This window comes from Corynebacterium sp. HMSC070H05, assembly GCF_001837615.1.
Taxonomy (GTDB): Bacteria; Actinomycetota; Actinomycetes; order Mycobacteriales; family Mycobacteriaceae; genus Corynebacterium; species Corynebacterium coyleae.
The window spans coordinates 147,188-256,999 of sequence record NZ_KV833339.1 but is presented as its reverse complement, the minus strand read 5'-3'; the positions used below and the strand labels follow the sequence as shown (position 1 = coordinate 256,999).

102 protein-coding genes are annotated in these 109,812 nt (G+C 63.1%); 46 read left to right on the top strand and 56 right to left on the bottom strand.

What is annotated here, in order from left to right:
• Window positions 1–491: 491 nt before the first annotated feature.
• Both HMPREF2617_RS08235 and HMPREF2617_RS08230 read right to left on the bottom strand, forming a co-directional pair.
• Window positions 492–743 carry a hypothetical protein gene (locus HMPREF2617_RS08235; protein ID WP_070422864.1) on the bottom strand — a complete coding sequence of 84 codons (252 nt, stop codon included), beginning with the start codon at window positions 741–743 and terminating at the stop codon, window positions 492–494.
• Window positions 743–1,363, bottom strand: coding sequence for a sigma-70 family RNA polymerase sigma factor (locus tag HMPREF2617_RS08230; protein ID WP_070449575.1), 621 nt, complete (start codon window positions 1,361–1,363; stop codon window positions 743–745). The genes HMPREF2617_RS08235 and HMPREF2617_RS08230 overlap by 1 nt, the downstream gene beginning before the upstream one ends.
• Before the next feature lie 34 nt (window positions 1,364–1,397).
• On the opposite strand from HMPREF2617_RS08230, the gene ybaK reads away from it, so the two are divergent.
• Window positions 1,398–1,862, top strand: coding sequence for a Cys-tRNA(Pro) deacylase (ybaK, locus tag HMPREF2617_RS08225; protein ID WP_070840481.1), 465 nt, complete (start codon window positions 1,398–1,400; stop codon window positions 1,860–1,862).
• A gap of 7 nt (window positions 1,863–1,869) precedes the next feature.
• Here the strand turns inward: ybaK and HMPREF2617_RS08220 are convergent, their stop codons facing one another.
• Window positions 1,870–2,526: an SOS response-associated peptidase gene (locus tag HMPREF2617_RS08220; RefSeq protein ID WP_070840494.1), complete on the bottom strand. Its 657-nt coding sequence runs from the start codon at window positions 2,524–2,526 to the stop codon at window positions 1,870–1,872.
• A gap of 13 nt (window positions 2,527–2,539) precedes the next feature.
• Between HMPREF2617_RS08220 and aroA the strand changes: the two genes are divergently transcribed.
• Window positions 2,540–3,820, top strand: a complete 1,281-nt coding sequence (gene aroA, locus HMPREF2617_RS08215) for a 3-phosphoshikimate 1-carboxyvinyltransferase (protein ID WP_101732554.1) — start codon at window positions 2,540–2,542, stop codon at window positions 3,818–3,820.
• The gene (rsgA, locus tag HMPREF2617_RS08210) at window positions 3,820–4,845 is read left to right on the top strand and encodes a ribosome small subunit-dependent GTPase A (protein WP_070840479.1); all 1,026 of its coding nucleotides are present in this window, start codon (window positions 3,820–3,822) and stop codon (window positions 4,843–4,845) included. Before aroA ends, rsgA begins: the two co-directional genes overlap by 1 nt.
• On the opposite strand, the gene HMPREF2617_RS08205 is transcribed toward rsgA, so the two are convergent.
• Both HMPREF2617_RS08205 and HMPREF2617_RS08200 read right to left on the bottom strand, forming a co-directional pair.
• A complete protein-coding gene (locus HMPREF2617_RS08205) occupies window positions 4,819–5,313 on the bottom strand; it encodes a DUF6912 family protein (protein WP_180950030.1) in 495 nt (164 codons plus the stop codon). The genes rsgA and HMPREF2617_RS08205 overlap by 27 nt on opposite strands.
• Entirely contained in the window at window positions 5,313–5,726 is a 414-nt protein-coding gene (locus tag HMPREF2617_RS08200; RefSeq protein ID WP_070422860.1) for an HAD-IA family hydrolase, read from the bottom strand. Before HMPREF2617_RS08200 ends, HMPREF2617_RS08205 begins: the two co-directional genes overlap by 1 nt.
• Window positions 5,727–5,879: 153 nt before the next feature.
• Here HMPREF2617_RS08200 and HMPREF2617_RS08195 point away from each other — a divergent pair, with 153 nt between their 5' ends.
• Window positions 5,880–6,395, top strand: a complete 516-nt coding sequence (locus HMPREF2617_RS08195) for a hypothetical protein (RefSeq protein ID WP_070614824.1) — start codon at window positions 5,880–5,882, stop codon at window positions 6,393–6,395.
• Between the two features lie 63 nt (window positions 6,396–6,458).
• Here the strand turns inward: HMPREF2617_RS08195 and secA are convergent, their stop codons facing one another.
• The 9 genes from secA to HMPREF2617_RS08150 all read right to left on the bottom strand — a co-directional run bounded on the left by secA (window position 6,459) and on the right by HMPREF2617_RS08150 (window position 16,276).
• Entirely contained in the window at window positions 6,459–9,026 is a 2,568-nt protein-coding gene (secA, locus tag HMPREF2617_RS08190; RefSeq protein ID WP_070422858.1) for a preprotein translocase subunit SecA, read from the bottom strand.
• A 157-nt stretch (window positions 9,027–9,183) separates the two neighbouring features.
• Window positions 9,184–9,903, bottom strand: coding sequence for a ribosome hibernation-promoting factor, HPF/YfiA family (gene hpf / locus HMPREF2617_RS08185; protein ID WP_070449563.1), 720 nt, complete (start codon window positions 9,901–9,903; stop codon window positions 9,184–9,186).
• Between the two features lie 137 nt (window positions 9,904–10,040).
• Window positions 10,041–10,436, bottom strand: coding sequence for a hypothetical protein (locus HMPREF2617_RS08180; RefSeq protein WP_070449560.1), 396 nt, complete (start codon window positions 10,434–10,436; stop codon window positions 10,041–10,043).
• 48 nt (window positions 10,437–10,484) lie between these two features.
• Window positions 10,485–11,102: a ComF family protein gene (locus tag HMPREF2617_RS08175; RefSeq protein WP_070614826.1), complete on the bottom strand. Its 618-nt coding sequence runs from the start codon at window positions 11,100–11,102 to the stop codon at window positions 10,485–10,487.
• Between the two features lie 11 nt (window positions 11,103–11,113).
• Window positions 11,114–12,838, bottom strand: coding sequence for an MtrAB system accessory lipoprotein LpqB (lpqB, locus tag HMPREF2617_RS08170; RefSeq protein ID WP_070840478.1), 1,725 nt, complete (start codon window positions 12,836–12,838; stop codon window positions 11,114–11,116).
• Window positions 12,835–14,502, bottom strand: a complete 1,668-nt coding sequence (gene mtrB, locus HMPREF2617_RS08165; RefSeq protein WP_371441301.1) for an MtrAB system histidine kinase MtrB — start codon at window positions 14,500–14,502, stop codon at window positions 12,835–12,837. Before mtrB ends, lpqB begins: the two co-directional genes overlap by 4 nt.
• Window positions 14,503–14,574: 72 nt before the next feature.
• Window positions 14,575–15,258 carry an MtrAB system response regulator MtrA gene (gene mtrA, locus HMPREF2617_RS08160; RefSeq protein WP_083323249.1) on the bottom strand — a complete coding sequence of 228 codons (684 nt, stop codon included), beginning with the start codon at window positions 15,256–15,258 and terminating at the stop codon, window positions 14,575–14,577.
• Window positions 15,259–15,304: 46 nt separating this feature from the next.
• Window positions 15,305–15,910, bottom strand: a complete 606-nt coding sequence (locus tag HMPREF2617_RS08155) for a dTMP kinase (protein WP_070422854.1) — start codon at window positions 15,908–15,910, stop codon at window positions 15,305–15,307.
• Between the two features lie 12 nt (window positions 15,911–15,922).
• Window positions 15,923–16,276 (bottom strand): DUF4259 domain-containing protein, encoded by a 354-nt coding sequence (locus HMPREF2617_RS08150; protein WP_070422853.1) that lies wholly within the window; start codon window positions 16,274–16,276, stop codon window positions 15,923–15,925.
• 186 nt (window positions 16,277–16,462) lie between these two features.
• Between HMPREF2617_RS08150 and HMPREF2617_RS08145 the strand changes: the two genes are divergently transcribed.
• Entirely contained in the window at window positions 16,463–17,440 is a 978-nt protein-coding gene (locus HMPREF2617_RS08145) for a hypothetical protein (RefSeq protein ID WP_070840477.1), read from the top strand.
• Window positions 17,441–17,457: 17 nt separating this feature from the next.
• Here the strand turns inward: HMPREF2617_RS08145 and manA are convergent, their stop codons facing one another.
• The 3 genes from manA to HMPREF2617_RS08130 form a co-directional block, all read right to left on the bottom strand.
• Window positions 17,458–18,651, bottom strand: coding sequence for a mannose-6-phosphate isomerase, class I (gene manA, locus HMPREF2617_RS08140; RefSeq protein ID WP_070840476.1), 1,194 nt, complete (start codon window positions 18,649–18,651; stop codon window positions 17,458–17,460).
• Window positions 18,652–18,734: 83 nt separating this feature from the next.
• On the bottom strand, window positions 18,735–20,105 hold the full coding sequence (locus tag HMPREF2617_RS08135) for a phosphomannomutase/phosphoglucomutase (protein WP_070840475.1): 1,371 nt from the start codon (window positions 20,103–20,105) through the stop codon (window positions 18,735–18,737).
• Between the two features lie 56 nt (window positions 20,106–20,161).
• Entirely contained in the window at window positions 20,162–20,635 is a 474-nt protein-coding gene (locus tag HMPREF2617_RS08130; protein WP_083279486.1) for a DUF3499 domain-containing protein, read from the bottom strand.
• 92 nt (window positions 20,636–20,727) lie between these two features.
• Between HMPREF2617_RS08130 and HMPREF2617_RS08125 the strand changes: the two genes are divergently transcribed.
• A complete protein-coding gene (locus HMPREF2617_RS08125; protein WP_070422848.1) occupies window positions 20,728–21,216 on the top strand; it encodes a metallopeptidase family protein in 489 nt (162 codons plus the stop codon).
• A 26-nt stretch (window positions 21,217–21,242) separates the two neighbouring features.
• Here HMPREF2617_RS08125 and HMPREF2617_RS08120 read toward each other — a convergent pair whose 3' ends face one another.
• The 3 genes from HMPREF2617_RS08120 to HMPREF2617_RS08110 all read right to left on the bottom strand — a co-directional run bounded on the left by HMPREF2617_RS08120 (window position 21,243) and on the right by HMPREF2617_RS08110 (window position 23,927).
• Window positions 21,243–21,491, bottom strand: coding sequence for a WhiB family transcriptional regulator (locus HMPREF2617_RS08120; RefSeq protein ID WP_180952331.1), 249 nt, complete (start codon window positions 21,489–21,491; stop codon window positions 21,243–21,245).
• A 335-nt stretch (window positions 21,492–21,826) separates the two neighbouring features.
• Window positions 21,827–22,888 (bottom strand): mannose-1-phosphate guanylyltransferase, encoded by a 1,062-nt coding sequence (locus HMPREF2617_RS08115; protein WP_070422892.1) that lies wholly within the window; start codon window positions 22,886–22,888, stop codon window positions 21,827–21,829.
• 82 nt (window positions 22,889–22,970) lie between these two features.
• Window positions 22,971–23,927, bottom strand: coding sequence for a glycosyltransferase family 2 protein (locus HMPREF2617_RS08110; RefSeq protein WP_070840493.1), 957 nt, complete (start codon window positions 23,925–23,927; stop codon window positions 22,971–22,973).
• A gap of 68 nt (window positions 23,928–23,995) precedes the next feature.
• On the opposite strand from HMPREF2617_RS08110, the gene HMPREF2617_RS08105 reads away from it, so the two are divergent.
• A complete protein-coding gene (locus tag HMPREF2617_RS08105; protein WP_070840474.1) occupies window positions 23,996–25,579 on the top strand; it encodes an LCP family protein in 1,584 nt (527 codons plus the stop codon).
• Between the two features lie 51 nt (window positions 25,580–25,630).
• Window positions 25,631–27,313, top strand: a complete 1,683-nt coding sequence (locus HMPREF2617_RS08100) for an AbgT family transporter (RefSeq protein ID WP_083323248.1) — start codon at window positions 25,631–25,633, stop codon at window positions 27,311–27,313.
• 30 nt (window positions 27,314–27,343) lie between these two features.
• On the opposite strand, the gene HMPREF2617_RS08095 is transcribed toward HMPREF2617_RS08100, so the two are convergent.
• A complete protein-coding gene (locus tag HMPREF2617_RS08095) occupies window positions 27,344–28,636 on the bottom strand; it encodes a M20 family metallopeptidase (protein WP_070840473.1) in 1,293 nt (430 codons plus the stop codon).
• A 226-nt stretch (window positions 28,637–28,862) separates the two neighbouring features.
• On the opposite strand from HMPREF2617_RS08095, the gene HMPREF2617_RS08090 reads away from it, so the two are divergent.
• The 3 genes from HMPREF2617_RS08090 to HMPREF2617_RS08080 all read left to right on the top strand — a co-directional run bounded on the left by HMPREF2617_RS08090 (window position 28,863) and on the right by HMPREF2617_RS08080 (window position 31,476).
• Window positions 28,863–30,404 carry an AbgT family transporter gene (locus HMPREF2617_RS08090; protein ID WP_083323247.1) on the top strand — a complete coding sequence of 514 codons (1,542 nt, stop codon included), beginning with the start codon at window positions 28,863–28,865 and terminating at the stop codon, window positions 30,402–30,404.
• Between the two features lie 18 nt (window positions 30,405–30,422).
• The gene (locus HMPREF2617_RS08085) at window positions 30,423–31,079 is read left to right on the top strand and encodes a TIGR03089 family protein (protein ID WP_070422845.1); all 657 of its coding nucleotides are present in this window, start codon (window positions 30,423–30,425) and stop codon (window positions 31,077–31,079) included.
• Between the two features lie 73 nt (window positions 31,080–31,152).
• On the top strand, window positions 31,153–31,476 hold the full coding sequence (locus HMPREF2617_RS08080; RefSeq protein WP_070422844.1) for a hypothetical protein: 324 nt from the start codon (window positions 31,153–31,155) through the stop codon (window positions 31,474–31,476).
• Window positions 31,477–31,525: 49 nt separating this feature from the next.
• On the opposite strand, the gene HMPREF2617_RS08075 is transcribed toward HMPREF2617_RS08080, so the two are convergent.
• Genes HMPREF2617_RS08075 through HMPREF2617_RS08065 form a run of 3 tightly spaced genes read right to left on the bottom strand, consistent with a single transcriptional unit; the run spans window position 31,526 to window position 33,657 of the window.
• A complete protein-coding gene (locus HMPREF2617_RS08075) occupies window positions 31,526–31,993 on the bottom strand; it encodes a YdcF family protein (protein ID WP_083323246.1) in 468 nt (155 codons plus the stop codon).
• Window positions 31,986–32,489, bottom strand: a complete 504-nt coding sequence (gene purE, locus HMPREF2617_RS08070) for a 5-(carboxyamino)imidazole ribonucleotide mutase (protein WP_070570497.1) — start codon at window positions 32,487–32,489, stop codon at window positions 31,986–31,988. The genes HMPREF2617_RS08075 and purE overlap by 8 nt, the downstream gene beginning before the upstream one ends.
• 4 nt (window positions 32,490–32,493) lie before the next feature.
• Complete coding sequence (locus HMPREF2617_RS08065) at window positions 32,494–33,657, bottom strand: 5-(carboxyamino)imidazole ribonucleotide synthase (protein WP_083323245.1); 1,164 nt, start codon at window positions 33,655–33,657, stop codon at window positions 32,494–32,496.
• 58 nt (window positions 33,658–33,715) lie between these two features.
• Here HMPREF2617_RS08065 and budA point away from each other — a divergent pair, with 58 nt between their 5' ends.
• Window positions 33,716–34,444 carry an acetolactate decarboxylase gene (gene budA, locus HMPREF2617_RS08060; RefSeq protein ID WP_070422841.1) on the top strand — a complete coding sequence of 243 codons (729 nt, stop codon included), beginning with the start codon at window positions 33,716–33,718 and terminating at the stop codon, window positions 34,442–34,444.
• Here budA and HMPREF2617_RS08055 read toward each other — a convergent pair.
• Both HMPREF2617_RS08055 and HMPREF2617_RS08050 read right to left on the bottom strand, forming a co-directional pair.
• Window positions 34,441–34,896, bottom strand: coding sequence for a hypothetical protein (locus tag HMPREF2617_RS08055; protein WP_070840471.1), 456 nt, complete (start codon window positions 34,894–34,896; stop codon window positions 34,441–34,443). The two genes, budA and HMPREF2617_RS08055, sit on opposite strands and share 4 nt — an antisense overlap.
• A 22-nt stretch (window positions 34,897–34,918) precedes the next feature.
• The gene (locus HMPREF2617_RS08050; protein ID WP_070840470.1) at window positions 34,919–35,650 is read right to left on the bottom strand and encodes a biotin--[acetyl-CoA-carboxylase] ligase; all 732 of its coding nucleotides are present in this window, start codon (window positions 35,648–35,650) and stop codon (window positions 34,919–34,921) included.
• Between the two features lie 373 nt (window positions 35,651–36,023).
• On the opposite strand from HMPREF2617_RS08050, the gene HMPREF2617_RS08045 reads away from it, so the two are divergent.
• From HMPREF2617_RS08045 to HMPREF2617_RS08025, 5 genes are all read left to right on the top strand, one after another.
• Complete coding sequence (locus HMPREF2617_RS08045; RefSeq protein ID WP_070840469.1) at window positions 36,024–36,557, top strand: CAP domain-containing protein; 534 nt, start codon at window positions 36,024–36,026, stop codon at window positions 36,555–36,557.
• A 109-nt stretch (window positions 36,558–36,666) separates the two neighbouring features.
• Window positions 36,667–38,190, top strand: a complete 1,524-nt coding sequence (locus HMPREF2617_RS08040; protein ID WP_070840468.1) for an acyl-CoA carboxylase subunit beta — start codon at window positions 36,667–36,669, stop codon at window positions 38,188–38,190.
• A 10-nt stretch (window positions 38,191–38,200) separates the two neighbouring features.
• Entirely contained in the window at window positions 38,201–38,386 is a 186-nt protein-coding gene (locus tag HMPREF2617_RS08035) for an acyl-CoA carboxylase subunit epsilon (protein ID WP_070422838.1), read from the top strand.
• Window positions 38,386–38,979: a Maf family protein gene (locus tag HMPREF2617_RS08030; RefSeq protein WP_070840467.1), complete on the top strand. Its 594-nt coding sequence runs from the start codon at window positions 38,386–38,388 to the stop codon at window positions 38,977–38,979. The genes HMPREF2617_RS08035 and HMPREF2617_RS08030 overlap by 1 nt, the downstream gene beginning before the upstream one ends.
• A 26-nt stretch (window positions 38,980–39,005) precedes the next feature.
• A complete protein-coding gene (locus HMPREF2617_RS08025; protein ID WP_070449528.1) occupies window positions 39,006–39,404 on the top strand; it encodes a DUF3151 domain-containing protein in 399 nt (132 codons plus the stop codon).
• Between the two features lie 239 nt (window positions 39,405–39,643).
• Here the strand turns inward: HMPREF2617_RS08025 and HMPREF2617_RS08020 are convergent, their stop codons facing one another.
• The gene (locus HMPREF2617_RS08020) at window positions 39,644–40,705 is read right to left on the bottom strand and encodes a Cj0069 family protein (RefSeq protein WP_070422883.1); all 1,062 of its coding nucleotides are present in this window, start codon (window positions 40,703–40,705) and stop codon (window positions 39,644–39,646) included.
• 302 nt (window positions 40,706–41,007) lie between these two features.
• On the opposite strand from HMPREF2617_RS08020, the gene HMPREF2617_RS08015 reads away from it, so the two are divergent.
• The gene (locus HMPREF2617_RS08015; protein WP_070422836.1) at window positions 41,008–41,892 is read left to right on the top strand and encodes a sulfurtransferase; all 885 of its coding nucleotides are present in this window, start codon (window positions 41,008–41,010) and stop codon (window positions 41,890–41,892) included.
• A 60-nt stretch (window positions 41,893–41,952) separates the two neighbouring features.
• Window positions 41,953–43,737 (top strand): acetyl-CoA carboxylase biotin carboxylase subunit, encoded by a 1,785-nt coding sequence (locus HMPREF2617_RS08010; protein WP_246821719.1) that lies wholly within the window; start codon window positions 41,953–41,955, stop codon window positions 43,735–43,737.
• Between the two features lie 137 nt (window positions 43,738–43,874).
• Here the strand turns inward: HMPREF2617_RS08010 and HMPREF2617_RS08005 are convergent, their stop codons facing one another.
• Complete coding sequence (locus HMPREF2617_RS08005; protein WP_070840466.1) at window positions 43,875–44,708, bottom strand: chymotrypsin family serine protease; 834 nt, start codon at window positions 44,706–44,708, stop codon at window positions 43,875–43,877.
• Window positions 44,709–44,731: 23 nt separating this feature from the next.
• On the opposite strand from HMPREF2617_RS08005, the gene HMPREF2617_RS08000 reads away from it, so the two are divergent.
• Entirely contained in the window at window positions 44,732–45,235 is a 504-nt protein-coding gene (locus tag HMPREF2617_RS08000; RefSeq protein ID WP_070482544.1) for a GNAT family N-acetyltransferase, read from the top strand.
• 75 nt (window positions 45,236–45,310) lie between these two features.
• Here the strand turns inward: HMPREF2617_RS08000 and HMPREF2617_RS11920 are convergent, their stop codons facing one another.
• Complete coding sequence (locus HMPREF2617_RS11920; protein WP_141743307.1) at window positions 45,311–45,550, bottom strand: hypothetical protein; 240 nt, start codon at window positions 45,548–45,550, stop codon at window positions 45,311–45,313.
• Window positions 45,551–45,716: 166 nt separating this feature from the next.
• Between HMPREF2617_RS11920 and HMPREF2617_RS07995 the strand changes: the two genes are divergently transcribed.
• Entirely contained in the window at window positions 45,717–46,193 is a 477-nt protein-coding gene (locus HMPREF2617_RS07995; protein WP_083291903.1) for a GNAT family N-acetyltransferase, read from the top strand.
• On the opposite strand, the gene HMPREF2617_RS07990 is transcribed toward HMPREF2617_RS07995, so the two are convergent.
• From HMPREF2617_RS07990 to prpD, 9 genes are all read right to left on the bottom strand, one after another.
• Window positions 46,190–46,996: an ABC transporter ATP-binding protein gene (locus tag HMPREF2617_RS07990; RefSeq protein WP_070482382.1), complete on the bottom strand. Its 807-nt coding sequence runs from the start codon at window positions 46,994–46,996 to the stop codon at window positions 46,190–46,192. The two genes, HMPREF2617_RS07995 and HMPREF2617_RS07990, sit on opposite strands and share 4 nt — an antisense overlap.
• Window positions 46,997–48,052 (bottom strand): FecCD family ABC transporter permease, encoded by a 1,056-nt coding sequence (locus HMPREF2617_RS07985; RefSeq protein ID WP_246815295.1) that lies wholly within the window; start codon window positions 48,050–48,052, stop codon window positions 46,997–46,999. It abuts the gene before it with no gap.
• Complete coding sequence (locus HMPREF2617_RS07980) at window positions 48,049–49,110, bottom strand: FecCD family ABC transporter permease (RefSeq protein WP_141743308.1); 1,062 nt, start codon at window positions 49,108–49,110, stop codon at window positions 48,049–48,051. The genes HMPREF2617_RS07985 and HMPREF2617_RS07980 overlap by 4 nt, the downstream gene beginning before the upstream one ends.
• 25 nt (window positions 49,111–49,135) lie before the next feature.
• Entirely contained in the window at window positions 49,136–50,161 is a 1,026-nt protein-coding gene (locus HMPREF2617_RS07975; RefSeq protein ID WP_083291904.1) for an ABC transporter substrate-binding protein, read from the bottom strand.
• 119 nt (window positions 50,162–50,280) lie between these two features.
• Window positions 50,281–51,153: a siderophore-interacting protein gene (locus HMPREF2617_RS07970; protein WP_083291905.1), complete on the bottom strand. Its 873-nt coding sequence runs from the start codon at window positions 51,151–51,153 to the stop codon at window positions 50,281–50,283.
• A gap of 118 nt (window positions 51,154–51,271) precedes the next feature.
• A complete protein-coding gene (locus HMPREF2617_RS07965; protein WP_070482383.1) occupies window positions 51,272–54,700 on the bottom strand; it encodes a pyruvate carboxylase in 3,429 nt (1,142 codons plus the stop codon).
• Between the two features lie 174 nt (window positions 54,701–54,874).
• Window positions 54,875–56,020 (bottom strand): bifunctional 2-methylcitrate synthase/citrate synthase, encoded by a 1,146-nt coding sequence (locus tag HMPREF2617_RS07960; RefSeq protein ID WP_070422833.1) that lies wholly within the window; start codon window positions 56,018–56,020, stop codon window positions 54,875–54,877.
• A gap of 42 nt (window positions 56,021–56,062) precedes the next feature.
• Window positions 56,063–56,986 (bottom strand): methylisocitrate lyase, encoded by a 924-nt coding sequence (prpB, locus tag HMPREF2617_RS07955; protein ID WP_070422832.1) that lies wholly within the window; start codon window positions 56,984–56,986, stop codon window positions 56,063–56,065.
• Entirely contained in the window at window positions 56,986–58,497 is a 1,512-nt protein-coding gene (prpD, locus tag HMPREF2617_RS07950; RefSeq protein ID WP_070570511.1) for a 2-methylcitrate dehydratase PrpD, read from the bottom strand. The genes prpB and prpD overlap by 1 nt, the downstream gene beginning before the upstream one ends.
• Before the next feature lie 166 nt (window positions 58,498–58,663).
• Between prpD and HMPREF2617_RS07945 the strand changes: the two genes are divergently transcribed.
• Window positions 58,664–59,941 (top strand): helix-turn-helix domain-containing protein, encoded by a 1,278-nt coding sequence (locus tag HMPREF2617_RS07945; RefSeq protein WP_070614309.1) that lies wholly within the window; start codon window positions 58,664–58,666, stop codon window positions 59,939–59,941.
• Here the strand turns inward: HMPREF2617_RS07945 and HMPREF2617_RS07940 are convergent.
• The 4 genes from HMPREF2617_RS07940 to upp all read right to left on the bottom strand — a co-directional run bounded on the left by HMPREF2617_RS07940 (window position 59,919) and on the right by upp (window position 63,910).
• Window positions 59,919–61,325, bottom strand: a complete 1,407-nt coding sequence (locus HMPREF2617_RS07940; RefSeq protein WP_070450406.1) for an NAD(P)H-quinone dehydrogenase — start codon at window positions 61,323–61,325, stop codon at window positions 59,919–59,921. The two genes, HMPREF2617_RS07945 and HMPREF2617_RS07940, sit on opposite strands and share 23 nt — an antisense overlap.
• A gap of 48 nt (window positions 61,326–61,373) precedes the next feature.
• Window positions 61,374–62,576 carry an amidohydrolase gene (locus HMPREF2617_RS07935; protein ID WP_246815296.1) on the bottom strand — a complete coding sequence of 401 codons (1,203 nt, stop codon included), beginning with the start codon at window positions 62,574–62,576 and terminating at the stop codon, window positions 61,374–61,376.
• A gap of 62 nt (window positions 62,577–62,638) precedes the next feature.
• Window positions 62,639–63,127 (bottom strand): helix-turn-helix domain-containing protein, encoded by a 489-nt coding sequence (locus HMPREF2617_RS07930; RefSeq protein WP_070482389.1) that lies wholly within the window; start codon window positions 63,125–63,127, stop codon window positions 62,639–62,641.
• Between the two features lie 147 nt (window positions 63,128–63,274).
• Window positions 63,275–63,910 carry a uracil phosphoribosyltransferase gene (upp, locus tag HMPREF2617_RS07925; protein WP_070614321.1) on the bottom strand — a complete coding sequence of 212 codons (636 nt, stop codon included), beginning with the start codon at window positions 63,908–63,910 and terminating at the stop codon, window positions 63,275–63,277.
• A gap of 74 nt (window positions 63,911–63,984) precedes the next feature.
• Between upp and HMPREF2617_RS07920 the strand changes: the two genes are divergently transcribed.
• The 5 genes from HMPREF2617_RS07920 to HMPREF2617_RS07900 are packed head-to-tail and all read left to right on the top strand — an operon-like array spanning window position 63,985 to window position 69,052.
• The gene (locus tag HMPREF2617_RS07920) at window positions 63,985–64,266 is read left to right on the top strand and encodes a hypothetical protein (protein WP_070771954.1); all 282 of its coding nucleotides are present in this window, start codon (window positions 63,985–63,987) and stop codon (window positions 64,264–64,266) included.
• Entirely contained in the window at window positions 64,263–65,357 is a 1,095-nt protein-coding gene (locus HMPREF2617_RS11735) for a C40 family peptidase (protein WP_246821151.1), read from the top strand. Before HMPREF2617_RS07920 ends, HMPREF2617_RS11735 begins: the two co-directional genes overlap by 4 nt.
• Before the next feature lie 34 nt (window positions 65,358–65,391).
• Complete coding sequence (locus HMPREF2617_RS07910; RefSeq protein ID WP_070840465.1) at window positions 65,392–66,630, top strand: hypothetical protein; 1,239 nt, start codon at window positions 65,392–65,394, stop codon at window positions 66,628–66,630.
• Between the two features lie 25 nt (window positions 66,631–66,655).
• Window positions 66,656–67,780, top strand: coding sequence for a trimeric intracellular cation channel family protein (locus HMPREF2617_RS07905; RefSeq protein ID WP_083279474.1), 1,125 nt, complete (start codon window positions 66,656–66,658; stop codon window positions 67,778–67,780).
• Window positions 67,781–69,052: a D-alanyl-D-alanine carboxypeptidase family protein gene (locus HMPREF2617_RS07900; protein ID WP_245167944.1), complete on the top strand. Its 1,272-nt coding sequence runs from the start codon at window positions 67,781–67,783 to the stop codon at window positions 69,050–69,052.
• Here the strand turns inward: HMPREF2617_RS07900 and HMPREF2617_RS07895 are convergent.
• The gene (locus HMPREF2617_RS07895) at window positions 69,012–70,106 is read right to left on the bottom strand and encodes a YhjD/YihY/BrkB family envelope integrity protein (protein WP_070450414.1); all 1,095 of its coding nucleotides are present in this window, start codon (window positions 70,104–70,106) and stop codon (window positions 69,012–69,014) included. The genes HMPREF2617_RS07900 and HMPREF2617_RS07895 overlap by 41 nt on opposite strands.
• Window positions 70,107–70,245: 139 nt before the next feature.
• Between HMPREF2617_RS07895 and HMPREF2617_RS07890 the strand changes: the two genes are divergently transcribed.
• Together HMPREF2617_RS07890 and HMPREF2617_RS07885 are read left to right on the top strand one after the other, a co-directional pair.
• Complete coding sequence (locus tag HMPREF2617_RS07890) at window positions 70,246–70,605, top strand: Cd(II)/Pb(II)-sensing metalloregulatory transcriptional regulator CmtR (protein ID WP_070422823.1); 360 nt, start codon at window positions 70,246–70,248, stop codon at window positions 70,603–70,605.
• Window positions 70,602–72,494 carry a heavy metal translocating P-type ATPase gene (locus HMPREF2617_RS07885; protein ID WP_070840464.1) on the top strand — a complete coding sequence of 631 codons (1,893 nt, stop codon included), beginning with the start codon at window positions 70,602–70,604 and terminating at the stop codon, window positions 72,492–72,494. The genes HMPREF2617_RS07890 and HMPREF2617_RS07885 overlap by 4 nt, the downstream gene beginning before the upstream one ends.
• 38 nt (window positions 72,495–72,532) lie before the next feature.
• On the opposite strand, the gene trpS is transcribed toward HMPREF2617_RS07885, so the two are convergent.
• A complete protein-coding gene (gene trpS, locus HMPREF2617_RS07880) occupies window positions 72,533–73,543 on the bottom strand; it encodes a tryptophan--tRNA ligase (protein WP_070570522.1) in 1,011 nt (336 codons plus the stop codon).
• 73 nt (window positions 73,544–73,616) lie between these two features.
• Between trpS and HMPREF2617_RS11915 the strand changes: the two genes are divergently transcribed.
• A complete protein-coding gene (locus HMPREF2617_RS11915) occupies window positions 73,617–73,781 on the top strand; it encodes an RNA helicase (protein WP_141750460.1) in 165 nt (54 codons plus the stop codon).
• 2 nt (window positions 73,782–73,783) lie between these two features.
• Window positions 73,784–74,470 (top strand): type 1 glutamine amidotransferase, encoded by a 687-nt coding sequence (locus HMPREF2617_RS07875; RefSeq protein WP_070840463.1) that lies wholly within the window; start codon window positions 73,784–73,786, stop codon window positions 74,468–74,470.
• A gap of 19 nt (window positions 74,471–74,489) precedes the next feature.
• Here the strand turns inward: HMPREF2617_RS07875 and HMPREF2617_RS07870 are convergent, their stop codons facing one another.
• Entirely contained in the window at window positions 74,490–74,867 is a 378-nt protein-coding gene (locus HMPREF2617_RS07870) for a holo-ACP synthase AcpS (protein WP_070422877.1), read from the bottom strand.
• Between the two features lie 121 nt (window positions 74,868–74,988).
• On the opposite strand from HMPREF2617_RS07870, the gene HMPREF2617_RS07865 reads away from it, so the two are divergent.
• From HMPREF2617_RS07865 to HMPREF2617_RS07835, 7 genes are all read left to right on the top strand, one after another.
• On the top strand, window positions 74,989–76,641 hold the full coding sequence (locus HMPREF2617_RS07865; protein WP_070840462.1) for an acyl-CoA carboxylase subunit beta: 1,653 nt from the start codon (window positions 74,989–74,991) through the stop codon (window positions 76,639–76,641).
• 45 nt (window positions 76,642–76,686) lie between these two features.
• Entirely contained in the window at window positions 76,687–85,725 is a 9,039-nt protein-coding gene (locus tag HMPREF2617_RS07860; RefSeq protein WP_070840461.1) for a type I polyketide synthase, read from the top strand.
• 11 nt (window positions 85,726–85,736) lie between these two features.
• Complete coding sequence (locus HMPREF2617_RS07855) at window positions 85,737–85,964, top strand: hypothetical protein (protein ID WP_070840460.1); 228 nt, start codon at window positions 85,737–85,739, stop codon at window positions 85,962–85,964.
• A gap of 14 nt (window positions 85,965–85,978) precedes the next feature.
• Window positions 85,979–87,778 carry an acetyl/propionyl/methylcrotonyl-CoA carboxylase subunit alpha gene (locus HMPREF2617_RS07850; protein WP_070840459.1) on the top strand — a complete coding sequence of 600 codons (1,800 nt, stop codon included), beginning with the start codon at window positions 85,979–85,981 and terminating at the stop codon, window positions 87,776–87,778.
• Between the two features lie 97 nt (window positions 87,779–87,875).
• Complete coding sequence (locus HMPREF2617_RS07845) at window positions 87,876–88,229, top strand: GntR family transcriptional regulator (protein WP_070614319.1); 354 nt, start codon at window positions 87,876–87,878, stop codon at window positions 88,227–88,229.
• Window positions 88,226–88,909, top strand: coding sequence for an ATP-binding cassette domain-containing protein (locus HMPREF2617_RS07840; RefSeq protein WP_070840458.1), 684 nt, complete (start codon window positions 88,226–88,228; stop codon window positions 88,907–88,909). The genes HMPREF2617_RS07845 and HMPREF2617_RS07840 overlap by 4 nt, the downstream gene beginning before the upstream one ends.
• Window positions 88,906–89,589: a hypothetical protein gene (locus HMPREF2617_RS07835; RefSeq protein ID WP_070840457.1), complete on the top strand. Its 684-nt coding sequence runs from the start codon at window positions 88,906–88,908 to the stop codon at window positions 89,587–89,589. The genes HMPREF2617_RS07840 and HMPREF2617_RS07835 overlap by 4 nt, the downstream gene beginning before the upstream one ends.
• Here the strand turns inward: HMPREF2617_RS07835 and HMPREF2617_RS12115 are convergent.
• Window positions 89,586–89,729, bottom strand: a complete 144-nt coding sequence (locus HMPREF2617_RS12115; RefSeq protein ID WP_167616363.1) for a hypothetical protein — start codon at window positions 89,727–89,729, stop codon at window positions 89,586–89,588. The genes HMPREF2617_RS07835 and HMPREF2617_RS12115 overlap by 4 nt on opposite strands.
• A 22-nt stretch (window positions 89,730–89,751) precedes the next feature.
• Between HMPREF2617_RS12115 and HMPREF2617_RS11730 the strand changes: the two genes are divergently transcribed.
• On the top strand, window positions 89,752–89,994 hold the full coding sequence (locus tag HMPREF2617_RS11730) for a CopG family ribbon-helix-helix protein (RefSeq protein WP_070570534.1): 243 nt from the start codon (window positions 89,752–89,754) through the stop codon (window positions 89,992–89,994).
• Window positions 89,981–90,325 carry a type II toxin-antitoxin system PemK/MazF family toxin gene (locus HMPREF2617_RS07830; protein WP_070570536.1) on the top strand — a complete coding sequence of 115 codons (345 nt, stop codon included), beginning with the start codon at window positions 89,981–89,983 and terminating at the stop codon, window positions 90,323–90,325. Before HMPREF2617_RS11730 ends, HMPREF2617_RS07830 begins: the two co-directional genes overlap by 14 nt.
• A gap of 6 nt (window positions 90,326–90,331) precedes the next feature.
• Here the strand turns inward: HMPREF2617_RS07830 and HMPREF2617_RS07825 are convergent, their stop codons facing one another.
• The 3 genes from HMPREF2617_RS07825 to HMPREF2617_RS07815 all read right to left on the bottom strand — a co-directional run bounded on the left by HMPREF2617_RS07825 (window position 90,332) and on the right by HMPREF2617_RS07815 (window position 92,611).
• Window positions 90,332–90,535 (bottom strand): biotin synthase auxiliary protein BsaP, encoded by a 204-nt coding sequence (locus tag HMPREF2617_RS07825; protein ID WP_070570538.1) that lies wholly within the window; start codon window positions 90,533–90,535, stop codon window positions 90,332–90,334.
• Between the two features lie 14 nt (window positions 90,536–90,549).
• Window positions 90,550–91,614 (bottom strand): biotin synthase BioB, encoded by a 1,065-nt coding sequence (gene bioB / locus HMPREF2617_RS07820; RefSeq protein ID WP_070828727.1) that lies wholly within the window; start codon window positions 91,612–91,614, stop codon window positions 90,550–90,552.
• 82 nt (window positions 91,615–91,696) lie between these two features.
• Window positions 91,697–92,611 (bottom strand): exodeoxyribonuclease III, encoded by a 915-nt coding sequence (locus HMPREF2617_RS07815; protein WP_070840456.1) that lies wholly within the window; start codon window positions 92,609–92,611, stop codon window positions 91,697–91,699.
• 112 nt (window positions 92,612–92,723) lie between these two features.
• On the opposite strand from HMPREF2617_RS07815, the gene HMPREF2617_RS07810 reads away from it, so the two are divergent.
• Window positions 92,724–94,907 (top strand): NADP-dependent isocitrate dehydrogenase, encoded by a 2,184-nt coding sequence (locus HMPREF2617_RS07810; RefSeq protein ID WP_070840455.1) that lies wholly within the window; start codon window positions 92,724–92,726, stop codon window positions 94,905–94,907.
• 277 nt (window positions 94,908–95,184) lie between these two features.
• On the opposite strand, the gene HMPREF2617_RS07805 is transcribed toward HMPREF2617_RS07810, so the two are convergent.
• Window positions 95,185–96,120, bottom strand: a complete 936-nt coding sequence (locus HMPREF2617_RS07805) for a hypothetical protein (RefSeq protein WP_083279472.1) — start codon at window positions 96,118–96,120, stop codon at window positions 95,185–95,187.
• Between the two features lie 52 nt (window positions 96,121–96,172).
• On the bottom strand, window positions 96,173–98,821 hold the full coding sequence (gene ppc, locus HMPREF2617_RS07800; RefSeq protein WP_070840454.1) for a phosphoenolpyruvate carboxylase: 2,649 nt from the start codon (window positions 98,819–98,821) through the stop codon (window positions 96,173–96,175).
• Between the two features lie 206 nt (window positions 98,822–99,027).
• On the opposite strand from ppc, the gene HMPREF2617_RS07795 reads away from it, so the two are divergent.
• The gene (locus HMPREF2617_RS07795) at window positions 99,028–100,350 is read left to right on the top strand and encodes an O-acetylhomoserine/O-acetylserine sulfhydrylase (protein WP_070840453.1); all 1,323 of its coding nucleotides are present in this window, start codon (window positions 99,028–99,030) and stop codon (window positions 100,348–100,350) included.
• Window positions 100,351–101,487 (top strand): homoserine O-acetyltransferase MetX, encoded by a 1,137-nt coding sequence (locus HMPREF2617_RS07790; protein WP_070840452.1) that lies wholly within the window; start codon window positions 100,351–100,353, stop codon window positions 101,485–101,487. It begins immediately after the preceding gene.
• Window positions 101,488–101,490: 3 nt separating this feature from the next.
• Here the strand turns inward: HMPREF2617_RS07790 and HMPREF2617_RS07785 are convergent, their stop codons facing one another.
• Both HMPREF2617_RS07785 and HMPREF2617_RS07780 read right to left on the bottom strand, forming a co-directional pair.
• Window positions 101,491–101,853 carry a DUF3017 domain-containing protein gene (locus tag HMPREF2617_RS07785; RefSeq protein WP_246821718.1) on the bottom strand — a complete coding sequence of 121 codons (363 nt, stop codon included), beginning with the start codon at window positions 101,851–101,853 and terminating at the stop codon, window positions 101,491–101,493.
• Window positions 101,854–101,857: 4 nt separating this feature from the next.
• Window positions 101,858–102,736: a bifunctional methylenetetrahydrofolate dehydrogenase/methenyltetrahydrofolate cyclohydrolase gene (locus HMPREF2617_RS07780; protein WP_141763029.1), complete on the bottom strand. Its 879-nt coding sequence runs from the start codon at window positions 102,734–102,736 to the stop codon at window positions 101,858–101,860.
• Between the two features lie 18 nt (window positions 102,737–102,754).
• Between HMPREF2617_RS07780 and HMPREF2617_RS07775 the strand changes: the two genes are divergently transcribed.
• Window positions 102,755–103,225: a tRNA (cytidine(34)-2'-O)-methyltransferase gene (locus HMPREF2617_RS07775; RefSeq protein ID WP_070614294.1), complete on the top strand. Its 471-nt coding sequence runs from the start codon at window positions 102,755–102,757 to the stop codon at window positions 103,223–103,225.
• Here HMPREF2617_RS07775 and HMPREF2617_RS07770 read toward each other — a convergent pair.
• From HMPREF2617_RS07770 to HMPREF2617_RS07760, 3 genes are read right to left on the bottom strand one after another with little or no spacing between them, the layout of a single operon-like run.
• Window positions 103,172–104,566, bottom strand: coding sequence for a PH domain-containing protein (locus tag HMPREF2617_RS07770; RefSeq protein ID WP_141763028.1), 1,395 nt, complete (start codon window positions 104,564–104,566; stop codon window positions 103,172–103,174). The genes HMPREF2617_RS07775 and HMPREF2617_RS07770 overlap by 54 nt on opposite strands.
• Window positions 104,563–105,183, bottom strand: a complete 621-nt coding sequence (locus tag HMPREF2617_RS07765; protein ID WP_371441300.1) for a PH domain-containing protein — start codon at window positions 105,181–105,183, stop codon at window positions 104,563–104,565. The genes HMPREF2617_RS07770 and HMPREF2617_RS07765 overlap by 4 nt, the downstream gene beginning before the upstream one ends.
• A 20-nt stretch (window positions 105,184–105,203) precedes the next feature.
• Window positions 105,204–108,344 (bottom strand): error-prone DNA polymerase, encoded by a 3,141-nt coding sequence (locus HMPREF2617_RS07760; protein WP_070840451.1) that lies wholly within the window; start codon window positions 108,342–108,344, stop codon window positions 105,204–105,206.
• 146 nt (window positions 108,345–108,490) lie between these two features.
• Between HMPREF2617_RS07760 and HMPREF2617_RS07755 the strand changes: the two genes are divergently transcribed.
• Together HMPREF2617_RS07755 and HMPREF2617_RS07750 are read left to right on the top strand one after the other, a co-directional pair.
• The gene (locus HMPREF2617_RS07755; protein WP_070840450.1) at window positions 108,491–109,384 is read left to right on the top strand and encodes a MetQ/NlpA family ABC transporter substrate-binding protein; all 894 of its coding nucleotides are present in this window, start codon (window positions 108,491–108,493) and stop codon (window positions 109,382–109,384) included.
• Between the two features lie 30 nt (window positions 109,385–109,414).
• A partial coding sequence (locus tag HMPREF2617_RS07750) for a MetQ/NlpA family ABC transporter substrate-binding protein (protein ID WP_246821717.1) occupies window positions 109,415–109,812 on the top strand: 398 nt, incomplete at its 3' end.

Here is a 109,812-nt window from a genome sequence, read left to right as displayed (position 1 = left end):
TCTTTATGCATGCATAGTATGCGGTTTAAGAGTGTTTTCAGCCAACACCCGCCCCATCGGATCGCGACCTGGGGAAATGCTGGAACAGCACTTCAAAACAGCCCTAAAACGGTCGGGAGGATTGTTCAACGACTGTGAAAACGGCTCGAAATGGGTGTGACGTGCGGATTGTTCAGCAATCTGCACCACCTGCTTACCCCCGCAAATTACCCCCGTTTTCCGAGCGCACACGCCATAACAGGCCTCAAGACACGAAAACAGGGCGTTTCAACCCCACGAACACACCAGTCCACCACCCCAACGCTCATCGTCTAGCACCCCGAAACACCAGCTAGACGATCAGCCCCATAACGACAAACAACCCCAACACCACCAGGGCAAACACAGAGGCCAAAACGAGACCGTCTAGCAGCATCACAAGCCCAGCTAGACGATGAGAAAGGCCGCAACAACCAGCCCCCGAACTCCCCCTAAAACCCCCTAAAAGCGCCCTAGTGCCACGTGACCTCGGTGTAGGAGATAGTGGTGATGATGCGCTCGCGCAGCGGCTCAGGAGCCTTCGTTGGCTGGCAGCAATCCCGGACGATGGCGCGAACGGCCCGCTCAGACTCGGCAATACTGCGACACTCCGGACATTGCGCGATCTCGGAGGTGATTTCCTCGCGGCGCTGTGGGGAAGTTTCTTCGTCGAAAAGTTCGCACAGCAGGCGGTATGTCGCTTCGCATCCGTGTCCCGTAGCCATTACTTCTCCTTCGCCGCAGTGTCGGTGTCCTGCATGTCCGCGTGGTCGAGGCCAATGCCTCGTTCCTTCGCCACGTCTTTCAACATGGCGCGCAGTTGTTTTCTTCCACGGTGCAGTCGGCTCATGACAGTGCCCATGGGGATGTCCAGCACTTCGGCGATTTCCTTGTACGCCAGCCCTTCAACGTCGGCGTAGTAGACCACCATGCGGTAGTCCTCGTTCAACGCGTTGAGCGCCTCGGAGATCCGCGAGTTTGGCATTGCCTTGAGCGCTTCAACCTCGGCGGATTCCAGTCCCGTCGAGTCGTGCGAGCTCGAGGAGTACAACTGGTAATCCGTCACTTCGTCCGCGGAGGTTTCCAGCGGCCGGCGCTGTTTCTTGCGGTACGAGTTGATGTAGGTGTTGGTCATGATCCGGTACAGCCACGCCTTGAGATTGGTACCGGGCGTGAAGCTGTCGAAGTTTTTGTACGCCTTGAGGTAGGTCTCTTGCACCAGGTCTTCGGCGTCTTGCGGGTTGCGGGTCATGCGCAGGGCTCCGCCGTAGAGTTGGTCGAGCAGCGGCATGGCTTCTTCTGCAAAGCGTGCCTTTGCTTCTTGATCAAGCTCGGTTTCGGGCATGCTCGCTATTGTAGGTCAGCGCTAAAATCGCCCCATGGCTGCTAAGACTCGCGCGCTGAGCGCTCTTTCTCAAACCCCTCATGAGGTGCTCGAATACATCCCAAGCCAGGACCATTTCGGGGCCCATTCTGCTGCTGAGTTGGGCCGTGACCCCCATACGGTGCTGAAGACGTTGGTGATCCATCACGAGCGCGACATGGCGATCTGTTGCGTGCCCGTCGCCGGCCACCTTTCGCTCAAGGCGGCGGCGAAAGCGCTGGGTTGGAAGCGTGCGGAGATGACCGATCCTGCTCAGGCGCAGCGTGCGACCGGCTATGTCGTGGGCGGGATCTCCCCGCTGGGCACCACCAAGCGCATGCCTACGCTTATCGACGACTCCGTCGCCGACCTCGAAACCATCACGGTATCCGCCGGCCAGCGGGGCCTTTCTATTGCGCTGTCGCCTACCGACCTGGCGGAGCTGACCAACGCGAAGTTCGCGCCTATCGGGACTGAATAGCCCTGGACTAGCCCGAGATCAACTCCGCGTAGTCGTTGCGCACGTTGCCTACTTCCTTTGCGGCCTCGTTCCACTGCAACGTGTCGGCCACGCGCGAGGGGTGCACAAGTTCTAACGCTTCCTCTGGGGTGCCGTCGACCCACTGGCGGATTTCGTCGTCACGCAGAAAGAGCGGTAGGCGGTGGTGGAGCCAGGCCATGTTGTCGGTGGCGTCGGTGGTGATCATCGTGGTGGATAGCCGGTCCAGCCCGGTCTCCCACAGTGCCGCCGCGTACAGCAAGCCCTCTGCGGGGCGCACGTAGTAGGGCTGCTTGCCGGATTCGGTTTGCTTCCACTCGTAGTAGCCGTCGAGCACCATCAGCCCGCGCCGCGCTTTGAACGCGCTGCGGAACGAGGGCTTCTCCGCCACCGTCTCTCCGCGTGCGTTGAACAGAGGCATGCCGGTGTCGTCTTTCTTCCAGGTTGGGAGGAGACCCCAGCGGGCGGCGTCGATACGCGCAGTCTGCTCTGCGACCCGGATGAGCGGCACCTGGTTTGTCGGCGCGATGTTGTAGCGCGGCGGTGGGGTGCCGTCGGGCGCTTCGACATGGTTGATGCCGGGCAGGGTGGCTACCTCGGAGAGGAGTTCGTCGCCAGTAGTGAAAAGAACGAATCGTCCGCACATGCGCTCCATTATTATGACGTTCATGACGAACATGTGGCCCGCACCGTTCCATCCGGCCCCGATCACCCACACGCAGCGGGTGCCGGGGTCAAAGTCCATGACTAACCGCGCCTACGTGCTGGCGGCACTTGCCGCTGGTCCGTCGACGATGACTGGGGCGCTGCGCTCGCGCGATACGGATCTTATGGAGGCCGCACTGGCGTCCATGGGCACCGGCTTCGAGCACGACCGCGACGTCATCCGTGTGACCCCGGGCGAGTTGCGCGGCGCGGAGGTTGATTGCGGTCTTGCTGGCACCGTGATGCGGTTTGTGCCGCCGGTTGCGGCGTTTGCTCAGGGGCCTGTGCTTTTCGACGGCGACCCCCACGCCCGCAACCGCCCCATCGCGGTTATCCTCGACGCCCTTCGCACCCTCGGCGTGTCCGTTGCGGGTGACGGGATGCCGTTTACCGTCCACGGCACCGGCAAGGCTGACGGCGGCCCGGTGGAGATCGACGCCTCCGGCTCCTCCCAGTTCGTTTCGGGCCTGCTTCTGTCTGCGCCCCGGTTCGAGCGTGGCGTGTCCATCCGCCACACGGGTGGCATGTTGCCGTCGATGCCGCACATTGAGATGACGGTGGCCATGCTCGCAGAGGCTGGCGTGAAGGTCACCGCTACCCGTGACACCTGGGACGTTGCCCCGCAGCCGATCCGCGGCACTAACTGGGTGATCGAGCCCGACCTGTCCAACGCAGCACCCTTCCTCGCCGCGGCAGCTGTCACTGGCGGCGAGGTGCGTATCCCGAACTGGCCGCTGCGCACCACCCAGCCGGGTGCAGTGATCCGTACCGTCTTGGAGCGCATGGGCTGCGAGGTCGAACTCATCGCCGACGGCTCCACCCAGACCCTGCGCGTGCGCGGCCCGAAGCCTGGCACCTTAAAGGGCATTCGACTCGACATGAGCGACATCGGCGAGTTGGCCCCCACCGTCGCCGTCATCGCGGCGTGTGCCTCCACCCCGAGCGAGCTAACTGGCATTGCGCACCTGCGTGGCCACGAGACGGATCGCCTGGCGGCGCTGACCAACGAGATCAACAACGTCGGCGGCAACTGCGAGGAACTCGGCGACGGCCTGCGTATCACTCCGACCGAGATGCATGGCGGGACGTGGCGTTCCTACGACGATCACCGCATGGCCACCGCCGGCGCCATCATCGGTCTGGTTGTGGAGGGCGTCCAGGTGGAAAACATTGCAACCACCGCGAAGACGCTTCCTGGGTTTGAGGACATGTGGTTGGAGATGGTTTCCAAGTAATGCGCCGCAAGTTTTCCGATTACGACGAATCCGACGTCCGCGTCCGCCCCGGCAAGGGCTCACGGCCACGCTCGAAGAACCGCCCGTCGCACGATAATGCCAAGTTCGGTTTGGTCGTGGCGAAGGATCGTGGGCGTTGGGGCGTCGTGCTTGACGACGACGCCACGCGCCTGCAATGCACCCGCGCCCGGGACTTAAAGCGCACCTCGATCGAGGTCGGCGACCGTGTCGGCGTCGTCGGTGACACCTCCGGCGCGAAGGACACGCTGGCGCGCATTGTGAAGCGCGAGGAGCGTTCCTCTGTCCTGCGCCGCACGGCGGATGATACGGACCCGTACGAGCGCATCATCGTCGCCAACGCTGAGCTGTTGCTCATCGTGGTTGCCGCCGCCGATCCCCCACCGCGTACCGGTTTTGTGGAGCGCGCCTTAGTCGCCGCGTTTGTCGGCGGCGTGACCCCGATGGTGTGCGTGACCAAGTCTGATCTGGCGGACCCTACCGATTTCGAGCGTGAACTCGCCGACCTTGGTGTGGAGGTGCTGCGCACCGGCGTCGACGACGACATCGCGGAACTGCTCACACACATCCGCGACCGCGTTTCTGCGCTGATCGGCCATTCCGGCGTGGGCAAATCCACCCTGGTCAACCGCATCGTCCCGGACGCGGACCGCGAAACTGGCGAGGTCTCCGGCGTGGGCAAGGGCCGCCACACCTCCACCCAGTCCGTGGCGCTGGAGGTACCCGGCGGCGGCTGGATTATCGACACCCCCGGTATCCGCTCCTTCGGCCTCGCACACGTCGCCCCGGAACAAATCGTGCAGGTCTTCCCCGATCTCGCCGAGGCCGCCGAAGGCTGCTCCCGCGGCTGCACCCACTTGGGTCCGCCTGCGGACCCGGAGTGTGCCTGGGACACGCTCGACGCTGAATCCCCCATCGGGCGCCGCGCGCTGGCTGTGCGCCACCTGCTGGAGGCTCTACACAGCAATAACGAGTGGGAGTTAAAGCAGCTCGAGGAGGAACGCTAACTCGTCTGGGTGGTAGAACGCCATGTAGTTGTCTTGGGCGTCGCCGACGGTCAGCTCCGCGTCTTCGTCGCCAAGATCCGCGGCATCGACCACCTCGATGGCCTTCGCGGTGGCTTCTTCGGATTCCTTGATGTCCACGTGGATCGCGGCGACGTCCTCAAGATTCACCGGGCCGGACAGTTTCACCACAGACTCGCCCATATCGGGCGCTTCAGTCGCGTCCACGTCCACGGAGATGACCACGCGGCGGTGCGGGAAGCGCTCCTCGTCCCCAATGGCGAGCAGGCGTAGCGACGCCAACGCCGCGTCATCGAACGCCACATCTTCGATCTCTTCGAGATCGCCCGAGGTGAAGAATTCCTGCAACGCCTTCGTCGCAGAAAAACCCCACCCGCTGCGCGCATGCAACAGACCGTTGTCCTGCAGCGCTTGCAGCATGCCAAAGGTTGCCGGGATGTAGACGCGCACTAGAACTCGCCCTCAATGTCGAACAGGGACTGGATCTCTACCGCAGTGCGGTCCAGCGCGGTGTGCAGGATGCCAATGAGGTTGTATTCCACTGCGGCGCGGATGTTCATGATGTCATCGTCGATCATCACGCACTCGTTCATATCCAGGCCGATCGCGTCGGCTGCCGCCTGGAACGCTGCACGCTCCGGTTTTTCCACACCGATCTCGCCGGAGAGCACAACCGCGTCGACAACGCCCTTGAACTCCCACTCGCGGATCGCGTCCGCAATCTCGCCCTCAGCTGCCTCGTTGGACAGGATGGCCACGGAGACGTCCTTCTTCTTGGCTTCCTCGATGAGGGTCTTCCAGCGGCTCTGGTCTTCAGCGCCCGTGTCCAGCACACCTGCGTAGTCGATGATCAAACCCTGCACTTCGGCCTTCTTTCGTTAGCTTTCGTTAGCTGCGTATTTCGCGTACGTGATGCGTATTTTAGTGCGCACACTCTTTATTTCATTGCGCCAATCGTGAACAATGATACCTACCCCGCGCCGCGCCCACCCCCTCCCGTGACGGAGGATTCCCACATGCCCACAACCAGGTACTACAGCGTTCCCGGCCACCAGCACATTCAACTCCTCGCACCTGAGCGCCGCACGCCCGCGCCGAAACCGGCGCCGCCGGTGCTCGAGCCGGACACCGCGCTCAGCGCCACACCACAGACCAATCAACGCGTCGACCCTCTCGTGCGCCAGGCCATCAGTGCTGCGTTCGGAGGCTACGACCCGACTGTGATGACAGCCTCGCGGTTCAGTACGTCGGTGCGCACACACATCCGTGCGTATCGACGAGCCCAGCTCCAACTCCGCGCCCACACCCGCAACACCGCAGTCCTGCCCACCCAGCACGTCCGGGTGATCACCTGCCACTCTGGTGAGGCCGGCGAGTTCTACGGCACCGTGGAGAAAGGCGGGCGACGCCTCGCCTTTGCCGCGAAGATGGCGGACGGCAAACTGCAGTCGTTCAAAATACTGGAGCCGCCTGCGCGCAACACGTCGCAGACGGCTCCTCACGCCCTCACCAGGGCGTTGCCCTCAGTGTGAGACCGCGCTGGCCCAAACAGTGGGCCCGAACAGTGGCCCCAAACAGTGGGCTCAGCGGTGGTTTTAGACGGTGGCGGTGCCGCCGTCAGTCTCGCCCTCAGCAGCCTGGGCTGGCTGGGTCTCAAACTGCTTACGCATGGCAAACAGCTGGCGCACGGTCTCTTCCTGGATCGCCTCGTTCATGGCGTTGAACATGTCGCCACCCTCCTTCTGGTACTCCACCAGCGGGTCGCGCTGCGCCATCGCACGCAGGCCAATACCTTCCTTGAGGTAGTCCATCTCGTAGAGGTGCTCGCGCCACTTCGTATCGATGATCGGCAGGATCACCATGCGCTCCAGGTTGCGCATCTGCTCTTCGCCGCCGATCGCGGAGATGTTCTCTTCGAGGTTGTCGTAGAGGGCGTTGGCGTCGTCGAGAAGCGCCTGGCGCAACTGTGCCGAGGTCAGCTCACCCGGGCGACCGTACTCGTCACCATCGATGAGTTCCTGCGGCGTCACGGACGGGCCGTACAGGGACTCGAGTGCGTGCCAGAGTTCCTCGAGGTTCCAGTCCTCCACGTAGCCTTCCGCGGTCTCCGCATCGACGTACGCAGTGATGGTGGACTCGATCATGCGACGCACCTGGTCCTTGATGTCCTTCGACGCCAGGATCTCCTGACGCTCGCCGTAGACCACCTTGCGCTGCTCGTTGAGCACCTCGTCGTACTTGAGCACGTTCTTACGCATCTCAAAGTTCTGGTTCTCAACCTGCGACTGTGCGCCCTTGATGGCGTTGGACACCATCTTCGCCTCGATCGGTACATCGTCCGGAACGTTGAGGCGGTTCATCATGTTCTCCATGGTCTGACCCACGAAGCGAACCATCAACTCATCGCGCATGGACAGGTAGAAACGGGTCTCGCCCGGGTCACCCTGACGGCCGGAACGGCCACGGAGCTGGTTGTCGATACGGCGCGACTCGTGACGCTCCGTACCAATGACGTACAGGCCGCCGGCCTCACGGACTTCATCACCAAGCTTCTTGGAACGTTCCTTCGCCTTCGGCAGTTGATCGTTCCACGCCTCCTGGTAGCGCTCCTCGTCCTCAAACGGGTCGAGGCCCTGCTCCTGCAACTTCGCATCCAAGAGAATTTCCGGGTTGCCACCCAGCACGATATCGGTACCGCGACCAGCCATGTTGGTGGAAACGGTCACCTTGCCCGGCAGACCAGCCTCAGCGATGATGCGGCCTTCTTCCTCGTGGTGCTTCGCGTTGAGCACGTTGTGGGCAACACCCTTGCGGGTCAGCAGCTGCGACAGGTACTCGGAACGCTCCACCGAGGTGGTACCGACCAGCACCGGCTGGCCCTTCTCCGCGTGCTCCGCAATGTCCTCCGCAACGGCCGCGAACTTTGCTTCCTGCGTCTTGTAGATCAGGTCGTCGCGGTCCACACGCTGGTTCGGACGGTTCGGCGGGATCTGCACAACGTCCATCTTGTAAATCTGGTGCAGCTCGGCCGCCTCAGTCTCAGCGGTACCGGTCATACCCGAGAGCTTGTCGTACAGGCGGAAGTAGTTCTGCAGGGTAACGGTGGCCAGCGTCTGGTTCTCGTTCTTGATCTCCACCTGCTCCTTGGCCTCAATGGCCTGGTGCATGCCCTCATTGTAGCGACGGCCAGCGAGCACACGGCCGGTGAAACCGTCCACGATCATGACCTCACCCTGACGGATGATGTAGTCCTTATCGCGCTCGAAGAGCTCCTTGGCCTTGATCGCGTTGTTGAGGTAGCTCACCAACTGGGAGTGCTCAGGCGCGTACAGGTTGTCAATGCCCAACTGGTCCTCGACGTACTCCACGCCCTCCTCGGAAATACCGACGGTGCGCTTGCGGTGATCCACCTCGTAGTGGATGCCCTCACGCATACGCGGCGCAAGCTGTGCGAACACCGAGTAGAACTGGCTGGACCCATCGACCGGGCCGGAGATGATCAGTGGGGTACGGGCTTCGTCGATAAGAATCGAGTCAACCTCATCCACAATCGCAAAGTTGTGGCCACGCTGCACAATTTCGTTGACCGAACGCGTCATGTTGTCGCGCAGGTAGTCAAAGCCCAACTCGTTGTTGGTGCCGTAGGTGATGTCAGCGTCGTACGCCTTCTTGCGCTCCGCCGGACGCATCTCCGACAGAATCACGCCCACCTCCAGGCCGAGGAAGTGGTGCACACGACCCATCATCTCGGCGTCACGCTTAGCCAGGTAGTCGTTCACGGTGACCACGTGCACGCCCTTGCCGGACAGCGCGTTGAGGTACGCCGGCAGCACCGACGTCAGCGTCTTGCCTTCACCGGTCTTCATCTCAGCGACGTTGCCGAAGTGCAGTGCGGCACCACCCATGATCTGCACCTTGTAGTGCTTCTGTCCCAGCACGCGCCACGACGCCTCACGGGCAGTCGCGAACGCGTCGAGCAAAATGTCGTCGAGGCTCGCGCCGTCGGCGATGCGCTGCTTGAACTCGGCGGTCTTCGCCTTAAGTTCCTCATCGGTCAGCGCCGCGTATTCATCGTCCAGGGCCATGACCTGGTCAGCGATCTTCGCCAGGCGCTTGACGGTACGCCCCTCACCGGCGCGGAGCAGCTTCGACAGTCCAAACACGTGAGAAAATCCTTTACTACTGGAGTAGGCAGGGCCAAGGTGTAACAACCCGCCATTGTACGCACGCCCACGTTGCAGAGAACAACCCGGCGTTGCTAATCGACGACAAAACCCGCCCGGCCCCTTTCACAGGACCGTGCGGGTAACAGCGCAAGCGCTACTTCTCGCCTGCTTCGGCTTCCGCCTCATCAGCCAGTTCGATCAAACCGTAATCAAACGCGTGACGGCGGTAGACCACAGCCGGACGGTTCGTCTCCTCGTTGATGAAGAGGTAGAAATCGTGTCCAACCAGCTCCATCTCGCTGAGCGCATCATCCACGCTACGTGGAGCGTTGGAGTGCACCTTGGTACGAACGACCTGACCCGGGGTCAGATCCTCAACCTGATCCTCGTACGGGTCAACATCGTACGGACCCTGCGCAGCAGCCTCGCGAGCCTGCGCTGCCTTCTGCTCAGCCTCAAGCTCAGCGGCCAGCTTGCCGGCGCCCTTCGGTGCACGGTGGCCAGACATCGGAGTGGTGCGACGAGCCTTGACCTTGCGCAGCGAACGCTCCAGCTTTGCCACTGCGGCATCCAAGGCGTTGTAGAAGGTGTCTTCCTTCGCCTCAGCGCGTGCGAGGTGGCCCGAGCCAGTTGCGGTGATCTGGATGCGTTCCGCTTCCTGTTCACGACGCGGATTCGGCTCATGCTTGAGCTCAACGTGGAAGGAATTCAGAGTCGGATCGAGCTTCGCAATCTTTGCCAACTTGCCGCTTACGCGTTCCTGGAAGTGCTCCGGAACCTCAACGTTGCGGCCGGTGATGGTCAACGCCACATCGGGTCCGAGACCCTCCCCCTGTGCGCCACCCTGTACGGCATTCTGGTCTGCAGAAGTCATGTGCTTCCTCCCTGTGGGTAGTAGGAACTGTGTCCATCACCACTATACAACTGGTTATGACCAATACACGGGGGTTCGCAAAATGTTCGCTATGAGCTTACTGAGAGCTACGCTGCCGGGTGTTGAGCAGCGGATGCTTAGCTGCGGGTGCTCTGCTTCACGTTTGCACCGAGACCTTCAGCGATGGTCTGGCAGGTGCCCTCATCAGTGTTATCGCAGCGGCCAACCCAGTTCTCGCCGACGATGACTTCCTTTGCGTACGGGAACTGCTCCTCCATGAGGTAGCGCGCATAATCCTCGGGCGTGCCGTCGAGCTTGAATTTGATCTGGCCCTTTTCCTTCTGCATGCACACGCCCTCTTCCTGCTTCAACTCCTGCCAGTTGGTGCAGTCGAAGTCCGTGCCGGCGAGGGCGTCACGGATTTCGGAGACCTCCTGAACACGGGCCTCATGAAGTGGGGTGATCTCTGCAGTCGAGCAACCGACCAACGCGAGAACCGGGGCACACACGAGTGGAAGAAGACGCAATTTCATTCCTGTGACCCTACTGGACACCTGCAAAAACACATATTTGGCCTGCGGTTACGCTGCGCACACGGTCACGCACGCACTCACGTCAACCCCGTGGGCGAGCAGCACGGACACACTGGCCTGGAGGGTTGCGCCGGTGGTTACGACGTCGTCGATAAGAACCACGGGACCTGCAGGGATGGCGGCAAGCCGTACTGCTCCGGACAGGTTTGCGCGGCGCGAGGACTCGTCAAGGTTCGACTGATCGGCAGCGCTGGCGTCGAGTAGCAACGCGGGTGTGACACTGCGCCGGGTGGCGCGGCAGATAGCTTCCACGGGGTCGCCGCCGCGGGCGCGTGCCGAGGACACCTTCGTCGGTGCGGGAACCAGCACCGCGCCGACTGCGATATCGCCGCGCGCCTCCAAGTAGTCCAGCCCGGCGTTGAGTACCGCACCGACGTGGCGACGCACGGCAAGGTGGTTACGTTCCTTCATTGCCAACACCACCCCACGGTGCGCACCCGCATAGGCACCTAGTGCGAACACCGGCACCATCGGTGTGGTGTTGGGAAACACGCGCTGCGGCGGGTGCGCCAACTCCATCCGGCAGGTGGCGCACAACAGCGGCCCCGGCACGCCGCATCCGGCGCACTTGCGCGGTAGCAGCAACTCCCCGATATCCCCCAGCATCCCTGACTCCCCTACCGCGCGATGATCGGTAGCGCGCGCATACCTTCCAGACCTGGCACCTCACGCCAGATGGGGTTGTCCGCACCTGAGGCCGGCACTTGCAATACAGCATTGACGTCAGTGACGTAGAGCATGCTTGGCGACGCCGCCACTGCCACCACCGGAGCCGAAATATTGCCCGCCGACAACGCGGTCATAGACGAGCCGTCCTGCTCCACACGCAGCACTGGCGACGGGGCGGAGGTACCGACGATGAGTGAACCATCCGCACGCCACTCGGCGGATACGACACTGCCTCCGAGCTCGTGGGCGTACTCGAGCACATTGACAATAGAGCGTTCGCCGGAAGCGCCACGCTGGACAATGCCCGTGTAGAGCTTTCCGTCGATCACCATGACCACGCGGTTGCCGCTGCGCGACAGGCGCAGCACAGAAATGTTGCCGTCCACGCCTTCTGGCAGGTCGACGTGCACCTCGCCGGTGGACAATTCGCCACTGGCTGCGGATTGGACTGTGCGCAGGATCCGCTTGCCGTCTGCAACCGACCACACCGCCGCCGCGTTCGCTTCGAAACTCGGGCGTGTGAATGTACGCGCCCGCATAACCTCTTCCTCGCGGGCACCGAATTTGCCCACGCGAAGCACATCGTCCTTGTCATCGTCTGGTTTGCCGAAGACAGCCGCCCATTGGCCACCCTTGGCCAGGTCGGCTGAAGTGATCTGGCCAGAGCTGCCGAGGCTGCCGTCGACGGCCTGGGTGGTGCGGCCGTCGACACGCAAAATGCGCCCATCGACGAGCGCGTAGAGCGTGCTTTCCCCAGCGGTTTCCACCAGTGGGCTCTCGTCCGCAAAGTCGTCGGTACCGAGTTCGTCAGCGCCTTCGATAAGGGGGCTGCCGTCGGCTTCCAAACGATACGGACCTGTGATGCCAGCGGTGGCAAGGGTCCACACCACTTGGGCAGCAAACTGCGTGCGGCGTGCGGCGTCGACTTCGCTGAAACCAGTAAAGGTAAACGCGCCGTCTTTGAACCCCGTATAGGCCACTTTCGACGGCAACGCATTGGGCAACGCTGGACGCAGACGCTCCGCAGGCCCCTCCATAAGCAACCCGATTAAGTCACCCGCCAGGGCCTCGCGACGCGAGTGAACCCAACGGCGGTCGGTGACCAACTCACGGTCGTCGACATCAAAGAAGTACAGGTTATACGGCTGATACTGGTTACGCAGCTCAGTTCGCTCCATGACCACACCCGCGGGTAGCGACGAAATACGCCACTGCCCATCGATCATGTCCAGCTCGATTTCTGCCTCGTATTTGCCGCGCTCCGGAGCAAACGATCCCCCAGTGCGCACCGCACCAACCACATTGCCGTGAACCGCAAAGCGACGCTTCCCTGCCGAGGCCCCCGGCAGCGTAGTCACGCCGAAGCTGTCCACGATCAGCTTCTGCCCGCTTGGATCCCACGCCTGGGCAGCGCTCTCCGTCAGGTAAGCACGCGCCATTTCGTAGTCGCCGTCCGGAATCGCCGATGCTGCGTAGAACCCACGCAGCAGCAAGTCTGGCTCCTCATCCTCCGCGGGACCAGCATCCGGCGTCGGAGACTCCGCCGGCGTAAACGGACGCAGCACGTGAGGTGCCGAGTTGGTTGGCAGCGTTGCGCACCCCGACAGCAGGGACATCGCAGTCAACGTGGCCACGGCCGACAGCGCCAACGATGCAGCTTTATTCGTCCTCATCGGTGTTCCTCCTGGACTTCAGGCTGCGGATCCGGTGCTACTGCACCAGCAGCTCCGCCGGCAGCTCCGCCAGCAGCGCCGGTACCGGCCCCGCTATCGGTGGAGAATTCCACTCCCCTGCTGGCGTCAGCTTCGGCATCTCCTGCTTCCTTGGCGGCAACAGGCGCCCTTTGGATCTCGGCAGCATTCTGTCCCGGCGCGACCAAGTCCAACGGGGCGACGTTGATTTTCGCCCCGACTTCTCTCGGCAACACCAGGCGGAATTGGGAACCCACGCCGTGCGTGCCAGCGGCGTCGAGGATGCCGCCGTGCAATAGCGCATCCTCGCGCGCAATAGCCAGGCCCAGGCCGGTGCCGCCCGAGTGGCGCTTGCGGGACTTGTCCGCGCGCCAGAAGCGGTTGAACACTAACTCGTCTTGGCCTTCCTTCAGCCCAACACCGCGGTCGGTGACGGTGATTGCCACGGCCTCGTCGTTGGAACGCATCACAACCTTCACCGGGTTGCCCTCCGAGTGGTCGATGGCGTTGGCCACCAGGTTGCGCACGATGCGCTCGATACGCCGTGGGTCACCCTCGATCGTCTGTGGTTCCTCCGGGATGTCAAAGTCGACTTCCACATCCAACTCGTCGGCAAGGTGCTGGGTTTGCTGCCATGCAGACTCCACCGGCCCGCGAGCATCCATGCTGGTGGTGGAGAGTTCGGCCACGCCGGCGTCGTGACGCGAAATCTCCAGCAAATCATTGAGCAGCGCCTCGAAGCGGTCAAGTTCCTTGATCATCAACTGGGAAGCGCGCTTGGTCGACGGTTCGAGCGAATCCTCGTTCGCGGCGATCATGTCTGCGGCCATACGCACCGTAGTCAGCGGCGTGCGCAACTCGTGGGAGACATCGGAGGTGAACTGGCGCTGAAGGTCACCGTATTCCTCCAGGTTGTTGATCTGCTTAGACAGCGTGTCCGCCATGTTGTTGAAGGACATGGCCAGCACTGCCATTTCGTCTTCGCCATCGACCGGCATGCGCTCGCGCAGGTGACCGGACGCGAAACGCTGGGCAGTTCTCGACGCCGAGCGCACCGGCGCCACAATCTGCTGCGACGCAAGCCACGCAATGCCCATCAAAAGCACCACGACGATCACCGCAGCGATAGCCAAAATGCCACGCATCAGTGCAACGGTGGTGGTTTCGCTCTCCATATTCATGACCAGGTAGAGCTGCAGATTCGGGATATCCGCATTCGTTGGCGTACCGACGATTAACGCGTCATACAACGTCGCATCCGGCCGTTCCACAGTGGCGAATTGGTAGGCCACATTTCCGTCGTTGACGAACTGCGCTAAGCGCTCTGGGATCTGGTACGACTCCGGAGACGAGGTCACCACCCCGCCACCGCTTTCCGCCACCAAGACCGGCTCGTAAAAGCTCGACGTGTCCGAGTTTTCCTGTGCGCGCTGGGTCAAACCTGCACGGGCTGAGTTCAAGCGCGCCTGCAGCGAGGCCGAACTGCCGCTGTTGTCTAGCTGGTATTCGACGGTGGCGCGTGCGCGCTCGATCTCCACACTCGCGGTTTCCAGCTTCGCCTCGGTGATGCGGCTAGTGACCACCGACGCCAGCACAAACCCAAGCACGGACATCACGATTGCGGACACGATGAGTACCGTGCCCACGAACCTCACCTGCAACGAGGTCGACCATGCGTGCGCTACGCGTTCGCGTGCGCGTTTGAGCGCATTCAGCGACTACACCCCCGGCTTGCCGGTCTTATAGCCCACACCACGCACAGTGAGGATGATCTCCGGGTTCTCCGGGTCGTGCTCAATCTTGGAGCGCAGACGCTGGACGTGCACGTTGACCAGGCGCGTATCCGAAGCGTTGCGGTAGCCCCACACGGACTCCAGCAGCTCCTCGCGGGTGTGCACCTGGTTCGGCTTCTGTGCCATCTCCAGCAAAAGGTCAAACTCGAGCGGGGTCAGCTGAATTTCCTGGCCGCCGCGAGTCACGGTGTGCTGCGGAACGTCAATGGTCAGATCGCCAACCTCGTAGATTTCCGCCGGCTCGTCGTCAGTACGACGCAGACGCGCGCGGATTCGGGCGACCAGTTCCTTCGGCTTGAAGGGTTTGGTGATGTAGTCGTCCGCACCAGACTCCAGTCCAAGCACCACATCCACCGTGTCGGTCTTCGCTGTCAGCATGACAATCGGCACGGCGGACTGCTTGCGGATCTCGCGGCAAATATCAATGCCGTTGACGCCTGGCAGCATCAGGTCGAGCAGGATCAGATCCGGATCAAAGCTGCGCCACGCGCCAACGGCCTCAGCGCCATCGGTGACGGAACTCGTCTCAAACCCCTCGGCCTCAAGCACGATGGTGAGCATCTCGTTGATCGCCGGGTCATCGTCCACGACCAGGATCTTGTGGGGCACATGTACTCCTTTGTCAGGGCTCTTATAGGGGTTGAAATGACGAGGCCTATGCCAGGTCGCGTATTGCCTGAATGATAACCGCAGGATCCGAGCCGCGTACCCACGGCCCACCCCACGACATTTCCGCCAGCCGTCCGTACATCGCATACGTTGCGGCCTGCAGGCCACCATCGCGTTCGTAGCGATCGCGCGCACGCGTTGCGTCCTGCGTCTCGCGCTTCGCTGCGCGTTCCCGCGCAAGCTCCGGGCTCGTATCGACGAGCACCTGCAAGTCCGGCCTCGGCAACCCCAAACGCCCAAACTCCAGGTCTTCCACCCAGCGCAAGGCGGCATCGTCACCGGTGCGCGCAGTGGTGTACGCGGCGTTAGAGGCCACGTAGCGGTCCAAGATGAGGACGCGGGACGGATCGTCGACGTACTCGTCGAGAAGCGCCTTCGCCCCATGACGGTCAAGTGCGAACAGTGTCGCCATCGCAAACGCGGAATCCGTCACATCCCCCATGCGCCCGTGCAGCGCGTCTTGTGCGAGCTGGGCGTGAATGGAGTCCTCGTAACGCGGAAACGCAAGCGTGTCGGCGTTGAGTTCCTTCTTGATCGCGGTGACAAGCGTGTTCTTGCCCGCGCCATCGATACCTTCAAACGCAATAATCATGGCCGCAAACCGTTAGGCCAGCGCCTCGAGGAACTGCTCAAGGTCCGCCTCGGTCTCCACTGCTTCCAATACCGCAGCAGCAGCCTCGACGAGCTTCTCGTCGATCTCGTCCGGGCGCAGACGGATGAACGGGTACGCCTCTGCCACATCACCGGCAGAAAAAGGTGCACCCGACCAAATTGCAGCGATCGTCGCCGCAGCCTGGCCGTTGAGGATCTCATCTTCGCTTGCGGAATCCCCATTTGCGGCGAGGAGCACGGCGTCACGCACTGCTTCCACAATCTCGTCGGTATCCAGGTCAGAGATCTCGTCGAGGAAATCTGCATTGGTGTCAATGGTGAAAATCTGCTCGTCCCAGGTCGTCACTGTGACGCTCCTTCCGTCTGTATCGAGTGCTGCAAACACGGTATCTATTACGTCTTTATATACGGCACTTGCACCTTATGGGGGTACACCTTCGCCGTACGACGTGCTATAAACATTCCTACACCACCATACTGTTACCAATTCGTGATGTAAGGGCTGCGCGCCGACCGTGGAAGGAGCGGGGACGTGAAACCGACCAACCGCCGTACCGCTGCTCTTTTTGCTGCAGGCTTCGGGCTTGCTGGCCTGACCGGTTGGACCGTATGGGCGTCATCGTCCACCGCACCTTCGGACCACGCAGGCTTTTCCGCCGAGGCCGCAGACACCACCAGCGCGCACTCGACAACCTCAAGCACGTCGAGTTCCCGCACAGCGACCAACTCGTCGACAACAGAAACCTCTGCAGATGGGCGCACTACTGGAAACGATGCACCGGTAGACCAGGACTACAGCGCACAACACGGCATGCAGGGTGGCACGCACCACGTCAACCCGAACTATGCGGCGCAGAACGATCCATACCTGCCACCGCACGCAGTGGTGGGCCAGGCGGATCCGGCGCAGCCGACCAAGGTGTACCGCCCGACCAACATCGTTGTGCCGCCACCGGCCCAGTCGGCCCAGTCGGCCCAGTCGGCCCAGCAGGCACCGCAATCACAGCGATCGGGGCCGCAGTCGGCCTCACAGTCAACCCGCCCGTCTGGGACAACGAGCGAAGAACGGCCGAACCGCCCCGAGACAACGCCTGAGTCCCCGTCGGAGTCCAGGCCGCAGCCAACGCCTGAGGCGTCGCACCCGTCCACACCGGACACGCCTGGCACGTCTGCACAAACGCCGACTGAGACCGACTCGGCAGGCACCTCCGGGGTCCCCACGGCACCATCCGAGCCCGAGCGCGGCCCCGACACATCTGCGGACAACGAGCCGAAGATCAAGGACGGCAAACCCGCACCCGGCTCCTCCCCCGCCGAGCCAACCTCGCGTGAGAACGATCGCGATGAGCACCCCGAAAACAACAAGGCGATTCCTGCAGACCAGCTGGAGGCTCAACTGCAGTCGCAGGCATCTGCGCCCACAACTGCCCGGGCGCGTGTGCCGGGCAAGGAGGACGTGGCCGGATACCCCCAGCCGGATGATGGCTTTAGCCCCCCGCGAGGCGCTTGACCAGATCGCGCGAAGCGTTACACGGTAGCCACAAACACCTGGGTGGGTTCCCCATCCGTTGCAGGCCGCAGGGTCACCGCACCATCGCTTGCGGGAATCCACACAGCCTCCCCAGCGGCGATTGACATTGTCCCGTCCGTGGCGGTGCCCGCGGTGCAGAGTGCGATTGCGGGGCCATCTTCGTCGATACGCAACTCGCCCTGATCAAGCTCGTGCATGCTCACGGTGAAACTCTCCACCGGCAGCACGAATCGCTTCCCACCAGCCACCTCCTCGGTGTCTGCGCGCGGCGATTCCAACGAAGAAAAGTCGAGTACACGCACGAGCTCTGGCACATCTACGTGCTTGGTGGTCAGGCCACCGCGCAGAACGTTGTCGGAGTTTTCCATGACCTCCACGCCGAGACCGCTGAGGTAGGCATGCAGTTGACCTGCGCCGAGGAACGCCGCCTCACCCGGCTTGAGGGTGACAATGTTGAGCAGCAGAGCCGCAAACGCACCAGCGTCGCCTGGGTAACGCTGCGCTAGTTCAAGGAATACCTCGGCTGCTTCCACAACCCACGCAGGGTGGGCTGCGGTGCCTCCATCGGCGATCGTGCGGGCACTATTTCCGACGGCGTCGAGCACCTCCGTCAGTGCGGGCCTGGGCAACGACACCAGGGTAGTAAACAGCACCCGCATGTCCCCTGCACCGCCGGCCGCTGGCAGTAGTGCTGCGTAACGGTCCCAGGCTGGGGAGGAAAACGCCTCGAACAACTCGGTCATCTGCTCCACAGGGCGGAACCCCGCCATCGCACGGAACGTAGTCAACGCGACGATAAGTTCCGGCTTCGGGTTCGAGTCCTTGTAGTTGCGCTGCGGGCTGTTGAGGCTGATGCCCTCAGCGTTTTCCCGTTCGAAGCCAGCAACGGCCTGCTCGCGCGACGGGTGCGCTTGGATACTCAGCGGGGAATCCGCCGCGAGCAACTTCACCAAAAACGGCAGTTGCTCGCCGTACTGGGCAATCACGCGGTCGCCCAATGCTGCCTGGGGGTCCTCGGCGATGATCTCGTCGAGGCCACGTCCATCAATGGTCGCTGGGGCGGCAGGGTGGGCACCAAACCACAGTTCGGCCTCGGGATTCTCGCTCGGCGAGGGCGTCCCCCTCAGCTGTGCGAGCAGCGTCCGCGACCCCCATGGGTAGGGTCGCAGTACCCCATCCAATCGCTCCATGTGGCCTCCTTTGGTTCTGCGTGAGCGCAAACGTCCAAAATAGCAGTCCCACGCTCCCCGTTCGAGTTACAAGAATTCGGTGCCTAGGAACGAATCAGGCCAAGAATCTCGTTGACCAGCGCGTCGACCTCTTCCTGGGTCGGCGCTTCCGCATTAAGACGCAGCAGCGGCTCCGTGTTGGATGCACGCACGTTGAACCACGCCTTGGAGTCCTTCAACTGCACAGTCACACCATCGAGGGTGTCTACCGATTCCGCACGATCCGCGAACGCATCCACCACACGCTTCGTCGCCGCTTCCTGGTCGGCAACTTCCGAGTTGATCTCACCAGATGCGACGTAGCGCTCGTACTGCGCCATCAGTTCACTCAGCGGCTTGTCCTGCTCTGCCAGCGCCGCCAAAACGTGGAGCGCAGCGACCAAGCCAGAGTCCGCGTTGAAGAACTCAGCAAAGTAGTAGTGGGCGGAGTGCTCACCGCCGAATAGCGCGTTGTGCTCGGCCATCTTGGCCTTGATGTAAGAGTGGCCCACACGGGTGCGTACGGCGGTGCCACCACATTCGTCGATCATCTCCGGCACTGCACGCGAGGTAATCAGGTTGTGGATGATCGTCGCACCGGGGTTCTCCGCAAGGGTGCGCGTGGCAATCAGCGCAGTGATGGCGGAGGGCGAGACGGCCTCGCCCCGCTCGTTGACAACAAAGCAACGATCCGCATCCCCGTCAAACGCCAACCCGATGTCCGCGCCCTGCTCAACAGTGAACTTCTGCAGGTCAACCAAATTCTTCGGGTCGAGCGGGTTCGCCTCATGGTTCGGGAAAGTTCCGTCTAACTCGAAGTACAGCGGGCGAATATCCATATCCCCCAACGCCGCCGGAACCGTCAGCCCAGCCATGCCGTTTGCGGCATCCACTGCCACGACCAACTTGCGCCGCGTAGGCACCGGCACCAGATCACGCACATACTTCGCGTATGCCTCGAGCGCATTTTGCTTCTCGACGACACCACGTTCCCCCTCAAACTCCGGCACGCCCTCAAGAATCATGCGGCCGATTTCCGACAAACCGGTATCTGTAGACACCGGGGTCGCGCCCGCGCGGCAGAGTTTGATGCCGTTGTACTGAGCCGGATTGTGCGAGGCGGTAAACATCGCACCAGCGCAACGCTGGGAGCCGGCAACGAAGTAGAGCTCGTCAGTCGACGTCAGCCCCAAGTCGGTGACATTAAGCCCCTGGGAGGCAGCTCCCTCGGCGAACGCCGCGGCCAGCGCCGGCGACGACGGACGCATGTCGTGGCCGACAGCGATACGGGTCTCACCCTCCTCGCGCAGAATGTGGGCAAACGCAGCGCCGGCGGTGCGGACAAAGTCCTCGTCGATGTGCTCGCCGACAACGCCTCGAACGTCGTAGGCCTTAATAACGCTGCTCAGAGTCTCACGTGTGTGCTGGATAGCCATGCAGGCCATCTTAGTGCGCCACGCGACACGACCCCTCCCCGGCTGCTGTGGTTTCGCTATTCCTGCTCAGCCGAAGGATCCGGCACGATGCGCAAATGCGAACGGCGCGCCGCCTTATGCGCAGCAATCTGCTCTTCCACCCGCTTCGTGCGATGCACCGGGTGATTCGAGGTATCCGGGTCGTTGAAGTCGTGCGAGGCCTCGTACTCGATTGGGTCCTGCGAAGAATCGACCAAACCAGTGGTCAGTCGACCCGCCTCACGCACGGCCTCAGCCAAGGCGGTGATGTCGGAGGCTTCCGGATCGTCATCCTCATCGCCTTCTAACTCGACGTGCTCTACACGGACCATTTCCCAACCAACGGGCGCGGTGATGTGGGCGGAATGGCGCTCACACAAGTCCCACGCATGCGGATCTGCTACCGGGGCGAGCGGACCGATCACTGCCGTCGAGTCCGCGTACGCGTAAATCAGCGTGGCCACAGCGGGCCTGCCGCAACCCGGGCGACAACAACGACGGAAGACATTCACGGCGGACAGTCTAAACCCCTTCTTGAGGTTTTTGTACTGCGGCGCGGCGCGTCCCCTCCACACCTGCCTGTTTCCACCTTAGGATTGCCGTCATGCAGACCCCTTCCAGGCCCGGCGTCGGTCCCTCGCACGTCCGCGCCGCACGCGACCGCCACGGGCGAGGTGCCCGTGGCCCGCTCCTGCCCGTTGGGGTGCCCCGCTATCGCTCGCGCAACGACGCATTCGACGCACTTGTCATGGAGGCCTACGCCCCGCTCCACAACGCGTACTTTGAGCAGCTGGCAAGCGTGGATCTGGCGGTGGACACGATCCCACGCATGCGCCTGCACGCAGATATGACGATCTTGCCGGACGAGATCATCGCCGACGGCCCGGTCCCTCTCGGGCGGGTGCTCCAGGCAGGCGTGGATCAGCACGGCAACCCCACCCGCGCGCGCTTTGTCGTGTTTCGCATGCCGATAGAACACCGCGCGGTGACCACCCAGGAGCGTGCAGAGTTGCTCACGTGGGTGCTCACCGCGCTGGTAGCAAACTATTTAAATTTGGATCCACGCACTGTGAATCCCGATTTTCCCTGGTAGATCCACACTGTAGATCTTGGGAGTTGTTAGCCGATCTGCTTCTTCAGACGGCGACGCTCACGATCGGACAGCCCACCCCAAATACCGAAGCGCTCATCGTGCTCGAGTGCGTACTCGAGGCACTCATCGCGCACTGCGCATGCCTTGCAGATTCGTTTGGCCTCACGAGTTGAGCCGCCTTTTTCAGGAAAGAAGGCCTCGGGGTCAGTCTGCGCACACAGCGCCTGGTCCTGCCACTCCTGCTCGACAGTGCCAAACAACTCGTCGAGGGTCATCCCTCCCGCAGCAGCGCCGCGGAGGATGGCGTCCGCTTGATTTTCCACGCCATTACCTTCCCTGTTGCTTAGTTGATCTTTTCGGTGGTCGTTCGAAGAGTGATGCACCCGCTGGTTGCGGATGCGGAAATAACACTTCTGTGATTACACACCGAGGCACTAAATAGTCGCAACCAAAATGTGAGCCGAGCGCGCCTTTTTTAGACATTCCCCACGTCAACTTTCACACCAGTCACAACTGTCACAGTATAGCTGCAATGGGGGTGGACTTCGGGGGTACTACATGTAGTGTCGGGACTATAAAGCGCGACTATTTGACCGTGTTGGCGTGTCGGTTACGCGTCTGGGGAGAAACGCACTCCCGAATCTGGGATCACAACACCCGGCCACACACGCATGCCACCCTGCAGCTCGCAGCGCGCACCAATCTGGGCGCCTTCACCGATCACACAATCAACCAAGCGCGCATTCGCTCCAATCGTGGCTCCGGCAGCAATGATGGAATTGCGCACCATTGCGCCAGGCTCGATGGTCACGCCATCGAAGATCACAGAGTCGTCGATACGCGAGCCCGCCCCAATCTCACAGCCACGGCCAACCGTTGTGCCGCCCATCAGAATCACGCCGTGCGCAACACCGGCAGACGGATCCACCACAGATTCGCCCGTACGCCCCTTCAACAGCGGCGAGTACGCAATGCCGCGCACCACATCCGAGGAGCCCTGGACGAAATCGTCCGGGCGGCCCATGTCGCGCCAGTACGACGAATCCACATGGCCGACGACCTTCGCACCCTGCTCAAGCAGGCCCGGGAAGGTTTCGCGCTCTACGGAAACCACACGTCCTGCCGGGATCTGCTCGATCACCGAACGCTTAAACACGTAGCAGCCAGCGTTGATCTGGTCGGTCGGCGGATCCTCGGTCTTTTCCAAAAAGGCCAGCACGTTGCCGTCCTCATCCGTCGGCACCGAGCCGAACGCGCGCGGATCCGGCACCCGCACCAGGTGCAGCGTGACATCCGCGTCCTTATCCACGTGCGTGTGCGCAATCGCCGACAGGTCCGCGCCAGAAAGCACATCACCGTTGAAGACCATCACGTTGTCGTAGCGGAGCTTCTCGTAGACGTTGCGGATGCCACCGCCGGTGCCAAGCGCTTCTTCCTCCACGACGTATTCGATCTCTAGACCGAACTCGGAGCCGTCGCCGAAGTACTCCTCAAACACCTCTGCCTTATAGGACGTCCCCAGCACCACGTGACGCATGCCAGCCTCACGGATGCGGGCAAGCAGATGTGCCAAGAACGGGAAACCTGCCGTCGGCAACATCGGCTTGGGTGTAGAGACAGTCAGCGGACGAAGGCGTGTGCCACGCCCGCCGACGAGAATCACCGCATCCATTTCTGTGATTTCTGCAATTTCAGCAGACTCGGTGATTTCGGTGGAGGCTGTCTGAGCCATTGCTAGATCCTTCATCTTGTTGTCAGTTCACTTCCCCACGGCCGGTGCCAGCCCTGTGTGCAGGTTTCGCCCTACCCAACTGCAGCGCACCCCTCACTCGGAGGCCGAGCCACAACGCCCAGCGGATGGGAGCTTGCCACGCATGCGGATGGCGGTCGCGCTGGAACCGATACGCCGAGGCGTGGTGCGCAGGGACCGTAACTCCCCTGTGTCGGTCCGCAACATGGCCCTGATCGTGCAAGATCACGGAACTCGGGCAGTACAAATTGTCCCAGCCTGCACGGGTAAGACGGTCCCCGAAGTCGATGTCTTCCAGGTACATGAAGTAGCGCTCGTCGAACCCGCCGATCTGGTCAAACGCATCCCACCGCACAAGGAGGCACGCGCCGGACAGCCAGCCTGCTGTGCGTTGCACCTCCATATTCGCCCCGGCTTGGTACGCGCGGGAAAACGGGTTGGACGGCCAGTAGTCGTACAGCAGCGCGTGCCCGATCCCCATGGCCAGGCTGGGCACCTCGCGCGCGCTGGGGTATGCGGAGCCGTCGGCCTCTTCAATCCTGGGCCCGGCAGCTCCAGCCTTCGGCGCGTCGTCGGCGCAGTGGATCAACTCGTCGATGCTCCCCGGGGTGAACTCCACGTCGGGGTTCACAATAAGGAAGTAGTCGCCGCGCACCGCACCTGCTTTTCGACGATCCCCCAACTGCCGAGCAGCCGCATTAATCGCGGCTCCATAACCGATGTTTCCACCAGTGGGGGAAAACTCCACGTGCTCGTGCTCGCGTGCGGCCTGCTGCGGCACGCCGTCCTTGGAGCCGTTGTCGGCGCAAAGCAGCACAACGGGGCGCGTCGTCGCCTTCTCCAAGGAGGCGATGAGCTGCGCCAAGTGCTCCCCAGGCGAATACGTCACGGTGATCACCGCGAGTGGCGCCTGATGAGCGTCAGGATGATGCTCTGTGTCTTTCACAATGTTGGACAGCATACCCACCATGACCTCCAATTCCGGCGCACGGCACAGGGCGAGCCGGGGAATGTCGTATAATTCCCGGCGTGACTGAGCCCAGGCGGCAAGCCCGCGATATCAAACCTGCCCCGTCCCGGGTGCGGGATGTTTCGCAATCTGGCCACCCCGCACTGCGAACCACCCTTGCCATTGTCTCCGCCGCCGCGATCGCCCTGTCGGGCGTCGGGTATTTCGCCGTTGGGCGGCTTGGCGGGCAGTTGAGCGCGTCGGACTTAAAGGTGTCGTCGCAAAGCAAAGGCAAAGACGGCAACGCCCTGGACGGCGCAATGGACATCCTGCTGGTGGGCTCCGATTCGCGCACGGACGCGCAGGGCAACCCCTTAAGTGAGCAGGAACTTTCCCGTCTGAACGCCGGTATCGCGGACGGTGAGATCAACACCGACACCATCATGGTTATCCGCATCCCGGAGGACGGCTCACGCGCGACCGCAGTGTCCATCCCACGCGATACCTATGTGCATACGGACGACTACGGCAACCTGAAAATCAATGGCGTCTACGGCGCACACGCTGCCGCAAAACGCGAAGAACTGATCGAATCCGGCATGAGCGAAGGCCCGGCGCTCGAACAGCAGGTTGCTCGCGCAGGACAAGAGGGACTGATCGACGCCGTCGCGGACCTCACCGGTGTCGAAGTCGACCACTTCGCCCAGGTCGGTCTCCTTGGCTTCGTGCTGCTCACCGACGCTGTCGGCGGCGTCAAAGTGTGCCTGAATAATCCCGTGGACGAGCCACTTTCCGGCGCGAAGTTCCCCGCCGGCGAGCAGACCCTCGACGGTGCGCAAGCCCTGTCGTTTGTGCGCCAACGCCACGACCTGCCGCGCGGCGACCTAGACCGCATCGTGCGCCAGCAGGCCTACATGGCTTCGCTCGTACAGTCGATGCTTTCCGCAGGCACCCTGACCAACCCGGCGAAACTGCGCGAACTGTCTAACGCTGCGGAACGCTCCGTGACACTGGATAAGGGTTGGGACATTGTGGGCTTGGCCCAGCAACTTTCCGGCCTGGCTGGTGGCAACGTCACCTTCACCACCATCCCTGTGACCTCCGCCAATGGTGTCGGTGACTATGGCGAGTCCATCGTCACCGTGGATCTACCGCAGGTGCAGAAGTTCATGGCAGAAGCGATTAAGCCTGAGGAGGACAACACGGACGGCACTGAGGGTTCTGACGGTTCGGACTCCGCCACCAGCGCCCCACGCGAGGCGTTCAACGGCTACGAAGCAGTCGTGCTCAACGCCGGCAGCGTCCCCGGACAGGCTGGGCGTGTTGCTGAGATACTCAACGGCGACGGCCTGACGGTGACAAGCGTGTCCAACGCCATGGAAGGCCTCTACACAGCTACCCAAGTGCTAGCCGCAGACGAGAACGACCCGGCCGCCCAGGAGCTGGCCCAGCTGCTCGGCGGAGTGCCCGTCGTGGCCAACGCCAGCGTGGAGCCGAACACGGTCATTGCCGTCATCGCGGACGACTACAACGGGCCCGGCGCGATGGATGCTGATGAGGCGGAACAGGTCGCCCCTGTGGGCACGCCAGGTGAAGATTTCGGTGCCAACGAGCCTGCCCCTGAGCTCTCAGCTGGCGACGACAGCCCGCGCTGCGTGAATTAATATCCCCCAATCGCCTGAAATTCGAATCGGCGACAGGTAAAACCTCTTTGCATGAACATTGCAAAGAATCATTCTGTCCACCACGCCGCCCAGGGCTCCACTTCGGTAGCACCTCAGGAGGCCACATCAGGCACGGTTCCCGACCCGGGACCGGACGATGGGACCGAACGAGATCAGACACCAAGAGGAGCCGTAGACCGGCTCCTCTCTTTTATTGAGCGGGTAGGTAACAAACTTCCGGAGCCGTTCACGCTCTTCCTGTTGCTCTTCCTGGCCACCGCGGTCATTTCCACGGTGATGGCCTGGGCGGGCCTGCAGGTGCAGGTGCCTGGCGACGACGAGGTCCGCCCCATCAAGGGCTTCTTCACCAGCGAAGGCCTTGCCTGGTTCACCGTGAACTTGGGCAAGAACTACGTTGGCTTCCCGCCGTTGGTGTACGTGCTGCCGATCATCTTGGCGGTCGGTATCGCGGAGCGCTCGGGCATGTTGTCGGCGCTGATCCGCCGGCTGTTCTCTTCCGCGAATACCTCGGTACTGCCGTATGCGGTCGGTCTGATTGGTGTGTCCGGTTCACTGATCGCCGACCCGGCGTTCATCGTCATCCCACCACTTGCTGCCATGGTGTTCCAGGCTGCTGGTCGTCACCCCGTGGCGGGTCTGCTCGGTGGCTTCGCGTCCGTGGGCGCGGGATACGCTACGTCGCTGTTGCCGGGCTCGCTCGATGCACTGTTTGCTGGCATCACGAATTCCGTGATGGAGGCGCTACCAAGCCTTGACGCCCCTGAGGTCACCGTGGTCTCTAACTACTGGTTCAACCTTGTCTCCGCGATCGTGCTGGGACTTCTGGCCGGATTCATCATCGATAAGGTCCTCGAGCCCCGCTTAAACAAGCTCGGTGTACCGAACAAGATGGTTGCTGGCGATGACGGCATGACCCGCGACCGCGACGGCAAGGAAATCTCCGCAGAGCTCACCGACGCCGAATCCCGCGGCCTGCGCGCCACTCTGTGGGCCACCCTGCTGCTGACCGTGGTGTGCACGATCGTCGTCCTCATCCCGAACTCTCCGTGGCGCAACGAGGAAGGCAACTTCCTGCCGGACTCGCCCTTGATGCAGTCCACAGTGTTCATCGTGGTGCTCTACTTCGTAGTCATGGGCCTAGTCTTCGGCATGGTTGCGGGCACGATCAAACGCGTACCCGACGTCGCAGACATGATGGCTGGCGCCATGAAGGACATGGTGAACTTCCTCATCCTCGCGTTCATCCTGGGCCAGTTCATCGCGCTGTTTAATTGGTCTGGCATCGGCACCTTCACCGCCGTGAAGGGAGCCAACGCGCTCGAGTCCGCAGGCATCACCGGTTTCGCCGCCATCTTCGCGTTCGTCGTCCTGGCGTCGTGCCTGAACCTGCTGATCATCTCCGGCTCCGCACTATGGACCCTGATGGCGGCCGTGTTCGTGCCCATGTTCGCCCTGATCGGTTTCGATCCGGCCTTCATCCAGGCAGCGTTCCGTGTCGGCGATTCCGCCACCCAGATCATCACCCCGCTGAACCCGTACATCATCGTGATCCTGACGCAGCTGCGCCGCTACGAACCGAAGGCTGGCGTGGGCACGCTCATGTCGTGCCTGATCATGTTCACGGTTCCGTTCTGGATCTTCTGGATGGCCATGCTGTTCATTTGGTACACCTTCGACCTGCCGCTCGGCCCGGGTGCTGCCATCTTCCTGTAGCGCGCCATTCAGGCGTCAGTTACGCGTCATCTAGGCCTCATCTAGCAGCGCCTCCACGGAGATCGCCCCGCCCGCCGCTTCGAACTCCTCGCGAGCGCGCTGCAACAGCACCGGGTCATTGAGTACGTCAGCGATGACTTGGCCGAGCCCCACCGCGGAGTCGATCACACCGTCCATTGCGGCCGGGGTGATCGCCGCATCGGCGAACTTAGTGGTGTGCAGCGCAGTGCCCTCCGGCGCGATCTTGACCAACGGGTGGATGCCGGGCACGAGCTGCGAGACGTTGCCAAAATCTGTCGACGCCGCCTGCGAGTCCGGCAGGATCCCACCCGGCAACACTTCCCTCCCCCGCGCCTGCTGGGTCGCACCCCATCGCGCCGCCAAGGTTTCGTTGTTGCGGACAGGAAGCGACATTGGGTGGTTATCCCACTGCACATCCACGCCGGTGCCGGTCATGAGGGCGGCGCCGGTGAGGATGTCGTCGATACGCTTGCTCAAATCCATGAGTGTTTCGGTGTACAGCGAACGCACGTAGAGGCTCAGCGTGGCCGTCTCCGGAATGATCGATGCCCTCGCACCACCGTCCGAGATGATTGCGTGTAGGCGATCCGACGGCGGCATCTGCTGGCGCAACAACCCCATGGCTTGGTACGCAAGCGTCGCAGCATCTAGCGCATTGCGCCCCATGTACGGCTGCATCGACGCGTGCGCGGCAACGCCGGTAAACGTTGCGGTAAGCGAGCGGCGCCCCGTCCACGCGTGCGACACCAGGTCGTAGCAGAACGGGTGGATCATCACCGAACAATCCACGCCGTCGAGCATGCCGCCGCGGATCATGTACTCCTTGCCGGTGTGGCCCTCCTCCGCCGGGGTGCCAAGAAACACGATGCGGCCCGAACCCGAACCTACCGCACCGAGGAAACCACCCACCCCGGATGCAGCGATCACGTTGTGCCCGCACGCATGTCCAATACCCGGCAGCGCGTCGTATTCAGACATCACCGCCACCGTCGGATGTGTGCTCGGGTCAAAATCGTCGCTTTGCCACTCCGCACGCAGCGCTGTTTCCACGCCATGCGCCCCTTGCTTGACGACGAACCCCTGCCCCTCAAGCACCTTCGCAATCACAGCCTGCGCATGGAATTCCTGAAACGCCTCCTCCGGGTTCGCGTGCAGGTCACGCATGATGTGTTCCAGGTCGGCCCGGACGGCTTCGACGTTGCGCTCGACCTTCCCCCACACCGCGTCACGCTCCGGATAGCCCGGCTCAACCGGGAACTGCGGCGACGCAGCGGCGATCTCATCTCGCACCACTGCGTCCATGCGTTGCAGGAAGGCAGGGTTCGGTGGGGTTGGGCTGGTCGGGCGGTTGGGATGCGTTTCGCTCACGGTCCGCTCACTCTCCGTCGATCGGATTACGTTTCTACAAAACCCTAGCGCAGAATTAATGTGACTGGTACAACATATACGCATGAGTACGCGAAAAGCCACAGAGAGCGCCGAGCTCGAGCGCTCTGCCGACAGCAGCCCACCACAGAAGAAAACCGCAATGGATCGCCTCCTCGGCACCATCGAGTCGGTAGGCAACAAACTTCCGGAGCCGTTCACGCTCTTCCTCATCCTGTTCCTCATCACCGCGGTGATCTCCACCGTGATGGCGTATTTCGAGGCCGAAGTCGCAGTGCCCGGCGAGGACGAAAGTGTGAAGATCAAGGGCTTCTTCACCGGTGAGGGCCTGGCCTGGTTCACCACTACCCTCGGCCAGAACTACCTCGGTTTCCCGCCACTGGTCACGGTCCTGCCAATCATGCTCGCCGTCGGCGTTTCCGAGCGCTCCGGCATGCTCTCCGCGCTCATCCGCAAGCTCTTCGGCTCCGCTAACCGCTCGGTTCTGCCGTACGCGGTTGGTATCATTGGCGTGACCGGCTCGATCATGGCGGACGCCGCGTTCGTGGTCATCCCGCCGCTGGCCGCGATGGTGTTCAAGGCCGCTGGCCGCCACCCGGTCGCAGGCCTGCTCGGTGGCTTCGCCGCCGTCGGCGCTGGCTACTCCACCGCACTGGTGCCAACGTCGCTGGACGCCCTGTTCGCCGGCATCACCAACGCCGTGATGGAAACCCTGCCGAGCATGGACGCCACCGAGGTCAACCCGGTGTCCAACTACTACTTCAACATCGCCGCCTCTATCATCCTGGGCCTAGCGTGTGGCTTCATCATCGACAGGATCCTCGAGCCCCGCATGCACAAACTCGACGTCCCCCAGGAGATGGTCGAGGGCGACGACGGCATGAACCGCGACGCCGACGGCAACGAGATCTCCGTCGAACTGACCAAGCCGGAACGCCGCGGCCTGATGTGGGCGGGCGTCGCCACGCTTATCGTCACGGCAATCATCCTGTTCGCAGTACTCATCCCGGATTCCCCGTGGCGCAACGAAGAAGGTGGCTTCCTGCCGAAGTCCCCGCTGCTGCAGTCGATCGTGTTCATCGTCTTCACCTACTTCATGGTCCTCGGCATCGTCTACGGCAAGGTCGCCGGCACGGTGAAGAACATCAAGGACGTCGTGGACATGATGACCAAGGCGATGGGCGACATGCTCGGCTTCCTGGTTCTCGCGTTCATCCTCGGCCAGTTCATTTCCCTGTTTAGTTGGTCCGGCATCGGCACCTTCTCCGCCGTCAAGGGCGCAGAGATGCTCGAGGCGGCCGGCATCACCGGCTTCGCGGCCATCCTCGCGTTCATCATCCTGGCGTCGTGCCTGAACCTGTTGGTTATTTCCGGCTCCGCGATGTGGACCCTGATGGCGGCCGTGTTCGTCCCAATGTTCGCCCTGATCGGCTTCGAGCCAGCCTTCACGCAGGCCGCGTTCCGTGTCGGCGATTCCGCCACCCAGATCATCACCCCGCTGAACCCGTACATCATCGTGATCCTGACGTTGCTTCGTCGATACGAGCCCAACGCGGGCCTGGGCACGCTGATGTCGCGCCTGATCGTGTTCGTGGTTCCGTTCTGGGTGTCCTGGGCTGCCCTGCTGTTCATCTGGTACATCTTCGACCTGCCACTCGGCCCCGGCGCTGCCATCTTCCTGTAGTGCCTACACTGGGCGAGCATGAGCATGCTTGCCCCACTTCTCGCCGCAGATCCCGCATCCCCGCGCTTCACTATTTACGACGATGCGCGGGGATTACGCATGGATTTCTCCGCCCAAACGCTGGACAACTGGGCCAGCAAAGTAGCCAACATGCTCGACGAGGAATTCGACCTCCCCCTCGACGCGAGCATCGTCATCGACCTGCCCGTCTCCTGGCAGGCTGCGGTGATTGCGGTTGGCACGTTCAACTCTTCGCGCGCTCCGCTCATCGACGACCACCCCACCGCCCCCGATATCGTCTTCACCACCCCGGAACGCGCCGAAAACTGGACCGACGCCACCGAGTGCGTCCTTGTCTCCGACGACCCGTTCGGCCGCGGCGTCGAGGAAGCCGGCGGCACCATTCCGCCCGGCACCGTGGACTTCGGCCCCACCGTGCGCTTCTACGGCGACGACTACTTCGGCAACAGCCCAGACCTGTCCACCTTCGCCCAGCCATGCGTTGAGGCCGAACGCTACCTCGCCCAAGATTGGCGTGGCACCGATGACTTCACGATGTCGGTGATGGTACCGCTGGCCGCTGGTGGATCCGTGGTCGTCGTCACGGGTTCGGTATCCGATGAACGGCTCCAGGAGATCTCCGCCGCTGAGAACGTCACGCGGCGTATCCAGTAGTCATAACTGTTACCCCTGCACTCCTGGGCTAAGCTGTGCCGGACACTACCCGCATTGATGAAGGGAATCCGGCATGTCCCGCACGCTGATCCGCCGCGCTGGTGCGCTGGCTCTCGCCCCCGCACTGACCGTCAGCCTCGCCACCGCAACTGTCGCCCCGGCCCAGGCTGAGACCACGGCTCAGACCGAAACCGAGAACACAAACAGCACCCCGAAAGACAAGAAGATGGCCACCGGCCCGGGTAGCTCCGAGTACACCCAGGACGAAGTGGATAACGCAGGGCGCTTCGTCGCGCTGCTGGTCGGTGCGGCTGCGATCATCGCCACCCTCGGCGCAGCAGGCCTGTACTTTGCTGGCCCACACTTCGGCATCAACCTGCCGGGCCTCCCCCGCTAGTCCCGGCGCCGCCGTGCTGGCCGACGCCGCCCGGCACGTGTTGCATGGCTCAGCGGCCGAAGAGGCGGCGGGCGAGTCGTCGCCAAGCAACGCGCGTGATGGAGTGCGGCACGGCGAACACTTCGCGCGCGTAGTTTTTCTTCCGCGAGGTTTCAGGCGTCGTCGCAGCGACCATGCGCACCGGGATGCCCAGGTGCCACGCCCACACGCGGGTACGGGGGACGTGGAAACCGCTGGTCACTACGGTGAGGTACGACGCGTCGGGGAACAGCGCGCGGGAACGTTCCAGGTTTTCGTTCGTGGACCGCGCATGCGGCTCGAGCACCACCGCCCCGGCAGGCACACCGTGGGCGGTGAGCCAGGCGGCCATGATGTCGGCCTCCCCGTCGCCGGACACCACGATCGGCGCCGGGGCCGCACGCCACACCTCGAGCGCCTTGTGCAGGCGGTGTTCGAGCATGCGAGAAGGGCGCCCGTCCACAATCCGGGCGCCCAACACAACGATTGGGTTACTCACCCATCAGGCGCTGACGCAACGCCTCGTCCTTGCGTTCCACCTCGGCTGCCATGCGCGCCTGGTAGTCCACCATCTTGCGCTGCACAGCCGGGTCGGCGGCACCCAGGATGCGGGCGGCGAGCAGGCCGGCGTTCTTTGCACCACCGATGGAGACCGTGGCCACCGGGACGCCACCGGGCATCTGCACGATGGACAGCAACGAATCCATGCCGTCGAGCGTGTCCAGCGCGCGCGGGATACCGATGACCGGCAGCGGCGTGGCCGCGGCGACCATGCCCGGCAGGTGTGCGGCACCGCCAGCGCAGGCGATGATCACCTGAAGGTCACGGGTATGTGCCTCCTTGGCGTAGGCGAGCATCTTGTCCGGGGTGCGGTGCGCGGAGACCACGCCGACCTCGAACGGGATGCCAAACTCGGCGAGTACCTCGGCGGCCGGGGCGACGGTGTCCCAGTCCGAGTCCGAGCCCATGATGATGCCAACTTGCGGCTGTGCCATCTGCTTAGTCCTTCCAGGTTGCGTGGATGATGTAGTGCGCGGCGTCCTCGGCAATCGCGAGTGCCTCCTCGACGGTATCGGCGCACACGTTGACGTGGCCCATCTTGCGGCCCGGTCGGTGGTCCTTGCCGTAGAGGTGCACCTTGGCCTGCGGGTACTTGCGCATCACCGCGACGACGCGCTCGGCCATCGGAGTGTCCGGATCCTCGTCGCCGCCAAGTGTGTTCACCATGACGGTCGCCGGCGCAAGCGTGTCCACGGCACCGAGCGGCCAGTCCAACACAGCACGGATGTGCTGCTCAAACTGGGAGGTCAGGCAGCCGTCCTGGGTCCAGTGGCCAGTGTTGTGCGGGCGCATGGCCAACTCGTTGACGGCCACCTCCGGGCCGTTCGGCCCCTCATACTCGAACAGTTCCACCGCCAGCACGCCGGTCACACCCAAGCCTTCGGCGACACGCACGGCGAGGTCTTCGCAATGCTTGGCCTGCTCGTCCGACATGTTCGGTGCGGGCGCGATGGCCACGCGGCAAATGCCGTCGTCCTGGCGCGACTCCACCACCGGCCACGCGCGTACATCGCCGGAGCGGTTGCGTGCCACCATGGCGGACAACTCACGCGTGAACGCGACCTTCTTCTCCGCCATCAGCGGCAGGTCACGGCCCAAAAGCTGCTCCACGAGTTCCGCGCATTCGCTTCTCGACGACGGGAACCACACCCCATGCCCGTCATACCCACCCCGCGTCGCCTTCAGACACACCTGACCGTCGGTCTCGTCCCAGAACGCTTCCGCGTCCGCGGCCGACGTGATCGCTGCGAACGGCGGCACCGGCAGGCCGGCCTCTGCAAGGCGGCGGCGCTGCTCGAGTTTGTCCTGGGCGTAGATGAGGGCTTCGGGGCGAGGTTCGACGGCCACGCCGTCGTCGATAAGCAACTGCGCGTACTCGTTTGGCACATGCTCGTGATCAAACGTGACCGCGTCAGCCCCCTCCACGATCGCGCGCAGATCCTCAAGATTGGTGTAGTCGCCGATTCGGACATCGCCGAAGACTTGCGCCGCCGACTTGTCCTTACTCGACGCGAGCACGCGAGTGTCCACGCCGAGCTCGATAGCTTCTGTTTGCATCATTCGTGCCAATTGGCCGTCGCCAAGCACGGCGACAACAGGCATCCCATACGCGTTACTCACGCCCCACACTGTAGTCGGCCAACCGACTAGCATCGCAGCCATGTCTGAAACCATCGCCCGCCACACCATTTTCCAAAACTCTCTGATGACCGCACTTCTCGACGGCATCTACGACGGCGAGCTCACCATCAGCGACATCCTGAGCAAAGGCAACTTCGGCCTCGGCACCTTCGACGCCCTCGACGGCGAAATGCTCATCCTCGACGGCGTATGCCACCAACTCACCTCCGACGGCAAAGCCCGCGTCGCTGACCTCGACCAACGCACCCCATTTACCGTGGTGACCAACTTCGTACCCCGCCTGCGTTTCGACGCTCCCGCCGGCATGGTCCGCGCCGAACTCGCCAAATTTATCGACGACGCCGAACCCAGCCACAACTTCTTCACCGCCGTCAAAATCACCGGCCGATTCAAAGAAGTCCGCGTGCGCACCGTGACCAAACAAGAAAAGCCCTATCCCCCAATGTCCGAGGCGGTCTCCGACGACGCCGAACACATCTTCACCGACGTCGAAGGCGTCATCGGCGGATTCCGCACCCCCATGTACGCCAAAGGCATCGGTGTGCCCGGCTGCCACGTGCATTTCATTGACGACGACCACACGCGCGGCGGCCACGTTCTCGACTACACCGTCGACGACGCCGTCATCGAACTGTGCCCCGGCACCGACATGGAACTGCACCTGCCCGTCACCGCCGAATTCCTCGGCGGGCACCTCTCGCCTGAGGACCTCGACGAGCAGCTCCACACCACGGAAGTCAAGGACTAGCCGCGCAGCTGCGCCTGCAGCACTTTCTCCACCGCGCGCGTCTTACCCACCCGGTCAAACCGCACCGGCTGGGCGTAGCCGTACAGCGCGATCCACAAGCCCCCGCGCTCCCGCCGCACCGAATGGATCTGGCGCAACGGGATCGAATCCACCGCGCCACGCCGCCCCCTTGCGAGGACGCGCTTGTCAGTGACCACGAAGCGCCTGCGTCGCGACGACACCAACGGCAACACAAACCGCCACAGCGCAAGAATCGCCCAGATCAGCACCACAATGTTGCGCATCCCCGGATCGATATGCGGGGTGACGTCCATCCAGCCGATCGCCATCCAGGCAACACCGGTGAGCGCCACCAACTCCAGCAACGGGAACGTCAACGAAGAAAGCGGCGCACACACATCGGCGAGGACAACCTCGTCCTCGCCGATACGAAACACCGCTTTGTTAGCCATGACCGGCTAGGTTACTGCACGCCTACTGGGTCGGGCGGAGGTGGTGGACATCGCCGACGGAGAACGCGGTGTCGTCGATAAGCACCTCGCCCTCATCATTAATGCCCGTGACCAGGCCGCGCACCGTCTCCTCCCCCTCGCGCAACTCCAAGCGAACCTGCTGGCCGATCGTGGAACAGACCTTGCGGTAATCCTCCAACAACTGCGGGTCGCGCTCCTGCCACTGCTTCAAACGACGGCCCATCGCGGCGAGGATGTCGGCGGCAAACTCGTCGAAATCCACGTCAATGCCCTCAAGGTTCAGGGCGGTGGCGGTCTCCACCGGCAGATCCTCCGGACGCATAGCGACGTTAATGCCGATGCCCACAATCACCCGCGGCATATCCAACGCCGAGAGGATGCCAGCGATCTTCTTGCCGCAAATCTGCACATCATTGGGCCACTTCAACTGCGCCTGCGGCACCACATCCGTCACCGCCACCCCCGGCGCGATAGACAGCAACCCGAACGGCGGCGGGGTATCGGTCACGTCGATGACCATGCTCATGGCCAACTGCGAGCCCTTCGGCGACACCCAATGGCGGCCCAAGCGGCCCTTGCCAGCGGTTTGCTCGTCTGCGATGAGCACCGTGCCCGGCGCGGAACCGTCCTTGAGCAGGTCCGCGTTCGTCGACCCGGTGGACTCGACCCACCGCACGTCAGGCCAGTATTCGGCCACCTTGTCCTGAATTGCCTGCACGTCCTTGACACTCATGGTCACGAGCGTAGTAGGCGGCGGGGTGTTGGGGTGGGAAGGTGGGGGCGCGCTCGCGGGCCCTCGCGAACCACGGCCCGTCGTCGAAAAACGTCGGGTAGCACGCTTCTCCGGAGAGGCATCCCATTTCTGAAAATCGGGTAGTAAGAGTCCTGAAAATCCGGTAGTAGTCCTTCTGAAAAACGGGTAGTAGGAACTATTCATGCTGGACAGCACCATGTTCTCTCTACTCTCGGGCGCTCTCCAACCACAAGCACATTCGGTATCGAGCAATTCGCCCGCGCGGTATCGCGGCGTGCTCTAGGCTCACACTTGTCATTGAGCAAACATGCTGGACTAGCGTTTTCAGCACCTCACGTCAAGGATTCCCACCATGCCCAAATTCGATTTTCGTCAGATCCAGCAAGCCCTCGGCGCTGTCCTCACGCTGATCACCCTGATCAGTGCGATTGCGGGGTTGTCTAATCAGCTCGGTCTTTCTACGTCGAGTGATTCGACCGGTTCGTCCGCTATCGGCAACTCAGCAGGTCTGGGCAATCGTGCTGTGAAGGTGACTCAGCAGGAGCTGATCGATGCGACCAACCGTTACCGCGCGAAGCATGGTGTGGCTCCGTTGGAGCCGCTGCCGGAGCTGAATGCGTTTGCTCAGGAATGGGCCGAAACGATGGCCAGCAGCCTCAACTATAAGCACCGTGCAGATATGACGGTGCCTTCCAGGCCCGAGCTCATGGTTGGCGAGAACATTTTGCGTTGCCAGACCACGTCGAATGCCGACGCGTTGTTGCAAATCTGGATCAATTCTCCTGGTCACAACGCAAACATGCTGAAACCGGATTACAAATACATCGGTGTTGGTATCGCTGATAATGGGACGAGTCGCTTCGCGGTGCAGAACTTCGCCTACTGAGTACACCCCAACCACGCGCCCCGGTTACACCTACGCTGCGAAACGTCTGGCGACGCGCCGTCGATAGGCAATGTGGCAGGAACAATCTCGGAATCTAGACTGGGGCGTTATGAGTTCATCTAAACCCGACATGACCACGACGGCTGGCCGCATTCAGGATCTGCGCAATCGCCTGGATGAGGCGCAGGCACCGGTCGGTCAGGACGCGATCGATGCTGTCCACGAGGCTGGCGGCACCACTGCTCGTGAGCGCGTGCTTTCGCTTCTCGACGACGGCACGTTCGTGGAGACCGACGCCCTGGCCAAGCACCGCGTCGAGGCATACAAGATGGACAAGTCCAAGCCTTCCACCGACGGTGTGATTACGGGCTACGGGCTGATCGACGGCCGTCGTGTCTGCGTCTTCTCCCAAGACCCGACGATTTTCGACGGCCAGGTCGGTGAGGTGTACTGCGAGAAGATCCTCAAGATCTACGACTTGGCAACCAAGACCGGCGTGCCGCTGATCGGTATTTATGACTCGACTGGCCCGCGTTGGAAAGAAGGTATTGTCACCGCGCATCTGCAGGCACAGATCCTGCGTGCGGCAACCCGTGCGTCGGGTTTGATTCCGCAGATCGCGGTCGTGGCCGGGGATGTCGCCTCGCTCGCTGCCACCACGGTCCCGATGGCGGACATCACCGTCATGGCCGAGGGCGCGTCCCTGCACGTGACCACGGCGGACATCGTGAGCAAGGTCTCCGACGCCGAAACGACTTCCGATGAGCTTGGCGGCACCGCCGTCCACGCCGCGGAGACTGGCCTGGCGCAGCTCGTCGCCGCGACCGATACGGAAGCGGTGGACCTGGCCCGTACCGTGGTCAGCTACCTGCCGCTGAATAACAAGGCCGCTTCCCCGCTGGGTGCCGACAACGCCGAGGCTTCCGCCGCTGAGGTCGACTTGGACGCCTTCATGCCTGACGACGACAACCAGCCCTACGACGTCACCGACATCCTGGCTTCGGTCACCGACGGCGACGTCCTGGAACTCTCCGCTGGCTTCGCAGGTTCCGTGGTCACCGGTTTTGCGCACGTGGGCGGGCGCGCGGTTGGTGTCGTCGCAACGCAGCCGAGTGTTTTGGCTGGCTGCCTGACCCGCGACGCCGCACGCAAGGCCGCACGCTTCATCCGCACCTGCGACGCGTTTAACCTGCCGATCGTGCAGTTCGTGGACTCCCCCGGCTTCCTCCCGTCGGTCGAGGAGGAGCGCTCCGGGTCCGCCGCAGCCGCCGCCGCACTCGCCTACGCGTTTGCAGAGGCCCAGGTGGGCACGATCACCGTGGTCACCCGCAAGGCGTTCGGTCCGTCGTACGCGCTGCTCGGCTCGAAGGGCCTGGGCGCGGACCTGGTGTTCGCGTGGCCGACCGCACAGATCGCACTGGCAGACGCCACCACCGCCGCCGAGGCGATCGGCACCGACGAGGAGCAGTACGCCGCGGACAACCTCAACCCGTACGTGGCTACCGAGCGCGGAATGGTCGACGCCGTCATCGAACCGTCCACCACCCGCGCCCGCGTCCTCGAGGGTCTGCGCCTGCTTGAGCGCAAGGTGACCTACCCGGCACAGAAGAAGCACGGCAACATCCCGCTGTAAGGAGGCTGACGTGGATATTCAGGTAGTTAAAGGCAACCCCACCGAGGCGGAACTGCAGGCGCTGACCGAGGTGTTGCTGCAGCTCCAGCGCGAACGCAAGCAGTCCGGGGTGCAGCCGGACGCCAACATGTGGGGTGCGTCCCACCCGGCGACTGCGTTTAATCCGCACGCGTTCGATTCGGCGGCGTATTTCTAATGCGGTTGGTGTTGGCGTCGCAGTCGCCGTCGCGACGCATGCTGCTCGAACAAGGCGGCGTCACCCCGGTGCTGCACCCCGCGCACATCGATGAGGATGCGGTGATCGCTGTACTTGGCGACGTCCCACCCGCCACCACCGTGGCCACCCTCGCCCGCGCAAAAGCCGAGACCGCAATTGCGGAATTCCCCGACGACGTTGTTGTTGGCTGCGACAGCATGCTGCTTCTCGACGACACCTTGCTGGGCAAACCCCACACCGTCGACGAAACTATCCGCCGGTGGAAAGCACAGCGCGGTAAGGAAGCGCACCTGCTCACGGGACACGCGGTGTGGTTCGGCGGCGAATGGGTCGTCGATACCATCACCACCGCAATCCGCTTCGGTGACGTGTCCGATGCCGACATCGAGGCCTACGCCCGCTCCGGTCAGCCACTGGAGTGCGCCGGCGCGTTCACACTCGAGGCGCTCGGCTCCTGGTTCATCGACTCCATCGACGGCGACCCCACCAGCGTCATCGGCCTATCCATGCCGCTGCTTCGCCGCTGCCTGTACCGATTCGGACTGGACGCCTCCGACTTCTGGACCGCGTAGCGCACGTTGTGGGTAGCCTGGCCATCATGGAAATCAACGACATGCTCGCACCGAAGCCCATCGAACTTCCCGCAGACCCGGCCACCGGCAAGGACCTCCTTGCCGACGACACCGCGCTCGCCCACCCCGATTCCCCCGCCGTCTGGGCCACCCGCGCCGAGCGTGAACTCGAATCCGGCGACAAACTCATCGCTTACGCCTACGCCCGCACCGGCTACCACCGCTCCCTGGACCGCCTGCGCGCCAACGGTTGGAAGGGCTGGGGTCCGGTCCCGGCGTCCCACGAGCCGAACCGCGGTGTGCTCAAAGCCATCGCGATGCTCGCGCTGACCTCCAAGGCGATTGGCGACGACGCCGAGTACGACCGCTGCCGCCAAATGCTCTCCGATGCCGACCCGGCTAGCGTAAAGGAGCTGCTGGGGTAGGCGTCAAAAGCAGATCGTCTAGCTGCCTGTGAGGGGGCACTAGACGATCACGAGTCCCCGGATGCATTTCCCCAGGTGATATTGAAAACAGATATCAATAAAATGCGGATCGTCTAGCAGCTCCGAAATGCAACTAGACGATTCGTATTCCCGGTCGGCGAAAACCGGGTCACGACAGACAAGAAGCCCCGGCACGGGATTTTCGGGCCGGGGCGTTGGTGTCGTCGAAAAGCCAGCGCTTACGCGTGCTTCGCCTCCACGCGCTTGATGGCCTCCTCGGCCACCATCTCCTGGATGCCCATGTCGAGCTCCGAGGTGAAGCCGACGCAGGAGCAGTTGATCTCGCCGAGGACGTAGGTGTCCTCCCCGGTCTCGTCGTCATCGGCAAGCATGAAGTCCGCGGTCCAGATCAGCGGAATGTTGTCGCCACCGAGGTTCTCGGCGATGACCGGGCGGGCCTCGGCGAACATGTCGACGAGCTCCTGCCACTCCTCCGGCTTCTGGTAGGTGTACTTCGCGCCGGAGAACAAGGTTGCGGAGAACGCGTCGCCGCCCTCAGCCGGCTTCTTGTGCACAACGAACACCGGGTGCGGGCCGACCAGCAGAATGCGGATCTCACCCTCGACGATGCGCGGCATGAAGCGCATGTCCACGAGCATGCCGTTGTCGCCTTCGATGTACTGGTCACAGAAGTCCATGAACTCGCCGAGCTCGCGCTCCTCAGTGTGGTTGTCCACGGCCTCGGTGCACTTGAGCTTGGTGTCCAGCGGCAGGGCGGTGCCCGGTTCGACGGAGTCGGCCAGGGCTTCGTCGGCAAGGCGCACGCGCCAGATGCCGGAGCCGGTGGAGCCGCGGTTCTGCTTGAGCACGCGCTCGCCGTAGGACAGGGAAGTCGGGAAGGTGTTGTGGAAGTCCTCAACCTCGTAGTACGCGGCGGTATCTTCCGGCACAAGGTCGGTCTTGTTCAGCTTCACCAGGGCATCCTTCGCACCGTAGGAGATCATCTCCTGCGGGGTGGACATGCCGACCAGGCCGGCCTCGGACAGGCGGGTAAGCAGGTCAAAGTAGCCCTTTTCGCCGCCCGGGATGTTGCCCGGGTTCACACGCGAGATGTAGCCGTCGAAGTTCTCGGAGACGTACGTGAACAGGTCGTCGGCCCACTCCGGACGAAAGTAGACAACCTCTGCGTGCCAGCCCTTTTCCTTGATGGCGTTGACAATGGGCATGGTGTCCTTGCGGTGGCCGTCAATGTACTTGTCGGAGCCGCCCTCAACCTCGAAGACAACAATCGCCTTGTGCACGGTGATCCCTTTCATGATGTTGTCCCGCAGCGTGTGAATGCGGTCAGCGCATGCATCGGCGGGGTAGGTAAAAACTCGCGAAACATCTCAGCCGTAGCCGTCGTGTTCCGTCTCTGACTCTATCGGCTTAAAGCGACCCACACAGGGCGGCAGAATTGATAGTGTGCAAGTTCACACCTGTTGTGGCGAGGCGAGGTTTCTCGCCGATTCCGGCCGGGATTTGCTGGTACTACCTGTATCCTTGTCGGTGATTGTTCACTCGCCTATTCCGGCGGGGGCCGCAGAGACGAAAGGCAGCTGACGTGGGTATCGAACTCGACGACAATCCCCAGTTCAAGGACTACGCACATCCTGAGAAGTTTGTCACCGCCGCGTGGCTTTCGGCGCGGCTCGGCGTGGATGGTCTGAAGGTTGTCGAAAGTGATGAGGATGCGTTCCTCTACGACATCGGCCACATTCCGGGCGCGGTGCGCATTGACTGGAAGAGCGATCTTAACGACGAGCTCAACCGCGACTTCATCGACGGCGAAGCCTTTGCCAAACTCATGCGATCCCGCGGCATCAGCCGCGACGACACGGTGGTGGTCTACGGCGACCACGCCAACTGGTGGGCTGCCTACACCGCCTGGGTGTTCGAGCTGTTCGGCCACCCCGACGTGCGCTTGCTCGATGGCGGACGCGACGCGTGGATGGGTGAGGAGCGCGACACGTCCTTCGTCGTTCCCTCCTACCCCGAGTCTGACTACCCCGTGGTGGAGCGCAAGGACACCGCAGTTCGCACCTTCGCCTCCGAGCTGCTGGATAATCCGCCGGAGCAGCTTATCGACGCCCGCCCAGCCCCCGCTTACCGCGGCGACGGCACCGCCCCTGTGCAACCCCAAGTACCGACGCTGCGCCAGGGCCACATTCCGGGCGCGTTTAGCGTCCCGTGGGGCCGTTCCGTGCACCCGAACGCGCGCTTCCGCCCGTTGGAGGACATCCGCGAGATCTACAAGGATTTCGATCCGAAGAAGCGCACAGTGGTGTACTGCCAGTTGGGCGAAAGCGCGTCGCACACCTGGTACGTCCTGAACAATATTCTCGGTTTCGAGGACGTTGCGCTGTACGACGGTTCCTGGGCCGAGTGGGGCAACATGGTCCGCGTCCCCGTGGCTAAAGGGGATTCCCGTGGTGGGGCTGTAACATAGAACGACATTTGTCCGATTTTCTGACGGTTCGTATTTCCGATTGAAGGACGGGATTGCTTCGTGTCCACCACCGCACCGAATACTGATCTGCCCCGCAGCCTGAGCAAGGTGCTCGTCGCTAATCGCGGCGAGATTGCCGTGCGCGTCATCCGCGCGTGCCAGGACGAAGGTGTTGCGTCGGTCGCGGTGTATGCAGACCCTGATGTCGATGCGCCGTTCGTCGCTCTTGCCGACGAAGCCTTCGCCCTCGGCGGTACCACCGCCGCCGAGTCTTACCTGGACATGGACAAGGTCATCGACGCCGCGCAGAAGTCCGGCGCCGACGCTATCCACCCGGGCTACGGCTTCCTCTCGGAGAACGCCGAGTTCGCGCAGAAGGTCATCGACGCTGGCCTGACCTGGATCGGCCCGTCGCCGGAGGCCATCGCGGCACTCGGTGACAAGGTCACCGCCCGCCACATCGCTGAAGCCGCCGACGCCCCCATGGCGCCCGGCACTAAGGACCCCGTGGCCAACGCTGACGAGGTCGTTGCGTTTGCCGACGAGCACGGCCTGCCCGTTGCCATCAAGGCAGCTTTCGGCGGTGGCGGTCGCGGCATGAAGGTCGCCTACACCCGCGAAGAGATTCCGGAACTGTTTGAGTCCGCCACCCGCGAAGCCACCGCAGCGTTCGGTCGTGGCGAGTGCTTCGTGGAGCGCTACCTGGACAAGGCCCGCCACGTTGAAGCGCAGGTGTTGGCTGATCAGCACGGCAACGTTGTCGTCGTCGGTACGCGCGATTGCTCCTTGCAGCGTCGCTTCCAAAAACTTGTCGAAGAAGCCCCAGCGCCCTTCCTCACCGACGAGCAGCGCGAGCGCATCCATTCCTCTGCCAAGGCCATCTGCCGCGAAGCAGGTTACTACGGCGCCGGCACCGTGGAGTACCTCGTGGGCTCTGACGGGCTGATCTCGTTTTTGGAGGTCAACACCCGCCTGCAGGTCGAACACCCCGTCACCGAGGTCACCGCCGGCATCGACCTCGTGCGCGAGCAGTTCCGTATCGCCCGCGGCGAGGAACTGCAGCTGACCGAAGACCCGGCTCCGCGTGGCCACGCTATTGAGTTCCGCATCAACGGCGAAGACGCCGCCGCAAACTTCATGCCGGCACCGGGCACCGTCGTTGCATACGCTGAGCCCACCGGCCCCGGAGTGCGTGTCGATTCCGGCGTGCGCGCAGGCTCCGTCATCGGCGGCCAGTTCGACTCCATGCTGGCGAAACTGATCGTCTACGGCGCCACCCGCCAAGAGGCCATCCAGCGTGCCCGCCGCGCACTCGGCGAATACGTGGTCACCGGCTTCCCCACCGTCATCCTCTTCCACCAGGCCATCCTGGATAACCCGGCATTCGTCGGCACCGAAGACGGCTTCGACGTGTACACCCGCTGGATCGAGGAAGAGTGGGACGGCGAACTGCCCGCGTCCAGCGCCGATGCATCTGGTGACGACGCCGACACCGACCTGCCGACCCGTCGCACCTTTGCCGTTGAAATTGACGGCCGCCGCGTCGAAGTCGCCCTACCCGAGGAACTCGTCGCCGCAGGCCCCGCCAAGCGCAAGCCGAAGAAGCGCCGCGCAGGCAAGGCTGCTGTCTCCGGTGACGCCGTCGCCTCCCCCATGCAGGGTTCCGTGATCAAAGTCAACGTCTCCGAAGGCGACGAGGTTGCTGAAGGCGACGTCCTGCTGGTCCTCGAGGCCATGAAGATGGAGAACCCGGTCAAGGCACACAAGGCCGGCACCGTCACGGGCCTCGCCGCCGAGGCTGGCGGCCAGGTGTCCAAGGGCGCCGTGCTTATGGAGCTGAAGTAGCTGGTTGCTTCGGTGGCGCTTGTCCCACCCATTGCCCTGACAGATTTTGCAGAATCTGTCAGGGCTTTTCTTTACGACGCTACGACCAGGCGTTCTATACCCCTTCAAAGGTCGACTGACAGATTTTGCAGAATCTGTCAGCGCAGGCCTATGGAAACCGCGAACTGCTCCAGCACAGGTCCGATAAACGGCACGAGGAAGCCCAACACAACGGCGACCGCCACAACAATCGTGGCGATGGCCTCCGGAGAAGCGCTCGAGCCAGAGTGAGCCACATTGGTCGCGGGCGACTCGGGGGTCTCGGCGTCGTGGGTAACGGGCGTACCAATCGGTTTCGTGGCGCTGATCAGCTCGATCTCCTGCGCCTCCGATACGCCTGGCCCGTTGAGCGGCTTCGAAGCACGGTTCAAGGAGGCCGACTCGCTTTTCCGGTTCGACACGGTGCTCACACCCGAGTAGACCGCCACCAGTCCCCTACCGGGCGCCCAGACGGGTGCGCCGGAGTCGCCCTTCACGCCAGCGCCGCCGTCCCAGTAGACGTTGTTACCCAGCCGGTCAACGAAGGTGCCGCACCGCTTCTCCCCTGCACTGAGCAGGCAGATCTCGTCGTTGGGGTGAAGATCCTCGAGGTCCACCACGGCGTCGGTGGTGATGGTGTTCGCACCCAGTTGGACACCGTCGTCCCAACGGATGATCCCCCAGTCGTTGCCGGTCGCAGACCTACCGAATGCAGTGGAGGGGTAGAACGTTCCGCTTGCCTGGCCCACAGCAGCGCGGCTGCCGTGTTCGCCACAGTGCCCGGCGGTGTAACTGATCCGTTGGTCGGGGTCGTTGAACCCGATGGTGCACATGCCCTTATCGACGACGACCACACGAGCTCCCTGCTCCACCACCGGAACCGCGGCGTTTGCGATTGGGGTGAGGGCAAGGGCGGTTGCGGTGGTCGTCGAGAGGCATATGCGGCGGAGCATGGAAAAAGATTAACGTGGTGGGCATGGATTACACACCTGAGTTCGAACTACGTGAAGCAACTGAATCCGACCGCACGTACCTGCGCCGCCTGAACTTTCTCACCGACGTGTTCGGGGATGAGCACGGCGAGATCGGACCAGATGAACGTGCAGGCTCCGACAATTACGTCGGCCAATGGGACCCAGAAACCGAAGGCGGCATCCTTGCATTCGACCAGTTCCGTGTGCCAGCGGGCGGTGTCTGGCTGCGCTACTGGCCCACGCCCGAACTGGGTTGGGCCAACCTCGGGAAGGATATTCCGGAGATCGCAATTGCGGTGGAGCGACGCTACGCCGGCCACCGACTCGCCGTCCGACTCCTTGCAGCTGCAGTTGAGTTGGCAGCAAAGCAAGGCGCGTCGAAGGTAGCGCTGTGGGTGGACCCGAACAACGACCGCGCACGCCACCGCTACGAGTCTTTCGGATTCAAAAACGTCGACGGCCACGACAATGTCATGGCCGTCGACGTCGATGACTTCACCGCTTAGGCCACGTTTCGCCTAGGCGGCGCGCCTGCTGGGGGACCACCTCCACCGATAGAGCTCAAAATTTGAGCCCCATTCCTAAGCCTCCAGCAGCCTTTCCCCACGATCAAGCCAGTTAAGCGCAAAGGACTTAATGGCGTCGTGCCACTCAACCTCGTACTGCCGCGACGGCAAGAACGTGCCCACCTCGCGGTATCCGCCAACGGTTTTCACCTCCACGCGGCTGCCAGGCCGGCCACAGTGGGCGGCGGTGTAGCCCGCCCAGAATCCCTTACGAGGCGTCCACGTAGCCCAGCGTGCACTCGGAGACCCCGCCAAAGCGCACCACGTCGCCTTGGGTGACCGTAATGGTTGGGCGGCGGCACTCAGGCGGCGCGGCGGCCAGACAGACGGCACCAGCGGCGGCTGTGGCGGCTCTGGCGCTGTGGGCGCATGCGGGAAAGGTTACCGTGCGTGACTTAAGTGCATGAGTACGGTGGCACCCATGGAGTTCACCTTCCACCGCGCCACAGAATCGGACCGCACCTACTTGCGCCGTCTGAACTTCCTCGCGGACATCTACGGTGACGAATCCAAGGAGGTGCGCCCGGAGCAGTTACCGGACGTGGAACGCTACGTCGACGAGTGGGACCCGCAACGCGACGGCGGGGTCATCGCCTTCGACCAATTCCGCATTCCCGCAGGCGGAGTGTGGTTGCGGTATTGGACGTCGCCTGACCAGGGCTATGCGAACCTCTCGCCCGGCACTCCAGAAATCGCCATCGCCATTGAGAACCGATATGCGGGCCACCGTTTGGGCGAAGCCTTGCTCCGTGAGGTCGTAGACCTCGCCCGGGAGCAGGGTGCTACACAAGTGGCGCTCTTTGTCGCAGAAGACAACCCCCGCGCCCGCCACCGCTATGAAGCGTTCGGCTTCAGCGATGTCGCGGTACCCGGGGGTGTGATGGTCTACCAGCTCTAATCTGCCCTCTCTGCGACGCGCCCTTCCCACCGCGGGATCATGAGGGGGCTGCCGGATTCCGGATCTTGGATGATACTGGCCTCGACGCCGAAAACGTCACGAACCAACTCCTCGGTGATCACGTCGGCGGGCGCGCCGGTGGCCACGACTTCCCCGTCTTTCATCGCGATGATGTTATCCGCGTAGCGCGCCGCTTGGTTGAGATCGTGCAGCACCGCCACCAGGGTGAGGTGGTCGCGCTTGTTCAGCTCGCGGCACAGTTCAAGAAGTTCGATCTGGTAGCGCACATCCAGAAACGTGGTCGGCTCGTCGAGGAGCAGGATCGGAGTCTCCTGCGCAAGAGCGACAGCCATCCAAACACGTTGGCGCTGCCCGCCGGAAAGCTCGTCGACGAAGCGACCGCTGAGCTCGCGCACGTTGGTCGCGTCCATTGCCCCTCCCACGGCACGCTCGTCTTCTGGCGACCAAGGTTTGAAAAGACCCTGGTGGGGATACCGTCCGCGTGAGACGAGATCGATGACACGGATGCCCTCCGGTGCGACCGGCCCCTGGGGAAGCAGGCCGACTTGCTTAGCAACGTGTTTGGTGGGCTGTTCGTGCAGAGACTTGCCGTCGAGAAGCGTCGCCCCTGAAACCGGCGTAATGAGCCGCGTAAGGGACTTCAGCAGCGTCGATTTGCCGCACCCGTTCGGCCCCACAATGACTGTGAACATGCGATCCGGAATCTCGACTGTGACATCGTCGCAGATGATCGCTTCGTCGGAGTACGCCAACTTCGCGTGTTCGGTGCGCAGACGTGCCATTTACTTCCGTCCTTCCTGAATCAGCAGCCAGAGGAAATAGATACCGCCGATGGAGACGGTGACAATGCCTACTGGCAGTGGCGAAGTGGGGTGAATGCGCTGTGCGACAGTGTCTGCGAGCACGAGCAGCAACGCGCCGGTCGCGGCAGTAGGCATCAGCGCCAGCCCGTCGGCGCGCACAAGTCGGCGCGCGATCTGCGGGGCGGCGAGCGCGATGAATGAGATCGGTCCAACGGTGGCGGTGGCTAGTGCGGTCAAGCCAATCCCGGTGATGATCGCGGCGACTTGCACTGCACGCACGTTTTGCCCAAGAGCGGTGGCGAACGGGATGCCGATCTGTGTAAGGCGCATCGGGCGAGCCAACAACGCCGTCACCGCAATGAACACCACCGTGCCCGATGCTGCGAACCCGAGGGTTTTCCAGCTGGTGCCAGCAAGGTTGCCCGCACCCCACAAGCTCGCCATGATCGCGTCCTCGACCGTCGCCGTGAGCAGCAGCCATGTGTTCACCGCGGCCAGCATCGCACTGACACCGATCCCGACGATGATGAGCCGCACTCCCCGAGCATGGCCGTCTTTCGACGCTAGGAAAAACACCGTTACAGCCGTGAGCAAGCCGCCCGCGAGCGCACCGAGCAGGGTGGCCGTGGAACCGCCGCGGAGCACCAGCATAGCGATGAGAGCCCCGGTATAGGAGCCGGTTTGAAAACCGATCACATCCGGCGAACCGAGCGGATTATTGGTGAGGTTTTGAAACAACGCGCCCGACAGAGCGAGCGCAGCACCGAGCACCAGCGCCATCAGCACGCGCGGAGCACGCCACTCCACCACGACCATGTGGGTGAAGTCGTCCCCGCGGCCCAGCACAGCATCGAATACTTGGCCCGCGGTCATCGATGCAGAACCGGTGAAAAGCGCGAAGACGCCGCAAGCAGCCGCCAGCGCGACGAGAACGGCGGTGACTACCACTGCACGCACATCGGTGACGAAGATCGGGCGCTCGCGCGGGCCGATCCCTACCATCGGTCGGCCGAAATCCAGGCGTTGCGTCGTCACAGTTCTGTCACCCGGAACTGGCGCACCATGTAGATAAGGAGGGGCGCGCCGATGAAGGGCGTGACCACCCCTACAGGCATCTCGCCCTGCACAATCACGCGGCCGACCACGTCAGCGAAACCCATGATGGCGGGTGCCAAAATGATCGAGTACGCCATGATCCATCCCTGGTGCGGGCCCACGATCATCCGGCTTAGGTGCGGGGCCAACAACCCGAGGAAAGAAATTGGTCCTGCCACCGCAGTGCCGCCGCCAGCGAGGAGCGCAATAGCGATCAGTGCGACGAGACGAACGCGGTTCGGGTTCGCTCCCATCGCCACGGCAGCGGCCTCGCCCAGCGCGAGCACATCAAGCGACTTCGATAGTGCGAGCGCGAGCACGAGCCCGATCAGAATGAAGGGCACGATCGCGAGCGTATTGTCCAGAGCCTGGTTGGCCGTGGTGCCAGCGGACCAGCCGCGCATCTTCTTCAGAACGTCGGAGTTGGTGAGCAGAACCGCTGAAGTGAACCCGCCGAGGACGGCACCGAGTGCGACGCCGGACAGTGTCATCCGGATCGGGTTGCCTCGCATCGGCCCAGCATTTCCGATGAGGAATACAGCGAACGATGTAACGGTCGCACCTGTGAATGCCAACCACATGTATTGGTTGATGTCGGTGAGACCGAAGTAGGCGATGCCTACCACCACCGCCAGAGAAGCGCCGGCATTGACGCCGAGGATTCCGGGGTCTGTCAGGGGGTTTCTGGTCACTGCCTGCATCAAGCCGCCCGCGACACCGAACGCGGCCCCTGCCACCAAAATCAGCACGGTGCGCGGCACCCGCGACTGCCACACCACCTGCGACACCGGGTCGGCCGGATCGGGCGAACGGAGGAAATGCCACAGCTCGCTGAGCGTAATCTCGCGCGCACCGACGGTAAGGCTGAGCACGAGCGAGACCGCGAGCAACGCGATGAGCACCCATGCGCCGACAACTCGGTACGCGAGCGGGTGGGGCTGTGGCGGTGCTAGCTGGGCTTCCGTTTCGGTGGGCGCAGGCGCTGTGGTGATCGTCATGGTTCGCGGTGGGCGGGTCGAGGGCTTAGGAGACCTTGTTGAAGCCCTGGACCTTTGTGGCGAGTCCGTCCAACCAGTCGGCGTAGTGGCGCGAGGTCAGCGCACCCTTTGAGTTCCAGGCGTAGAGCTGACCAGCCTGGACCGACGGCAGCGAGTCCCACATTTCGGCGGTGAAGGGGTCAGCTTCGTCGTAGTCCTCGACGAGCATGACATCGGTGGGGTATTTCGAGGCTTCCTCCCAGGCGATCCACGCCCACGGGCTGCCCTCGTGACCCTCGGTCGGGCCAGCGAGGGTCGCGCCGAGCGACTTCAGCAGATCCGCATGGGGGCCGTTCGCGCTGGTGTAGAGCATCTCCTTGGTGGGGCTCGACAGCATGAAGCTCAAGTCTTCGCCAGCAATGGCATCGGAGAAGTTCTGCTTCGCAGCCGCGTAGTCTTGGTCTGCCTTAGTGATGTGCGAGGCGGTGACATCGGCGCCGAGGAACTCGGCGAGCTCGCGGACGTTGGCGATGCCCTCGTCCACGGTGTCGCCGCCGGGCAGCGGCACGAACTGGGCGACGCGAGTGAGTTGGGAGTTCACATCCTCTTTGAACCATTGCCAACCGTCTGCTGTGCCGAAGCCAATGATCGCGTCCGGTTTGAGCTGTGCGAGTTTCTCCAAGTCAATCTCGCCGTCGGTGCCGATCTGCTCAATCCCGGTGGTGTCCGCCCCACCCATCACGGTCGGGTCGTCGCACTGGTAACCGAAGATGGCGTTCGGCTTGATGCCGTACTCATCGAGGGTGGAGTAGGCGTAGCAGTCCATGACGATGTTCTTGGGCTGCTCGGCGAACTCGATTTTCAGGCCGTCAATGCTCGGGTGGTTAAACACCAGCGCACCGGATGCCTGGGCATTGCTCGAAGCGGACGCGGAGGAGGATGTCGCGGCGTCCGAGGCAGACACGGTGGAAGTTGCAGTGGAAGTTGAGGCGGAGTTGGAAGGAGATGAGCTGCAGCCTGTGAGAGCGAGGCCAACAGCAAAGGTGAGCACTGCACCGAGTTTCGCGCGCATGCGGGATCCCTTTCAGTCGAAATGTGGCCTGAGCAGAAAGCCAGGCGAACACTTAGCAAAGGCAAACCTAACAGATGGTCTGGGTTAGGTAAAGCAGCCCTTACCATCTCGCGAGGAAGTTACCCCCGCGCCTGTCCTCGAATCCAGAACGCGCTGAATGTGACATTTTTGGGATCAATCCCCCACTCTTGCACGGCGAATCGTCGCACCCCCGCTGCGAGGTCTCGTTCGCCGCAACACCAGACACTCTCCGGGCGCTCGTGAGAGCGAAGCTCGGAGACAACTGCCTCCAGCAACCTGTCCTGCTGGGCGGTGACCAGGGCCAGTGACCTCACGCGGGATTGCCAGCGCTCAACCAGCCCAGGCTCGAATTCGTCGTTCGTGGTGGCGGCGAACACGACATCTGCCGCAGCCAGCTCAGCAGGGTGGAATTGCTCGAGGAATTCAAGAATTGCTGCGACTGAAGGCGCTGCAGTGGGGTCGGCGACCAGCAGCTGCGATGTGCCTGGCTTTGGCTCGCGCCGGAACCACAGCCCGTTCGCGGGGTAGATTCCGCAGGTGTCCCCAGGCGCGACGCGCAGCGCCCAACGCAACGCGGGCCCGATGTCGGTGTCCGAGGCATCCGAAACACCGTGTGTGACCAATAGGAAGCTCAGGGTGCCAGCAGCTCGGTCGAGACTTCGAACTGTGTACCACCGAAGGTCGGGTCGCACGGCATCCGGAAGCGCGGCAAGTTGGGCTCGTAGATTGCTTACCCGAGTTGTCGTTAATGGGACATAGTCCTTGCCAGGCCCCGGCATGAGGAGGCCGAAGAACTCGTCTGGGCCTACCAATTGGTGGTCGCGCAATTCAGGCGCAACCACGGAGATCTCAAGGAGGTCGGGGGCAACCCGTTCAACATTGGCGACGGTGACTGTGAGTGCATCGCTTTTCTCGCGCTGAGGCCAGTCCGTGAGCTGAATGTCCGAAAAGTTGTTAGAACCGAAAACCATGAAAGGTAGTTTAGGCTTACCTACATCATTGTGCCGAGACGCCCAGCCGCCAAAACGCCGAAAGCGCCGGCACTCCGGGTGGAGGTCGGCGCTTTGGACGTCGTCAGGCGAAAAGCTCTTAAGCGATAACCACCACGAGGTCGCCGCCTTCCACCTTGGTCGGCTTGGTCAGCGCGATGCGCTCGATCACGCCCGACTTCGGTGCGGAGATCGCGGCCTCCATCTTCATAGCCTCGATGGTTGCGACCGGGTCGCCTTCCTTGACCTCGTCGCCTTCCTTCACCGTGACGGTGACGGCACCAGCGAACGGTGCGGCAACGTGGCCCGGGTTGGACGCGTCGGCCTTCTCCACCTCAGCAACGGTGGACTCGACGTTCTCGTCGCGGACGGCAACCGGCCGGACCTGGCCGTTGACGGTCAGGATGACCTGGCGCATGCCCTTCTCATCCGGCTCGCCGACAGCGTCGAGGCTGACCACCAGCGGCGGACGGTTTTCGTCGATCTCGCCGTAGTAGATCATGGTCTCCACGCCCTCTTCAAGGCCGTAGAAGAAGGTCTTGTCACCCAACTGGTCGGTGATGCCGTAGGTGCGCAGGTGCTCCTGGTACTCGGCGTACTGCTTCGGGAATAGCAGCTGATCCAGCGCCGCACGACGCACACTGTGGTCGTCGGACTGCAGATCCGGCTCGAGCTCTGCCGGCACCTGGACGGTGTGGTCGACCTCGGAGCGGTTCTCCAGTGCCTTGTCGCGCAGCAGCGGCCAGCCACCCGGAGGGGTACCCAGCTCGCCCTGCAGGAAGCCGATGACAGATTCCGGAATGTCGTACTTGCGCGGGTTCTCTGCGAACTCCTGCGGGCTGACACCCTGGCCGACGAGCTGCAGGGCCAGGTCGCCAACCACCTTGGAGGACGGGGTGACCTTCGTCGGGCGACCGAGGATCTCGTTCACGCCTGCGTAGTAGTCCTCGATGAGCTCGAAGCGATCCTCCAGACCAAGGGCCTTCGCCTGGGTGCGCAGGTTGGAGAGCTGACCGCCCGGAATCTCGTGCTTGTACACACGGCCGGTCGGGCCCGGAATGCCGGACTCGAACGGTGCGTACACCTGGCGCACGGCTTCCCAGTACGGCTCCATATCGAAGACGGCCTGCAGGTCGATGCCGGTGTCGCGCTCGGTGTTCTCAAACGCTGCGACGAGGGCGGACATCGACGGCTGGGAGGTGGTGCCTGCCAGCGGAGCGGATGCAACGTCGACGATGTCGGCACCGGCGTTGGCAGCCGCAAGGTAGGTCGAGAGCTGACCGCCCGCAGTGTCGTGGGTGTGGACGTGCACCGGCAGGTCGAAGCGCTCACGCAGCGCCTTCACCAGCTTGGCGGCTGCTGCCGGACGCATCAGGCCAGCCATGTCCTTAATCGCCAGGACGTGGGCGCCAGCCTCGACGATCTCCTCGGCGAGCTTCAGGTAGTAGTCCAGCGTGTACAGATCCTCATTCGGATCCATCAGGTTGCCGGAGTACGCCATCGCAACCTCGGCGACGGTGGTGTTGGTTTCCAGCACTGCGTCGATCGCCGGGCGCATCTGGGAGACGTCATTCAGCGCGTCGAAGATTCGGAAGATGTCAATACCGGACGAGGCTGCTTCCTGGACGAACGCCTTGGTCACGTTGTCCGGGTACGGGGTGTAGCCAACAGTGTTGCGGCCACGCAGCAGCATCTGAATGTTGACGTTCGGCATCGCCTCGCGCAGCTCGTCGAGACGCATCCACGGCGACTCGTGGAGGAAGCGCATGCCCACATCGAAGGTAGCGCCGCCCCATGCCTCAACGGAGGTCAACTCCGGGGTCAGGTGACCCACATGCTTCGCGGCAGCCACAAGGGTGTTGGTGCGAATACGGGTTGCCAAAAGTGACTGGTGAGCGTCACGGAACGTGGTCTCGGTGACACCCAGAGCGGTCTGCTTGCGGATCTTCTCAGCCCACTTTGTCGGGCCGAGCTCAAGCAGGTCGTCGCGGGAACCACGCGGCAGATCGCCGTACTTGGATTCCGGCAGCTTCTTCGACGGCTGAATGTTCGTCGGGCGAGCACCGTTTGGCTGGTTCACCGTAACGGATGCCAGGTAATCGAGGATCTTGCCGGCATCGTCAGCCGCGGCCGGAGCCTCGAGCAGGTGCGGGTGGTCCGCGATGAAGCCGGTGTTGATGCGCTCGTTGCGGAACTCGTCCTCGCTGAGCAGGGCGCGCAGGAAGCCGATGTTCGTGGACAGGCCCGTAATGGAGAACTCGTTCAGGGCGCGCAGGGCACGGTCGACGGCGACCTGGAAGTTGCGGCCACGGCAGGTCATCTTGACCAGCAGGGAGTCGAAGTTCGGGGTGATGGTGGTACCGACGGCCACGGAGCCGTCGAGACGCACACCTGCACCACCCGGGGAGCGGTAGCCGGTGACCACGCCGGAGTCCGGTCGGAAGCCGTTGGCCGGGTCCTCGGTGGTGATGCGGCACTGCAGGGCTGCGCCGTTGACCTCGATGAGGTCCTGGGTGAGGTGGATGTCCTCCAGCTTCGCGCCGGCGGCGATGTACATCTGGTTCTTTACGATGTCGATGCCGGTGACTTCCTCGGTCACCGTGTGCTCGACCTGCACGCGCGGGTTCATCTCGATGAAGACGTGGTTGCCGGACTCGTCGACAAGAAACTCGACCGTACCTGCGCCCTCGTAGTTGATTTCCTTACAGAACGCCACAGCGTCGGCACAGATCTTCTGGCGCTGCTCTTCCGTGATGTGCTGCGCCGGAGCGATCTCAACAACCTTCTGGTGGCGGCGCTGCACGGAGCAGTCACGCTCAAACAGGTGCACCACGTTGCCGTAAGAGTCAGCCATGATCTGCACCTCAATGTGCTGCGGGCGGATCACGGCGCGCTCGATGTAGACGTTCGGGTCACCGAAGGCTGCCTCAGCCTCGCGGGATGCCTCGGCTGCGAGACGCTCAACGTCCTCGATCTTCTCAATGAAACGCATGCCGCGTCCGCCGCCACCGGCGACAGCCTTCACAAACACCGGGAACTCGAAGTCCTTGGCAAACTCTGCCAGCTGCTTCGGGTCGGACGACGGCTCAGAGTCCTTCAGCACCGGCAGGCCGGCACGCTCAGCGGCCTGGACAGCGGCGGACTTGTCGCCCGTCAGGTCCAGCGTCTCCGGGGTCGGGCCGATGAACTTAATGCCGTTGTCGCGGCAGGCACGAGCCAGGTCAGCACGCTCGGAGAGGAAGCCGTAGCCCGGGTAGACGGCATCTGCGCCAGTTTGCTTCGCGGCACGGATGATTTCGTCGATGTTCAGGTACGCCTTGACCGGCTGGCCGGCCTCGCCGATCTGGACTGCCTCGTCCGCGAACGGACGGTGGAACGAGTTACGGTCCTCGCGGGGGTAGACCGCGACGGTCTTCGCGCCAGTTTCAAAGGCTGCACGGAAGGCACGAACGGCGATCTCACCGCGGTTAGCTACCAGGATTTTCTTGAATGCTGGCAGGTCATTAAGCGGGAGGTTATCCGGGTTCATTTGGTTCCTTTCCTCAAGGAAAGATCGAAGTCATACTGCAACGGGTAGTTTAGTACAGGTCACACTTTTCTTGGGTCGTTTTCGCCAACGAATGTGACACGTTTGCACCCTAACGCGGGGGTGCAAAAACGCGGGCGCCGCGTTGCGACGACCCGCGTTTCGGGGGTGATCCGCTTACGCCTTGACGTGGCGCTCCTCCGGGCCGTTGTAGGCCGAGAGTGGACGGATCAGGGAGTTGTTCTCAAACTGCTCGATGATGTGAGCGGTCCAGCCGGTAATGCGGGACATCACGAACAGCGGGGTGAAGAACTCGATGTCGAAGCCCAGGATGTAGTAGGCCGGGCCGGACGGGAAGTCCAGGTTCGGACGGATCTTGATCGAGGTGTTGTCGTGCATGGTCTTGGCCATGATGTCGTACATCTCGACCCACTTCTGAGCGTCCTTCTCCGGATGCTCCGCAGCGAGCTTCTTAAAGGCGGCTTCCATCGTCGGCACGCGCGAGTCGCCCTTCTTGTACACGCGGTGGCCGAAGCCCATGACGAGCTCCTTGTTCTTGAGCTTGTCCAGGCACCACTGCTCTGCCTTGGCCGGGTCGCCGATTTCGGTCATGTGGTGCATGACGAACTCGTTGGCGCCACCGTGCAGCGGGCCCTTCAGGGCACCGATTGCGCCGGTGATTGCGGACCAGCCGTCGGACATCGTCGAGGCAATCGTGCGGGCCGTGAAGGTGGAGGCGTTGAAGGAGTGCTCGGCGTAGAGGATCATCGTCTTCTCAAACGCCTCGATGTCGGACGGGATGTTGGCCGGGGACTTCTCATCGTCACCGAAAACCATCCAGAGGAAGTTTTCGGAGAAGCCCTTCTCCTTGCTCGGGGCGATGTACTCCTTGCCCTGGCGGCGACGGATGTCGGTTGCGACAATCGTCGGCAGCTTGGCCAGCAGCTTGCGGCCGATGCCACGCAGGTGATCGGAATCCGGGGTGAACTTCTCCGGATCCTCTGCACCCAGGTAGGACACTGCGGTACGCAGCACGTCCATCGGGTGGCAGTCCTTCGGCATGAAGTTGATGATCTGGATCAGTTCTTCATCGATGTCGCGGTTTTCCATGCAGCCACCGCGGAACTCTGCAAACTGCTCCTCGGTCGGCAGTTCGCCGTTCCACAGCAGGTATGCCACTTCCTCGAAGGTGCAATGCTCTGCCAGTTCCTGGACCGGGTAACCGCGGTACAGCAGCGAGTTGGTCTCCGGGTTGACCTTGGACACTGCGGTGTAGTCAGCGACAACGCCGTTGAGGCCCTTACGAATTTCCTGCTCAGTCATGATGATTCACTCCTTCTTGGTGGTGGTGTTGGTGGTGGCGGCCTACTGCTCAAAGGTGGAGCTGTAGGTGTCTTTCGAGTAGGTGAAGACGGATTGGTCGAACTGGTTGTATTCGTCGTAGCGCACCAGTTCGTAGAGGCGGGCGCGGTGCTGCATCTTGTCCAGCCACGGCACCTGGGTGCCGGTTTCTGCGATGTCGCGCAGCATTGCTTCGGTCTGGCCCATGGCGATACGGAAGGTGGTCACCGGCCAGATCACGGCGTTGTAGCCGAGGTTTTCCAGCTGCTGGGCGCTGAGCAGGTCGGTCTTGCCAAACTCGGTCATGTTGGCCAGAAGCGGCGTGTCCACGGCGGCGCGGAACTTGGCAAAGTCTTCCTCCGAGTACAGCGCTTCGGTGAAGATGAGGTCCGCACCTGCGTCGGCGTATGCCTTCGCACGCTCGATGGCCTCGTCGATGCCTTCGATGCCGGCGGCGTCGGTGCGGGCACAGATGACAAAGTCGTCGTCCTGGCGCTCGCGCACCGCTGCGGTGATGCGGCGGATCATCAGGTCGCGTGGCACAACTTCCTTGCCGTCGAGGTGGCCGCAGCGCTTCGGGTTGACCTGGTCTTCCAGGTGGAGGCCAGCCAGGCCTGCCGCTTCAAACTCGGCGACGGTGCGGGCTGCGGACATCGGCTCGCCGAAGCCGGTGTCGGCGTCGATGAGCACCGGCAGGTTGGTGGCGCGGGCGATCTGGCCGCCGCGGTTTGCAACCTCGGAAAGCGTGGTCAGGCCGATGTCCGGCAGGCCCAGGTCGTTGGCTACCACGGCGCCGGAGACGTACACGCCGGAGAAGGATCCGATGTCCTCGATCAGGCGCGCGGTCAGCGGGTTGAAGGCGCCGGGCAGTGTGGTGATTTTTTCGTCGACAAGCGATGCTCGCAGTGCTTTGCGACGCTCGTTCGGGGTTGTGTCAGGCTTGAACATTAGAAGATGCCTCCCGGGATCTCCTCTGCAGCGGCGCGGGTTGCGTCGTTGACGCGGATGTTAAGTTCGGTCAGGTCAGTGAGGTTTTCCAGATCCTGCACGGCGGCGAGGAAGCGGTCCTGCTCGTCCTTATCGACGATGCCCTCAGCCAGGGTGCGGAACTTCTGGATGTAGTTCTCACGCTCGAACGGACGAGCACCGTACGGGTGGGCGTCGGCGACAGCCATCTCATCCTCGATGACGGTGCCGTCGTTGAAGGTGATGACAGCCTTGGCACCGAATGCCTTCTCGTCCGGATCCTGCGAGTGGTAGCGACGGGTCCACTCCGGGTCCTCCACCGTGGACACCTTGTGCCACAGCTCGACGGTCTCCGGACGGTTTGCACGCTCCGGGGTGTAGGAGTCGACGTGGTGCCAGCCGCCGTCCTCAAGGGCGACAGCGAACATGTACATGATCGAGTGGTCCAGGGTCTCGCGGGATGCCTTCGGATCCATCTTCTGCGGGTCGTTTGCGCCGGTGCCGATGACGTAGTGGGTGTGGTGCGAGGTGTGCAGCACGATGGATTCGATCTCGGCGGTGGTCTTGCCTGCGTCTGCGATGGTCTGCTTCATGCGACGAGCCAGGTCAATCGGAGCCTGTGCCTGGTACTCGGCGGAGTGCTCCTTGGTGTAGGTGTCCAGGATCGCGCGCTTCGGCTCGCCGTCTGCCGGCAGCGGGACGGTGTAGGTGCGCTCCGGGGAGTGCAGCATCCATGCAATGAAGCCGTCTTCGCCTTCCCAGATCGGGGCCGGTGCGCCCTCGCCGCGCATGGCGCGGTCCACCGCTTCGATGGCCATCTTGCCGGCGAATGCCGGGGCGGATGCCTTCCAGGAGGAGATCAGGCCCTTGCGGGACTGGCGGGTTGCGGTGGTGGTGTGCAGCGCCTGGCCGATTGCCTGGTAGATGGTGTCCACGTCCAGGTTGAGCATGGTGCCGATGCCAGCTGCGGCCGAGGGGCCAAGGTGTGCAACGTGGTCGATCTTCCACTCGTGCAGGCAGATGCCCTTGACCAGGTTGACCTGGATTTCGTAGCCGGTGGCGATGCCGCGGATCAGCGCCTTACCGTCGAGGCCCTTGTGCTGTGCAACAGCGAGGATCGGCGGGATGTTGTCGCCCGGGTGGGAGTATTCGGCTGCCAGGAAGGTGTCGTGGAAGTCGAGCTCGCGCACGGCGGTGCCGTTTGCGAAAGCGACCCATTCTGCGGAGTAGGTGCCGTCTTCGCCGAAGACGAGTGCACCCTTGTTGTCTGCCGGGTGTGCCTTGGCCATTGCGCGGGCGACGGCGACCGGGCGGCGGTTATAGGAGGCAACAGCGACAGAAGCGTTGTCGATGATGCGGTTGATGATCATTTCGCGGGTATCTTCCGGCACTTCAACCGGGTCGGCCGCGACCTTGGCAATCTTGTAGGCCAGATGCTCTTCAATCGGGAAGTCTTCTGCGGACTTATGGGTACGTACCTCGTGTTGGATCATTCTTCGGCTCCTTCTGGCAATCGAGATGATGATGCACCTCATATTAGGAGCGAAAGTGTGTTGCGCATCATAGTGGAAGTTGCGTATTCTTGCGTCCTGAAACTGACAGACTTTCAAAGTGTTGCAAATCACCAGGCCAAGCGGCTGAGAAGGAGCAAAATCAACGATGGCAAAGCTGTACGCGGGGGGTCAGATCCGCACACTGCGCACCGCTCGCAACCTCACTCAAGCCGATGCGGCGGTCCTCGTCGGTATCTCGCCGAGCTATCTCAACCAGTTGGAAAACGATCAGCGCCCTCTCACGGCGACGGTGTTGTTGCAGTTAACGTCCGCCTTCGGGGTGGATGCTTCCTTCTTCTCCGGCGACGCCGAACGCGAAACCGCAGCCGCCCTTTCGGAACTGCTCCCCGGCATCGCGCAGCACGAGCTGGAGGAATTCGCCCGCCACTTCCCTACCCTTGCGGAGCGTGTCCGAACCATCCCCGAGCGCCTCAACGAGCAAGCCCCCAACCCCTACGAGTACGCACGCAGCTTTTTCCAGGAACACAGCAACTACTTCCACTCCCTGGATTCAGCGGCCGAAACGCTTGCGGAGCATCTTGGTGGCCGCCAGTTGCGCCTGACCCGTCTTGCGTCGGTCCTCGACCGCGACTTCGGCTACACCGTGCGCTTCAACCAGCCTGTGGAGTCGGGTCGCTCCGACATCGACACCACCACCCGCGAGATCCGCCTGCGCTCCGGCTTGAGCGAAGCGCAACAGTGCTTCGAGCTGTCCTACCGCTACAGCAATCTCGCCCACGGCGACGTGATATCAGAGCTCATTGCGCGTATCGACGACACCCCGGCCCGCAACGTCACCACCCACGGCTTAGCCCAGTACTTCGCGGCCGCCGTGACCATGCCCTACTCCGAGATCCTGCAGGCTGCCCACGAGACGCGCTACGACATCGATGTCATCTCGGCCCGCTTCGGCACCGGATTCGAATCCACCTGCCAACGCCTCGGCACACTGCAGCGCCCCGGCGCGCAGGCTGTGCCGTTTGTATTTATGCGCACCGACCGCGCAGGAAATGTGTCCAAGCGCCAGGCCACCACGTCGTTCCGCTTCGCCGTCTCCGGCGATACCTGCCCGCTATGGGTGGTGCACCGTGCGTTTGAAACCCCAAACCGTGTGACCAGGCAGGTCTCCACCACCCCGGACGGGCGCACACAGATGTGGGTTGCGCGCATGGTGCAAGGCCCAGCAGTCGGCTTTGGTCAGCCCCGGCGCGAGCACGCCGTAGCGCTTGGCTGCGACGCCGCATACGCACCCCAACTGGTGTACGCCGACGGCCTTGATCTGGCCCCGGCGTCAGCTACCCCGATTGGTCCGGGGTGCGCGACGTGTCCGCGCACCCGCTGCCCCCAACGTGCGTTTCCGGCTAGTCCAGATCCGACTTTGTAATCAGGCGGCGCGCCGCCTCGGTAATCGAACCTGACAGCGACGGGTACACCGCCATCGAGTTAGCCAGCTGGGTGACGGTGAGGCTGTTGGTTACCGCGATGGTCAGCGACAAGATCAGCTCGGATGCAGTCGGCGCGACGATCACACCGCCGATGACCTGGCCGGAGCCCTTGCGGGCGAAAATCTTCACAAACCCGTACTGCAGGGAACGCATCTTGGCGCGCGGGTTCGTCGACAAGGGCAGCTTGTAGATGTCTGCCTCAACCTTGCCGTCGCGGATCTCCTGCTCGGTGACACCCACGGCAGCGATCTCCGGACGGGTGAACACGGCGTTGCCAACCGTCTTCAGGCGGATCGGGCTGACACCGTCGCCCATCGCGTGGTCAACGGCAGTGCGGCCCTGCTGCGCCGCAACCGACGCCAGCGGCATGAGGTCCGTGCAGTCGCCCGCAGCGTAAATGCCGGCGACGTTAGTGCGCGAGACGCGGTCCACATGAATGTGGCCGGACGGGGTGGTCTCCACCTTTGCAGCCTCAAGGTTCAGATCCGCCGTATTCGGAACAGAACCGATGGACATCATCACGTGCGAACCCTCAATGGCGCGGCCATCAGTGGTGTGCACGACCACAGCGTCACCCGTGTTTTCCACACGCTCCACACGCGCGTCCTTCTCCAACTGCACGCCGCGATCCGCCAGGACCTTCTCCAAGACATCGGCAGCGTCGGCGTCGTCGTGAGGCAAAATGCGATCGCGGGAAGCAACCATGGTCACCTTCACGCCCAGCTCCGCAAACGCAGAGACAAACTCCGCACCAGTCACGCCAGAACCAACCACAATGAGGTGGGTCGGCAGCTCCTGCAGGTCATACATCTGACGCCAGTTCAGGATGCGCTCGCCGTCCGGCTCCGCCCCCTTGAGCACACGCGGGCTCGCACCCGTGCACACAAGCACCATGTCGCAGCTGACGTGCTCAGTCTCACCAGACTCGGTGACAATCTCAATGTCATGCGTAGTGTGACCGACCTGCTTATCAGAGAAGCGCGCACGCCCCTTGACCAGGCGCACACCCTTGCGCTCAAGCTGCTCGCGGATGTCACTGGACTGCTCCGCCGCCAACTGCTTCACACGCTCATTCAGCGCCAGCAGCGACAGCTTCGCGTCACCCAACGTGTGGTTGAGCCCCATATCGTCCGCGCGGCGCAAGTCCGTCTTAATGTTCGCGCCCGCAATGAAGCTTTTCGACGGCACAACGTCCTTACGGATCGCCGAGCCGCCAGCCCCAGAATCTTCCACCAACGTGATGTCTGCGCCGCGTTTCGACGCGAGCAGCGCGGCCTCGTATCCGCCGGGGCCTCCACCCATGATGACAATCTTCTTGGACAAAACGGCTCTCCTCAAAGTTTCAGACTTGACGTGACAGGTTAAACAACGTCACAGTCTACCCGGAGCCGGAGAAACCTCACCCACCCGGAAGTACTGCTCCACAATCGCACCGAACAAACGAACCCCAACCCCAATCGCCCGCTCATCAACATTCAGGTTCCCCTGGTGCAGATCCTGTGGCTCACCCTCACCGTTCCACGCACCCAAGCGCATCATCGCGCCGGGTACGTGCTCGAGGTACCACGAAAAGTCCTCCCCACCGCTGGATTGCGGGGCGGAGACAACACTGTGCGGGTCCACGGACCGGGCGGCTTGGACGGCCAGGGCGGTGGCGGCGTCGTCGTTAAGCACGGGCGGCACACCGCGGATGTAATCCAGGTGGTACGTGCAACCGGTCGGCGCAACGACAAGGTCGATCAGGTCCGTAATCAAGTCCTCGATCTCACGCCACGTCGTAATATCCGCCGTGCGCAACGTGCCTTCCAAAACACCCACTTTCGGAATCGCATTCGCCGCATCACCCGCATTGACGTGGCCAAACACCAACACAGTGCCTGTGCGCGGATCCACCCGGCGCGACAATAACGCCGGCAACTGAGTAATCAGCGCACCGATTGCGTACACCACATCGGCGGTCAACTGCGGGCGCGACGTATGTCCGCCGGGGCCCTGGACCTCGATACGAATCACGTCAGACGCCGAGGTGATCGCACCGGTGCGCACGCCGATCTCCCCAACACGGATATGCGGCTCGGCATGCACCGCATAAATCGCGGAAACATTTTCCAACCCGCCCCACTTGACTACGTCCAGCGCGCCGCCACCCATAACTTCTTCCGCAGGCTGGAAGATCACGCGAACACCCTGCTCAAGCTCGATCGTGGACAACGCACACGCAAGGCCCAGAGCAACCGTCGTATGCACATCATGGCCACACGAGTGCGACACGCCCGGGTTCACCGACGCGAACGGCAAACCGGTTTGCTCCGGCACACGCAGCGCATCGATGTCTGCGCGAAATGCCAAGCGCTTGCCTTCGGTAGGACCAAGGTCCACATACAACCCGGTGCCCGGGAAACGCACCGGCTTCAGACCATGTTCCTCCAGTACGTTGACCAAAAACTCGGTAGTTTCCACTTCCTCGTTGGATAGCTCCGGGTGTGAGTGAATGTGCCGACGCCACCCCACGACCTTGTCCTGGTTTTGATCAAACCAAGCCGCCACGGCTGTAGCGATTCCGGCGTTACTCACGCGTCCTCCCTTAAGGTCGTCCTGTACAGCGGGTACAAGCAAGTGCATATGTTGCACAGAGTCTACGCCGGGGTCGTCGCCACGCTAGAAGCGCACTGCTTTTTCGGTACTGCGTTTTCAGTGCAGTGCTGAATCTGTTCAGCAACGCTAAACACTGGTGTTCCCCTCGGTGCGCCGGGTTGAAGATAGGCGGTGGAAAACCGGGCAGTGTCGTACGGACTGCGGGGCCACTGGAACATGATCGCCTCCACTTTGGCGTCAGGGCCTTGGAGCACGTAGGCATCGTCGACATCATCAAGACTGCCCGGCAACAGCATCGCAGGTGGCACGTGCAGCGCACGAGCGATGCGGTAGAGAGTGCTTAAGGTTGGGTCGGCAGCCCGCTCGTTGTAGTCGTTGCGCTCAATGTTGGACACAAGCGAGCGCGACACTCCAGCGAGTTCCGCAAGGCGCGTTTGGCTCAACCCCCGCATGATGCGCAGCGCGCGAATACGTTCTCCCAAGCCCAGCGCGTAGCTGGCCCAGTGCGAGTCCGGTAGCAATTCCCCCATGACAGCTCTCCCCCTGGCTGTGTCGTTGTGCTGTTGTGCCGTTGTGCTCACAATGTAGCGCAGCGCAAGTGTGCACGCCACGGTTATTTTCGGTTCCGTGGCGCGTAGACCTTGCGCTGCGCTTGTACTGTGCGCGCGTTATGCGCGTTAGAGGTCGATGTTGCGCGGACCGTAGAGACGATCACCGGCATCGCCCAAGCCAGGCACGATGTAGGCGTCCTCGTTCAGCGACGGATCGATCGTTGCGGTGACCAGGCGGACAGGCCCGCCGTGAGCCTTGAGCGCATCCACGCCCGGCTGTGCACTGACCATGCAGATGCAGGTGATGTCGTCCGCACCGCGGCCAACAAGCAGATCGATGGCGTGGATGAGCGAGCCGCCGGTTGCCAGCATCGGGTCCACCAGGAACACAGGCTGTCCAGACAGTTCGTCGGGCAGTGCTTCGAGGTACGGCACCGGTTCGTGGGTTTTCTCGTCGCGAGCCAAGCCGATGAAGCCCACCTGGGCGTCCGGGATCATCGACAGTGCTGGGTCGATCATGCCCAGACCGGCTCGGATGATCGGGACGATGATCGGCGGGGTGGCCAGCCGCGTGCCTTGAGCGACCGCAACTGGGGTTTCGGTGTCGAACTGCTCGACTTTCAAATCACGCGCCGCCTCGTAGATCAGCATTGCGCCGAGGTCGGCCAACGCCGCACGAAAAGCTGCGTTGTCGCTGCGCTTGTCGCGCATAATGGTCAGCCGCGAAGCAGCCAGCGGGTGGTTAATAACCGTGATGTCCATGCCGCCCATGCTAATTCACCGAAGTTTTTTCTCCTACGAGGGAACCGGCGTGGGGTTTTCGCCGTCCAATGTGCATGACTGTCTTTCAATTTGATTCCGCATCCGTGTTTTCCATGACCGATTCTCTACGCAACGACGCAGCCTCGCTGCGCGCCCTCAACCATGTGCCAGTGCCCGATGTGTGGCCATTGAGCGAATTCCACAACGCAGTGTCCACCGCTATCGAGCAAGCGAACAGTGACGCCACTTTGCTTCGCGACGAAGCCCGGCGCATCGCCGCAACCATGGACCTCACCGTTGATGCTGCGTGCGCCGTCGATACCGCCACCTGCCACAAGTTTGGAGCGACACTATGAACCCCACCCTTAGCACCATGCTCGACGCGCTTTCCTCGCTAGGCGGGCCGCCATCAGTGACAAACAACCGCCACCTGAACTTCTCGTTAGATATCGGTACTGCTGCGGCACAGATTTTGTCCATGGCAGACATCATCGATTTTCCGACCCTTCCGGGCTATCGCATGCCGGACTTCAAGGACTTCGGTCCGCTCGCACAGGTTGCTAACGCGAGCGGAGAAACCAGGCTGCAGGCTGCATCCGACCTGGCGGCCTACCGTGCAGATATCAGTGACGCAGTCCTGCGCGGGTCAGTCCGCGCTTCGGCCGCGGTCGCCGAGCTTGTCTCTATTGCAATCGGTCTCATGCGCAACGCCGCGGCAGCGCCCGCGCTTGCGGCGACACCAATCGGCCCAATTGGTGCAGCGGCGTTTGTAGCGGCTCAAGTCTGTCAGGCGCTCGATGCTGCGATGGCGGCTTTGCAGAGCTTGGAGAAGGACCTGGGCACCCTTGCGACGAAACTGGGTGCGTCGACCGCTGCGGCGGCCGCCCGTGTCATGCCGGGTCCGGGCGCGCTCGGTGAGGCAGCGAACGCAGAGTTGCAGCGCCTATCGGCCTCGGTGCCATCATCCCCGCGCCAGCTTGTGGCCGCGGCGCTGCCGACTGCACCGAAACCCGCAGCCACGGTCCCCGCGCCTGCTCCGCCTGAGGTCACGCCAATGTCTGCTCCTCCACCGGAGCCCACGCCAGCACCGGCACAGGGTGGTTCACCAGTCGGCGCAGCCGCAGTGGCCGCAGCGAAAAGCCAACTGGGCACGCCATATGTCTGGGGAGGGTCGAGCCCTGGTGGCTTCGACTGCTCCGGGCTGACATCTTGGGCATACAGCCAGGCAGGGATGGAGATTCCTCGCGTTGCGGCCGACCAGACGGTTGGCAGGCAGGTGTCCTACGAGGAACTGCAGCCGGGCGATCTTGTGCTCTGGTCGGGCCACGCCGCAATGTACGCAGGCGACGGCATGATGATTGAGGCCGGCGACCCGGTACAGATGAACCCGGTGCGCACCGAGAACATCGGAATGCCGTTCTACGGGTTCTGGCGGCCAACCGGTTAATCTGCTGGCTGTGAGTTGAGTAGACTCTCACCCCATGAGTACCCGCGCGATCCTTCCCGTGAAACTGTCCCTGACCGAGGGCGATTTTTACACCCTGTGGGCCCCAACCTGGAAAGAGAAGGGCACGCAGTGGCAGGCCTTTCTTGGCGACGACCAATCGGTCCTCGCCTTCAACTCCCCCGAGGAGCTTCTGGCCTACCTCAACACCAACCCGTCGCATGACCTGAGTGACCACCCAAAGTGGGAGGCGTTTAACACTCAGGGCGACGACCGCGTCGTGCCGGGTGACAAGCAGTACTACGACATCATTGGCGCCCCGAACTTCCTAGCGGGCCGTCCGAGCCACGAGAACGTCTCGTCGCTGGCACGCGTCTTCCAGGTGTCGCGTTCGCTGGCCGAGGTGGCCAGCGCTGAGCATGCGCAGATCTTCTTCGCCTCCCACTCCATTTTGGGCAACGTCAACCGTGGCGCGGACCACTACGCGGGCGAGAACGGCATGTCTGAATGGTCAGGTGTGGGCCGCGTTGTGCTGACCAATTGGAAGCAGGTTGTGGAGTCGCTGGATGAGGTGGTGCGTGTCGTCGATACGCAAGATCTCGACGCGAACGAGGTTGCCGCAGCAGCCACCGCAATCGCCGCCGCGAAGGAAGCACGCGCAGCGGCTGAGGAGCAGCGCCGCGCCGACGAGCAGGCACAGGCCGCCGCGCAGGACCCGTACGATTCCTCCGTTTGGGGCCTTGCTGGCATCGACCCGGTGAAGGTTTCCATCCAGGGCCAGAGCGTGTACACGCTGCGCACGTACCTGAACGGCGCGCCGGTGTTCTTGGGTAAGTACGGCGAGATCATCACCTTCCCGTCCACGAAGCACCTCGGCCGCTGGATTTTGGAAAACGACGACCACGACCTCGCAGGCGTGTCCACTTGGCAGGACATCCTCAACGCGGCAAACGCTGGTGATCTCAAGGTGGAGGTTCACCCGGACAACTCCTACTCGTTTAACGGCATCGCCGCCGACATTGCCAAGGGCACCGACGCGGTAGACACCAAGCAGATGGCCAAGGCCTACGAACTGCTCGCGGACGCCGCCGACTGGGCGAAGGACGATTCGCTGAACTCCCTGCTGCTGGCCAACCCGCGCATGCAGGATTACCTGGCGTACATGCTTGGCTCCACCCGCGCCGCCGGTTACGTTCCGTCCGCACCGTTCACCGATAAGGCAGAAGCGTGGACCGAGATGGAAAACCAGCTGATCAAGCGCTTCTCCAAGTTCTAAGACCTGAGGTTTAGAATGGTCGGCTATGGCAGTGGACCAGGTCGACCCCCTCATCAACGCCATCTATCACTGGATGGACATCTCCGGCGTGCTCCTCATGGGTGTCATTGGCGGCACCCTGGCACGCCAACTCGGCTACGACATCGTGGGGTTTTTCTTCATCGCGATGCTTTCCGCACTCGGCGGAGGCATGTTGCGCGACGTGCTGATCAACGAGGGCACCGTCGCAGCAATGAGCCAGCCTGAGTACCTGATCCTTGCGTTTACCGGCGCGTTGATCGCCAGGTTCACCTACTTCAAGGGCCGCGCATGGGAATTTTTGCAATCGCATGGCGACGCGTTGGTCTCCGCATTGTGGGCGTCCACGGGTGCGTCGAAAGCAATCCAGTACGGGCTTCCGGTTGTGCCCACCATCATGATGGGTGTCTTCACCGCGACCGGCGGCGGCATGATCCGCGACGTGGTCACCGGGCAAGAACCGTCAGTGTTTGGCGGTAACCAACCCACCGTGCTGCCGGCAGTGGCGTGTGCAGTGATCACGCTGATCGGCAACGCCACTGGCTACCTCGCCTGGGGCATGATTCTCGGACCTGTTGCCAGTTTCGCCCTGTTCCTGTTCGGCTACTACGGCAACTGGCGCATTTCCACCGACTCGGAGTTCGCTCCGGTAAATACCACTGTGAACGCGACGGCGACGCAGGTAGCCACGCTTGCGCGCAAGGCTGAGAACAAATCACGCGCGGTGGCCCGCGAGTTGGAGCCAACCCGTGTGCGCTCCTGGCGCCACCGCCAGATGGAGAAGGCGTTGCAGCGTCGCATCGATGCGGAGATCCGCAAGGGCAAGCGCCCGGCGCAGGCGATGAGCGATGCGGATGATTTCCTCACCGAGTTCACCACCCAGTTCCCCGCTATTGATGCGGAGATGCTCGCAGAAGCCACGGGAATTGACACCCCTGTTGAAGACGAGGGGCTCCTCGACGGCATCGGCATGGATCTCTCCGGCGATTCCTACGATGACCAGGTAGAACCAGATCCGGAGGAAACTGAGGCGATGCATGCTGACATGCTCGATATCATTCTTTCCGATGAGAAACTTACCGACGAGCTCATCGACCGCCTCGTCACCCGCTACAAACAGAAGGGGTCCTAAATGATCAAGCGCACGTTGGCAGCAGTTCCGGTGGTGTGTTTGAGCATGGGGCTGTGCTTGACAGCGAACGCGCAAGACGCCGAAACCCCCGCCCCAACCGATGCCATCGAGCCGGCCGCCCCCACCACCGGCTACTACGACGACACCGGCAACTGGGTCCCACCCAAGCGCGACAAAGCACCCGATACCGATAACTGCCCGCAGGCAACCTGGCCGCCGGAGCCTGTCTCCACCTCAGAACGGGCCACAAGCACGCCGGACGCGTTGCCGGTGACCTACGACGGGCCGTGTGGGGTCAGCGTCGCCGACGGTTACGAGGTTCCGCAGGACGTGCTCGCATCCGCGTGGCTGGTGGCTGACCTGGATTCCGGCGACGTGGTGGCGATGAAGGATCCGCACGGACGATACCGTCCGGCATCGATCATCAAAGTGCTGTTGGCATTGGCGGCGATCGACGAACTGCCGCTAGACCAGAAAGTGCCGGTATCCGCCGAGTCCGCGGGCCAGGAAGGCTCCGCCGCAGGCATCGGCGAGGGCGGCGACTACACCGTCAACGACCTGCTCCACGGTCTGCTGTTGGCCTCTGGCAACGATTGCGCCCACGCGCTCGCCCAGGCGCTCGGCGGCAACGAGATGACGCTTTTGAAGATCAACGAAATGGCCAAAACACTCGGCATGACCGATACCCGCGCCACCTCTTACTCCGGCCTGGACAGCGCCGGCATGTCCACCTCCGCGTGGGATATGGGCCTGGCGTACAAAGCGGCATTTGCGAACCCCACGTTCGCGGACATCGTCGCCACCGAGTCCTACACGTTCCCCGGCTTCGACGACTTACCAGCGTTTGAACTGTGGAATGACAACAAGCTCTACCTCAACGACCCTGACGGCATCGGTGGAAAAACCGGCTACACCGACGACGCCAACCACACCTTCGTCGGTGCGGTCAACCACGATGGCCGCCGCCTCGTCGCCGTCGTCCTCGACACCACTGCCCACGAACACCGCGCCTGGGAACAGGCGCAGATGCTGCTGCATGCGGCGTATGGGGTGGAGGGTGTCGTCGCAAAGCTAGCGCCCCCAGAGACCAACACCCCTGAAACGACGAAGGCCGCCCCCTCCCCCACGCCCGAAGAGAACTCCGGTATGGAAGAGGAGACGGCCTGGAACCGTTGGTGGTCCTACCTTGTCGTTGCGGGCGTTGTGGCCCTCGCGTTGCTTGCCGCTGTGGTTAGTCTCGCGTCAGCACGGAAGCGAGGCCAACGCCGATAGCGCCAAGCGCGGCACCGACGCCAAGCGCCTTGCCGGTAGACGCCGACTTATCGGTGTTACGCACCGCACCTGCACGGATATTGATCACGGCCGGCTCCGGAACCTCCGCCGGGGCTGCGTCCAGGGACTCCTGCGTCGTCGCAGTCCATGCTGCAACGTAGAGCACCACGCGCCAGATCAGGTACAGCACAACCATGAGGGTGATGATCGGGCCGAAGATCGCACCCGCCGGGTTACCGGTAGCGGAAGAGATCACCAGGCCTGCGAACTGCTGCAAGATGGCAAAGATAACCGCGCCGAGCAGCGCACCCTTCAGACCTGATTTCACCGGCACCTTCGTGCGCGGCATGTACATGTTCACCCACAGCATGACCAAGAAGCTGGCCAGCACACTGACCAGGAATCCAACGACCCACACCACGAGGCGCGCGCCCGGGAAATCACCGATGCCAAGGCGCTCCATTGCGGTGCTGGTCCAGCCGGACACGCCAACCGCGGTCACGCCTGCAGCCACCACGAACAGGACAATGAGCACGATCAGGCCCAGCAGGTCCGCCAACTTCTTGGTGACAAAGTTGCCGCCTTCGTTCGCATCCACCTTCCACATTGCGGACACGCCCACGCGCAGGTTGTTCATCCACCCCAGGCCGGACCACAGAGTGGTTAGCAAACCGATACCGGCAACGGCACCGCGCTGATCAATAGCAGCATTGACCAGTTCATTGAGCATGTCGCCCAGATCGCCGTCGACCGAGGAGGTGATTTGGTTTTCGATCTCCTGGATCAAATCCGGCCGAGCGCTCAGGAAGAAACCGAGGCCGGCGAAGATCAGCATGAGCAGCGGAAACAGCGACAGCACCGAGAAGTACGTAATGCCACCGGCAAGCTGGTTACCGCCTTCTGAACCGAAGCGCTCGTTCATCCGCAGCACGTGAGCCGCAGCGGGCGCCTTCTCCTCTACTTTCGCCTCTAGGCCTTCTTGCTGTTGCTTCGAGGCGCGCTCGATTCCTTGTTCGTCGGTGTACGCCTTACGCGGCGATGTCGAGGTTGCCATCGACGGACGTCCCTTCTAAACGGATGTGCTTTACCGAACACATCGTAGAGGAGCCTGCGAAACGGCGTAGCGGGGGCGGAGGCAGTAGCAGACTCCTCACACCTTGCGCCAGTTCAGTAGCCACTGTACAGTTCAGCGCATGCTGACCATTGCTTCACGCCTCGACGTCATGAACCGGCTCGGCCGGGCCATGGCGGATCCGACGCGTTCCAGAATCCTGATGACACTACTCGACGGCCCGAGCTACCCGGCCGTGCTTTCGCGCGACCTGGATCTGACCCGCTCGAACGTCTCGAACCACCTGACCTGCTTGCGCGACTGCGGCATCGTCGTCGCCGAGCCGGAGGGCCGCAAGACACGCTACGAAATCGCCGATCCGCATCTCGCAGCAGCGCTCAACGCGCTGGTCAACGCGACGCTGGCTGTCGACGAAAACGCCCCATGCATCGACTCTGAGTGCTCGGTCCCCGGCTGCGGCGAGAAGGGAGCGGACGCATGAGTTCAGCGTGTGGATGCGAACACAAACCCGCCGCGGAGGTCGAAGAGCTCGATCGGCCATGGTGGAAGGACCCCGAGTTGCTACTGCCGATCTTCTCCGGCATAGCCCTCTTCATAGGTCTGGCGCTGGACTGGTCCGACTTGGAGACACCCGCGACAGTACTGTTCTGGGTCGGCCTGCTGTTGGGCGCTTACACGTTCGCACCTGGAGCGATCCGGAACCTTGTCACGAAGCGCAAGCTCGGCATTGGCTTGCTGATGACGATCAGTGCGGTCGGCGCGGTGATCCTCGGTTACGTCGGAGAGGCCGCGGCGCTAGCGTTCCTGTACTCGATCGCCGAGGCACTGGAAGACAAGGCGATGGACCGGGCCCAGAGCGGACTGCGGGCACTGTTGAAGTTGGTGCCGCAGACCGCGACGGTGCTGCGCGACGGCACGGCGGTCGAGGTCGCAGCGAAGGACCTCGTGGTTGGCGAGCTAATGCTCGTGCGCCCCGGGGAACGAATCGCCACGGACGGCATCATTCGTTCCGGACGATCCAGCCTTGACACCTCAGCGATCACCGGAGAATCCATTCCGGAGGAGGTCGCACCCGGCGACGAGGTACCCGCGGGAGCAATCAACTCCGCCGGTGTGCTGGAGATCGAGACGACCGCAGCTGGAACGGACAACTCGCTGACCACCCTCGTCGACCTGGTCGAGCAGGCACAGGCGGAAAAGGGCGACCGCGCTCGGATCGCCGACCGGATCGCCCAACCCCTAGTGCCCGGGGTGATGATCCTGGCGGTGCTGGTCGGTGTGATTGGCTCGCTGCTGGGCGACCCCGAGACGTGGATCACCCGTGCGTTGGTGGTTCTGGTCGCAGCCTCGCCGTGCGCGCTGGCAATCTCCGTGCCGCTGACGGTCGTGGCCGCGATCGGCGCGGCCAGTCAGTTCGGAGTGGTCATCAAGTCCGGCGCGGCGTTCGAGCGGCTCGGCGGCATCCGTCACCTGGCGGTGGACAAGACCGGAACCCTTACCCGCAACCAGCCCGAGGTTACCGGCGTGGTCCCGGCGGACGGATTCGATCGGGCGCAGGTGCTTGCTTTCGCGGCGGCAGTTGAACAGCAATCGACGCACCCCCTCGCCGCGGCGATCGCGGCAGCGGCGCCCGAAGCGCCCACCGCCTCGGACATCAGCGAGGAAGCCGGGCATGGCATCGGCGGCACCGTCGAAGGTCGACGGGTGCTGGTGGGCAGCCCCCGGTGGATCGACGCCGGGCCACTGAAGGCAGACGTTGAGCGCATGGAGTCCGAGGGCCAGACCTGCGTCCTGGTTACCGTCGATGACACCCTCGCCGGAGCGATCGGCGTCCGCGACGAGCTGCGGCCCGAGGTTCCCGAAGCCGTGCAGACCCTGCGCGCCAACGACGTGCAAGTGAGCATGCTCACCGGCGACAACACTCGTACCGCCCGGGCGCTGGCTGAAATCGCCGGAATCGACGACGTGCGCGCCGAGCTGCGCCCGGAGGACAAGGCAAACATCGTCGCCGAACTCTCCTCCAAGACGCCGACGGCGATGATCGGCGACGGCATCAACGACGCGCCGGCACTGGCAGGCGCGACGGTGGGCATTGCGATGGGAGCGACCGGCTCTGACGCCGCGATCGAGTCCGCTGACGTCGCCTTCACCGGCCACGACCTCCGGCTGATCCCGCAGGCTCTGCAGCACGCCCGCCGAGGCAGCAGGATCATCAACCAAAACATCGTGCTGTCTCTGGCCATCATCATCGTGTTGATGCCGCTGGCGATCACCGGCGTGCTGGGCCTAGCCGCCGTGGTGTTGGTTCACGAGGTCGCCGAAGTCATCGTGATCTTGAACGGCCTGCGGGCCGCACGAGCGAAGCGCTGAGGCTACGCCGGAAACGGACCTGGCTCCGCCGCTAGCCCTTAGCGCTTCGGCGCTAAGAACCCAACCTTCTCGTACACGTCCTTCAGCAGCGGCGATGCCACCTCGCGGGCGCGCTCGGCACCGCGGGCGAGGATGGCTTCGAGTTCGGCACGATCCGACATGAGTTCGTCGTAACGCGCGCGCAGCGGCGTGGTGAACGCCTCGAGCGCATCCGCCGTATCCACCTTCAGCGCGCCGTAGCCTTGGCCTTCGTAGCCGGCGACGATGTCGTCGATCGACTTGCCTGTCAGCGCCGACTGAATCACCAGCAGATTGGACACGCCCGGCTTGTTTTCCTTGTCGTAGGCAATCACGCCATCGTTGTCAGTCACGGCGGAGCGGATGCGCTTGGCGGAGGTCTTCGGCTCGTCCAGAAGATTCACAATGCCCTTCGGGTTCGCACCCGACTTGGACATCTTCGACGTCGGATCCTGCAGGTCGTAGATCTTCGCCGCACCCTCGACGATCATGCCCTCCGGCACCGTGAACGTCTTGCCGTAGCGGGAGTTGAAGCGCTCCGCGAGCGTACGCGTGAGCTCCAAGTGCTGACGCTGATCCTCACCCACCGGCACCAATTGCGGCGAGTACAGCAAAATATCCGCAGCCATCAGCACTGGGTAGGTAAACAGACCAACCGACGTGCGGTCCTGGCCCTGCTTGGCCGACTTGTCCTTGAACTGCGTCATGCGGCTGGCCTCACCAAAACCAGTCAGGCACTGCAGTACCCAAGTCAGCTCGGCGTGCTCCGGCACGTGGGACTGCACAAACAGGGTGGAACGCTCCGGGTCAATACCCAGCGCAATCAACTGCGCACAGCCTGCGAGGGTACGGTGGCGCAGCTCTTCCGGGTCCTGGTCAACCGTGATCGCGTGCAGATCCGGAATGAAGTAGAAGGCCTCATAGCCGTCCTGCAGATCAATCCACTGTTTCAGTGCACCCAGGTAGTTTCCCAGGTGGTAAGAGTCGGCGGTGGGCTGAATTCCGGAAAGCACGCGTTGCATGCACCACATATTAACCCGATGCGTATTCGAGGGAACCGAGGGTTGTGTACTCGCTACGATGAAGCCCACGAAAGGAGCAGCGATGACTGTGAGTAACCGCCCTGAGGCAGTTCAAGATGTCAAAGGAGAACGTCCGCCCCGTGGCCAGATTGCTTTCGCAAAGCTGATCCTCAAGAGAGAGCGCGAGGGCAAAGGCAAGATCCGTGTCACTGATGAAATGCGTCGCGTCGCTTCTTTTGACCTCTGACCATGCGCATCACTGTTCTCCAGCCCGACCCGATCAGCCCGCTCCAGCGCCTCGGCCCATGGCTCGAACGCGCCGGCGCTGAGCTCGATGTCGTCGATCTCAACCAAACGCCACCGCGTATCGACGACACCACCTCCGCCCTCATCCTCCTCGGCGGTCGCACCAACGCTCTGGACGCCGAGGCCGCACCTTGGCTGCCCGCCGTCCACGATCTCCTTCGCGCAGCTCATTCGTCAGGCATGCCGGTGCTGGGTATCTGCCTTGGCCACCAGATCATCGCCGACTGCTTCGGGGGCGAAGTTTCCGTCGGCTTAGCCAGTCAGGACGAAGAGGGCGCCGCACGAGTGTCGCTGACCGAAGCTGGTCTTGCCGATCCTCTTTTCGGCGTCCTCGATCCCGAATTGGTTGTGGTCGAATCCCACCACGATGCAGTGGTGTCGCTCCCGCCCGGCGCGCAACTGCTCGCCTCGAGTGCCCGCTGCCCCATCCAGGCGATGCGTCTCGGTTCCATCGTCTCGGTGCAGTTCCACCCCGAATGCTCCCCTGCTGTTGCAGGTCAGTGGGCCGCGCGCAGCGGTTATGACGCTGCCGCCGTGGCCCAGGAGCTTTCGCTTCACGACGACCACCTCACCCACACCGGCCGCACCCTTGCAGCTGGCTTCGTCCGTGCCGCCCAGGCGTGGCGGTAAGCCTTCCGGCCAAGCACCCTTAGTCCACGATCACAGTGGCAATCGCATAGTCGCCGTCGTGGCTCAGGGAGACGCTTTGGACGTGGGGGCCTAACCGTGCGACCTCACCGTGCAACTGGACCACAGGTCGCCCGAATGCGTCGTTGACTACTTCTATCTCGGCGAAGTTGAGCTCGTCCGGGGTGATAAGCGGGGGCTGGCCGATGATCGTTTGGGACCAGGCTTTGATGTAAGCCTCCTTTACCGCCCAGCGTCCGGCGAGCGATGCAGCACGATTCGGTTTCGTGTTGCACGTGCGTATCTCGCGGTCGGTGAACACAGAACCGAAGGTAGAACCTGGGAATTCCATTTGTTGGGCGAACGAGGAAACGTCCACGAGGTCGATGCCGATATGCATGGTCAAAGCCTAGTTTCTTGAATGTCCATCGGGGGTTGGCGTTCGTAATAGAACCTGCTGTGTGGCTGGGAATTTACCTACCGACTAGTAACTTACGGATTCGTAGGTTTAGAATGCCAGCATGCCAAATACGTTTACAGGTGTACATCAGACTGAAAAGGCAGCGGTTCCGGCGCCAAGCCCGGCACCGGCGACCACAGCCCAAAAACACGATGACCTCGTGCAACGACGCACCGAAGCGGCCGAGCCGATGGGATCAAAACCACTGGAGAAGGTCCGCGCAGCAGGCAGACTGACCGCACGTGAGCGCTTGGACTACCTCCTGGACGAGGGCTCGTTTGTGGAGTTCGACCAGCACGCCCGCCACCGCACCCATGACTTCGGGATGCAGGCGAAGCGGCCGGCAACGGATGGCATTGTCACCGGATTCGGCACGATCGAAGGACGCGAGGTCTGCATCTTTTCCCAGGACGGCACCGTCTTCGGTGGCGCGTTGGGTGAGGTCTACGGCGAGAAGATGACCAAGATTCAGCGCCTTGCCGTCACTACCGGTCGTCCACTGATCGGCCTCTATGAAGGTGCAGGCGCCCGCATCCAGGACGGCGCGGTATCGCTGGACTGGATCGCGCGGACCTTCCTGCACAACATCGAAGCCTCCGGCGTGGTCCCGCAGATCTCCGTGATCATGGGCGCTTGCGCCGGCGGTAACGCCTACTCCCCCGCACTGACCGACTTTGTGGTCATGGTGGATGAGACCTCGAAGATGTTCGTCACCGGCCCGGATGTGATCAAGACGGTCACGGGTGAGGAGATCTCGCAGGAGGAGCTCGGCGGCGCCTGGATCCACATGCAGCAGGGCGGCAACTGCCACTACGTTGCGGAATCCGACGAGGATGCGCTCGACTGGGTGGCTGACTTGCTCGAGTACTTGCCGTCGAACAACCGCCAGAAGTCGGCGCCGCGCCCGGCAACCCCAACCGATGCAGAGGCAGACGCCACCGATGCTGCCGCGCTGGATTCACTGATCCCAGACTCGCCGAACACCCCTTATGAGGTCCGCGACGTGATTGCGCATATCGCGGACGACGGCGAGTTCCTGGAGGTCATGGAGCAGCGCGCTGAAAACGTCGTCACTGCGTTTGGTCGGATTGAGGACCAGCCGGTGGGCTTCGTCGCTAATCAGCCCATGGTGCTCGCAGGTTGCTTGGACATTGACTCGGCGGAAAAGGCCGCGCGCTTCATCCGCACCTGCGACAGCTTCAACATCCCAATTGTCATGCTGGTGGACGTTCCCGGCTTCTTGCCCGGCGCGAACCAGGAACACAGCGGCATTCTGCGCCGCGGCGCGAAGCTGCTGTACGCCTACGGCGAGGCAACCGTGCCGAAGGTGACCGTGACCATGCGCAAGGCGTACGGCGGCGCGTATTGCGTGATGGGTTCGAAGGGCCTCGGCGCCGATGTGAACTTGGCGTGGCCGACCGCGCAGATCGCGGTGATGGGTGCGTCTGGCGCAGTCGGCTTTATCAACCGCAAAGACATTGCTAACGCCCGCGACTCCGGTGTGAGCGACGAGGAGCTCCGCGAACTGATTGCGAAGTACGAGCGCGACTACGAAGACGAGATGCTCAACCCGTACAAGGCCGCTGAGCGCGGTCTGATCGATTCGGTCATCCTCCCAAGCGAAACCCCTGCGGTTCTCGCAGCGCAACTGCGTTTCTTCCGTGACAAGACCGTGGCGCGTCCGATGCGCAAGCACGGCAATATCCCGCTCTAATCCCGCTCCGATTCAAGGACCACAAAGGACCATAAGGACACTGTTATGAATTCCACCTCTTTTTCTTCCCTGAAGCGTCCCGCAATCCTGTTCCCGGGGCAGGGTTCTTCCTGGCAGCAGGCACTCGCTGATGCTGCTGCGACTCCTGTGGCACGCAGCCGCATGGAGCAATTGCTTAACGACGCCCAGTCTCTCACCGCCGCCGTCGCCCGCCCGTTGGCCTCTGTGGTGCCGGGGGTTGTGCAGCGTATCCGCGAGGCGATGGATGCAGATGCTGCGCACGAGGCAATCGACGCCCTGCCCGCAGTCAGCGCGCCGGCGATTTTGCTATCGCAGATTGTTGCTGCTGAAGACCTCGAGCAGCTCGGCCTGGACACCGCCGACGCACTGTTCGCCGGTCACTCGCAGGGCATCCTGGGCGCTGCCGCACTGGATCGCGCCAACGGCCCGCAGGCTGCGGAGAAGGCGCTTGCGTTCGCGTTCATCATGGGTGCCGCCGCGACCAACGTGTACGGTGCCGCCGACTCGCGCAGCCGGATGCTTTCGGTTCGAGGTCTGACGCCTGAGCAGGTCGGTGAGTTTGTCGTCGATACGCAAGCTGCTCCGATCAGCGTGATCAATGGGCACCGCCACGTGGTGCTGTCCGGCAGCCCGGAGGCGCTCGCGCAGGCACGCAAGGACATCGAAGCGGCTGCGAGCAGATACAACGCCAAGTTGGAAGTGGAGTACGGCGGCTCCGAAATCACGCCGGTGTTCGATTCGCTTGATGTTGCGTACCCCTTCCATGTGGAGACCAACGCCCCTGGTGTGGATCTGGCGCAGCAGTGGGCGGACGCGTGCGGGATCACGTTTGAAACCACCACCCCGCGTGAACTGGCGCAGTCAATTTTGGTGGATCAGTTCGATTTCACCGAAGTCGTGCGCGACCTGATTGCCCAGGGTGCGAGCCACATTTTCACGTTTGATTCGGCGACGGCAACCATTGTGACCAACCTGGCCAACGGTTCCGGCGTCGCTGTGCTCGATGCATCCACTGCCGCGAAACGCGACGACCTCGCACGCCCGGGTGCTGAGCTGCCGCAGGGCGTGGACTATTCGGACTACGCGCCGCGAGTGATTGCGCTGCCGGACGGCAAGACGTACACGCAGACGAAGTTCTCGTCGCTGACTGGCCTGTCCCCGATCATCCTGGGTGGCATGACGCCGACGTCTGCGGACGGCGAGATCGTCGCCGCTGCTGCCAACGCCGGCTACTGGGCAGAACTTGCCGGTGGCGGCATGTACTCCGAGGAGGAGTTTGGCAAGCACACCGCCAACCTCAAGGCGTTTTTGCAGCTCGGTCGCACCGCACAGTTCAACACCATGTTCTTCGACCGCTTCCTGTGGAACCTGCAGTTCGGCCAAACGCGCATGGTGCCAAAGGCCCGCGCGGCCGGTGCCCCGTTTAACGGCGTGTGCATCTCCGCAGGCATCCCGGAAGTTGAAGAAGCTACGGAACTGTTCGCGCAGCTGCACCAGGATGGCTTCCCCTACATTGCGCTCAAGCCTGGTACGACGCAGCAGATCCGCAACGCGCTTGCCATCGCGGCAGCGAACCCGGACGACCAGGTCATCTTGATGGTGGAAGACGGCCACGCTGGCGGCCACCACTCCTGGGTTGACCTGGAAGACATGCTGCTGGAGACCTACCCGGAGATTCGTGCGCACGACAACGCGGTGCTCACCGTCGGCGGTGGCGTGTACTCGCCGGAGCGTGCCGCGGAACTGATCACGGGCCGTTGGTCCGAGAAGTTCGGGCTGCCTGCGATGCCGGTGGATGGTGTGTTCGTCGGCACCGTGGCTATGGCCACGAAGGAGGCGAAGGCCACGGATTCGGTCAAGCAGCTGCTCGTGGATACGCCGGGCCTGCCCCCGGAGAACAACGGCGGTTGGGTCGGCCGCGGTCGTGGCGTGGCCGGTGTGGCGTCGTCGCAATCGCACCTGCTGGCAGACTTGCACGACCTGGACAACTCCTTTGCCAAGGCGGCGCGGTTTATCGCCTCGTTGGATATTGAGGAGTACGCGGCGCACCGCGAAGAGATCATCGAGGCGCTGTCGAAGACGGCGAAGCCCTACTTCGGCGACGTGGAGACGATGACGTACGCCGAGTGGGTCGAGCGCTTCGTCGAGCTCGCCGATCCGTTCATCGACCAGACCTGGAACGCGCGCTTTGTCGCGTTGCTGCAGCGCATCGAGGCACGCCTGAACGAAGCCGACCACGGTGAGATCCCGACCCTCTTCCCCGACGATGTCGAGATCTCCCCGCGCGAAGGCCTTCAGACCTTGCTGCAGCACTACCCGCAGGCATGCGAGGTTGTGGTTTCCCCGCGCGATGCGGCGTGGTGGATCGGCCTGCACTACGCCTACCCGAAGCCGATGCCGTGGGTGCCGGCACTTGATGCGGATCTGAAGTCCTGGTTTGGCAAGGACACCTTGTGGCAGGCGCAAGATGAGCGCTACACCGCTGACCAGGTGCGCATCATCCCTGGCCCGGTTGCGGTTGCTGGCATTACGCGTAAGAACGAGCCGGTTGCGCAGTTGCTGGCACGTTTTGAAGATGCCGCGACGCAGATGCTTATCGACGACGGCGTCACCGCCGAATCCCGCTTCGCCCGACGCAGCGACGCCGCCGACGAGGCCGCGTACCTGCGCTCCTGCCCAACCTTGGTGTGGCACGGCCACCTGATGGCCAACCCGGCATACGCGCTGGACGAGGACGCCTTCGACGTGGAGGCAACCACCAACGCGGCCGGTGAGTGTGAGTGGACGATCCGGATCCACGCTGATTCCGCATGGGATCACCTGCCGGAAGATAAGCGCCCGTTCTACGTGCGTGAGGTGAACATCCCGGTCGAGATCCCTGCCGGCGCAGGCACGGGTGCCTCCCCGGTTGTGGACGGCGATCGTCTTTCCGACAGCGTCTTCGAGCTGCTGTCTGGCCTGGCGGGTGTCGGTTCGGTCAGCGAGGCCGGCGACACGATTACTGAGATTCCGCAGATCGAGGAACCGACCGAGGACGCACCGTTTGGTGTGGCGCGCTCGTCGTTTACGCTGCCTGCTTCCCTACTGGCGTCGCACTCCGCAGTTACGGGTGGCGCTGTGGCCGACAACGCTGTGGTTGGTACGCCGGACGTGTTGGTTGGCCCCTGCTGGCCGGCGATCTACGCCGCGCTGGGCTCCGGCAGGCTGGCTGATGGCACGCCGGTCATCGAGGGTCTGCTCAACGCGGTCCACCTGGATCACGTCATTGACCTGCGTGTCCCGCTGTCCGAGCTTGCGGATGGCAGGCGCATCGACGTGACCTCCAAGTGCACTTCTATTGCCGAGTCCACCTCTGGCCGCATTGTCACCGTCGAGTTGGAGCTGCGCTCTGGCGACGAGGTTGTGGCAACCCAGATGCAGCGCTTTGCCATCCGTGGTCGCGCCACCGGCACCGCGACGCCAGTCCCGGCGCCGGCGTACGGCGGCGGCGCGGCAAGCGATCAGGCGGAGCCGACCCCACGTTCGTTCGTGGACCGCACCGTGGTCCGCGCACCGTCGGACATGACCCCGTTCGCGCTGGTCTCCGGCGACTACAACCCGATCCACACCTCCGCCAACGCTGCCGCCCTGGTCAACCTGGATGCACCGCTGGTGCACGGCATGTGGCTGTCTGCCACCGCGCAGCACCTCGCTGCCGGCCACGGCCAGGTCATCGGCTGGACCTACTCCATGTACGGCATGGTGCAGCTTGATGACGAGGTAGAGATCACCGTCGAGCGTGTCGGCCGCGTCGGCATCCAGCAGGCCCTTGAGGTGACCTGCCGCATCGCGGGTGACGTTGTCTCCCGTGGTCAGGCGCTTCTGGCCCAGCCACGCACCGCCTACGTCTACCCCGGCCAGGGCATTCAGACCCAGGGCATGGGCAACGGCGACCGTGCGGCTTCCGCTGCGGCGCGCGAGGTGTGGCGCCGCGCAGACCGCCACACGCGCGAGACCCACGGGTTCTCCATCCAGCGCATTGTGGAAGACAACCCGTCGCGGTTGGTGATCCGCGGTGTGGAGTTCAAGCACCCGGACGGTGTGCTCCACCTGACCCAGTTCACCCAGGTGGCCATGGCGGTTGTCGCCTACGCCCAGACCCAGCGCCTGAACGAGGCCAACGCGTTGGCCTCCGGCGCGTACTTTGCGGGCCACTCGCTTGGTGAATACACCGCGCTTGCCGCGCTGGGCAACATCTTTGATCTGGAAGCGGTCATCGACATCGTGTACTCGCGCGGCTCCGCCATGGGCTCCCTGGTGCCGCGCGATGCGGAGGGTAACTCCGACTACGGCATGGGTGCGCTGCGCCCGAACATGATCGGTGTCGGCCCGGAAGAGGTCGAGGCCTACGTCGCTGGTGTTGCGCAGGATTCCGGCGAATTCTTGGAGATTGTCAACTACAACATCAAGGGCCAGCAGTACTCCGTCGCGGGCACGAAGCGCGGCCTTGCTGCTCTGGAGCGCAAGGCCAACTCGGTCACGCCGCGCGCCTACGTCACGGTTCCGGGCGTGGACGTTCCGTTCCACTCGCGCGTGCTGCGCGAGGGTGTGGCGGACTTCGCCGAGAAGCTCGACGAGCACATGCCGGCGATCATCGACGTGGACACGCTGGTGGATCGCTACATCCCGAACCTGGTGGCTAAGCCGTTCGCGCTGACGCAGCAGTTCATCGACGCCGTCACCGACGAGGTCCCCTCCGAGCGCCTCAAGGGCATGACGCCGGAGAACACCGAACGCAACACGCTCGCACGCACGTTGCTTATCGAGTTGCTGGCGTGGCAGTTCGCCTCGCCTGTGCGCTGGATTGAAACGCAGGACTACCTGCTTGGTCGCGTCGACCAGGTCATCGAGGTCGGCCTTGCGTCCTCGCCGACGCTGACCAACCTGGCTAAGCGCGAGATGGATGTCATTGGCATCCACGTGCCGGTCTTCAACGTTGAGGCGAGCCAGGACATTGTCATGCTCAACGACGTGGTGTCCGCGCCGGAGCCTGTGCTTGTCGACGACACCCCGGCCGAAACAGACGCCGAACCGGCCCCAGAATCCGCCCCGCAACCGGCCGCCGAGGCTGCACCCGCGGCCCCCGCCGCACCGGCAGAGCCAGTACCGGCTGCACCGGCTGCACCTGCTGCATCCGGCGCACCCGCGTCCGACCTTCCCTTCACCGCGGCCGATGCGATCACCGTCCTGTTCGCGCTGCAGAACAAGATCCGCCCCGAGCAGATCAACGATTCGGACACTATTGAGGAGCTCACCGGTGGGGTGTCGTCGCGACGCAACCAGCTGCTCATGGACATGTCCGCCGAACTCGGCGTGCCCGCCATCGACGGCGCAGCGGAAGCCGACGTGGCCACGCTAAACACGCGCGTGAACACCGCCGCGCCTGGCTACACCCCGTTCGGCGCTGTCTTGAGCGAGGCCGTGGGCACCCGCCTGCGCCAGCTCTTCGGCGGCGCAGGCCTGAAGCCGGCGTTTGTCGGCGAGCACCTCGCAGCCGCGTGGGGCCTGCCCGCATCCTGGACCGCACACGTCGAAGCCGAGATCCTGCTGGGCAGCCGCACCGAGGAATCGGTGCGCGGCGGCTCGCTAAACAGCCTGCCGTCGGCCACAACCAAGGCGGAGATCACCGCACTGATCGACCAGGCGGTACAAAACGTCGCAGCACGCTACGGCGTTGCAGTCTCCCAGGCCACCAGCGGCGGCGCATCCGGCGGCGGCGTGGTGGATTCGGCTGCGCTCGACGCCTACAAGGACGAAGTCACCGACACCCTGGTGGCTACCGCCCGCACGCTGCTGAACAAGCTCGGCATCGAAAACGAGGTCGCCGAGATCCCCGCACCGGACACCACGATCGTGGAAACGATCGAGGCAGAACTCGGCTCCGGCTGGGTCAAGCAGGTCACCCCGGTCTTCGACGAGCGCAAGGCAGTGCTTTTCGACGACCGCTGGGCCCAAGCCCGCGAAGACCTCGCCCGCGTCGCCCTCGGCGAGCTCGACCTCGCACCACAGCGCTTCGCTGGCACCGGTTCCACCGTGGCCAAGCAGGCCGAGTGGTACGCCAAGCGCGTGGAGGGTGATCGTCGCAACGTACTCGGCGAGATCGCCGCTGCCGCCAACGCCGCAGCGAACGAGCCGTACGCAAACGACGTCGCCCTGGTCACCGGCGCCGCGCCGGGTTCCATCGCCACCGCTGTGGTGGAGGGCCTGCTCGCAGGCGGTGCGACGGTGATCATGACGGCATCCAACGTCAGCCAGGCGCGCAAGGAATTCGCCCGCACGCTTTTCGCCGAGCACGCCTCCGTGGGTGCGCGCCTGTGGCTGGTGCCGACGAACCTGTCGTCCTACCGCGACATCGATGCGCTCATCGAGTGGATCGGCTCCGAGCAGAAGGAAACCGTTGGCAAGGACGTCAAGATCATCAAACCGGCACTCACGCCGACGCTTGCTTTCCCGTTCGCAGCGCCGCCGGTATCCGGCTCGCTTGCAGAGGTCGGCGGCAACGCCGAAACGCAGGCCCGCCTGCTGCTGTGGTCGGTGGAGCGCACCATCGCTGGTCTGTCCGACCTGGCGCAGCGCGGCGATCACTTCCCTGCCGAGCGCGCACACATCGTCCTGCCGGGCTCGCCGAACCGCGGCACCTTCGGTGGCGACGGCGCCTACGGCGAAGTCAAGGCCGCCTTCGACGCGATCGTAAACAAGTGGTCCGCGGAAACCGGCTGGCCAGAAGGTGTCACGCTGGCGCAGGCCCGCATCGGTTGGGTTGCCGGCACGCACCTGATGGGTGGCAACGACGGCCTCGTTCCGGCAGCACAGGCTGCGGGTATCCACGTGTGGAGCCCGGAGGAGATCTCCACGCAGCTGCTTAGTCTGGTCACCGAGGAATCCCGCGAGCAGGCGAAGCAGTCCCCGCTGGATCTCGACCTCACAGGTGGGCTCGAGGACGCAGGCGTGTCCATCGCCGATCTGGCGCGTAATGCACGTGTTGATGTGGCGGGCACGGAGTCGTCGACAAGCAATGGCGCCACGGTGCGCGCACTGCCGAACGTCGCCACCCCACGCCAGCCCGCACCTGCAGCTGTGGGCGATGTGACCTGCGCACTTGATGACATGGTGGTTGTCGTCGGCATCGGCGAGGTATCCAGCTGGGGCTCCGGCCGCACCCGCCGCGAAGCCGAATACGGCATCACGCGCACGGGCGAGGTCGACCTCACCGCAGCCGGTGTCCTCGAACTGGCGTGGATGATGGGCCTGATCACCTGGTCCGAGGATCCGAACCCGGCCTGGTACGACGAAGACGGCGCAGAGGTCGCCGAGGAGGACATCTACGAGCGCTTCCGCGACGATGTCATCGCACGCAGCGGTATCCGCACCCTGACGGACAAGTACTTCCTCACCGACCAAGGCTCCATCGACCTCGAGCAGGTCTACCTCGACCGCGACATCACGTTCACCGTGGCCACGGAAGAGGAAGCTCTCGCATACGTGGAGGCCGACGGTGAGAAGACCACCATCCGCCAGATCGACGGCGAATGGAGCGTGACCCGCCACGCCGGTGCCCTGGCACACGTGCCGAAGAAGGCCACCCTGACGCGCACCGTCGCTGGCCAGATGCCGGACGGCTTCGACCCGACCAAGTGGGGAATCCCCGCACAGATGGCCGACGGCATGGACCGCATGGCCGCCTGGAACCTGGTCACCGCCGTCGACGCGTTCATCAACGCCGGCTTCACCCCGGCGGAGCTCATGCAGAAGGTCCACCCGTCCTTCATCGCCACCACCCAAGGCACCGGTATCGGCGGCATGGAATCGCTGCACAAGGTGTTCGTCTCCCGCTTCATCGGCGAGGAACGCCAGACCGACATCCTGCAGGAAGCACTGCCCAACGTGGTGGCTGCCCACACCATGCAGGCACTTGTCGGCGGCTACGGCTCTATGATCCACCCGGTCGGTGCCTGCGCCACCGCCGCCGTCAGCATCGAAGAAGCGGTGGACAAGATCGCGCTGGGCAAGGCCGACTTTGTGGTCGCCGGCGGTATCGACGACGTCCAGGTCGAATCCCTCCAGGGCTTCGGCGACATGAACGCCACCGCCGAAACCGCCAAGATGACGGCACAAGGGATCGACGGCCGCTTCATCTCGCGCGCCAACGACCGCCGACGCGGTGGCTTCCTCGAAGCCGAAGGCGGCGGCACGGTCCTGCTCGCCCGCGGCACCCTCGCTGCCGAACTCGGCCTGCCGGTGCTGGCAGTGGTCGCGTACGCCTCCAGCTTCGGCGACGGCGCGCACACCTCCATCCCGGCACCAGGCCTCGGCGTGCTGGCTGCGGCCTGCGGCGGAACCGACTCGCGCCTGGCCCGCTCCCTGTCCTCGCTGGGGCTGACCCCTGACGACGTCACCGTCCTGTCCAAGCACGACACCTCCACCAACGCCAACGACCCGAACGAGTCCGAACTGCACTCGGTGCTGTGGCCGGCCGTTGGCCGCGACCCGGACGCGCCGATGTACGTCATCTCGCAAAAGACCCTCACCGGCCACTCCAAGGCAGGTGCGGCACTGCTGCAGACCGGCGGACTCCTCGACGTGCTGGCCACCGGCGACCTCCCGCCGAACGCCTCCCTGGACTGCGTCGACCCGCTCATCGAGCCGAAGGCAACCAACCTGGTGTGGCTGCGCTCCCCGCTCGCCCTCGGTGCCGGCAACGTGAAGGCCGCGGCGCTGACCTCGCTCGGTTTCGGCCACGTCGGCGCGCTCGTCGTGCTGGGCCACCCGGGTGTGTTCGAAGCCGCACTGACACGCGACGGCCGCGACGCCGCCGCCTGGCGTGAGCGCGCAACCGAACGCCTCGCCCAGGGCGCAAGCCGACTCGAAGCCGGAATGATCGGCCGCGCCGACCTCTTCACCCAGGTGGAGAACCGCCGCTTCGCCGGTATCGACGACCACGCCGACGAGATCACACTCCTGCTCAACCCTGATGCCCGTCTCAACGCCGACGGCACGTACCCGACCGCGACCCCGACCGTTTAAGGAGAGACACCATGACACCACTGTTTCGTACCGACGACACGTCGCTGTCCCACGACGAACTGGCAGCACTGACCACCGTCCTCGCCGAGGCCCATTCCTGGCAGGCCGTTGCCGGCACACCTGGCGTTGCTGGCGCGACAGGCGGCACCGGCACTGCCTACGAAGACAACGTGTTCGGCGATGCGTTCGGCCAGCCGTTCGGCGCCCAGCAAACCATCGGCAACGTCACCTACTTCTAGAAAGGACCGCACACATGCATGACTTTCCGTTCCGCAAGGTCCTCGTCGCCAACCGCGGCGAGATCGCGGTCCGCATCATCCGCGCAGCCCGCGACGCCGGCCTTGCCTCCGTGGCGATCTACGCCGACCCCGACAAAGACGCGCCGTACACCGAAATGGCGGACGAGGCGATTGGGATCGGTGGCGAGACGTCGTCGCAAAGCTATCTGGATATCGACAAAGTGCTCAAGGCCTGCCGCGACAGCGGCGCAGACGCCGTCCACCCCGGCTACGGCTTCTTGGCAGAGAACGCCGAATTTGCCCGGCGCGTCATCGACGAGGGCCTGACCTGGATCGGCCCGCCGCCAAGGGCGATCGACGCGCTTGGCGACAAGGTCACCGCCCGGCGCATCGCTGAGGAGGTCGACGCACCGCTCGTGCCGGGCACGAAAGACCCGGTGGACAGCGCCGACGATGTGGTCGCTTTCGCCGACACCCACGGTCTGCCTGTGGCTATCAAGGCGGCGTACGGCGGTGGCGGCCGTGGCATGAAGGTCGCCCGCACCCGCGGCGAGATCCGCGAACTGTTCGAGTCCGCCACCCGCGAAGCCAAGGCAGCGTTCGGCCGCGGTGAGTGCTTCGTGGAGCGTTACCTCGACCGTGCCCGCCACGTGGAGGCGCAGGTGCTGGCGGATACTCACGGCAACGTCATCGTCGCCGGTACCCGCGACTGCTCCGTGCAGCGCAGGTTCCAAAAGCTCATCGAGGAAGCCCCCGCCCCGTACCTCACCGATGAGCAGCGCGAACGCATCCACTCCTCTGCCAAAGCGATTGCGAAGCGGGCAGGTTACGTGGGTGTTGGCACCGTCGAATACCTGGTTGGCTCCGACGGGCTGATCTCCTTCCTCGAGGTCAACACCCGCCTCCAGGTTGAGCACCCCGTCACCGAAGAAACCACCGGTGTGGACCTCGTCATCGAGCAGTTCCGCATCGCCGCCGGCGAGCCACTGCGTTTCGACGCCGACCTGGAACCCACCGGCCACGCCATCGAATTCCGCATCACCGCAGAAGACGCCGGCACCAACTTCATGCCCATGCCCGGCACCGCCACCACCTACATCGAACCGGCAGGCCCCGGCGTTCGCGTCGACTCCGGCATCCGCGCCGGCTCCACCATCGGCGGCCAGTTCGACTCGATGTTGGCCAAACTCATCGTCCGCGGCGAAACACGCGACCAGGCCATCGCCCGCGCCAAGCGCGCCCTCGCCGAATTCCGGGTCGAAGGCATGCCGACCATCATCCCCTTCCACCAGCGCATGCTTGACGACGACGCCTTCACCGGCGACGCCACCCAATTCTCCGTTTACACCCGCTGGATCGAAGAGGAATGGGACCCGGACGTCGCGCCCTACGAGTCCGACGGCGCTGGCGAAGACGGTGAGCAGGACGAAGCGCGCCGCCGCACCGTCTCCGTCGGGGTCAACGGCCGATCGATCGAGATCACGCTGCCGGAGCCGTTGCTTCTCGGCGCAGTGGCGCAGCGCCGCCGAGACCGCAAGCGCCGCTCCCGTAATGGCGGATCCGGCGGCAAGGGGTCCGGCAAGGGCGCTGCCAGCGCAGACACCCTGACCGCTCCGATGCAGGGCACCGTGGTCAAGTCCGAGGTCGCCGAGGGCGCCCGGGTGGAAGCCGGCGACATCGTGGTCATCCTCGAGGCCATGAAGATGGAAAACCCGGTCAAGGCCCACAAGAGCGGTGTGGTGAAAAACCTCGCCGTGGAGGCCGGCAGCCACGTGGATAAGGGCGCGGCACTGCTCGACATCACCGACGAGTAGCCGCTAGCCTGCGGTTTCCGCGACATACCCGAATCTCACCCGGCGCGTCAAAATTGGGGGTTGACGCGCCGGGCTTTCCGGTTCTATGGTTACCCACATGAGTGGTAAACCCATATACCTACAGATAGCAGATGAGTTACGTGACCTCATCGGGGCAGGCACCCTCGCTCCCGGCGACCGGGTGCCGTCTACCAACGAGCTCTCCGCCTACCACTCTGTCAATCCCACCACCTCCGCCAAAGCACTCACCGAACTGTTCAACGAGGGTCTGCTGGAGAAACGCCGCGGGCTCGGCATGTTCGTCCTGGAGAGTGCACGTGAGCAGGTGCTACGTACTCGTCGCGAAGCATTTGCCCGCGATTTTGTCCAACCGTTTGTCCACGAGGCCAACCAACTCGGCATCACCACCGAGGAGCTGACCGCAATGATCGAAAAGGAGCGTGCTCAATGAACCCCGGCTTCTACGCGCTGGTCGGCCCGAACGCCGCCGGCAAAACCCACTACCTCCACACGCTCATGAGCCCTCACGCCGCGTTCGTTCCGGCTGGTGCGGATGCCAAGTTTGCAGGCACGACCGTGGACGATCACTTACGTGCAGTCGCAGCGATCTACCCGCACGTGAGGCTCGACTTTCCCAACGCCCGCATCAAAGATCTCTCCGTTGGGCAGCGCCGCCTACTCACCATTGAGGTGGCCCTAGCCATTGGCAAAGACCTGTTACTTCTCGACGAACCGTTTGATGGCATCGACACCACCACCCGCAAACAGGTCCGCCAGAGACTGATCGACTACATCGCGGAGAACCCGCAGCGCAGCGTGGTGATGGCATCGCATCGCCCCGAGGACTTCGTGGGTCTCGCCACCCATGTCATCCAGGTGTTTGATCGGGTGGTTTCGCGCCCAGTCCCACTCGACGACGCCCGCCTATGCTTTCCAACGGTCACCGGCCCCACCGCCGAGATCAAAGACCTTACCGCCCGCTTCCCCGTCGCTGAGATAGCGAGCCTCGGGCCCACGACACGCGCGACGTTCGCCGAACCTCTCAGAGAGGACGACGTCCACCTGCCCATCGAGTACCCGGACGATGCCGAACTCATTGACCTCCTCGCAACGGAAAGGCCCGCACGATGAAACTTTTCCTCAGCCCCTTCAAACCAGTGATGTATTTGGGCATCTTTCTCGTCCTCTGCATTGCCGTCCCCTTTGGACGATTGGAGTTTGGCGACGGCGGCCTGTGGACCATGGCAGGCGCTGCCACACTGTGGATACTCTTCGCAATCGGAGGATCGAACTGGCCAGCAATGAACCAGCTGGGCGCCAGCTTCAACCGATGGATGAATTCGGCAACGCTAACGGCTCTCGTGGCGGCGGTCATACTCACGCCACTTACCGCCGCGTCGGCGGTGTACCACCAAGCACATAGCCCGTACTACAAGTGGTATGACCCGTTCATTGTTACGAACGGACAACCGATGCCCTGGATCAACGGCAGCGGCGAACCGTATTTCGTTGAAGGCGCCGCGCAGGACCTGACATCCGTCGTGGCAACTGTGCTACTCCACTTCGTCATCTTCCTCACGATGGCGCTGACCGGTGTAGCAATCGGCCTTGCGCGAGGCACCCGCATGCAGTGGTTCATGCTCAGCAGCATGTTCGTGGGTGGTTTCACCGGGCTCCTAGTGGGGATCTACAAGGCGGATGTGAACCCCTCCGACCCCTACCTCTACGCCATCTTCGTAGCGGCGGCGGGACCAGTAGTTTTGGCAGCCAGCGCAATTGTGTTCGCCAGAACCCGCCGTTTCGTGCGCTAGCGCTCCACCCACTCCGAGCGCAGCAGTCCGTGACGCGAGCAGGCTGCCTTCCACGACATCGGGGTTTTCACCACCATGCGCTGGCCGCACAGCGGACAGATGCGCACGCTGCCCACCGAATAGCCCTTTCCGATCAGCACGTCGACAAGTACGATTTAGGGTATGAAAAACGGTATGAGAATCAGTGTGAGTTTAGGTCGGAACGAGCTCCAAACTCTGGATAACCTCGTTTCCGAGTTGGATTTGCGTTCTCGATCTGAAGGGATGCGCGAAGCGATCCTCGCCCTCCAGCGGGAATCACTCGCTAAAGCGTATGAAGAATGCTTCTCCGACCCGGAATGGAAAAAAGAAGCCGCCCTTTGGGATTCACTCGCTAATGAAGGACTAGACAATGCTTCGCGGTGAAATTCGCCTCGTTGATTTCGAACCGGCGGTCGGACAGGAAGCCAACAAGACACGGCCCGCCGTGATCATCAGCAACGACACCGCGAATCAAGGCGCAGCGATACACGGCGGAATGATTACTGCCGTGCCGCTGACCTCAAATACTTCGAGAGTCTTCCCGTTTCAGACATACGTCGATTCCGAAGAGTCCGGCCTTCGAATTGATTCAAAAACTCAGCCGGAACTCATGCGTTCAGTGTCGGTCATGCGAGTCGGCAAGCGAGTGGGACGGCTTTCTCCCCGCCAAATGATGGAACTCGACGAAGCTATCCGCATCCATCTCGACCTTTAACGCCCCCTACTTCTCCAACCACTCGGAGCGCAGCAGCCCATGGCGGGAGCAGGCAGCCTCCCACGCCATCGGGCTGATTTTTACCACCATGCGCCGCTGGCATAGCGGGCAAATACGCGGCGCGTCGTAGGGCCTGGCCGGGTCGAGCGGCCAGGCGATCTCGCCGGACAGCACTGCGTCGGCGAGTTCCGTTGAATCCGGGATTTTCATCAGGGCCCGGCTAACTACAGCGACTTGATGGTGTCGTACAGAACACCGTGGCCGGAGTTCTGCTTCTCCCCCACCGGGGTGATGTTCAGGCTCAAGCCTGGCTTCGCCCCGCCTTCCAACACACGGTCAACGGCGTCGCGGTCCTTCTCCATCGGACGTCCAAACGTGGTCAGGTAATTACCGCCGATAATGGCATTCGCGCCGCCCATGAGGCCGGCTTCGGTGCCGTCGTCGCCAAGCGCGAGCTCCGTGCCACCCGCGAAACGGAGCTGGGTGGACGGCATGGCCAGGCGGAACGCGGCGACGGCACGCAGCGCCTCACCTTGCGGCACCAAGGGGCGGTCGGCGAACGGGGTGCCTGGGCGCGGGTCGAGGAAGTTCATCGGCACTTCATGCGGCTGGATTTCGGCCAGCTGGGTGGCGAACTCGGCGCGCTGCTCGATGGTCTCGCCAAGTCCGATGATGCCGCCGCAGCAGGTCTCCATACCCTCTGCCAGCACGTTCTCCAGCGTGTCCTTGCGCTCCTGCCAGGTGTGGGTGGTGACCACGTTAGGGAAGAACGACTCGGCGGTTTCAAAGTTGTGGTTGTAGCGCGACACGCCCATCTTGGCCAGTTGGCGGGCCTGGTCGCGGGTGAGGATGCCAAGTGATGCGGAGATGGAGATGTCCACCTCTTCCTGGATCGCAGTGACGGCTTCGGCGACCTGGTCGAGCAGCTGCTGGGTCGGGCCCTTCACTGCGGCGACGATGCAGAACTCGGAAGCGCCCATCTTCTCGGACTGCTTGGCGGCCTCGACAAGTTCAGCGATGTCCAGCGTCACGGCGCGCACGGGCGATTCGAACAGGCCGGACTGGGAGCAGAAGTGGCAGTCCTCAGGGCAGCCGCCGGTTTTCAGGGAGATGATGCCTTCCAGCGAGACATCGACGCCGCAGTGCTTGATGCGCACCTGGTGGGCGAGGTCGAGCAGTTCAGGCAGGCGCTCGTCCTCAATGTTGAGGATCTGGACGAGTTCCTCCTTATTCAGACCTTCGCCGTTTTCCAGGGCTTTTTCGCGGGCGATGTCAAGGATGTCGGTCATGTGCGGGCTCCGTTCGCGTCGTTCACGTGATGGTTGCGCAACAGTTTAGCGCCCAATTGAACGGCGTTCAGGAAAACCCGGGTTAGCGATACTCAACCACAAGCGGCGAGTGGTCCGACCAGCGCTCTTCCACCGTCGGCGCCTTTATCACCCACGTGCGCTGCGCGCGTTCCAGCATGTTCGCGGTGGCCGCCTGGACGTCGATGCGCCAACCCGCGTCGTTGTTAAACGCCTGGCCGCGGTACGTCCACCAGGTGTACGGCGCGTCCTCCGGGTGCAGCCTGCGCGCGACGTCGAACCACTTCGGAGCACCATTTGCTTGACGACGACCCCCCGACCGGTACTCCACCGCCCCAGCCCACTCGACCGCGGCCTTGTCCTCTACATCCTGGGCCTCCGCGTCCGGGAAGCAACCGAACACCGCATCCATGAACGCGCGCTCGTGCGGCAAGAAACCGGACTTCTTCCGGTTCGTCTTCCAATTCTTCAGGTCCTCGCGGCGGTGGCAGATGTTCCAATCCCCGCCGATCACCATGTCCGGGTATTCGCCCGCCCACTGCTCCAGCAGCGGCTCGAACTGATCCAGAAAGCGATACTTCTCGTCCTGCTTGGCCGTCTCGGCTGCTCCTGAGGGGAGGTAGAGGGAGGCGACACGGGTGTCGTCGTCAAGCGATGCTGCAATAAAGCGACCCGCATCCTCAAACTCCGGAATCCCGACCTCCAAATCGCGCAGCGGCGTGCGCGACAGGATGCCCACACCCGCACGACCCTTCGCACCAGGCGTTTCAGCCGGTGCCACCTCCAAGTGCCACCCATTTTCCAGCGCCGGGGCAAGCACAGCACGCGCCTGATCTTCCGTGGCGCGCACCTCCTGCATCAGCACCACATCGGCCGGATTCTCGTCCAACCAGGCCAACATGCCCGGATTGTTCTCGTTGCGGACCTTCGTGGCGGCACGGATGCCGTTGACGTTGACGGATGCAATGGTAAGGCTCATGGGCCAAGACCTTACCTATCCCGTACCTCTCCCGGCCCTATCGCCAGACAGGGCTGCGCTGGGACGGTACTCTGGTGGGTTGAAGTCAGGAACCTTACAACAAAGGAGCATTATGGCGAAGATCATTTGGACTCGTACCGACGAAGCACCGCTGCTTGCGACGTACTCCCTCAAGCCAATCGTGGAGGCATTCGCTTCCCGTGCAGGCATCGAGGTCGACACCGCAGACATCTCGCTGGCAGGCCGCATCCTCGCACAGTTCCCAGATCGCCTCGGCGACAAGAAGGTCGACGACGCACTCGCACAGCTCGGCGAGCTGGCAAAGACCCCGGAAGCCAACATCATCAAGCTTCCGAACATTTCCGCTTCCCTCGTGCAGCTGAAGAAGGCCATCGCCGAACTGCAGGCCGCAGGCTTCGACATCCCGGACTACGAGGACGCACAGGACAAGTACGACGCAGTCAAGGGCTCCGCTGTGAACCCGGTCCTGCGTGAGGGCAACTCCGACCGCCGCGCCCCGGAGGCCGTGAAGAACTACACCAAGAAGCACCCGCACTCCATGGGTACGTGGTCGAAGGACTCCAAGACCAACGTTGCCACCATGGACGCAGGAGACTTCCGCCACAACGAGAAGTCCGTCATCATGCCGTCCGAGGACACCCTGACCATCAAGCTCGTCACCGCTGATGGCGAGCAGGTGCTCAAGGACGGCCTGAAGGTTGAAAAGGGCGAGGTCATCGACGGCACCTACATGTCCGCCAAGGCCCTGGATGCGTTCCTGCTGGACGCCGTGAAGCGCGCCAAGGAAGAGGGCGTTCTCTTCTCCGCTCACCTCAAGGCCACCATGATGAAGGTCTCCGACCCGATCATCTTCGGCCACGTCGTGCGCGCATTCTTCAAGGATGTCTACGACAAGTACGGCGCCGAGCTTCTCGACGCCGGCCTCAACGGCGAAAACGGCCTCGGCGCAATCTACGAAGGCCTTGCTGATCTGCCGAACGGCGAAGAGATCCGCGCAGCCTTCGACCAGGCCCTGCAGGACGGCCCGGCACTGGCACAGGTGAACTCCGCAAAGGGCATCACCAACCTCCACGTCCCGTCCGACGTGATCATCGACGCCTCCATGCCGGCCATGATCCGCACCTCCGGCCACATGTGGAACGCCGACGACCAGGAGCAGGACACCCTGGCTGTCATCCCGGATTCCTCCTACGCCGGTGTGTACCAGACGGTTATCGACGACTGCCGCGAAAACGGCGCATACGACCCGACCACCATGGGCACCGTCCCGAACGTCGGCCTCATGGCAAAGAAGGCTGAGGAGTACGGCTCCCACGACAAGACCTTCAAGATCCCGGCTGACGGCAAGGTCCAGGTTGTCAACGCCGCTGGCGACGTGCTGATCGAGCACGACGTCGAGGCTGGCGACATCTGGCGCGCATGCCAGACCAAGGACGCCCCGATCCAGGACTGGGTCAAGCTGGCCGTCAACCGCGCACGCCTGTCCGGCATGAAGACCATCTTCTGGCTGGACGAGGAGCGCGCACACGACCGCAACCTCATCGAACTGGTGAAGAAGTACCTGGCCGACCACGACACCGACGGCCTGGACATCTCCATCGCCTCCCCGGTCGAGGCCACCAAGATCTCCGTCGAGCGCATCCGCCGCGGCGAGGACACCATCTCCGTGACCGGCAACGTGCTGCGTGACTACAACACGGACCTGTTCCCGATCCTCGAACTGGGTACCTCCGCGAAGATGCTCTCCGTCGTCCCGCTGATGGCTGGCGGCGGCCTGTTCGAGACCGGTGCCGGCGGCTCCGCCCCGAAGCACGTCCAGCAGGTTGAGGAAGAAAACCACCTGCGTTGGGACTCCCTCGGTGAGTACCTCGCACTGGCCGAATCCTTCCGCCACGAGAAGAACACCAACGGCAACGAGAAGGCCGGCGTCCTCGCCGCCGCTCTGGACAAGGCAACCGAAAAGCTGCTGGATGAAGGCAAGTCCCCGTCCCGCAAGGTCAACGAAATCGACGACCGCGGCTCCCACTTCTGGCTCTCCCTGTACTGGGCAGAGGCACTGGCAGCCCAGACCGACGACGCCGAACTGGCTGAGGTCTTCGGCCCGATTGCGAAGGACCTGCGCGACAACGCCGAAGCGATCGACTCTGAGCTGCTGAACGCCCAGGGCAACGCTGCCGACCTCGGCGGCTACTACTGGCCGGACGACGCCAAGACCTCCGCGGTCATGCGTCCGTCCGCAACCTTCAACAAGATCATCGACGCACTGGAGAAGTAAGCGCTCGGTTTGATCGGCCCCGGTCACTGTTTCCACACAGTGGCCGGGGCTTTTGCTGTTCGTCGCGTCAGGCCTGCCCTGGGTGCTTTCCTCCTGGTGCTGTCCTCCTAGGTGGTAACCACCAGATGGTAATCAACCGAGTGCCTGGACCGACGGTGCTCGTCCAACTCGGCTCATCACCATCCTCCGGTTACCATCCTCGGCGAAGGACGGGAACAGCGCCGGCCAGGAGCGGCGAAGGGCGGGAACAGCGCCGGCGAAGAGCGGGTGCGACTGCTCACCCCAAGGCTGCTCGACGGCCAGCGATGGTGGCGAGAACCTCTCGGACGAACTTCTCAGGATGCCGGCGTAGGAAATCCGGCGAGTAGCGCAGAAACACATATCCTCGGTTGGCGATCATCTTCTGTCGCTCGAACTCTTCCTGCCGCGCGCGTTCGGCGTTGGGTCCCTGGTATTTCACGTTGCCGTCGATCTCAATGAGTAACCAGCCATCGATGCAAAGGTCGGCGTAGCGTCCAGCCACTTCGTACTGTGTAAACAAGGGGCCGATCCCCGCACGGATCAGCAAGGCGCGCGCGAAAGATTCGTAGGGCGAACCGGAATCCGCGACGCTGTGCCGAATGCACTCCCGGACCACTGCAACACCTTTCAGTCTGCCAAGCTGGGATGCCTCCCGTTCAAGGAGTTCAAGCGTAAACCCACTGCGCCGGAGGTAGTCGGCAGCGACGAGCCCTTCGACGAAGCCGTAGTGGCGGGCGATATCAGCGAACGTTCGAAAACCATTGGTAACCCGGTGGCCGTCGCGCAACGAGATTTCGCTCTTGCGCAGCACCATGCGTCGAAACAGGATCCCTTCCCGGTTTCGTCGAGTAGGGGAGCTCCCCCTGGAAAGCAGACACAGTTCGACGGGCTCTTTTGTCGTACTGATCACCCAAATACCGTGCATGCGCGCGGCCGATCTGCCGACTAGCACTGCTTCCCTGCTCATCAGTGCAGCAGCCTCGACACGCAGCCATTGACGTTCGTGGAACTTCAGCTCTTTCCAGCTCGTCTCCCGATACACAATACTTGTGTCGAGCACCCGATGCGGCCCTCGGAGTTTGTCGAGTGCTTTGTGGGAGAGCAGCCGTTTGTCCACAATCCCCCGCCGCAGTTCCTCCTTCCGCTCCTCCCATCGTTGCTGTTGTGCCTTGTGTTCTCTGTCAATCCCCATACCTATTCTGACGGCGGAAACTCGGCACCGGTTCCCTTTCGCCGCAGGAAATCTACCCTGCGTTGCGCAGTGCGGTGGCCAGCCCGTTCATGGTGACCTGGATCGTCTTCGGGACGAGGAAGGCCTCGTCGCCGGCGCGGTAACGGCGCAGCAGCTCAAGCTGGACGGCGTTGAGCGGCAGCAGGTAGGGGTAGCGACGTTTTAGGGATCGGGCCTGGCGCTGGTTCTCGGCAACAAGGTCCGTATGCCCGGTGATACGGAAGTAGACCTGCTTGGTGCGCTCGAATTCATCGGCGATAAGGGAGTAGATGCGCTCGGCTACCTCGCGGTCCTCCACTAGGTCGGCGTAGAGGCGGGCCAGCGACAGCTCGGCCTTCGCCATGACTTGGGCCATGTTGGACAGCACGGAGCGGAAGAACGGCCAGTCACGGTAGAGTTCGCGCAGGTCATCCCAGCGGTCTTCGTCTTCCCCAGCCCAGCGCTCGACTGCAGTACCGACGCCGAACCAGCCCGGCACGTTGGTACGCGACTGCGCCCAAGACAGCACCCAGGGGATGGCGCGGAGGTCGGAAATCGCGGTGGTCTGTTTGCGTGACGCCGGGCGGGAGCCGAGGTTGAGCTCGCCGATCTCGTGCAGCGGGGTGGACTGGGTGAAGTAGTCGATAAACCCGGGATCACCGATGAGCTCGTTGTACTTTTCGCCGGAGTAGGCGGCAAGCGTGCGCATGATGTCGTAGGCGCGGGTCGGGTCTTCAATAGGTTCGGTATCCAGGAGGGATGCCTCCAGGGTGCCGGCGACGAAGGCTTCGAGGTGGCGGCGGGCGGTCTCTGGCGATCCGTACTTGGCGGAGATGATCTCGCCCTGCTCGGTGATGCGGATGGAGCCGTCGACGGCACCCTTGGGCTGAGCGAGGATCGCGTCGTAGGTGGGCCCGCCACCGCGGCCGACTGCCCCGCCGCGGCCGTGCGCGAGTCGAAGGCGGATGCCGTGCCGGTTGCAGAGGTCGACCAGGGCGAGTTCGGCGTCGTAAAGCGCCCAGTTCGCTTGCAGGTAGCCGCCGTCCTTGTTGGAGTCGGAGTAGCCGAGCATGACCTCCTGGATGTCACCGCGGGCGCGCAGATGTTCGCGATAGAACGGCAGCGACCAGAGATCTTCGAGGATGCTGGCGCCGTGTGCGAGGTCCTCGATGGTCTCGAAGAGTGGGACGACGTTGACGTCGCTCAGGCCGACCTCTTTGAGCAGGACCATGGGCTCCAAAATGTCGGAGACGGCACCGGTCATGGCGATGATGCACTGCGTGATCGCACCTTGGCCCAAGTCCCGAACGGCGCGGGCGGCGGCGGTGAGGATGCCCATTTCCTTGCGGGTGTCGTCGCTAAGCAGTGCTTCGGCGCGCAGCAGCGGACGCGGGGTGCGCAGCTCCTCGACGAGTACCTCCACGCGGTCCTCTTCAGCGAGCGCGGCGTAGTTATCGCACACGCCGGCAACGCCCAGTACCTCGGCCACGACTTTCTCGAAGGACTCAGAGTTCTGCCGCAGGTCAAGCGTGTACAGGTGAAAACCGAAGGTGGTCACGGCAGAGCGTAGACGCGCCAGCCGGTCGTCCGCAATGATTGCGCCGCCGTGCGCACGCAGGGAGTCGTCGATCACGTCCAGGTCTGCAAGCAGCTCGCCGGGGTCCGCATACGGCGAGCCCGTGGTCACCGAGCCAGCGAGCAACTCGCGCGTAGCGACGACACGGTGGCGGATGCCAAAAATGGCCCGGCGGTAGGGCTCATCGACGCGGGACTCGGCGGTGTTGTTGGCGGCATCCGCAAGCCGGGAAAGCTCCTCCGAGCAGGTGGAATAGCGGTCTGAAAGCGACAGCTCGCGCTCCAACTCACCCAGCTCATCGATGTAGTAGCTGAGCACAGTATCGGCGGCTTGGCGGGTGGCATACGTGAGCGTTTCGGCATTCACGTACGGGTTGCCGTCATGGTCGCCGCCGATCCAGGAACCCGGGCGCATCACGGGGGTGAGGACGAGGTCGCGGCCAAAGGTGTCGCGAAGTTCGTAGCGGATTGCGCGGTTGATCGCCGGGATCTGCTCAAGCAGGGAGAGCTTGTAATAGCGCAGGCCGACGTCAATCTCGTCCTCAAGACGCGGGCGGGCGATGCGGATCAGCGCGGTCTGCCACATCAGGGTCATGCGCAGCTCCATCTCGCGTTCGATGGCTGCCGGGTCGGCACCAGCGTGGAGTTCACTCAGCAAGCGCTTGATGTGGGTCTGGGTGTCGAAGACGGTGCGGCGACGGGTCTCAGTCGGGTGCGCAGTGAGCACCGGAGAGACCTGCGCCCCGGCGATAAGGTCGGCGACCTTGTCTGCCTCCACGCCGCCGTCTTTCAGGTGCGCGAAGCTTGTGCGTAGTGAGACCGGTGCGGCGGCCTTCTCGTCGTCAAGATCCTCAACCAAGTTAGCCAGCAGCGCGAAGTGGCTAAATGCGCGTGCGACGAGGTTCACTTTGGGGATGTCCATATCGCGGAAGACTGCGAGCAGGTCTTCCGGGGTGGCGTCCCCGTGGGCGATGTCAAAGGCGGTGCGGCGGGTGGATTCGACCAGGTCGAAGATCTCCTGCCCTTCCTGCTCAGCAAGCACGCGGCCGAGTACCCGGCCTAGGAGTCGGATGTCTTCACGGACGTGATCGGCAGGCTGAGCAGACACGGAGGCTTCCTTCAACTACGGCGCGACTAAGACGTCACGGGCGCGACGTGCTTAGTAAACGTAGCCAAGTTCTACTCCCCTGTCTCGGCATCGGAGGTCGAACGATCGCGAGCTGGGATATTTGCACTATTTTTATTCAGCCCCTCAACTCGCAAAATAGACCGCTTGGTACACAACTACAGACCAAGCGGGCTACATTGCAGCGCATGGGAAACTACGACAACTCCAACGCACAAGAATGGTCCTTTGGTACGCGCTCGATCCACGCGGGCCAGCAAGTCGATCAGGATTACGGCGCGCGTAACCAGCCGATTTACATGACCACCAGCTACGTGTTCGACGATGCCCAGCACGCGGAGAACCGTTTCAACCTCTCGGATGCAGGCCCGATTTACACCCGCCTGACCAACCCGACGCAGCAGGCACTCGAAGACCGTCTCGCCTCGCTGGAGGGCGGCGTGGCAGCCACGGCGTTCGCCTCCGGCATGGCCGCGGAGACTGCCGCGATTCTCACTTTGGCGCAGGCGGGCGACCACGTTGTTACCTCCCCACGCCTCTACGGCGGCACCGAGACGCTGTTCCAGCACACGCTGCCAAAGTTGGGCATTGAGTTCACCTTCGTGGAAAACCCGGACGATCCCGCAAGCTGGCAGGCTGCCGTCCAGCCGAACACACGGGCGTTTTATGGCGAGACGTTCGGCAACCCGATCGCGGACGTGCTAGACATCCCGGCCATTGCAGAGGTGGCCCATAACAATCAGGTGCCGTTGATCGTCGATAACACGATGGCGACTGCCGCTCTGGTCAAGCCGCTTGAGTTGGGTGCGGACATCGTGGTCGTGTCCACGACGAAGTTCTACACCGGTAACGGCGCTGCGATTGGTGGCGCGATTATCGACGGCGGCAAGTTCGACTGGACCGTCCAGCGCGACGGCAAGGACGTCTTCCCACTGTTTACCACCCCGGATCCGGCGTACCACGGCCTGAAGTACGCGGACCTGGGCGCCCCGGCGTTCGCGCTGCGTGCCCGCGCCGGTTTGCTGCGCGACACGGGTGCGGCGATTTCGCCGTTCAACGCGTGGGTTGCGCTGCAGGGTATTGATACGTTGGCGCTTCGCGTGGAAAAGCACAATGCGAACGCGCTGAAGGTGGCGGAGTTCCTCGCGGGCCATGACAAGGTGGCCAAGGTCAACTACGCAGGCCTGGACGATTCGCCGTACAAGGCGACGAAGGACAAGTTGGGTCTGAAGTACACCGGTTCGGTGCTGTCGTTCGACATCGCGGGCGATCAGGATGACAAGACGAACGCGTGGAAGTTCATCGACGCGCTGAAGCTGCACTCCAACCTGGCCAACATCGGCGACGTGCGCTCGCTGGTGGTGCACCCGGCGTCGACAACGCACTCCCAGTCGGACGCTGCCGGCCTCGCTCGCGCTGGTATTACGCAGGCCACGGTGCGTTTGTCTGTCGGCATCGAGGATGTCGAGGACATTATCGCGGACCTCGAGCGCGGTTTCGCGGCGGTCTAAATGCTGGCTCCCGAAGGGCAGCTTGCCACGGTCGCCATCGGCGATGTTGTCACTGAAGCCGGCGAGGTGATCGCGGATACGCGCATTGCTTATCGACGATGGGGTGCACTGCAAGGCGACCCCAACGGCGTCAACAACGTCATCCTCGTCGAACACGCATTGACCGGCGACAGTGACGCCGCCGACTGGTGGTCCGAAGCCATCGGCCCCGGCAAAGCGCTAGACACCGACGAGTGGTGCGTGATCTGCACCAACGCACTCGGGTCGTGTTACGGCTCCACCGGCCCTGCGAGCGAGCACCCGGATGGTGGTGTGTGGGGCTCGCGCTTCCCCGCCATCACGATCCGCGACATGGTGCACGCCGAGCACGCCTTCCTTGACCGTCTCGGCATTGGGCGCGTCCACGCGGTCATCGGTGGATCCATGGGCGGCGCGCGCACTCTGGAGTGGACGCTGCTCTACCCCGAGCAAGCCGACTACGCGCTGGTGCTGGCCGTGTCTGCCCGAGCAAGCGCCTGGCAGATCGGTATCCAAACCGCGCAGATCACCTCGATCACCCAGGACCCAGCCTGGCAGGGTGGCGACTACCACGGCACCGGCCAGTCGCCGGATGCCGGGCTCGCCGCCGCGCGTCGCATCGCCCATCTGACCTACCGTGGCGAGCTGGAAATCGACGAGCGCTTCGGTACCTCCGCCCAGACCGGCGAAAACCCACTCGGACCATTCCGCCAAGACGACCAGCGCTTCGCCGTCCAGTCCTATCTGGAGCACCAGGGCAAGAAACTCACCGAGCGTTTCGATGCCGCCTGCTACGTCACCCTCACCGAAGCCCTCAACCGCCACGACATCGGCCGGGGCCGCGGCGGGCTGAACAAGGCGTTGGCATCCTCAACCGTGCCGACGATGATCGTCGGCGTCGACACCGACATTTTGTACCCCTACCACCAGCAGGAACACATCTCCCGAAACCTGGGCAACCTGCTAGCTATGTCGAAGTTGTCCTCCCCCGTCGGCCACGACGCCTTCCTCGTGGAGGCGCGCCAGATGGACCGGATCCTGCGCAACTTCATCAAACTCACCCACGAAATCCCGCCCGCCCGCGAGATCGCGTCACGCTACGGCGACTACGCGATCTAGGGGTTAAGACCCCAGCGCGTCCACCGACCAGGACAGCCACATCATGGTGGCGCCGAGGGCGGTGGTGAACGTGGCGTCGAAACGCTTGGAACGCACCGCAACCAGACCGATTACTTTGGAGTCGCAGGTCAGGCGCACCAGCGTGAGCCACAGCAGGGCCGCGCCAAGGGTGAACGTGGCGCGACGCCAGTGCTCGGTGGCGGCGAAGATGCCAGAGAGCACAAACCCGACGACAAACACGGCAACCCCGGTGCGCTGCGCCCACAATGGCAGGCGTGACGGGGCGTTGCCGCGGTCGTGAGGGTTATCCAGCGTCAACCCCGGAGGCAGCGAGGTGGCGGGGAGCTGGATGCGGGTGCTTCCCACGTTGTTACGCGTCCTGGTTCGGTTGCTGGTTCACGCCTGCTTGCCGCTCGGCGCTTTCGACGATGTTGCGCACCAGGAACGTGCGCGTCATCGGGCCGACACCGCCCGGGTTCGGGGAGACCCAGCCGGCCTTCTCCCACACGTCGGGGTGCAGGTCGCCGACGGTTTTGCCGTCGACGCGGGAGACGCCGACGTCGAGAAGCGCCGCGCCTTCCTTGATCATGTCGGCGGTGATCATGTGTGGCTTGCCAGCGGCAGCGATGATCACGTCCGCGCGGCGAGTCTCCGCGGCGAGGTCCTTGGTGCCGGTGTGACACAGCACGGTGGTGGCGTTGACATCGCGGGAGGTCAGCATCAGCGAGATCGGACGGCCCACCGTCACGCCGCGGCCAATAACACAAACGATGGCGCCGTTGAGATCCACGCCGAAGCGCTCGAGCAGCTTGATGGAGCCGTTCGGGGTGCACGGCAGCGGGGCCGGCTCGTTGAGGACGAGTTTGCCCAGGTTGACCGGGTGGAGGCCGTCGGCGTCCTTGTCCGGGTCGATCAACTCCAGGATCCGGTTCTCATCCAGGTGCTTCGGCAGCGGCAACTGGACGATGTAGCCGGTGACGGAATCGTCGCGGTTGAGCTCGTCGATAACCGCCTCAAGCTCCTTTTGAGTGGTCTCCGCAGGCAGGTGCTTCTGAATGGAGGCAATGCCGAGCTCTTCGCAGTCCTTGTGCTTCATGCGCACGTAGTTCTGGCTGGCGGGGTCTTCGCCGACAAGCACCGTCGCCAGCCCCGGGGTCACCCCCTGTTCCTTCAGTCGCGCCACGCGCTCGCGCAGGTCCGCGAAAATCTCCTCGCGGTAGAGTTTTCCGTCCAGTTTGATCGCAGTCACGGCCCCAATCCTAGACTCTTGTGCGTGCTCCACATCATCTATGACAATCCGGCCATTGGCGGCAATGCTGGCGCGGCGATCCGCCTTGCGGCAAATACCGGCGCGCAGCTGCATTTCGTCGAGCCGCTCGGCTTCAATTTTGACGACAAACACCTCAAACGCGCAGGCCTGGACTACCACGATCTTGCAGACGTGGTCATCCACCCCAACATCGACGTCTGCTTCGACGCGTTGGAAGGCTCCCGCATTTTCGCGTTCACCGCGCACACCGACCACCACTACCACGAGGTGCAATACCAGGACGGCGACGCGTTGCTGTTCGGCAACGAGGCCAACGGCATCCCGGGGGAGCACCTCGCCCACCCGCGGATTACGTGTCAGGTGCGGATTCCGATGTTGCCGTCGCGGCGCAGTATGAACCTGACGAACTCGGCGTCAGTCGCCATCTACGAGGCCTGGCGCCAGCTCGGGTTCCCCGGCGCTTTGTGACAGCGGCGGCAACTCGCGGGCGCGCAGCTTATCGACGAGCCCACGCGCCTGGTCCTCCTCCATATCCCGACACGTCACACTGAAGGCGCCGGGCACCAGGTCCAGGTCAACGCTGGCCAAGCCGAGTCTGCGCTGCAGCGGGTCCTGGTTAAAGGTCAGTTCCTGGATGTGTGGGACGTCCACCATCTGGAACCAGCGCCCGATCCGCCCTGCCGTTGTCGTGACCGCGTCGGCGCGGACCTTGACCGTTTGACGTTTCCAGTCGAACGGTGAGATCCACCGGGCGCTGCGCGGGGAGCGGAAATCTACGTTGTCCAGATCGGTCAGTTCAGCGCCGGTTAGCGGACCGACTGCATCGATCACGGCCATCGCCTGTTCCCACGTCCCCACTGGCAGAATCTTCGACGTGCCGGTTTGCTTGTTACGTTCCGAGCCATAACCCGCCGCCACGACAGAGACCGTCCACCATCCGAACGGGCGCCAGAACATTGGCTGGCGCAACTGCACCGCGTGGATACGCGAGCGAGGCATTGCTTGCCGACGACGATTCGCCAACCCATACGTCAAGTGGAACACCTCCCCGTCCTTCGTCGCGTTGAAGCGCCACGACTGGTCGATCGTGCGCCAAATGCGGGGCATAAAACCCACCACAACAGGGATGATCGCCGCGGCGGTCACATCCGTCCACAGTGGAATCGTCGACCACGCCAGTGTGAATACGGTCGACATTTGCAATGTGGTGCCGATCAGCGAGCGGCGAATCGGGATCGGCGGCACCAACATGTTCGGTGCGTATTCGGCCCCGGCAGCGGCGGCGCTCTCAAGCGAACGCTTTACTGGCCCGTCAATGCGGGCCAGGATCTGCGCGCGGACCTCTTCTGCTTCCTCGCGCGGAAGGTATGTGATGTCCAAACCTGAACTGGCACTGCCTGCGGCCTCGATACGCACGGAGGCAAGCCCAAACAGTCGCGGTGCAAAGGATTCGACTACGTCAACAGCCTGCACACGGTCGTAGCGCGCGGTGCGGATTTGGTTGGTAAGCACACCGCGGCGGGTCTCCACTTCTTCGTCGCCTACCTTGAATCCGCTGCGACGCCACCACACCTGGGACACCGCGAAAATCACCACGAGCGCAGCCACAAGGCCTGCGGCTGCCCATGCAATGTCGGTGGGGCCGACGTTTTCGCGCTGCATCCACCGATAAATCGGCATGGTGAAGTTGAACAGGGCGAGTGTCGCTAGGGCCAGCATGAACGTCCACACACGCAACAGTGGCGTGAGCCTATGGACGTGGCGGTAGCCCTCCATGCCGGGAATCGTCGATACGCGTCTGCTTGTCACAGCCCACTCATCCGCTCACGAGCCTTCAGCGCAAGGCGATCCCGCAACGCATCCGCATCCGCCGCAAGCAGTCCCGGCAGATCCGAGTTGGACGAATTCGACGCCGTATGCACCGTCAGCTCCTTCAGCCCCAGGGCACGTGTGATCGGCCCCGACTGCACATCCACGAACTGAATGCGCCCATACGGAATCACTGTGATCGTGTGGAACATCTTGCCGGTGCTCAGCACCAGTTCGTCCTCGGTCTCCAGCCAACCCATGTTGCGGACCTGGTACGGGATAAGGAAGAAGCGCCAGATGAAGATCACCGTGAAAATCCCCAGCGGGATCAGGAATCCCCAGCCCCACTCGCGGTAGGCCAAATATAGGCCACCGCACACGCCGATGGTCCACAGGGCATTCGACACCAGCATCGGCCACATCAACTTCGGCGACACTTTGTGCATCTCCTCGACCGAGGACGGCAAAGGCTGCACCGGGCTATGCACGCCGGTAGTGGGCTGGACTGCAGTGTTCGGACCTGCAGTGTTTGGTCCGGGGTGATGTTCAGGGCTTCCGCTGAGCGCTTCAGACATGGCGATCACGCTACCAGCAGCCCCAGACACGGCCTTGCTCATGACAGGGCTCATCGAAGCATTCATCGGAAGTCCCTCGATCCCCGGGAGAGCAGCTCCCCTACCTCCAACGGTTCGAACCGGTCCGCCACCACGGACACTGCCCCGGAAGCATTTTGCACAATCCCGCGTACGACGAGCGCTTTCGCAGTGCGGGCAAGGACGCGTTGCTTCTTCCACAACCCGACTGAGATAACCACGTTGACCAGCCCGGTTTCATCCTCCATTCCCAAAAATGTCACACCACCTGCAGTGACCGGATGTTGGCGGTGCGTCACCACTCCGGCGATGCGCACGCGAGTGCCGTCCTCCACGCCATGCAGCAGTTGTGCAACCGGAATAACGCCTCGCTCCTCCAGCGATTCGCGCACCATCTCTACTGGCATGAGCTCCGGGGTCACCCCTGTGGCTGCGATGTCAGCCACCATGAGTTCGAACGAGTTCATGCCAGGCAGCGCCGGCGCCGAGATCGCCGATAATCCGGGCAGCATGCCGTGGCGTTCCGTGGCAGCGATACCCGCTTGCCACAATGCTTGTCGACGAGACACCTCAAAGCAGTCCAACGCCCCCGCCCGCGCGAGCGCCTCGACATGGTCGACGCTCAGGTCAGCCCGGCGCGATAGATCCGCAATATCGGTAAACGGTGCCGCTGCTTCGATCCGGTCGGCGGCATCCGCACCTAAGCCACGGACGAGCCCGAGCCCCATCCGGATCGTTGAGGAATCAATGCAGCGCGCCTCGCGCCCCGACGCGTTGACCGACACTGGCAGTACCTCTACCCCGTGCCGGCGTGCGTCCTGTACCAGCGACTGTGGTGAGTAGAATCCCATCGGTTGCGCCCGCAGCAATCCCACGCAGAACTGCGCCGGGTAGTGGCATTTAAACCAGGCGGAGAAGTACACCAAAGAGGCGAACGACTGGGAGTGCGATTCCGGAAACCCGTATGCGGCGAACGCCACGATCTTCTGCCACAGCCGTTCTGCGACTTCTTCGCTGATTTGGTTGGTGGCCCAGCAGCCTTCGAAAAACCTCGCGCGCAACGCGGCCATCTTGGCCGGTGAGCGTTTCGATCCCATCGCGCGCCGAAGCGCATCCGCCTCACGTCCGGAAAAACCAGCCGCATCGACGCAGATCTGCATGAGTTGCTCTTGGAACAGCGGGATCCCCAGTGTTTTGCCAAGGGATCGCTCGAGCACCGGATGGTCGTACACGACCGGCTCTAGCCCGTCGCGACGCCGCAGGTACGGATGCACCGAACCACCCTGGATTGGACCAGGGCGGATCAAGGCCACCTGCACGACCAGGTCGAAAAACCTGCGCGGCTTCAACCTAGGCAGCGTGCCCATCTGTGCGCGCGATTCAACCTGGAACACGCCGACGGAATCGGCGCGGCAAAGCATGTCGTACACGGCGTCGTCGTCAAGCGAAAGCTCCCACAAATGCACCTTGCGGCCTGTGGTTTCCTCCACGAGATCCACCATGTGGTGCAGCGCTTCGAGCATGCCGAGCCCCAGCAGGTCGAACTTGACCAGGCCAGCGGAGGCACAGTCATCTTTATCCCATTGCACCACCGAGCGATCTGCCATGCGCGCCCATTCGACGGGGACGACGTCGGCGATGGGACGGTCACAAATCACCATGCCACCAGAGTGAATGCCCAGGTGACGCGGCTGCCCCTTGAACTGCGCTGCAAGTTGCTCCACAGCCTCGGGCGGATCTGAAAGCCCCTTCGACCAACTATCCGCAGCGCCCTGTGCGTATCCGAGCGCACGCGCGGCATCACGGACCGCCCCTTTCGTGCGGTACGTAATCACGTTAGCTACCTGCGCCGCATTGTCGCGCCCATATGTGTCGTAGACGTACTGAATGACCTCCTCTCGCCGGCCTGACTCAATGTCTAGGTCAATATCTGGTGGTCCGTCACGGTCGGGAGATAGGAAACGCTCGAACAGGAGGCCTGCCTCGATCGGCTCGACATTCGTGATCCCGAGGGCGAAACACACCGCCGAGTTCGCCGCCGAACCACGTCCTTGGCACAAAATGTTCTGCTTCGCGCAGAAATCCACGAGGTCGTAAATGATCAGGAAGTAGCCGGGAAAGTTCAGCTCCTCAATCACGCTCAGTTCGTAGCGGATCTGCTTCATCGCCTGGTTGCGCACATCCGCACTCCGCGTCGCGTACCGGAACTGCGCGCTCGCCAACGTCAGATCCCGCAGATGATCCATCTCGCCTCGCCCGCTTGGCGTTGGGTAGCGCGGCAGTTCAGGCGCGACAAGATTCAGCGTGAACGCGCACTGCTTTGCCAACTCAACGCTGTAATCCAGCATGTGTTTGCATCCCGGCAGCATGCGTTCGAGCTGCTCGCCAGAGCGCAGCCAGTTCGCACCCATCGGATGCAAGTCCCCGTGTGCTTGCGCAAGTGCTTCTCTGCGAGCCAACGCACGCTTCGCCGCAGCCAACCTCGCCTGCTCACGCGTGGCTGCCGCCGGAACTGCTGTGACAATGGCCGGGAGGTGATCAAAACGATCGAGCATTGCGTGCCGGTCAGCGTCTTCAGGAGTCATCGAAACTTCATATTCTCGCACCACATTGTCCTGGCCAAAGGTTTCGACCATGTGGTCGATTTCATCGACCCACTGCCACCCCGCGAGCGCAACGCAGGTGCCACCTAGTTCTGCACCAATAAGCTCCAACGGTGGATACGCCACTGCATCCTTTTCCCGCGTCCCCATGTGTGCATCTGCCATAAGATGCGACAGGCGCCGATACCCCTCAGGCCCACACGCAATTACAGGAAGCACCCGCTGGCCCAATGTCAGCTCGGCCCCAAATACGGTGTCCAGCCCTGCAGCTGCAGCAGCCTCTGCAAACTTGACTGCCCCATAGAAGCCGTCGCGATCCAGCAGGCCAAGGGCGTTCAACCCCAAATCCGCAGCGCGCGCGACAAGGTCTTCCGGCTCGCTCGCCCCATCGAGAAAACTATACGACGACACCGCGTGGAGTTCCACGAACGGAACTTGCGGCTCGCTACGGCGCGGTCGCACAGGACCTGCGCCAGGCAGCATGCCTGTGCGCCCCACCGGCACCGGCTCTGGCCCGGGACGTCCCGAAAGGATGCGCTCTAGCCGCGACCACGAAAGTGGCGCTCCCCCATTGAATCTCATGGCGAGAACACTATCATGATTCGAAACTGTGTGCTACATTTTTCGAAAACCCAGAACAAACTGCTTTGTTCTAAAAAATAGACTAAGCGGTACATAGGGTGCTAGATTCTCACCCGTCAAACTTTCCCAATAAACAAGGAGACATCATGCGTATCAAGCGCACCCTCGCAACCGTTGCTGCTGCAGCACTCGCCACCACCGGGCTGGTCGCTTGCTCCAACGAGTCCAACGACGCCACCGAGACCACCGCCGCAAACGGCGAGAACGTCACCGTCAAGATCGGTACCACCGAGGCCGACCAGGAGGCCTGGACTGTATTCAAGCAGCTCGCTGCAGACAACGGCATCGAGCTCGACATCGTGCATTTCTCCGACTACTCCCCGGTCAACGAGGCTCTCGCACAGGGAGAGCTGGACGTGAACAAGTTCCAGCACATTAAGTACCTCGCCGAGTACAACGCTGCTTCCGGCAACGACCTCAAGGTTGTCGGCTCCACCGAGATCGTCCCGCTCGCACTGTTCTGGAAGGACCACGACTCGCTCGACGGCATCGAGGGCCAGTCCGTCGCCATCCCGAACGACCCGTCCAACCAGGGCCGCGCCATCAACGTGCTGGTCCAGGCCGGTCTGCTTACCCTCAACGACAACGTCGCTGACCCGCTGACCCCGACCCCGGCCGAGATCAACAAGGACGAGTCCAAGGTCACCGTCACCCCGGTCGACGCGTCCCAGACCCCGAACGCTTACAACGAAGGCAAGCCGGCCATCATCAACAACACCTGGCTGGACCGCGCAGGCATCGAGCCGAGCCTGGCCGTGTTCGAGGACGACCCGGAGTCCAAGGAAGCAGAGCCGTACATCAACGTGTTCGCTGCTCGTTCCGAGGACATTTCAGATGAAACGCTGAACAAGCTGGTCGAGCTGTGGCAGACCCCGGAGGTCGCTGAGGCTACCGCCAAGGACTCCAAGGGCACCTCGGTTCCGGTCTACCGCGACCAGAAGGAACTCAACGACATCCTCGACCGTCTGCAGAACAAGTAAGCACAAGAAGCAATAAGGAGCGCGTAGATCATGCGTACCAAGCGTTTTCTCGCAGCGGCGGCAGCCTCTGTCATCGCCGCAACCTCTTTGGTGGCGTGCTCGTCGGAAACGGAGTCGTCGACAAGCAGTGCTGATGGCGACGCTGTGACCGTCAAGATCGGCACCACCGACGCAGACCAGAAGGCCTGGAGTGTCTTCGCGGACGAAGCCCAGAAGGCCGGCATCGAGCTCGACATCGTGCGTTTCTCCGAGTACCCGCAGGTCAACCCAGCACAGACCGAGGGTCAGATCGAGATTTCGAAGTTCCAGACCATCAACTACCAGGCCCAGTACAACGCCACCGCTGGCAAGGACCTGCGCATCATTGGTTCTGGCGAGATCAACGTGCTTGGCCTGTACTGGAAGGACCACGACTCGCTCGACGGCAT

Coding starts and splice junctions, on each gene's coding strand:
- prpD (WP_070570511.1), bottom strand. CDS start 58,497: ATGATCCAACACGAGGTACGTACCCATAAGTCCGCAGAAGACTTCCCG.
- HMPREF2617_RS08030 (WP_070840467.1), top strand. CDS start 38,386: ATGCGGTTGGTGTTGGCGTCGCAGTCGCCGTCGCGACGCATGCTGCTC.
- HMPREF2617_RS07885 (WP_070840464.1), top strand. CDS start 70,602: ATGAGTTCAGCGTGTGGATGCGAACACAAACCCGCCGCGGAGGTCGAA.
- HMPREF2617_RS07990 (WP_070482382.1), bottom strand. CDS start 46,996: ATGGCACGTCTGCGCACCGAACACGCGAAGTTGGCGTACTCCGACGAA.
- bioB (WP_070828727.1), bottom strand. CDS start 91,614: ATGACCGACATCCTTGACATCGCCCGCGAAAAAGCCCTGGAAAACGGC.
- HMPREF2617_RS08135 (WP_070840475.1), bottom strand. CDS start 20,105: ATGGCTATCCAGCACACACGTGAGACTCTGAGCAGCGTTATTAAGGCC.
- HMPREF2617_RS07810 (WP_070840455.1), top strand. CDS start 92,724: ATGGCGAAGATCATTTGGACTCGTACCGACGAAGCACCGCTGCTTGCG.
- HMPREF2617_RS07970 (WP_083291905.1), bottom strand. CDS start 51,153: ATGGTTTTCGGTTCTAACAACTTTTCGGACATTCAGCTCACGGACTGG.
- HMPREF2617_RS07900 (WP_245167944.1), top strand. CDS start 67,781: ATGATCAAGCGCACGTTGGCAGCAGTTCCGGTGGTGTGTTTGAGCATG.
- HMPREF2617_RS08220 (WP_070840494.1), bottom strand. CDS start 2,526: ATGTGCGGACGATTCGTTCTTTTCACTACTGGCGACGAACTCCTCTCC.
- HMPREF2617_RS07805 (WP_083279472.1), bottom strand. CDS start 96,120: ATGGGGATTGACAGAGAACACAAGGCACAACAGCAACGATGGGAGGAG.
- HMPREF2617_RS08230 (WP_070449575.1), bottom strand. CDS start 1,363: ATGCCCGAAACCGAGCTTGATCAAGAAGCAAAGGCACGCTTTGCAGAA.
- HMPREF2617_RS08080 (WP_070422844.1), top strand. CDS start 31,153: ATGTCCCGCACGCTGATCCGCCGCGCTGGTGCGCTGGCTCTCGCCCCC.
- HMPREF2617_RS07945 (WP_070614309.1), top strand. CDS start 58,664: ATGGCAAAGCTGTACGCGGGGGGTCAGATCCGCACACTGCGCACCGCT.
- manA (WP_070840476.1), bottom strand. CDS start 18,651: ATGGAGCGATTGGATGGGGTACTGCGACCCTACCCATGGGGGTCGCGG.
- HMPREF2617_RS07965 (WP_070482383.1), bottom strand. CDS start 54,700: ATGAACCCGGATAACCTCCCGCTTAATGACCTGCCAGCATTCAAGAAA.
- HMPREF2617_RS08175 (WP_070614826.1), bottom strand. CDS start 11,102: ATGCTGGGGGATATCGGGGAGTTGCTGCTACCGCGCAAGTGCGCCGGA.
- budA (WP_070422841.1), top strand. CDS start 33,716: ATGTCTGAAACCATCGCCCGCCACACCATTTTCCAAAACTCTCTGATG.
- HMPREF2617_RS07825 (WP_070570538.1), bottom strand. CDS start 90,535: ATGAAAATCCCGGATTCAACGGAACTCGCCGACGCAGTGCTGTCCGGC.
- HMPREF2617_RS07890 (WP_070422823.1), top strand. CDS start 70,246: ATGCTGACCATTGCTTCACGCCTCGACGTCATGAACCGGCTCGGCCGG.
- aroA (WP_101732554.1), top strand. CDS start 2,540: ATGACGTTCATGACGAACATGTGGCCCGCACCGTTCCATCCGGCCCCG.
- HMPREF2617_RS08040 (WP_070840468.1), top strand. CDS start 36,667: ATGAGTTCATCTAAACCCGACATGACCACGACGGCTGGCCGCATTCAG.
- lpqB (WP_070840478.1), bottom strand. CDS start 12,838: ATGAGGACGAATAAAGCTGCATCGTTGGCGCTGTCGGCCGTGGCCACG.
- HMPREF2617_RS07905 (WP_083279474.1), top strand. CDS start 66,656: ATGGCAGTGGACCAGGTCGACCCCCTCATCAACGCCATCTATCACTGG.
- HMPREF2617_RS07875 (WP_070840463.1), top strand. CDS start 73,784: ATGCGCATCACTGTTCTCCAGCCCGACCCGATCAGCCCGCTCCAGCGC.
- HMPREF2617_RS11735 (WP_246821151.1), top strand. CDS start 64,263: ATGAACCCCACCCTTAGCACCATGCTCGACGCGCTTTCCTCGCTAGGC.
- HMPREF2617_RS07975 (WP_083291904.1), bottom strand. CDS start 50,161: ATGCGCGCGAAACTCGGTGCAGTGCTCACCTTTGCTGTTGGCCTCGCT.
- HMPREF2617_RS08100 (WP_083323248.1), top strand. CDS start 25,631: ATGAACATTGCAAAGAATCATTCTGTCCACCACGCCGCCCAGGGCTCC.
- HMPREF2617_RS07910 (WP_070840465.1), top strand. CDS start 65,392: ATGAGTACCCGCGCGATCCTTCCCGTGAAACTGTCCCTGACCGAGGGC.
- hpf (WP_070449563.1), bottom strand. CDS start 9,903: ATGACTTCTGCAGACCAGAATGCCGTACAGGGTGGCGCACAGGGGGAG.
- HMPREF2617_RS08155 (WP_070422854.1), bottom strand. CDS start 15,910: ATGATTATTGCGTTTGAAGGTATCGATGGCGCGGGCAAGAACACGCTT.
- HMPREF2617_RS08120 (WP_180952331.1), bottom strand. CDS start 21,491: ATGACCCTCGACGAGTTGTTTGGCACTGTCGAGCAGGAGTGGCAGGAC.
- trpS (WP_070570522.1), bottom strand. CDS start 73,543: ATGTGGTGCATGCAACGCGTGCTTTCCGGAATTCAGCCCACCGCCGAC.
- HMPREF2617_RS08090 (WP_083323247.1), top strand. CDS start 28,863: ATGGATCGCCTCCTCGGCACCATCGAGTCGGTAGGCAACAAACTTCCG.
- HMPREF2617_RS07790 (WP_070840452.1), top strand. CDS start 100,351: ATGCTGGCTCCCGAAGGGCAGCTTGCCACGGTCGCCATCGGCGATGTT.
- HMPREF2617_RS11915 (WP_141750460.1), top strand. CDS start 73,617: ATGACTGTGAGTAACCGCCCTGAGGCAGTTCAAGATGTCAAAGGAGAA.
- HMPREF2617_RS08055 (WP_070840471.1), bottom strand. CDS start 34,896: ATGGCTAACAAAGCGGTGTTTCGTATCGGCGAGGACGAGGTTGTCCTC.
- HMPREF2617_RS08065 (WP_083323245.1), bottom strand. CDS start 33,657: ATGCCTGTTGTCGCCGTGCTTGGCGACGGCCAATTGGCACGAATGATG.
- HMPREF2617_RS07860 (WP_070840461.1), top strand. CDS start 76,687: ATGAATTCCACCTCTTTTTCTTCCCTGAAGCGTCCCGCAATCCTGTTC.
- HMPREF2617_RS07835 (WP_070840457.1), top strand. CDS start 88,906: ATGAAACTTTTCCTCAGCCCCTTCAAACCAGTGATGTATTTGGGCATC.
- HMPREF2617_RS08110 (WP_070840493.1), bottom strand. CDS start 23,927: ATGCTGTCCAACATTGTGAAAGACACAGAGCATCATCCTGACGCTCAT.
- HMPREF2617_RS07865 (WP_070840462.1), top strand. CDS start 74,989: ATGCCAAATACGTTTACAGGTGTACATCAGACTGAAAAGGCAGCGGTT.
- HMPREF2617_RS08180 (WP_070449560.1), bottom strand. CDS start 10,436: ATGAAATTGCGTCTTCTTCCACTCGTGTGTGCCCCGGTTCTCGCGTTG.
- HMPREF2617_RS08005 (WP_070840466.1), bottom strand. CDS start 44,708: ATGCTCCGCCGCATATGCCTCTCGACGACCACCGCAACCGCCCTTGCC.
- HMPREF2617_RS08050 (WP_070840470.1), bottom strand. CDS start 35,650: ATGAGTGTCAAGGACGTGCAGGCAATTCAGGACAAGGTGGCCGAATAC.
- rsgA (WP_070840479.1), top strand. CDS start 3,820: ATGCGCCGCAAGTTTTCCGATTACGACGAATCCGACGTCCGCGTCCGC.
- HMPREF2617_RS07830 (WP_070570536.1), top strand. CDS start 89,981: ATGCTTCGCGGTGAAATTCGCCTCGTTGATTTCGAACCGGCGGTCGGA.
- HMPREF2617_RS07765 (WP_371441300.1), bottom strand. CDS start 105,183: ATGAGCAAGGCCGTGTCTGGGGCTGCTGGTAGCGTGATCGCCATGTCT.
- HMPREF2617_RS11730 (WP_070570534.1), top strand. CDS start 89,752: ATGAAAAACGGTATGAGAATCAGTGTGAGTTTAGGTCGGAACGAGCTC.
- HMPREF2617_RS07855 (WP_070840460.1), top strand. CDS start 85,737: ATGACACCACTGTTTCGTACCGACGACACGTCGCTGTCCCACGACGAA.
- HMPREF2617_RS07850 (WP_070840459.1), top strand. CDS start 85,979: ATGCATGACTTTCCGTTCCGCAAGGTCCTCGTCGCCAACCGCGGCGAG.
- HMPREF2617_RS08025 (WP_070449528.1), top strand. CDS start 39,006: ATGGAAATCAACGACATGCTCGCACCGAAGCCCATCGAACTTCCCGCA.
- HMPREF2617_RS07795 (WP_070840453.1), top strand. CDS start 99,028: ATGGGAAACTACGACAACTCCAACGCACAAGAATGGTCCTTTGGTACG.
- upp (WP_070614321.1), bottom strand. CDS start 63,910: ATGGACATCACGGTTATTAACCACCCGCTGGCTGCTTCGCGGCTGACC.
- HMPREF2617_RS07920 (WP_070771954.1), top strand. CDS start 63,985: ATGACTGTCTTTCAATTTGATTCCGCATCCGTGTTTTCCATGACCGAT.
- HMPREF2617_RS07845 (WP_070614319.1), top strand. CDS start 87,876: ATGAGTGGTAAACCCATATACCTACAGATAGCAGATGAGTTACGTGAC.
- HMPREF2617_RS08235 (WP_070422864.1), bottom strand. CDS start 743: ATGGCTACGGGACACGGATGCGAAGCGACATACCGCCTGCTGTGCGAA.
- HMPREF2617_RS08125 (WP_070422848.1), top strand. CDS start 20,728: ATGCAGACCCCTTCCAGGCCCGGCGTCGGTCCCTCGCACGTCCGCGCC.
- HMPREF2617_RS08000 (WP_070482544.1), top strand. CDS start 44,732: ATGGATTACACACCTGAGTTCGAACTACGTGAAGCAACTGAATCCGAC.
- HMPREF2617_RS08115 (WP_070422892.1), bottom strand. CDS start 22,888: ATGGATGCGGTGATTCTCGTCGGCGGGCGTGGCACACGCCTTCGTCCG.
- HMPREF2617_RS07960 (WP_070422833.1), bottom strand. CDS start 56,020: ATGACTGAGCAGGAAATTCGTAAGGGCCTCAACGGCGTTGTCGCTGAC.
- ybaK (WP_070840481.1), top strand. CDS start 1,398: ATGGCTGCTAAGACTCGCGCGCTGAGCGCTCTTTCTCAAACCCCTCAT.
- HMPREF2617_RS07755 (WP_070840450.1), top strand. CDS start 108,491: ATGCGTATCAAGCGCACCCTCGCAACCGTTGCTGCTGCAGCACTCGCC.
- purE (WP_070570497.1), bottom strand. CDS start 32,489: ATGGCACAGCCGCAAGTTGGCATCATCATGGGCTCGGACTCGGACTGG.
- HMPREF2617_RS08095 (WP_070840473.1), bottom strand. CDS start 28,636: ATGGACGCAGTGGTGCGAGATGAGATCGCCGCTGCGTCGCCGCAGTTC.
- HMPREF2617_RS07980 (WP_141743308.1), bottom strand. CDS start 49,110: ATGACGATCACCACAGCGCCTGCGCCCACCGAAACGGAAGCCCAGCTA.
- HMPREF2617_RS07760 (WP_070840451.1), bottom strand. CDS start 108,344: ATGAGATTCAATGGGGGAGCGCCACTTTCGTGGTCGCGGCTAGAGCGC.
- HMPREF2617_RS07930 (WP_070482389.1), bottom strand. CDS start 63,127: ATGGGGGAATTGCTACCGGACTCGCACTGGGCCAGCTACGCGCTGGGC.
- HMPREF2617_RS08085 (WP_070422845.1), top strand. CDS start 30,423: ATGAGCATGCTTGCCCCACTTCTCGCCGCAGATCCCGCATCCCCGCGC.
- HMPREF2617_RS07870 (WP_070422877.1), bottom strand. CDS start 74,867: ATGCATATCGGCATCGACCTCGTGGACGTTTCCTCGTTCGCCCAACAA.
- prpB (WP_070422832.1), bottom strand. CDS start 56,986: ATGTTCAAGCCTGACACAACCCCGAACGAGCGTCGCAAAGCACTGCGA.
- HMPREF2617_RS08195 (WP_070614824.1), top strand. CDS start 5,880: ATGCCCACAACCAGGTACTACAGCGTTCCCGGCCACCAGCACATTCAA.
- HMPREF2617_RS07840 (WP_070840458.1), top strand. CDS start 88,226: ATGAACCCCGGCTTCTACGCGCTGGTCGGCCCGAACGCCGCCGGCAAA.
- HMPREF2617_RS07895 (WP_070450414.1), bottom strand. CDS start 70,106: ATGGCAACCTCGACATCGCCGCGTAAGGCGTACACCGACGAACAAGGA.
- HMPREF2617_RS07815 (WP_070840456.1), bottom strand. CDS start 92,611: ATGAGCCTTACCATTGCATCCGTCAACGTCAACGGCATCCGTGCCGCC.
- HMPREF2617_RS08045 (WP_070840469.1), top strand. CDS start 36,024: ATGCCCAAATTCGATTTTCGTCAGATCCAGCAAGCCCTCGGCGCTGTC.
- HMPREF2617_RS07995 (WP_083291903.1), top strand. CDS start 45,717: ATGGAGTTCACCTTCCACCGCGCCACAGAATCGGACCGCACCTACTTG.